The sequence below is a fragment of the Streptomyces sp. CNS606 genome, from assembly GCF_000426325.1.
Genome location: NZ_AUFD01000023.1, coordinates 1 through 92,611 on the forward strand (window position 1 = coordinate 1; position 92,611 = coordinate 92,611).

Sequence of the window (92,611 nt, forward strand, 5' to 3'; positions counted from 1 at the left end):
AGACACGCCCCTCACCGCGGCCGCCATCTCAAGCCCCGGCGCCTGCACGCAGACAAGGCGTACGACGTCCCTGAACTGCGGCGTTGGGTACGCGGCAACCGCATCGGCGTTCGCATCGCCCGCAAGGGCATCGACTCCAGCGAACGCCTCGGCCGCCGACGATGGGTCATCGAACGCACCATGTCCTGGCTGACCGGCTATCGCCGCCTCAACCACCGCTACGAGCGACATCCCCGGAACTACCTGGCCTTCCTCGGCCTCGCCGCCGCCCTCTGCTGCTACAAACGACTCGCCCGCCTCACCACATAGGACACGGTCTAAGACGGTGACCGTCGCCGCGCCCTCCGCCGGGGCAGCCGGGGCCACGGGCGCAAGAGCGAGGGCGAGTGCTCCGGATGCGGCGAGCGTGCACGCAGCACGCACGATACGACTGCTCGTATGGCGTCCTTTCCTCACAGCCGTTCCGGCCTGCCCAACCGGCTGGTAGAGCGGCCGACCTGCCGAGCCATGGGGGTCGACTGTTCCGGTCGTGGGCGGCTCGCCGATCACGATCGAAGAAGTCCCGCCGGGACCCTCACGCAAGATCGAGGCTAGCGCGTCGTAGGAGAACCTGTATCTGGCGAAGTCGGCGATATGGATCTCGGATGTCCGTCAAAGCGGATCAAGCTCAAACCCCCGGGGCAATGCGTATGAAGCATCAGTTCAGTCAGCGGCAAGAAGCTGCTCCCGCAGGATGTCGGCGTGACCGCAGTGGTGGGCCAGCTCGCGCAGGACCTGCAAGTACACCCAGCGCAGGGTGCGCGGCCCGGCCTGGTGACCGGTCACAACGGACTTCAGCGACAGGCCGGTGACCGTCTGCCGGGCTCGCGCACAGGCGTCCCGGTGAGCAGCCGTGACGGAGGCGACGGAATCCTCATCGGCGAGCTGGAAGCTCTCATCCGGGCTCGCTACCAAGCCCAGCTCCCGGCGGGGTGTTCCACCGACACACTCCTCGAACCACACCCGCTGCATCCACGTGACGTGCTTGAGCAGCCCAAGCAGCGTCGTCGAGGACGGGACGAGCCCACGCCGGGCCTGCTCCTCGGTAAGCCCCTCAAGGGTCGTCTCGAGGGCACCCCGGTACTCCTCGACGAACGCGGCAAGCTGGGTGCGCTCGTCGTCCAACAGCACATCGAAAGAGCTCATGTCGATTCTCCCTACCCGTTCCCCAAAGCCACGGACACCCGCTCGTGCGAGCGGCGGACCCCCACGGTTCCAGATCCCCCCAGGGAGGACCGTGCCCGGACGGGAGCAGTAGGACGAGGGTGGACTGCACGCGCATCCGCGGTCGCGGCCTTCCATGTGAGCGGCGTACTGCATGCCCCCGCACACCTGCCGGCGCCACGCGAGGCGGGAGCGCTGGTATGTCTCCGTACGGGGAGCAGCGGGCAGGTCTGCGGCGATGAGGTCCTCGGGGTCCCACGGCAAGGCAGTGAGCCGTCCGTGCGGCGTGGTGGAGCGTTCGACGAACTGCCAGCGGTTGCCGTGCTTGTAGGCACGGACAGGAACTTGTCCGAAGAAGACATGGTTGTGGGTATCCCGTCTACGCCGGAACGCGTACGGGTCCAGAGAGATCGAGCTCCCTTGAATGCCCTCGACCAAATACCTCACGCAAGGTCCATAGTGATCACTGCCCCAGTGGCTTCGTTCACGTTCACCGACAGCTTTTGTTGATGAGCCAAGGAGGCAGCCGGTGACCAGTGAGGTCGCAAATGTTCAGCAGTTTTGAAGGCAGCGCTGTCCGAGCATGCCCCTCGGTCACGATCGGCTGTCAGTACTCGCTGGGAGGATGCGGGCATGACACCGTTGCTTCTCACCGACATCGAACGGGCCGTTCGCAGCAGCTGGGGTGCTGACACGACCACGCCTGGGTTCCGACCTCACTGGTCTCCCGAAAATCCGGCGCGGGATCAGTGCGGTGTGACTGCGATGGTGCTCAACGACCTACTCAGCGGCGAGCTGATCCGAGGCGAGGTGATGGTGAACGGGGAGCGCACGGACTACCACTGGTGGAACCGCTTGGGGATGGGCATCGAGGTCGACCTCACACGCGAACAGTTCAGGCCAGAGGAGGTCGTGACCGGGGGCATTGTCATCCCCCGGCCACCGACGTTCGTCTGGCTGCGCGCAGAGTACGAGCTCCTCCGCGACCGAGTTGTGGAGAAGCTCAGCCAACGGGAAACCACAGGTCCTGGGGCCGTCACCGGCTAGCCGGCCTTGGCTGGTTCCTCGGCGCGTGCGCGGGTGGTGGCGAGGCGGCAGGAGTCGGTGCCGGTTTCGATGATGGTGCCGTTGAAGGTGAGGCGGTCGACGATGGCCGCGCAGAGGCGGGGGTCGGTGAAGGTCTTGGTCCAGCCGCCGAAGGACTCGTTGGAGGCGATGGCGACGCTGTTCTTCTCCTCGCGTTCGGTCAGGACCTGGAAGAGGAGTTCGGCGCCATGGCGGTCGAGTTCCACGTAGCCGAGTTCGTCGAAGCAGAGTAGGTCGACGCTGCCGTAGCGTGCGATGGTCTTGTTCAACTGCTTCTCGTCAGCGGCCTCGACCAATTCGTTCACCAGCTTCGTGGCGAGGGTGTAGCGCACCCGGTAGCCCTTCATCGCGGCCTCGGTGCCCAGCGCGATGATCATGTGGGACTTGCCGGTGCCGGAGTCTCCGATCAGGCAGAGGGGGCTGGCCTTTCTTGATCCAGTCGCAGCTGGCCAGGGTGGGGACGGTGGCCGGGTCGATGTTGGGGTTGGCGTCGGAATTGAAGGCGCGCAGGGACTTCTCCCTGGGGAAACTGGCGGCCTTGATCCGCCGTTCCGAGCGGCGGCGGTCGCGGTCGTCGCACTCGGCCATCAGGAGTTCGGCGAGGAAACCGCGGTAGGTCATCTGGTCTTTGACCGCCTGGTCGGCGATCTCGGAGAACACGCCGCGGATCGAGGGGAGCCGCAGCATGCGGCAGGCGGTGTCGATGGCCGCGTCGGCGGCCTGCTCGGTCAAGCCTCGCTGGCGGGGCAGGGTCACTGGGCTTCTCCCTCACGATGGTCACCGCCGCTGGTGCGGCGACGGTGAAGCAGCTGGTGGTACGCGGTCACCGATGGCAGGGGCCTGGTGTCCGGGGGAAGATGCGCCAGGCGCCACTCGTGCAACGAGGTCACGGTCGCCGCCGGCTTGCCGGCGCGGGGGTGCACCGGGGGTGTCGTGGCGGGTTCGTGCTCGGCCTGGGCGGCTTTGCGGGCCTCCAGCGCGACGGCGTCCGCTGTCAGTGCGCCGGCCCGCAGTGCGGCGGCCAGGCCCGCGACGATGTGTTCGTGGGGCGGGTGGCGGCCCAGCAGCAGCACCTCGATCAGGGCCCGGGTGCCGTCCCGCTCGGCGTGGACCTTGCTGGCCTGGGCCCACCAGGCATCGTGGACCGGGGTGAACTTTCCCGCTGAACGATCCTGCTCCAGCGCGGTCGCCCCGGGGAACGCGCCGGGCTTGCGGACTAGGGCTTCGAGGTAGTGGTCCAGTTCAAGGCGGCAGCCGTCTTTGGCGATGAGCCGCTCGTACCGGGCCACTTCGACGTTTGGTCGTAGACGACCAGGTGAGAGGCGTGGAGGACCACGCGTACTCGTCGGCCGATCAGGCGGACCGGGACCGAGTAGCGGTTGGCCCATACCGGGATCTGGCTGTAGCGGTCGACTCGCGGTGTGAAGATCCGGCCTGTCTCGAAGGGGTCGTCGGGCAGCGGCATCAGCAACGGCCGCTCGTCCGCGAAGTACTCGCCCACGGTCTTCGGCCGAGCGCCGATGCGGCGGGCGTCGTCCTGCAGGTCCCACTCCTCGACCAGCTCGTTCAACTCGGCGAGCGAGTCGATCTCGGGGACGGGGACGAAGTGGTTGCGTCGGAAGTAGCCGATCTGCCCCTCGACCCCGCCCTTCTCGTGGGCGCCCTCGATGCCGGGCCGGCAGTAGAAGCTCTCGATGCCGAAGTGCGACTTGAAGGCAATCCAGCGATCCGACTCCACCCGGGCCCGCTTCAGCCCCAGCACCTGGGCCACGGCCGCTTTGAGGTTGTCGTAGCGCACCTTGCTGCGGGGAACGCCACCCAGTGTCCGCAGCGCGTGGACGTGACCTTCGACGAACGCTTCCTGACCGCAGGAGGCGAACACCCGGTGGACGGCCTTGCCCGAATACGACAGCCGGAGCGAGAAGAGGTAGCAGATGACCAGCTCGCCGGCCAGCCGCACCGTCACGTCCCCGAAGTCGACCTCGGCCTCCATGCCCGGCGGGTGCGTCTGCGGAATGAACGCCTCCAGCGGCGCCCTCCCCGACTCCACCAGGATCTGCGGCTTCCGGACGGCGACGTAGCGCCGGACCATGCCGTAGGAGACGTCTGCGGCATGCTCCTCGATCAGCCGGTGGAAGATCCGGGTAACAGTGTGCCGCTGCTTGCGCGGCGCGTCCAGATCCGCCCTCAGGATCGCGTCAATCACCGGCTTGAACGGATCCAGAACTGTCTCCCGGGGCGGGAGCTTCTTCCGCGGCTCCGGCCAGGCCGAGTCCAACGCCTTCCGCACCGTCCGCCACGTCACACCGTGCGTTCGCTCCAACTGCCGCATCGACATGCCGCCACGGTGGTCACGCCGGATCGCCGCATACAGCTTGACCTTCGACATCGGCGGCATGACCAGGACCTTTCACCAGGAACAACTCGATGCTGCCCTGACAAGCACCCAGGTGCCTCCCAAACTCGTGAACCTCACCCGACCGTGGACCAGGGCGCCTCCCAAACCCGTCGACAACCGAAACCCCGTCGACAACCGACTTCACAACTCGCGAACAAGGCCAGCCCCAGGGTGCCGGCAGCCGCTGACACCCGAATGGGCACCGCCACGGCCGGCGCAACTGCAGCGACTTCCACTGTCGGCAGCAAGAGCCGGGGCCAGGAGTGCGTCGGCATGTCCGGCCTTCGCCGGCGGCCGTCTGCGGCTGGGAGAAGGACTTCGCCCGGCGGTGGAAGGTTGGAGGCCGTCGTACCCCAGCTCCAGCCGCACTGGCTGACGGTCCTGGCTGTAGCCGTCGGTGGCGCGCGGAGCGCGTTTCTCGGTTGCCGGTTCGTTGCGTACCGGCTCTTCGCGTGGTGGTCATGTCAGGAGGCCGGTGAGGGCGGTCGCCATGGTGGTGGCGAGGGTGAGGACGATGGCGCGACCCGGCCTCCCTCACCTACTACGACCGCTGCCGAGCCCGAGGCAAAACCCACACCCAAGCCCTCCTCCGCCTCGCACGCCACCGCATCAGCGTCCTCTTCGCCATGCTCCGAGACGGCACCTTCCACCAACCCCGCACCACCGCCAACGCTTGACGAAAGACATAGAGGCACCCCCCGGTCAACGAACCCGGAGCCGACGCAGCTACGACCCGAGCACCGGAGTGTCCGGCCCTTCGTCGGTGGCCGTCTGCCGCTCGGGGGTCGGCTTCGCCCGGCGGTGCAGGGCCGGGGGCGGTTCCTCGGTGTGGAAGCACTGCGGGCACACGTAGCCGCCGTCGGGTCCGACCGGGACGCTGCCCCATCCGCAGTGGGCGCAGTTCACGCTCATCCCGTGCTGGGCCGCCTGGTTCGTCATCCATTCGCTCCGCACTGGTTGCACGGCACTCTCCCGTACGGGCCCTGAATCACGGTCGCCCCACGGTTCGTGCAGTTCATCCCGGCATCCTTTCCCCAGCCTCCAAGGCCTTCCCCACCGTGACACGCCCCGGCGGGCACGACCAGAGCACCGGCATGGGCGCGCCGCTCATGCCTGCCGCACCACTCGACCGCCATCCCGTGCCGCGCTCGCCGACCTGAGCGAGGCCGCCTCACACACCCACGCGAACGCCACTCAGAGGCTATGTTCGAGCTATTTGACGTCTACTCAGGTGTACGATCGTGACATGAGCAGTGAGGTTGAAGGGGACGGGGTCGCGGCGCTGCTGGCGGAGGTGCAGCTGGCGGCGGCGTTCGAGGACCCGGGCGAGCGGGTGCGGTTGCGGAAGGCGGCCGGGCTGTCTCTGGACCAGGTCGCGAAGGCCGTGGGGGTGGGGCGGCAGACCGTGGCGAACTGGGAGGCGGGCGGCATGCCGGCCTCCACCTCGCGGGGGAAGTACCTGCGGCTCCTGGAGGGCCTGGCGCAGATCCACCCCGCCTCCGCCCGGGGATCCGACGCGGTCGTGCAGCCGAAGGCCGTCCCCCGCGCGGAGGCGGCGCCGGCGGAGAGTCCGGCGGCGCGCCAGGCGCGGGCCGGGCACGCGCGGCAGCAGGCGCGGCGCCGGACCAGTTCGGCGGACCAGGTGCGCGCGGAATTGCGGGAGACGATCGCGGCGGCCGTGGACCAGGAGCTGACGAAGGCGGGCGGGGACGCGGACGCCGCGTCAGCCGCGCTGGTGAAGCGGGCGATCCCGGACGTGATGGGCCTCTTCGCCCGCACCAGGGCGCAGGCGCGGTACGAGTACACCGCTTATCCGGCACTGCCGGAGATCCTGCGCAAGCCGTCGAAGACGGATCCGGATCTGATCTGGGAGGCGCGTCCGTCCTGGCGGCGCCCCGGTTTCCGGCGTCACCCGGACGGGGAGCTGGCGGTGATCGCGCTGGACGTGAACGCCGCCTATCTGTCGGCGATGAAGACGTGGCTGCCGATCGGGAAGCTCACCCATTCCGTCGGCGGGGAGCACGACCGCAAGCGCGCCGGGGTGCACCTGATCACCCCCGGGGCGTGGGAGCACGCGCACCTGCCCTCCCCGATCGGCGACCGGGAGGAGGAAGGGCCGGTGTGGGTGACCGAGCCGACCCTGCGGCTGCTGCTGCGGCTGGCCGGCCCGAAGCACCAGCTGATGCAGGCGCCGGTCATCCACGAGTCCTGGACCTCCAGCGCGACGGAGACCTTCCTCGACAGCCTCCGGCAGCTCCTGGCCGTCGCCCGTGCCGACGCGCTGGAGGCCGGCGACGACGTCACCTTGGCGTACGTCAAAGCGATGTACTCCAAGTTCGTATCCACCCTCGGCGAGTCCTCGCACAACCGGGAGATCGTCCGACCGGACTGGATGCACCTCATCCGCTCCCAGGCGTTCGCGAACCTGTGGGGGCGTGCGTACAAGGCGCACCAGGCCGGGCTCACTGTCGTCAGCGCGCTGGGCACCGACGAACTCCACCTCGCCGGCGGGGAATGGCGGCAGACGTGGAGCGAGGGCCGTGGGCTGGGTGAGATGAAGGTCAAGACCGACCGCGACGGCGCTCCCGTCACCTACACCGCCACCACTGCTGCCGGGGGGCGGTGATGGCCGGCCGCTGGATGAACCTCGGCCAGTACAACGCCCACGGTGTGCGGGGAGCGGACGCGCTGGGTGCGGGGATCGAGAACATGGTCACCGGCATCCACTCCGGCGCCGACACCGACCGCGGTATCACCGCACGCCTGCGCTACCTCACCCACTCCGCAGCCGGCTACACCGCGATGGAACGCGCCGGAATCGCCGTCACACCCCGCACCCTGTTCGCGTGGCTGGCCGAGGAACGCACACCCAGCACGGCGAACCGGGCGCGGCTGGACGCCGCGTACTGGAACCTGCGCCGCCACAACGTCGCCGCCGACCTCAAACGCCGCCTCACCTCCCGGGGCGGCACCCGCATCGAAATCGACCCCGTCGACCAGACGGCTGTCGAGCTCCGGCACCGCCGCGACCTCGCCACCAGGCGGCTCACCGTTCGGCCACGCCACTGGAACGCGGCCGTCGACGCCTGGCTCGCGGACGACGACGAAGCCCTGGATGCGGTCTGGGACGAAGTCATCCACAGCCTCGGCAGCGACTACGACGCATTCAGCCACGTCTCCTCCCTCGGCTGGAACGCCTAACGCGATCAACGGAAACTCAGCAACCCGACAACCTCCCGCACTTCCACACCCGACCCGAACCACCCCACGTCAGCGGACTACTACAGGAACGGGTGGCATCTTCGGTCTTCGGCCCGCCCCACGACCCGGGGTCCCAGATGCGGTGGCCGACGGCCAGCACTTCACGGCAGACCGCGGCCGCATTCGGCATCCATCCCGTCACGCAGTCCACTGCGGCAGGTCACACGACCGCCCACACACAAAAGCCGAGGACACGACACCCACACGAACACAGCCACGAGACAGGGGGTTGCAATAAGGTGACCCGCGAGTAAGTTTACCCCCGAGTAAGGTTCGAGGAGGCCCGCGCGGAGGAGCCGGTTCATGGGTGTGCGCAAGGAGTTGAGGCAGGCCGGGCGTCAGCGGGAGCTGGCGGGCAGGGCGCCGGTGCGGCTGGTGCGGGAGGCGGGGAGGGTGCGGGAGGCGCACTGCGCGCCGCTCGTGGAGCCGCCCGAGACCGGCAGTGTCGCCGACATCCCCTTCACCGGCGCGCTGCAGGTGCCGGACGCGGTGGTGCTCCGGCGCAAGGTGGACGGGCGGTGGGTGCCGGTCACGGCCGCCGAGTTCGCCGCGCAGGTGCGGTCGGTGGCGAAGGGCCTGATCGCGGCCGGCCTGGAGCCGGGTGGGCGGGTGGCGCTGATGTCGCGCACCCGGTACGAGTGGGAGGTCCTGGACTTCGCGATCTGGGCCGCGGGCGGGGTCACGGTACCGGTGTACGCCACGTCCTCGGAGCAGCAGGTGGCCTGGATCCTGGAGGACTCCGACGTCCGGTTGTGCGTGGTGGAGACGGAGGAGAACGCCGGGACGGTGGCGGCCGCGGAGCCGGGGCGGCGGCCGGCGGTGTGGCAGATCGACGGTGGGGCGCTGGCCGAACTGCGGGCGCTGGGCGGCGAGGTGGAGGACGGGGAGGTGGAGCGTCGCCGCGAGGCGCTGTCACCACGGTCGGTGGCGACGGTGTGCTACACCTCCGGGACGACCGGCCGCCCCAAGGGCTGCGTGCTCACCCACGGCAACCTCCTGGCGGAGGCCGCGAACACCGTCGAACTGCTGCATCCGGTCTTCCGTGCGGTGACCGGGCAGACCGCGTCGACGCTGCTGTTCCTGCCGCTGGCGCACATCCTGGGTCGCACCATCCAGATCGCCTGCCTGCTGGCGCACATCGAGGTGGGACACTGCCCGAGCATCAAGCCGGACGAACTGCGGCCCGAGCTGCGGGAGTTCCGGCCGACGTTCGTGGTGGGGGTGCCGTACCTGTTCGAGAAGATCCACGACACCGGGCGGGCCACCGCGGAGAAGCTGGGCCGTGGGGCGTCGTTCGACCGGGCGGACCGGGTGGCGGTGCGGTTCGGCGAGGCGGCGCTGGCGCGGTTCCTCGGTACCGGCCCGGGGCCGGGGGTGGGCGTTCGCGCCGCGTGGGCGCTGTACGACCTGCTGGTGTACCGGCGGGTGCGCAAGGAGCTGGGCGGCCGGCTCCGGTACGCCATCAGCGGCGGCTCGCCCCTGGACCGCCGGCTGAACCTGTTCTTCTTCGCCGCCGGCGTCGTGGTCTACGAGGGTTACGGGCTGACGGAGACGACAGCCGCGGCGACCCTGGTACCGCCGCTCGAGCCGCGGCCGGGAACGGTGGGGCGGCCGGTGCCGGGCACGGCGATACGGGTCGCGGACGACGGCGAGGTACTGGTGCGCGGCGGGATCGTCTTCGACTCCTACTGGCGGAACGCGGCCGCGACCGAGGAGGTGCTGGCGGACGGCTGGTTCGCCACCGGTGACCTGGGCGCGCTGGACGACGAGGGGTTCCTGACGATCACCGGGCGGAAGAAGGACATCCTGGTCACCTCCGGTGGCAAGAACGTCTCCCCCAGCGTGCTGGAGGACCGGCTGCGGAGCCGTCCACCGGTGGGACAGTGCATGGTGGTGGGCGACGACCGGCCCTATGTGGCGGCGCTGGTGACGCTGGAGGAGGAGGCGGTACGGCACTGGCTGGCGGTGCGCAGGCGACCGGCGGACACACCGCGTGCCCGGCTGCGGGAAGACCCCGAGCTGCTGGCGGACGTGCAGCGCGCGGTGGACTACGCCAACGAGGCGGTCTCGCGGGCGGAGTCGATCCGGCGTTTCGTGGTCGTGGACGGCGAGTTCACCGAGGCCGACGGCATGCTCACTCCGTCGCTGAAAGTCCGTCGGCAGGCCGTGGCGGAGGGGTACGCGAAGGAGATCGACGAACTGTACACACGTTGACGAGGTGTCAGGCGGCACCGTCGGGGTCGGGGCAGCAGTCGTGAATCAGCTCGTGCAGGAGGGCCGGGGTCCGGGCGGCCGGTTCGGCGAGAGTGACGAGCCGGTCGATCAGGTGCCGGTAGAACTCGACTTCCTCGCGGTCCTCGGGGTAGCGGGCACTGCGGAGCTGTTCGAGGTAGGCCACGTCGGGCAGGCCGCTTTCGGGGAGCCGGAGGAGGCTGACGGCGCCGCCGCCGGTCACGAGCCCGCCGGTGTGCAGGGGCAATACCTGGACGGTGACGTGCGGCAGACGGCTGGCTGCGGCCAGATGGTGCAGCTGGGCCCGCAGGGTGGCGGGGCCGCCGACCGGGCGGCGGAGGGCTGCCTCGTCGACCACGGCCCACAGGTGCGGGGGGTGGGTGCGGTGCAGGACGTCCTGGCGGCGGGTGCGCAGCCGGACGCGGCGTTCGCGCTCTGAGGTGCTGGTGCCGGGGTGGCCGAGGGCGAAGAGTGCGCGGGCGTACTCGGGTGTCTGGAGCAGCCCGGGCACGAACTGGGGTTCGTAGGCGCGGATGACGGAGGCGGCCTGTTCGAGGCCCAGGTAGGTCTCCAGCCAGTCGGGGACGACGTCGCGGTAGTCGTCCCACCAGCCGGGCCGGTTGGCCTGTTCGGCGAGGCCGAGGAGCACGGCGCGCTCGGCGTCGTCGTCGACGCTGAAGATGGTCAGCAGGTCGGCGACGTCGCGGAGCCGGCAGCCGGTGCGGCCGAGTTCGATCCCGGCGAGGCGGGTGTCGGTGCTGCGGATCGCCTCGGCGGCCTCCTGCCGGGAGACGTACTGGGCTTCGCGCAGTTCGCGCAGCCGGCTCCCGAGGACCATGCGGGCCACGGCCGGTCCGGCCGGGGTGGTGGCATGGGTGGGCCGGGCGGTGCCGGCGGGGCCGGTTCTGGTGCCGTGTGTGCTTCGCATGGTCTCGCTCTCCGTCCACGAACGCCGCAGCGGTCCACCTTGGTGTTCTGCCCGCCGTGTCGCGGTGTTCACTTTTCCACAAGCACGGTCTTCGCGGCGCCCGTTGCCAATGTAGGGAACGGGGCGGTGTCTGTCAGCGGCGGGGTCCGGGGGTGACCAGGAGGTAGGGGCGGCGGCGGGTGTCGGTGTAGCGGTCGGCTTCCCAGCCGTGGGTGGACAGGAGGTGGGCGCAGTCGTCGAGACCGTCGCGGCCTCGCCGCCGGTCGGGGTCGTCGTCGGCGGTGTGCCAGGCGACGCGCACGGTGCCGGGGTCGGCGTGGCGGGCGGTGACGCGGTAGCCGCTGCCGGTGCACCGTCCGGTGTCGTCCAGTGCGGCGGGCGGGAGGCCGGCGGCTTCGAGGGTGAGGGCGACGGCGTGGACGGGGCGGGCGCGTTCCCAGTCGGCGGGGGTGCCGGGGGTGCCGGTGAGGCGGCGGATCTCCAGGAGGGAGTGCCAGGCGCGGGTGGCGGCCTCGGGGTGACGGGCTCCGCCGTGCGGCGGGCCGTCACCGGTGGCGGGGGTGAAGCCGGAGGACGGTGTGCCCGGGTGGCGGTCGGGGTCCGCGGTGGTGCGGAGCAGGCCGTCGCGGAGGGTGCGTCCGGCGGGGGTGAGGTAGTGGGCGCCGCGGGTGCCGTGGCGGCGGGCGAGGCCGAGCGCGGTGAGGCGCGCCGTGACGGCGGCGCTCGCGCGGATCTCGCCGGTGGCCGGGTCGGCTGCGGTGACCGCCCGGCGCTGAGCGGGTGTCAGCGGCGGGCGGCCGTGTCCCCGGCCGGGTGTGTCCCGGCCGGCGCGGGGCGGCGTCATACCGGCAGCGTACGGCGCCGGTGTGACGGGGGCGGGTCAGCGGACGGGGACGCCGGAGACCGTGCGGGAGATGACCAGGCGCTGGATCTCGCTGGTGCCTTCGAAGATGGTGTAGATCGCGCTGTCGCGGTGCATGCGCTCGACGGGGTATTCGCGGGTGTAGCCGTTGCCGCCGAGGATCTGGATGGCCTGGCCGGTGACGGACTTGGCGATCTCGCTGGCGTACAGCTTGGACATGGAGCCTTCGGCGGACTCGAAGGGCTTGCCGGCGGCGGCCATCCAGGAGGCGCGCCAGACCAGGAGGCGGGCGGCGTCGATCTGGGTGCGCATGTCGGCGAGCTGGAAGGCGACGCCCTGGTTGTCGATGATGGGACGGCCGAACTGCTCGCGGGTCCGGGCGTAGTCGAGGGCCACCTCGTAGGCGGCACGGGCGGTGCCGACGGCCATGGCGCCGACGGCGGGGCGGGAGGCCTCGAAGGTGGCCATGGCGGCGTTCTTCAACCTCTCCCCACCCTTGCGGGCGCGTTCGCGGGCGCGGGCGAGGCGCTCGTCGAGCTTCTCCTTGCCGCCGAGGAGGCAGGAGCCGGGGACGCGGACGTCCTCGAGGACGACTTCGGCGGTGTGGGAGGCGCGGATGCCGTGCTTGAGGAACTTCTGGCCCTGGGAGAGACCGGGGGTGTTCGGCGGGACGATGAAGGAGGCGTGGCCCTTGGATCCGAGTTCGGGGTCGACGACGGCGACGACGACGTGGACGTTCGCGATGCCGCCGTTGGTGGCCCAGGTCTTGGTGCCGTTGAGCACCCATTCGTCCTTGGCCTCGTCGTAGACGGCGCGGGTGCGCATGGAGGCGACGTCGGAGCCGGCGTCGGGCTCGGAGGAGCAGAAGGCGGCGACCTTGACGTCGTCGGCGTCGCCGTACATCTGCGGGACCCAGGTGCCGATCTGTTCCTCGGTGCCGTTGGCGAGGACGCCGACGGCGGCCAGGCCGGTGCCGACGATGGACAGGGCGATGCCGGCGTCGCCCCAGAACAGCTCCTCCATGGTCATGGGGATGCCGAGGCCTGTGGGGTCGAAGAACTGCTGGGCGTAGAAGTCGAGGGAGTAGAGGCCTATCTTGGCCGCCTCCTGGATGATGGGCCAGGGGGTCTCCTCCCGTTCGTCCCATTCGGCGGCCGCCGGACGGATCACGTCGGCTGCGAACCCGTGGATCCAGTCGCGGACGACCTTCTGGTCGTCGTTGAGGTCGAATGCGAACTCCGCCATGGCAGGCCCTTCCCGAAGCGTGTTACCTGCAGTAACAGGTCATCCCGCCGCACAGTCTGTTACCGGCTAGTAAGGGCTGTCAACTCACGCGCTCGCCGCCGCGCGGCCCCTCCCCCGCGGGTGTTACGTTGCGCAGGGGACCGGCGACGACGGGCGGGGAGAGAACGGCGATGGGCACCACACGGCGCGAGGACCGGCACGGTACGGCCGAGCGCAGACGGCGGGAGCTGCTGGAGGCCGCCGACCGGGTGGTGCTGCGCGACGGCCCGGGCGCGTCGATGAACGCGATCGCCGCGGAGGCGGGGATCACCAAGCCGATCCTGTACCGGCACTTCGGCGACAAGGGCGGACTGTACCGGGCGCTGGCGGTGCGGCACACCGACGCGCTGCTGGACGCGCTCCGCGGCGCCCTGGACGCCCCGGTCGGCCGCCGCGAGCGGGTCGAGGCCACCCTGGACACCTACCTGGCCGCGATCGAGGCCAGGCCGCAGGTCTACCGCTTCCTGATGCACCCGGCGGAAGAGACCACCGCGGGCGAGCGCGGTTTCGACGTGGGCCGTCATTCCGCTCCCCTGCTGCGCCGGCTCGGCGAGGAACTCGCCGCCGTGATCGCCGAACGGGTGGAGCTGGGCCCGGACGCCGAGCGGGTGGCGCGGGTCTGGGGGCACGGGATCGTGGGGATGATGCACGCTGCCGGCGACTGGTGGCTGGCGGAACGTCCGTGTTCACGGCAGGAGTTGGTGCGGTCCCTGGCGGATCTGCTGTGGGGGAGGCTGGCCGTCGCCGGTGACGTGCGCGGCGGTCCCGGCTTCTGAGCGCCCTCCGTGCCGCGGTTCGGGCGCGGTCGGCCTTCTCGATAGGCTTGCCCCCGACCCAGGCGCATTGGAGGACCAAGGAAGATGGCAGGGAACACGGAGCCGCTGACGCCGCGGGCGAAGCTGGCCGTGACGGCGGGACGGGCCGCGGCAGCCTTCTCGCGGGCAGCAGGCCGCGGCAGCGGATCGGTGATCGGCGGCAAGGTGGCCCTCAGGCTCGACCCCGACCTGCTGGCACGGCTGGCGCGGCACCTGGACGTGGTGCTGGTGTCGGCGACGAACGGCAAGACCACCACGACCCGGCTGATCGCCGAGGCGCTGCGGGCCGGCGGCGAGGTCGTCTCCAACGCGCTGGGCGCCAACATGCCGGCCGGGATCACCTCGGCACTGGCAGGCGGGTCGTCCGCGCGCTTCGGTGTGATCGAGGTCGACGAGAAGTACCTGGCAGGGGTGGCCCGCGACGTCACGCCGAAGGCCATCGCGCTGCTGAACCTCTCCAGGGACCAGCTGGACCGCGCCGCGGAGACCCGGATGCTGGCGGAGCACTGGCGCGAGGGGCTGGCCGGGCAGAAGGCCGTCATCATCGCCAACGCGGACGACCCGCTGGTGGTGTGGGCCGCCTCCGACTCACCGAACGTGGTGTGGGTCGCCGCCGGCCAGGAGTGGAAGGACGACGCCTGGTCGTGCCCCGCGTGCGGCGGCGTGATGCAGCGGCCCGGGGACGACTGGTTCTGCGGCGAGTGCGGCTTCCGCCGCCCCACGCCGACCTGGGCCCTGTCCGGGGACCACGTGCTGGACCCGCACGGTTCGGCGTGGCCGATCAGGCTGCAGCTGCCCGGCCGGGCGAACAAGGCCAACGCCGCCACCTCGGCCGCGGTGGCGGCCACCTTCGGCGTGGCGCCACAGGTGGCCCTGGAGCGGATGTACGCGGTGACGGCCGTCGCCGGCCGGTACGACGTGGTGTCGTACCAGGGTCGCGACGTACGGCTGCTCCTGGCGAAGAACCCGGCCGGCTGGCTGGAGACGTTCTCCCTGATCGACCCGCCCCCGGCACCGGTGATCCTGTCGGTGAACGCGCGCGGCGCGGACGGCACCGACACCTCCTGGCTGTGGGACGTGGACTACTCGCGGCTGGCCGGTCACCCGATCTGCGTGATCGGCGACCGCAAGCTGGACCTGGCGGTGCGGCTGGAGGTCGCGGGCGTCGACTTCCAGGTCTGCCAGAGCGCCCAGGAGGCGGTGCGGGCGTGCCCGCCGGGCCGGATCGAGGCGATCGCGAACTACACGGCGTTCCAGGACCTGCGCCGCGTCGTGGGCAACTGAGCGGGGCGAGGAGACGAGCATGGGTGACACGAGTCTGCGTCTGGTGTGGGTCTACCCGGACCTGCTGAGCACGTACGGGGACCAGGGGAACGCCCTGGTGGTGGAGCGGCGCGCGCAGCAGCGCGGCCTGGAGGTGCAGCGCATCGACATCCGCTCCGACCAGCCGGTGCCGACCTCGGGCGACATCTACCTGATCGGCGGCGGCGAGGACCGGCCGCAGCGGCTGGCCGCGGAGCGGCTGCGGCGGGACGGCGGCCTGAACCGCGCGGTGGACAACGGAGCGATCGTGTTCTCGGTGTGCGCCGGCTACCAGATCATCGGGCACGAGTTCATCAACGACCTCGGCAAGCGCGAGCCCGGCCTGGGGCTGCTGGACGTGACGTCGGGCCGCGGCGAGGCCGAGCGGTGCGTCGGCGACGTGCTGGCCGACATCGACGACCGGCTGGGGCTGCCGCAGCTGACGGGCTTCGAGAACCACCAGGGCGTCACGCACGTCGGGCCGAACGCCCGGCCGTTCGCCCGGGTCCGGCTGGGCAAGGGCAACGGGACCGGCGACGGCACCGAGGGGGCCTGGCAGGACACCGTCTTCGGCACCTACATGCACGGCCCGGTGCTCGCCCGGAACCCGCTGATCGCCGACCTGCTGATCAAGCTGGCGCTGGACGTCAACGCGCTGCCGCCGGTGGACGACCGGTGGTACGAGGCGCTGCGCGGCGAGCGCATCGCGGCGGCGGTCCAGCCCGCCTGAGCCGCGCTGCGGTACGGCGCCGGGGCACCCGCGGAGCACGCGGGTGCCCCGGCGCCGTCGCGTGCGGAGGGCGGTCCTAGTCTGGTGCGGGCGGATCGGCACGAACCGGGAGCGTAGGGATGGATCACGGCGGACACGGCATGACGATGGATCTGCCGCCGATCACACTGGGACGGGCGCTGGAGTTCTCCGCCGACCCCTTCTTCCTCGTGGGCTGCCTGCTCGCGCTGCTGCTGTACGGCGCGGGCGTGGTGCGGCTGCGGCGACGCGGCGACGCGTGGCCGGTGTCCCGGACGGCCGGGTTCGTGCTGGGCGTGCTGAGCGTGGGCCTGGTGATGTGCACCGGGCTGAACGAGTACGGGATGGTCCTGTTCAGCGCCCACATGGTGCAGCACATGATCATCAGCATGCTGTCGCCGATCCTGCTGCTGCTGGGCGCTCCCGTGACGCTGGCGCTGCGGGCGCTGCCCGCCGCCGGGCGGGGGCGGCGGGGGCCGCGCGAGCTCCTGGTGGCGCTGCTGCACAGCCGGTACGTGCGCGTGGTGTCGCACCCGGCGTTCACGATCCCGCTGTTCATCGCAAGCCTGTACGGCCTCTACTTCACTGCGTTGTTCGACCTGCTCATGTCCTCACGGGCGGGACACCTGACGATGATGGTGCACTTCCTCGCGGTCGGCCTGGTGTTCTTCTGGCCCATCATGGGAATCGACCCGGGCCCGCACCGCCCGGGCTACGTGATGCGGATGCTGGAGCTGTTCGCCGGCATGCCCTTCCACGCGTTCTTCGGCATCGCGCTGATGATGGCGAGCGAGCCGCTGATCGGCACGTACGCGGATCCGCCCGACTCGCTGGGAGTCACCGCGCTGGAGGACCAGGAGTGGGCGGGGGGCATCGCGTGGGCCTTCAGCGAGATCCCGTCGGTGCTGGTCCTGATCGCGTTGGTGTTCCAGTGGTACTTCTCGGAGGAGCGCGCCGCGCGCGCCCGGGACCGGGCGGCGGACCGCGACGGCGACAAGGAGCTGGCCGCCTACAACGCCTATCTGGCGGCGCTGGACGCACGCGGACGGTGAAGGGCACGGGTTGCCCGGGGCCACAGGGGGTACGCGCTCGGTAGCGGTCCGGGCCGGGGCCGGTGACCATGGAGACCTGGCCGCGGCAGGGCGCTCAGGCGGACGCCTGACGGTGCCCGGCCGCCGGGAGGAGGCTGCCATGCCGGGAGCGGCGAAGGCGATGTCGGTGACCACCGTGGCGGCGCTGATCGTGGTGACCGCGTACACGGTGGGGCTGGGCGGGAGCGGCTGGCTGTGGTTCTCGTGGGTGGTCCTGGGCCTGGCGACGGCCGGGGTGATCTCGACACGGCGGAGCTGAGCCGCCCCGCCTCTCCCTTACCCGTGAGTCAGGAGTTAGGGTGCTGCGGCACCTTGACCGACGGGGGAGGCCGACGCGTGTTCTACCAGCTCTGCAAGTACGTCATCCTGGGGCCGCTGCTGCGACTGCTGTTCCGGCCCCGGATCGAAGGGCTGGAACGGGTGCCCGAGGAGGGCGCGGCGATCGTCGCGGGGAATCATCTGTCCTTCTCCGACCACTTCCTGATGCCGGCGATCCTGCGACGGCGCATCACCTTCCTGGCGAAGGCGGAGTACTTCACCGGCCCGGGGCTGAAGGGGCGCCTGACCGCGGCGTTCTTCCGCAGCGTGGGGCAGATCCCGGTGGACCGCTCGGGCCGGGGCGCGGGGCAGGCCGCGGTCGAGGAGGGCGTGCGGGTGCTGGAGCGGGGCGAGCTGCTCGGCATCTACCCCGAAGGCACCCGGTCGCACGACGGCCGGCTGTACAAGGGCCGGGTGGGGGTGGCGGCGATGACGCTGCGCACCGGCGTGAAGGTGGTGCCGTGCGCGATGCTCGGCACCTTCGAACTGCAGCCGCCGGGAAGGCGGTTGCCGCGCATGGGGCGTGTGACGATCCGGTTCGGCGAGCCGCTGGACTTCTCCCGGTTCGCCGGGATGGAGGGTGAGCGCACCGTGCTGCGGGCGGTCACGGACGAGATCATGCACGCCGTCCTGGAGCTGTCCGGCCAGGAGTACGTCGACCTGTACGCGCCGGAGGCCAAGGCCGCCGCGCAGGCGGCGAAGCAGGCGGGCGCGGGCGACGCGCGCGCCGAGGACGAGCGGGGCCGGTAGGTCCCGCCGGGCGGGGGCGGCGCGCCTCCGGGCCCGACGCCTCTCCTCAGCCGTCCTCCGGTGGCGGAGGGCGCTGTTTCACTTCTCGCGGCCCGGCCGCCGGTCTCCGGCGGCCGGGCCGCGGTGTTCCTCCGGCGCGCCGCGTTGTTCTGCGGCGATGCCGAAGCGGCGGCGTTCGCCGGCAGCGGACGGGGTGGGGCGGACGGTGGAGACGGTGCTGATCACCCCGTCGTGCTCCTCGGTCTGCGGCTGCTGAAGTCGTTCCAGGTCAGCGGCGGAGACGAGCGCGACCAGGGGCCTGCCGTGGCGGGTCACGACGACACGTTCCCCGCCGTAGACGACGCGGTTGATCAGATCCGCGAGCTCAGCGCGGGCTTGCGTCACCGGAATCTCGTAGGCCATGCTCACCAGCATACGGACTGTACGTCCTGTATTTTCTGTACAGATTCGGGGCGGAGGTGCCCCGACGTACCCGAACAGAGGTGTCCGCGATGCGCCGACCCGTGCCGACCGCGCGCTACGTCCTTCCCGAGTTCACCGAGCGCACCACCTCGGGGACCCGAACCCTCGACCCGTATTCCAAGCTCCTCGACGAGCGGATCGTCTTCCTCGGCACCCGCATCGACGACACCAGCGCCAACGACGTGATGGCGCAGCTGCTGCATCTCGAACACGCCGCTCCGGACCGGGACATCTCGCTGTACATCAACTCCCCCGGCGGCTCGTTCACGGCCATGACGGCGGTGTACGACACGATGCGGTTCGTCGAGTGCGACATCGAGACCGTCTGCCTGGGGCAGGCCGCGTCGGCGGCGTCGGTACTGCTGGCGGCCGGGACACCCGGCAAGCGGCTCGCGCTGCCCGGGGCGCGGGTGCTCCTGCACGAACCGGCGTTCGACGAGCCGGTGCAGGGGCAGGCCGAGGATCTGGCCATCCAGGCCCGGGAGCTGCTGCGGACCCGCGCCCTGCTGGAGGAGCTTTACGTGCGGCACACCGGCCGCAGCGCCGAGGCGGTCAGGGCCGACCTGGACCGGGACACGGTGCTGGACGCGGAGGGCGCCGTGGCGCACGGCCTGGTCGACCGGATCACGGTCCCCCGCAAGGGTGCGTTCGCGGCGCGCGGGCGGGGGTGACGGCGTGCTTCCACCGGAACTTCCGCCGTTGCCGGCACTCACCCGGGCCGAGGGGGCCGTGGTCGACTCCTACCTCGAGGTCGTCGACCTGCTGGGCCGCATCAACCCCGCCCGCGGCAGCGACACCTACGGCGCGCTGCGTGCCGCGCAGGCCCTGACCGGCCGGGCGGCCGCGCTGCGGGACGCGTTGACGCTCATGCAGCAACGCGGCGAGCGGGACCTGCACGCCGCGACACTGGCCCGCGCGCTGCGGGAGCTGGACGGTGAGCGGCGCGCCGCCCGGGTGACGCTGCCCGCGACGGGAAACGGTGCCACGAAGGAGTGAACGGGCACCACGCGGCAACATGACGGGCATGACCACCCGCAACGAGACGCCCGCGGAACGCGCCGACCGGAACTTCCTGGAGCTGCTCCAGGAGCTCCGCGTCATCCAGACCGGTGTGCAGATCCTCTTCGCGTTCCTGCTCACCCTCGCGTTCACGGCGCGGTTCCCGGAGCTGGACTCCTTCCAGCGCGGTACCTACATCGCGACGCTGCTGCTGTCCGTGCTGGCGGCGATCCTGTTCACCGCCCCGGCGGCGCTGCACCGCACGCTGTTCCGGCGGGGCGCCAAGCGGCTCATCGTGGACGTCTCCGCACGGTTCGCCGCCGCCGGGCTGTTCACGCTGGCGCTGGCGCTGGCGGGCGCGGTGCTGCTGGTGGTGGACGTGGTGCTGGGCCGGGGTGCGGGCGTCTCGGTGGCGGTGGCGGCGCTCGCGGTGTGCGCAGGGTCGTGGGCGCTGCTTCCGCTGTGGCTGCGCCGGGGCCGGGTGCGCCGGGATCCCGACGAGCCCGACGAGACGCGCCGGCCGGGCGACGGGCCGCGCCCGGCTGCCGGCTCGGTGCGCTGAGCGGCGCCGGCGCCGCTGCTCCGGCGGCTCGCTCCCGGGGGCGGTCAGCCGTGACCGGACCGGGCTCCGGGCGGGGCGGTGGAGACGACGACGTCGGCGGCGTGGTCGAGGTCGGCGCCGGTGAGGTCGGCTCGGGCGGTGAGGCGCAGGCGGGAGATGCCGTCGGGGACGGAGGGCGGGCGGAAGCAGCCCACGGTCAGCCCACGGGACGCGCACTCGGCCTGCCAGCGGACCGCCGCCTGCGGCGTGGGGGCGTGCACGGAGACCACCGCGGCGTCGGGACGTGCCCCGGTCAGGCCCGCCGCGGTGAGCCGGTCGTGCAGTCCGGAGGCGGCGGCCCGTACCCGCGCGGAACGGGCGGGCTCGGCGCGGAGCAGGCGGAGCGCGGCCAGGGCGGCGGCCGTGGCTGCGGGCGCCAGGCCGGTGTCGAAGATGAAGGTGCGGGCCGTGCTCACAAGGTGGTCGATGACGCGGGCGGGCCCCAGGACGGCGCCGCCCTGGGCGGCCAGCGACTTGGAGAGGGTGACGGTGACGACGGTGTCGGGACTGCCGGCCAGACCGGCGGCGTGCGGGGCGCCGCGTCCACCGTCGCCGAGCACGCCGAGGCCGTGGGCGTCGTCGACGAGGAGCGCGGCGCCGTGCGCGCGGCAGGCGGCCGCGAGGGCTCCCAGGGGCGCGGCGTCACCGTCGACGGAGAACACCGAGTCGGTCAGCGCCATGGTCCGGCCGGGGTGCCCGTCGAGGGTCTTGCGCACCGCGTCCGGGTCGTTGTGCGGGACGACGGCGGTACGGGCGCGGGAGAGCCGGCATCCGTCGATGAGTGAGGCGTGGTTGGCGGTGTCGGAGACCAGCAGGGTGCCGGAGTCGGTCAGTGCGGTGACGGCGGCGAGGTTGGCGGCGTAGCCGGAGGCGAGCACGAGGGCCGCTTCGAAACCGCAGAAGGCGGCGAGTTCGGCCTCGAGTTCGGCGTGCAGCTCGGTGGAGCCGGTGACGAGGCGGGAGCCGGTGGAGCCGGCGCCCCAGCGGCGGGCGGCGGCCGCCGCCGCGTCGGTGATCTGCGGGTGACGGGCGAGGCCGAGATAGTCGTTGCCCGCGAGGTCCAGGCCGGAGCGGTCCGCGGCGCGCGGCCGCAGCGTCCGGTTCAGTCCGGCGCGGTGGCGCAGGCGTTCGGCCTCCTCGAGCCAGTGGAAGGGGTCGCGGGGCCGGCCGGGCATGGCGGGGTCCTGTCCTCGTCTGCGGTCGTGGGCTTCCGACAAAGGTAGCCGCGGGCCGGACGGGCCGGGGTGTGGCGATACACACACCCGTTTCCGCCGATCTTGTGGGCTCTCTCCTTTCGCGGCGCGCCCGGCGTAGGCGAGTATCAGCGCCATGGACCTGCTGAACACTCTGGTGGACAAGGGGCTGCGGCGCGAGCTGCCGACGCGCGACGAGGCGCTGGCGGTGCTGGCGACGGCGGACGACGAACTCCTCGACGTGGTGGCCGCGGCCGGGAAGGTACGCCGCCACTGGTTCGGACGGCGGGTCAAACTCAACTACCTGATCAACCTGAAGTCCGGGCTGTGCCCGGAGGACTGCTCGTACTGCTCGCAGCGCCTGGGTTCGAAGGCGGAGATCCTCAAGTACACGTGGCTGAAGCCGGACGAGGCCGCGCAGGCCGCCACCGCCGGGGTGACGGGCGGCGCCAAGCGGGTGTGCCTGGTGGCCAGCGGGCGGGGCCCCACCGACCGGGACGTGGACCGCGTGTCGGAGACGATCGCGGCGATCAAGGGCGAGCACGGGGACGTGGAGGTGTGCGCGTGCCTCGGACTGCTCTCCGACGGGCAGGCCGGCCGCCTCAAGGACGCCGGAGCGGACGCCTACAACCACAACCTCAACACCTCCGAGTCGACGTACAAGGACATCTGCACCACCCACGACTACGCCGACCGGGTGGGGACGGTGCAGCAGGCCCAGCAGGCCGGGCTGTCGGCGTGCTCCGGGCTGATCGCCGGCATGGGCGAGTCCGACGAGGACCTGGTCGACGTGGTGTTCGGGCTGCGCGCGATGGACCCGGACTCGGTGCCGGTCAACTTCCTCATCCCGTTCGAGGGCACGCCGCTCGCCGGCGAGTGGAACCTGACGCCCCAGCGCTGCCTGCGCATCCTGGCGATGGTGCGCTTCGTGTGCCCGGACGCCGAGGTCCGGCTGGCGGGGGGCCGCGAGGTACAGCTGCGGTCGATGCAGCCGCTCGCGCTGCACCTGGCGAACTCCATCTTCCTCGGCGACTACCTCACCAGCGAGGGGCAGGCGGGCAAGGCGGACCTGGAGATGATCGCCGACGCCGGCTTCGAGGTGGAGGGCGCGGACACCACCACCCTGCCCGAGCACCGGACCGACGGGCTGGTGTCCGTGCGGCGGCGCGGCGCCGGCACCGAACTGCCGCCCAATGCCTGAGCCGTTCACCGGAGGGGGCGACCCCGTCGGCGGAGGCGGGCTCACGGCGTCCGAACTGCTGGCGCTGGACCGGCGGCACGTGTGGCACCCGTACGGGCCGATGCCCGGGCGGGAGGAGCCGCTGCTGGTGGAGTCCGCGTCGGGCGTGCGGCTGCGGCTGGCCGAGCCGGTGGAGGGCCGCCGTGAGCTGGTGGACGGCATGTCGTCGTGGTGGTCGGCCATCCACGGCTACAACCACCCGGTGCTCAACGCCGCCGCGACCGAGCAGCTGGGGCGGATGAGCCACGTGATGTTCGGCGGGCTGACGCACGAGCCCGCGGTGCGGCTGAGCAGGCGGCTGGTCGACATCACCCCCGAGGGGCTGGAGCACGTGTTCCTCGCCGACTCCGGTTCGGTGTCGGTGGAGGTCGCGCTCAAGATGTGTCTGCAGTACCAGCGGTCCCGGGGCCGGCCGCGCCGGCAGCGGCTGCTGACCTGGCGCGGCGGCTACCACGGCGACACGTGGAACCCGATGTCGGTGTGCGATCCGGACGGCGGCATGCACGGCCTGTGGGCCGGGGTGCTGCCCCGTCAGGTGTTCGCGGACGCGCCGCCGTCCGGCTTCGAGGCCGCGGTGGACCCGGAGTACGCCGCGCACCTGCGGGAGCTGGTGGCGCGGCACGCGGACGAACTGGCCGCGGTGATCGTGGAACCGGTGGTGCAGGGCGCGGGCGGCATGCGCTTCCACTCCCCCGGCTATCTGCGGGTGCTGCGGGAAGTGTGCGACGAGCACGACGTGCTGCTGGTGCTGGACGAGATCGCCACCGGTTTCGGCCGAACGGGCGCGCTGTTCGCGTCCGGGCACGCCGGGATCGCGCCGGACGTGCTGTGCGTGGGCAAGGCCCTGACGGGCGGCTACCTGACGATGGCGGCGACGCTGTGCACGTCGCGGGTGGCCGAGGGGATCTCGCGGGGCGAGGTGCCGGTGCTCGCGCACGGACCGACGTTCATGGGGAATCCGCTGGCGTCTGCGGTCGCCGACGCTTCGCTGGATCTGCTGCTCGGGCAGGACTGGGCGGCGGAGGTCGCACGCGTGGAGTCGGGGCTGCGCGCCGGTCTGGAGCCGGTACGGGCGCTGCCCGGGGTGCGGGACGTACGGGTGCTCGGTGCCGTCGGCGTGGTGCAGCTGGACGACCCGGTGGACACCGCCGCGGCCGGGCGGGCGGCCGTACGCGAGGGCGTGTGGCTGCGCCCGTTCCGCGACACGGTGTACACGATGCCGCCGTACGTGACCGGCGACGAGGACGTGGCACGCATCTGCGCCGGCGTACGGGCGGCCGTGGCCGCCTCGGTGGAGGCCACGGCGGCAACGGGGACGGCGGCGCGATGACGGTCCTGGTCGTCACGGGTACGGGCACCGGGGTGGGCAAGACCGTGGCCACCGCGGCGCTCGCCGCCGCCGCGGTGCGGGCGGGGCGTTCGGCGGCGGTGGTCAAGCCGGCGCAGACGGGCGTCGCGCCCGGTGAGGCCGGTGACGTGGCGGAGGTCGTACGGCTGGCCGGGAACGCGGTGGAGACCGCGGAGCTGGCCCGCTACCCCGAGCCGCTGGCTCCGGCGACGGCCGCGCGCCGGGCCGGGATGGACACGCTGCCGCCGGTGCGGGTCGCCGCGGCGGTGCGGGAGCTGGCCGGGCGGCACGATCTGGTGCTCGTCGAGGGCGCCGGCGGGCTGCTGGTGCGGTTCGACGAGGAGGGCACCACGCTCGCCGACACGGCGCGGCTGCTCGCGGCGCCGGTGGTGGTGGTCGCGGACGCGGCGCTGGGAACGCTCAACGCGACGGCGCTCACCGCGGAGGCGCTGCGGGCGCGCGGGCTCGACTGCGCGGGCGTGGTGATCGGCGCGTGGCCGGCCGCGCCGGGGCTGGACCACCGGTGCAACCTGGAGGATCTCCCGGTGGTCGCGGGCGCACCGCTGGCCGGGCTGCTGCCCCAGGGCGCGGGCGGCATGGCGCCGGAGGCGTTCCGGGCCGCGGCCGCGGGCTGGCTGGCGCCTTCGCTGGGCGGTACGTGGGACGGCGGGCCGTGCGCGCCGGCGACCGCGGAGACCGGGGCGGGCGGCTGACGGTGCCGCGGCCGGTGGCAGGTCCGGCGTTCCGCGGGCGGCCCGGCCGGGTGGGGCTGCGGTAGGTGCGGCGGTCAGTCGCTCCAGGTGCGGAGCTCGTCGGCGATGGCGTGGACGTCCGCGGAGCCGTCCTTCACCAGCCGGGCCAGGTCCCGGATGCGTTCGGGCGAGATGACGACCCGCATGCCGCTGGCCACCAGGTAGGCGTACGCGACGGCGGAGGCGAACAGCGCGTTGGTGCGTTCCAGCGCCGGGATGTGCAGCAGCAGCTGGAGCAGCGCGGCGGCACGGTCGTGCGGCTCGGGGTAGACGGGGCGGTCGAATATGGTCGCCTCGTGCCGGCTGACGGCGGCGACGAGCGCGCCGTAATCGGTGACACGGGGGTCGCCGGGGGCCTTCTCCTCAGCGATCATGAGCAGCCAGGCCAGGTCGATGCGGACGGTCACGCGGCGTCGCGGCCCTCGCTCTCCGGGGTGCCGAACTCCTCGGCGAAGACGGACTCGTAGCTCTTCATGAAATCGGCGGCGGCCTCCACGAAGGTGTGCCCCACCTCGCCGGCGTCGCGCTGCACCAGCTCTTCGATGTAGCGGTTCATGCTCATGCCCCTCTGCAACGCGCGCTCGCGCGCCGTCTCCGCCGTCGCCTCGTCCACCCGGACGTTCAGCTGGGTCTTGGCCACGCTCCCACGCTAGCGCGTGAGCACTAGCACGGCAAGCGGCGTGGCCGCGGAAGCGGAGCCGGGACGGCGCGGGCGCGTGACCAGGGGTGCTCCGTGCGGGCTGCTTTGCGGACGCTTTACGATGGGTGGCTCACCGGACAGTCGTCCGGGGTTCCAGATCGACCGGAAGGTGTGAGCGTCCGCCCATGGGCGAGCCTCCCAGTACCGACTCCGGCGGCCGTCACGGCCGCCACACGTGCCCCGCCGGCGTGCCCGATCCCGGGTGGGGGGTGGCGGCACGATGACCGAAGTACTCCTGCTTCTGGTGGCGCTCCTCCTCGCCGTGGCCTGCGGCGCCTTCGTGGCCGCCGAGTTCTCGCTGACCACCGTCGAACGCGCCGAGCTGGAGAACGCCGTGGACCGCGGCGAACGCGGCGCGCGGAGCGCGATGAGCGCGGTCACCTCCCTCACGTTCCAGCTCTCCGGCGCGCAGCTCGGCATCACCGTGACCAACCTGGTGGTCGGCATGCTCGCCGAGCCGTCCATCGGCGTGCTGCTGTCCGGCCCGCTCGGTGACCTGGGAGTTCCCGAGTCGGCGTCGTCGTCCGTGGCGCTGGTCATCGGTACCGCGCTGTCCACGCTGGTCATGATGGTGATCGGCGAGCTGGTCCCGAAGAACTGGGCGATCTCCCGCCCGCTTCCGGTGGCGAAGGCGGTCGCCACGCCGCAGCGGCTGTTCTCGGCCGCCTTCCGGCCGCTGATCCGGCATCTGAACAACACCGCGAACCGCGTGGTGGTCCGGATGGGCCTGGAGCCCACCGAGGAGCTGGCGTCCGCGCGGTCCCCGCAGGAGCTGGTGGCGCTGGCCCGGCACTCCGCGAAGGAGGGGGCGCTGGAGGCCGACACGGCGGACCTGTTCGTGCGCACCCTGCATCTGGCGGAGCTCACCGCGGAGAACGTGATGACGCCGCGCGTGCAGGTCACCGCGCTGGAGGTACAGGCCACCGCGGAGGACGTCGCCAACGCGACCCGGGCGACCGGCCTGTCCCGCTTCCCCGTCTTCCGCGGCAACCTGGACACCGTCGTGGGCATCGTGCGGATCAAGGACGTGCTGGCCGTCCCGGCGGAGGAACGGCCGCGGCTGCCGGTGACGGAGCTGCTGCGGGAGCCGCTGCTGGTCCCGGAGTCGCTGACCGTGGACCGCCTGCTGGACCGGATGCCGGGCGGTGACCGGTCCATCGCGGTCGTCATCGACGAGTACGGCGGCACCGCCGGAGTGGTGACGCTGGAGGACATCGTCGAGGAGGTCGTCGGCGAGGTGCGGGACGAGCACGACCCGCACGAGGCGCCCGACCTCGCACCCGCCGGGCAGGACGCGGACGGCCGCAGGCTGTTCGACGCCGACGGCGCGGCACGCACCGACCAGCTGGCGCAGATCGGCCTGCGGGCGCCGGAGGGGCCGTACGAGACGCTGGCCGGCCTGGTCGCCACGGAGCTGGGGCGGATCCCGTCCGAGGGCGACGTGCTGGAGGTCGCCGGATGGCGGCTGGAGGTGCGGGACGCCTCCGGACGGCGCGCGGCGGGCGTACGGCTCACGGGGCCGCTGCCGCACGCGGAACACGACGAGGACGAGGGGGCCTGGCGATGACCGCGCTGCAGTTGTTCATCGGCCTGCTGACGCTGGTGGCCAACGCCTTCTTCGTCGGCGGCGAGTTCGCCATGGTCTCGGTGCGCCGCAGCCAGATCGAACCGCGTGCGCAGGAGGGCGACCGCCGGGCGCGGAGCGTGATGTGGGGCCTGGAACACGTGTCGCAGATCCTGGCCGCCGCGCAACTGGGCATCACGCTGTCCACGCTGGTCCTCGGCGTCGTCGCGGAGCCGGCGATCGCCCACCTGCTGGAGCCGCTGTTCCACGCGGTGTCGATGCCGGAGGGCCTGATCCATCCGATCGCGTTCGCGATCGCCCTGTCCGCGGCGACCTACCTGCACATGCTGGTCGGCGAGATGGTGCCGAAGAACATCGCGCTGGCCGCACCGTACCGCTCGGCCATGGTCCTGGGGCCGCCGATGGTGGCGCTGACCCGGGCGCTGCGTCCGGTGATCTTCACGGTGAACGCGTTCGCGAACACGCTGCTGAAGCTGATCCGGGTGGAGCCCAAGGACGAGGTCGAGTCGACGTTCTCGGACGACGAACTGGCCCGCATGGTCGCGGACTCCAGCGAAGCGGGACTGCTGGACGACCGTTCGACGGAACGGCTGCGGGACGCGCTGGAACTGGGCCGCCGCCCCGTCTCCGACGTGGCGCGACCGCTGGAGCGGGTGGTGTCGGCGCCGCTGGGCGTGACGCCGGAGGAACTGGAACAGCTGTCGTCCGACTCCGGTTACTCCCGCTTCCCGGTCGTCGACGCCAGCGGGCGTGCGATGGGCTACCTGCACGTCAAGGACGCCCTGGACGCGGTGCCGCGCGACGAGGCGTTCCCGCGGAGCGCCCTGCGCCCGATCGCGCTGGTGCGCGGGGCGATGCCCCTGGACGACGTGCTGGGCGCGATGCGCGGCAGCCGTACGCACCTGGCCGCGGTGATCGGCGCCGAGGGGAAGGCGGCCGGCCTGGTCACCATGGAGGACGTGCTGCGGGAGCTGGTGGGCAAGCTTCCCGGCGGGTGACGGGCGGTCCCGCCGCGGCACGCCGGGCCGGCGTGCCGCGGCGGGTGGACCGCTGTGAGCCGGGTGGCCGGCCGGGTGCGTACCGGTGATCTGCTTGACCGGGGCAACCAGTATTCTGGGGCGGCCATGGACAACGCCGCCGCGCCCCCGATCACCAGCTTCGTCGCCCTGGGCGACTCCTTCACCGAAGGCATGTCGGACCTGCTGCCGGACGGCAGCTACCGGGGCTGGGCGGATCTGCTGGCCGCCCGGCTCGCCGCACGGTCCGGGGGCTTCCGGTACGCCAACCTCGCGGTGCGGGGCAAGCTGATCCGTCAGATCGCCGACGATCAGGTGGCGGTCGCGGCCGCGCTGCGCCCGGACCTGGCGACGCTGGTCGGCGGGCTGAACGACGTGCTGCGGCCGCGCTGCGACATGGGCCGGGTGTGCGCCGTGCTGGAGGAGTCGGTGGAACGGCTCGCGCCGTACTGCGGCCGGCTGGTGCTGATGCGCAGCCCCGGGCGGCGCGGGCCGGGGCTGGAGCGCTGCCGGCCCCGGATGGAGCAGCTGTTCTCCTTCGTCGACGCTCTCGCCGGCCGGCACGGCGCGACGGTGGTCGACCTGTACTCCGCCCCGTCGCTGACCGACCCGCGGCTGTGGGCGGACGACCGGCTCCATCTGACGGACGAGGGGCACCGCAGGGTCGCCGAGGCGGTGTGGCAGGCGGTCGGGCTGCCCGCCGAGTCCGACTGGGAGACGCCGCTGCCGGAGTCCGCGCCGCCCGGCTGGCTGCTGCGACGGCGCGCGGACCTGCGGTTCACCCGCGAGCATCTGGTGCCGTGGGTCGGCCGCCGGCTCTCCGGGCGTTCCTCCGGCGACGGACGGTCGCCCAAGCGCCCGGACCTCACCCCGCTGGCCTGCGAGGACACCCCGTAGAATCCGCGGTGTGAGTGAAAAGCCCCGCATCCCGAACGTTCTGGCCGGCCGCTACGCCTCGACGGAGCTGGCCGTCCTGTGGTCCCCCGAGTACAAGGTCACGCTGGAGCGGCGGCTGTGGCTCGCCGTGCTCCGCGCCCAGCGGGACCTGGGTGTGGAGGTCCCGGACGGGGCCGTCGAGGACTACGAGCGGGTGCTGGAGGAGGTGGACCTGGAGTCCGTCGCCGCGCGGGAGCGCGTCACCCGGCACGACGTGAAGGCCCGCATCGAGGAGTTCAACGCGCTCGCCGGGCACGAGCAGGTCCACAAGGGCATGACGTCCCGGGACCTGACGGAGAACGTCGAGCAGCTGCAGGTGCGGCTTTCGCTGGAGCACGTGCGGGACCGCGCGGTGGCGCTGCTGGCGCGGCTGGGGAGGCTGGCGGGCGAGCACGCGGAGCTGGTGCTGGCCGGCCGCTCGCACAACGTGGCCGCGCAGGCGACGACGCTGGGCAAGAGGTTCGCGACCGCGGCGGACGAGCTGCTGGCCGCGTACGAGCGGCTGGAGGACCTGCTCGGCCGGTACCCGCTGCGGGGGGTGAAGGGCCCGGTGGGTACCGCGCAGGACATGCTGGACCTGCTGGGCGGCGATGCGGGGAAGCTGGCCGAGCTGGAGCGTCGCGTCGCCGGGCACCTCGGTTTCGCGCGCGCCTTCACCTCCGTCGGGCAGGTCTACCCGCGGTCGCTGGACTACGACGTGGTGACGGCACTGGTGCAGCTCGCGGCGGCGCCGTCGTCACTGGCGAAGACGATCCGGCTGATGGCAGGCCAGGAGCTGGTCACCGAGGGCTTCAAGGAGGGCCAGGTCGGCTCGTCGGCGATGCCGCACAAGATGAACACGCGTTCCTGCGAGCGGGTCAACGGCCTCGCGGTGATCCTGCGCGGGTACGCGTCGATGGCCGGCGAGCTGGCTGGCGACCAGTGGAACGAGGGCGACGTGTCGTGCTCCGTGGTGCGCCGGGTGGCGTTGCCGGACGCGTTCTTCGCGTTCGACGGATTGCTGGAGACTTTCCTGACGGTGCTGGACGAGTTCGGCGCGTTCCCGGCCGTCCTCGCCCGCGAGCTGGACCGCTACCTGCCCTTCCTGGCGACGACGAAGGTGCTGATGGGCGCCGTGCGGGCCGGTGTGGGACGGGAGACCGCGCACGAGGCGATCAAGGAGCACGCGGTGGCCTCGGCGCTGGCGATGCGTCAGGGCGCGGAGCGCAACGAGCTGCTGGACCGGCTCGCCGCCGACGACCGCATCCCGCTGGACCGTGCGGCGCTGGACGCGCTGATGGCCGACCGGCTGTCGTTCACCGGCGCGGCGGGCGAGCAGACGGCCGCCGTGGCGGCGAGGATCGAGGAGATCGTCAAGCGCCACCCGGAGGCGGCCGGGTACACGCCGGGGTCGATCCTCTGAGCAGCCCGCCCCCGCCGCCGTTCCGCCCCTCCCCCGCCGACCTGGAGGCCGCGCGCGACCGCCTGGTGCCGGACGTGGTCGCGGAGGGCTTGCGAGTGCTGTTCTGCGGCATCAACCCCGGGCTCTGGTCGGCGGCGACCGGCCACCACTTCGCGCGGCCGGGCAACCGGTTCTGGCCGGTTCTGCATCGGTCCGGCTTCACGCCGCGGCAGTTGGCGCCGCACGAGGAGCGCGAGCTGCTGGAGCACGGCCTGGGCATCACCAACGTGGTCGCCCGGGCCAGTGCCCGTGCGGACGAGCTGACCCGCGAGGAGTACGAGGCCGGCGGGCGCGCGCTGGAACGCAGGGTCGCGCGGTGGCGTCCGGCGTGGCTGGCGGTGGTGGGGGTGACCGCGTACCGGGCGGCGTTCGGCGAACGGCGGGCCGGCGTGGGCCCGCAGGAGCGGACCATGGGCGGCACGCGCATGTGGGTCCTGCCCAACCCCAGCGGCCTCAACGCGCACTGGCAACCGGCCGCGATGGCGGAGGAGTTCGGGCGGCTGCGTGCCGCCTCGGAGGCGGACCGGGCGGACGGCTGAGCCGCGTGCGGCGTCAGCCGCTGCCGGTCGGTGTCAGCCGCTGCCGGTCGGTGTCAGTCGGTGTCGCCGACCGCGGCGACCAGGTGAAAGGGCAGGTCGTCGCCCTGCCGGCCCACGCCGACACCCAGCCAGCGGTCGCCGACCTGCCAGCGGCGCAGGACGCGGACGGAGGCACAGAGGGTGCGCCGGGGTTCGGGGACCGGCTCCCCCGAGGCCAGCCGCACCAGGTCGTCGGTGAGGTCGAGCACCTCGGGCTCGCCCCAGCGGTGGGTGAGCAGCTCCACCAGCGCCTCGCAGTCGGTGCCGAATGCCTCCTCCGCCTCCAGGACGGCGCTCGGGTCGTCCCCGGACGGGTCCGCGCCGACGGCGAGGTCGGCGGTGCGCGGTCCGGGCACCGCCAGGAGGCTCTCGACGGCGGCGGCGTGGTCGGCGAGGATCATGGGACCAGTAAACCGTCCTCCGGGGGCGGTTGACGACGGTTCAGGCACGGGCGTTCCGCGACGCCCGAACGGGAGCGGCCGGGAAGCCGCCCCCGGCCCGGCCGAGGGGACGTCCGCGCCGCCCGCCACGGGTCCGTTTCCCGAGGGCGGCGCTGCTCGCAGGGCCGCGGCGGAGCGGATACGATCCGCTGCACGCGCACGACCAGGGAGGCGGACGTGGGGAGGCTCACCGGCGGCGACCCGTCGCTGCTGCGTCGGATCAACTCCGCCGTCGTGCTGCGGGCTCTGCGCGGGACGGACGAACCGCCGACGCTGACGCTGACCGACCTCGCCCACGCGACGGGCCTGTCGCGCCCCACCGTCGAAGGTGTGGTGGAGGGCCTGGCGGACGCCGGACTGGTCGCCGAGGACACTCAGGGCGGCGGCGACGCCCGCCGCGGACGGCCCGCACGCCGGTTCCGGTTCTGCTCCGAGGCGGGGCACCTGCTGGGCGTGGAGATCGGACCGCACCGCGTCGCCGCGGTGCTGGCGGACCTGACGGGGCGCACCACCTCGACGATGGCACGGCCGGTCGCGGAGGACGCCGAGGCCGGCCGGCGGCTGGAGCACGTCCGCACGCTGGTCGCGGATCTGCTGCGCCGGGCGGGGGTGGCCCGCACCTCGCTGCGCGCGGTCGGCGTGGGGAGCCCCGGCATCGTGGAGGCGGACGGCCGGGTACGGCTGGGCACGGCGCTGCCGGGATGGACCGGCCTCCCCCTGGGCGACCGGCTGCGGCGCTCCTTCCGCTGCCCGGTGCTGGTGGAGAACGACGCGAACGCGGCGGCGCTCGCCGAGCACTGGAAGGGCGCGGCGGCCGGCTCGGAGGACGTGGTGTTCGTCCTGGCGGGTCTGAGCCCCGGCGCCGGGTCGCTGATCGGCGGGCGGCTGCACCGGGGGTTCGGCGGCGCGGCGGGAGAGATCGGAGCGCTGCACCTGCTGGGCAGGGAGGCCACCCCGGAGCGTCTGCTGTCCACGACGGGCGAGCCGCTGCACCCGCTGGACGAGGAGGCGGTCGCCCGGGTCTTCGAGCTCGCCCGGGAGGGCGACCCCCGGGCGACGGAGGCGGTCGGAAGGTTCATCCGGCGGCTGGTGCACGACGTGGCGGCGCTGGTCCTGGCCCTGGACCCGGAGCTGGTGGTCGTGGGCGGCTGGGCCTCGGGGCTGGACGGGGTGCTGGACCCGTTGCGTCAGGAGCTGGAGCGGTACTGCCTGCGGCCGCCCCGGGTGGCGCTGTCGGAGCTGGGCGAGGCGGCGGTCGCGACCGGCGCGCTGCGGCTGGCGGTGGACCATCTGGAGGAGCGGCTGTTCGCGGTCGAGGGCACGGCGGTCGGCGGCTGAGACGGAACGCGAGCGCGAGGGCGCCTCGCCGCTCGGCGGCGGCGAGTCACTCGCCGTTCCCGCGGTGCCCCGCGCGTCGCGGGGTCCGGTCAGCCCGCCAGGGGCAGCGGGCCGGTCTCGGCGAAGGTGAGCTTGCAGGTGTCGGCGCGGTAGGTGGCCACGGCGACGGCGGCGGTGCGGCCGGCGGAGAAGTAGCGGGTGGTGACGACGAGGACGGGCGCGCCGGGCAGCCGGTCGAGCTGACGGGCGTCCTCCGCACGGGCGGAGCCCAGTTCGACCGCGCGGTCCTGGCCCTCCAGCGCGTTGGCGTGGAGCAGCCGCAGCAGTCCGTGGGCGGCGTCGGCGTCGCCGTGGGTGAGGTCGGGCGCGCCCGGCAGCGAGGCGGCGGGGAGGTAGAGGAGTTCGGTGGCGACCGGCTGTCCGTGGCTGATGCGGGTGCGGCGCACCGCGTGCACCGGCGTGCCGGGAGTGGTGGCCAGCAGCCGGGCCACGGGAGCGGGCGGCGCGGCCGGCTCGACGCCGTCGGTCTGCCACGCCTCGCCGGGCAGGCCCGGCCAGCGGTGGGGCTCGGGACCGACGTCGACGCCGACGCGCGGGGGCGCCACGGTGGTGCCGACGCCGCGGCGGCGCTGCAGCCGTCCTTCGAGTTCGAGCTGTTCGAGGGCCTGCCGGAGGGTGGCGCGGGCGACTCCGAACCGGGCGGCCAGTTCCCGTTCGTTGGGCAGGATCTCGCCGACGGAGAACTCGGAGTCGAGCGCGTCGGTCAGGACGGTCTTCAGGTGCCAGTACTTCGGCTCCGGAACCTGTTCGAGCTGTGTCGTCCCCACCCTTGCCTCCGCATGTCGCCGCGCGGGGGCGGCAGTCGGGTTCTTTACGCGTGGTCCTTTATGAAAGGTTGTTGCGTAAGCCCGACCATAGGACGGCGCGGTGCGCTGGTCAAGACCAATCGACGGCGAGCGGTCGCGCCCGTGTTGTCCACGGCCGGGCGCCGGTGGGATGCTCGATCATCGATCGGGCGCCGACCGGGGTGCCGATCGGGTGCCGGAGAAGAAGGGCGGGGTGACGGGAGTGACGCGGACGGAGGACGCCACCCGGCCGGTGACGGTGGTCACCGGGGGCGGGCGGGGCATCGGTGCGGCGACCGCGCTGCGGCTGTCGCGGGCCGGGCACGACGTGGGCATCGGCTACGAACGCGACGCGGAGGCGGCGCAGCGGACCGCCGCAGCGGTGCGGGACGCGGGCGGACGAGCGGTGACCTTCCGTCTGGACGTCAGCGACGAGGACCAGGTGGACGCGTTGTTCACCGAGGTGCGCGAGCGCCTGGGCCGGGTGACGGGAGCGGTGTGCAACGCGGGCGTCACCGGTCCGCTGGGCCGCTTCACCGAGACACCGGCGTCCGTGATGCGCCGGGTGACCGAGGTGAACGTCCTGGGCACGCTGCTGTGTGCGCGCCGCGCGCTGCGCGAGATGTCGACCGCGCACGGCGGGGCGGGCGGCGCGATCGTCGCCGTCTCCTCGTGCGCGGCGACGCTGGGCAGCCCGGGCGAGTACGTGCACTACGCGGCGACGAAGGCGGCTGTCGACGCGATGACGGTGGGGCTGGCGAAGGAGTACGGGCCGGAGGGCGTGCGGGTGAACTCGGTGCAGCCCGGGTCGGTCCTCACCGACATGCACGCGGCGATGGGCGACCCGGACCGCGCGTGGCGGAAGGCCGAGGTCACGCCGCTGCGGCGGCCGGGCGAGCCGCGCGAGATCGCGGACGCGATCGCCTGGCTGCTGTCGGACGAGGCGTCGTTCACCTCCGGCGCCGTGCTGCGGGTGTCCGGCGGGCTGTGAGACTCCGGACCGCGGACGGCGGCGCGGTCACGGGGCCAGGTGGGCGACCTTGTCCGGATTGGCCATCAGGTACAGGGTGCGGATGCGACCGTCGGCGACGTCCACGGACATGACGGTGTGCGGGCGCCCGCCGCTGGTGACCAGGACCGCGGGGGCGGCGTTGAGCTCGAGGAAGGTCCACCGCACGTCGGGGATCTCGGTGGGGCCGATGGCCGCGAGGAAGCGGGCGACCTTGCGGGCCGACTCGATGACGCGGCGCGGCGCCTTGGCCTTGCCGCCGGCGTCGCCGACCAGCCGGGCGTCGGGGGCGAGGACGGCCAGCAGCCCTTCGAGATCGCCGGCGGTCGCGGCGGCCAGGAAGCGTTCGGTCAGGTCGCGTTGCTGCGCCGGGTCGACCTCGAACCGCGGCCGGCGCTCGGCGACGTGCCGGCGTGCCCGTCCGGCCAGCTGCCGCACTGCCGGTTCGGCACGCTCCAGGATGGCGGCGATCTCGGTGTACGGGTAGCCGAAGGCCTCGCGGAGTACGAATACCGCGCGTTCCAGCGGGGAGAGCGACTCCAGCACCACCAGGAGGGCGAAGGAGACCGACTCGGCCAGCACCACCCGGTCGGCGCCGTCGGGCACCGGGGCGGCGGCGAGGTCGGTGGGGAACGGCTCGGGCAGCCAGGGGCCGACGTAGGTCTCCTTGCGCGCCTGGACCTGGCGGAGCCGGTCGATGGCGAGGCGGGTGGCGGTCCTGACCAGGTAGCCGCGGGCGTCGCGTACGGCGGTGGTGTCGGCGGCGGACCAGCGCAGCCATGCCTCCTGGACGACGTCCTCGGCGTCCGCGACGCGGCCCAGCATGCGGTAGGCGACGGCGAGGAGCACGTCGCGGTGCTGCTGGAATTCCCGGGCCGGGGCGGTGGTGGAGTTCTCGGCTGCCACGGCTCCATGATGGCATCCGGGCGGGGGACGACGTCGCCGGGTGGGCGGCTCGCGGCGGGTTTCGCCCTTCCCTCCTCCACCCCTTGCTGACATGGTGTCTAGGACCGTCTCTCCGACAACTCCGACCAGCGCGCAGGGAGTCCGCCGTGACCGTCGCCCCCGTCCACGCAGCCGTGCCCGTCTCCGACAGCTCCGTGCGGGTGCGCCCGCCCGGCGGCCCGGAGTTCGAGGTGGTCCACGAACGGCGGGGCAGCGGTGCTCCTGTGCTGCTCCTGCACGGCATCGGGCACCACTGGCAGGCATGGGAACCGGTGCTCTCCGCACTGGCCGCCTCGCACGAGGTGGTGGCCGTGGACCTGCCGGGCTTCGGCGCCTCGCCCGCGCTGCCTCCGCCCTACGACTACGACCTGGGCACGGTGGTGCCGCTGCTGGCCCGCACCCTGGAAGCGCTGGGCATCGAGCGGCCGCACGTGGTGGGCAACTCCCTCGGCGGCCTCCTGGCGCTGGAGCTCGGGCGGCACGGGCACGCCCGCTCGGTCACGGCCCTCTCCCCCGCCGGGTTCTGGACCGAGCCGGAGCGACGGTACGCGTTCGGGGTGCTGCGCGGCATGCGGGCGGGCGCCGCGGCCCTTCCGGACGGCGCGGTGCGCCGGCTGGCCCGCACCGCGGCCGGGCGCGCGGCGCTGACCAGCACCATCTACGCCCGGCCGGGGCGGCGTTCTCCGGAAGCGGTGGTGGCCGAGACGCAGGCGTTGCGGGACGCGGCCGGCTTCGCCCCGACCCTGGCCGCGGGGCGGCGCGACGACGTCCGCTTCACCAGCGACCTCACGGACGTCCCGGTGACCCTCGCCTGGGGCGACCGGGACCGGCTGCTGCCGCCCCGTCAGGGGGTGCGCGCCAAGAAGACGATCCCCGGAGCCCGGCTGGTCCGGCTGAACGGCTGCGGGCACGTGCCGATGAACGACGACCCCGCAAGGGTGACGCGGGTCGTCCTGGACACGGTGGCGCGCGCCACGACGTGAACGCCACGCCACCGGCCGGGGGCCGGGCGCGTCCGTGCGGCGCGCCTTTCGGGGGCCGGGCTCCGCACGGACGCGCGGCCCGCGCCATACTGGCGCCGTGGATGGGGACTTCACTTACGCGGACGTGGGGGCGACCGCGACGGACCGGCAGCCGGAGGGCTTCTCCCGGCTGTGGGTGCGGACGCGGATCGGTGAGGGCGACGCCGACTTCCGGAGGGCCGCGGGCGCGGTGTCCGGGTGGCGGATGCACCGGGCGATGGGAGTGCGCATCGACGCCGACGCCGAGTCGGCCGTCGAGGGCGCGCGAGTGCGCGTGGGGCTGGGCATCGGACCGTTGCGGCTGTACGCGCCGTGCCGGGTGGTGTGGACGCTCGACGAACGGCGGCGCGCGGGCTGGGCGTACGGCACGCTGGCCGGGCACCCGCAGTGCGGGGAGGAGGCGTTCGTCGTCACCCGCGACGGCTCGGGCACGGTCTGGCTGACGGTGCTGGCGTTCAGCCGGCCCGCTGCCTGGTGGACGCGCGCCGCGGGCGGGCTGGTGCCGGTGTTCCAGCGCCGGTACGCCGACCGGTGCGGGACCGTGCTGCGGCGACTGGTGCGGGAGGGCGGACGTGCCGGGGGCTGAGCGGGCTGCCCGAAACGTCCCGCCGGAGCGGCGAGGCGCCCGACCGGCCCCGGGCGGGGCGGAGTTCACCCCGTCGTCACGCCACGGTGAGGACGCGGCAACACGACCGGGCGAACGTGGCCGGGTGGACGAGACGACGACTGCGGGCAACCGCCCCGGCAGCCGGCGGCGCGGACGGCCCGCCGGGCACGCCCCGCGGGACGTGCTGCTGCCGCGCGGCGGCGGCACGCTCACGGTGGGGCCGGTGGACGTCCGCGACGCGGACGCCGTGACGGCGCTGCACGCACTCTGCTCCGACGCCGTGCTGCGGGCCCGCTACCGGACGCCGGGCGCGGCGTCCGGCGCGCGGCTGCGCGGGGAGGCCGACGTGCTGCTGTCGCACCTGCTCGCTCCGCACATGGGGCACACCCTGGGCGCGTTCCGGCCCGACGGCACAGTCGTCGGCCTGGGGCACCTGCTGTGGGACGGTGCGGACGAGGCGGAGACCGCCCTCCTCGTGGCGGACTCCTGGCAGCGGCGGGGCGTCGGGGCCGGGCTGCTGCGGCGGCTGGTGAGAACGGCCGGTCGGCGTGGGCTCGACCGGGTCTACACCGTCGCGACGCGACCGGCCACCGGCGCGGCGGCGGTGCTGCGCACGCTGGGGCTGCCGCTGGAGTTCCGTCACGAGGAGGACGCCGTCGTCGTCACGGCATCGCGGGTTCCGGCGCCGAGTGAGACGGCACGGCCTGCCGGTCCGCCGGGGCGGGGACGGCACTGCCGGCTCCGCTGAGCGCCGCGTCGAGGTCGTGCCACAGGTCCTCGACGTCCTCCAGGCCGACCGACATGCGCAGCAGCTTCTCGTCGATCCCGCCGCTGCGCCGGTCGTCCTCGGGGACGATGCGGTGGCTGATCGAGCCGGGGTGCTGGATGAGCGTGTCGACGCTGCCGAGGCTGACCGCGGGAGTGATGAGCCGCACCCCGGAGATGACCTCGTGCGGGTCGCCGGCCACCTCGAAGGCGACCATGGCGCCGCCGATCCTCGGGTAGTGGACGCGGGTCACGCGGGGGTCCTCGGCCAGCCGGCGAACGAGTTCGGCGGCGGTCGCGGACTGGGCACGCACCCGGACGGGCAGCGTGGAGAGGCCGCGCAGCAGCAGGTATCCGGCCAGCGGGTGCAGCACGCCGCCGGTGGCGAAGCGGATCTGGCGGAGCTGCCGGGCGGTCTCCTCGTCGCACGCGATGACGCCGCCGAGCACGTCGCCGTGTCCGCCGAGGTACTTGGTGGCGCTGTGCAGCACCAGCCGTGCACCGCTCTCGCACGGCCGCTGCAGCACGGGCGTGGCGAAGGTGTTGTCCACCAGCAGCGGCACCGAGCCGGCGGCCTGGGCCACGGCGGCGAGGTCCTGCTCGGCCAGGGTGGGGTTGGCGGGGCTCTCGACCATGACCAGGCCGGTGTCCGGGCGGATCGCCTCGGCGATCTCACCCGGGTCGACCCAGGTGACCTCGGTGCCGAGCAGGCCGCTGGTCAGCAGGTGGTCGCTGCAGCCGTACAGCGGGCGTACGGCGACGACGTGGCGGAGTCCGGCCGAGGCGCGTACCAGCAGGGTGGCGGTGAGGGCGGCCATGCCGCTGGCGAACGCCACGGCCGCCTCGGTGCCCTCGAGACGGGCGAGGGCGTCCTCGAAACGCGCCACGGTGGGATTGTCGAGGCGGGAGTAGACCGGCGGCCCGTCCGGGCGCGCACCGGTGGCGGCGAACTCGTCGATGCGGGCGGCCTCGGCGCGACTGTCGTGCGACGGGTAGGTGGTGGAAAGGTCCAGGGGCGCCGCGTGCAGGCCGAGGGCGGCGAGGTCCTCGCGTCCGGCGTGCACGGCTTCGGTGGCCAGCGATCGGGTGGCCGCAGTGGTCGTCTCCATGCTCCGATACTGAATAGCGACCGGGAAGTAGCGGAATACCGCCGTGTTACGTTCGGAGCATGACCGAATCCGTCGCTCTGGATCCGGTGGATCTGGAGATTCTGCGCCTGTTGCAGAACGACGCCCGGACCACCAACCGGGACCTCGCCGCCGCGGTCGGCATCGCGCCGTCGACGTGTCTGGACCGGGTGGGCCGGCTGCGGCGCAGCGGGGTCATCCTCGGGCACGAGTTGCGGCTGGACCCGGCACGGCTGGGGCGGTCGCTGGAGGCGCTGCTGCTGGTGCAGGTACGGCCGCACCGCCGGGAGCTGATCGGGCCGTTCGTCGACCGCATCCGCGCGCTGCCGGAATCGCGGGCGCTGTTCCACCTGACCGGCCCGGACGACTACCTGGTGCACGTCGCGGTCACCGGGACGGCCGACCTGCAACGGCTGGTGATCGACGAGTTCACCTCCCGGCGGGAGGTGGCGCGGGTGGAGACCCGGCTCATCTTCCAGCAATGGGCGTGCGGTCCGCTGCTCCCGCCCGCCTGACCGCGGCTCACCCGATCACGAACGGGGGCGGCCGATGGGCGTGACGTGGGGCTCGCTCGCGTACGAGGATGGACCGCATGTCCGATGCAACCACTGCCGCGCAGTCCACCGAGTCCGCCGAGGGGCCGCTCCCCCGCCAGGTCGCGGACGCCTACGTCGACGCCCTCGTCGCGCTCGACCCGATCACCGGAACGTACCTGGGGGTGCCCGAGAGCCACAGCAGACTTCCCGACTTCTCCCCGCACGGGCAGGAGGAACTGGCCCGGCTGGGCCGTGACACGCTCGCGCGGCTGACCGAGGCCGAGCAGCGCCCGGGTGCCGGCAGCGACGCGGAGCGGCGGTGCGCCCGGTTGCTGCGGGAGCGGCTGACCGCCGAACTGGCCGTGCACGAGGCGGGCGAGGGCCTGCGGGCGGTCAGCAACCTGCACTCGCCGGTGCATGCGGTGCGCGGCGTGCTGACGGTGATGCCGTCGGAGACCGAGGAGGACTGGGCGGCGGTCGCACGGCGGCTGCGGGCGGTCCCGGCCGCGCTGGAGGGCTACCGGGCGTCGCTGGCGCAGGGGCTGGACCGGGGTCTGGCGGCGGGTCCGCGGCAGGTCGCCACGGTCGTGGGGCAGTTGGCCGAGTGGACCGGCGACGACGGGGAGGGCGGCGGGGAGAGCTGGTTCGTCTCGTTCGCCGGTGAGGGCCCGGAGCGGCTCGGCGAGGAGCTGGCCGCCGCGGCCGGCGAGGCCACGGGGGCGGTGCGGGAGCTGCGCACGTGGCTGGGGAAGGTGTACGGGCCGGCCGTCGAGGGCGCTCCGGAGACGGTGGGCCGGGAGCGGTACGCCCGGTGGTCCCGGTACTGGAACGGCACGGACCTGGATCTGGACGAGGCCTACGCGTACGGCTGGGCGGAGTTCCACCGGCTGCTGGCTCAGATGCGTGCCGAGGCGGAGAAGGTGCTGCCCGGTGCGGCCACGCCGTGGGAGGCGCTGCGCCATCTGGACACCGCGGGCGAGGCCGTCGAGGGGGTCGAGGAGGTCCGGGACTGGCTGCAGGCGCTGATGGACGAGGCCATCGAGTCGCTGGACGGCACCCACTTCGACCTGGCCGAGCGGGTCAAGCGGGTGGAGTCGCGGATCGCACCGCCGGGCAGTGCCGCGGCGCCGTACTACACACAGCCGTCGCTGGACTTCTCCCGCCCGGGCCGCACCTGGCTGCCGACGCTGGGCGAGACCCGGTTCCCGGTCTACGACCTGGTGTCCACCTGGTACCACGAAGGTGTGCCGGGCCACCATCTCCAGCTGGCGCAGTGGACGCATGTCGCCGGTGAACTGTCCCGCTACCAGACGACGGTGGGGATGGTCAGCGCCAACGCGGAGGGGTGGGCGCTGTACGCGGAGCGGCTGATGGACGAGCTGGGGTTCCTGCGGAACGCGGAGCGGCGGCTGGGCTACCTGGACGCGCAGATGATGCGGGCGCTGCGGGTGATCGTGGACATCGGCATGCACCTGGAACTGGAGATTCCGGCGGACTCGCCGTTCCGTCCGGGCGAGCGGTGGACACCGGAGCTGGCGCAGGAGTTCTACGGCATGCACTGCGGGCGTCCGGCGGACTTCGTGGAGAGCGAACTGGTGCGCTACCTGGGGATGCCGGGGCAGGCGATCGGCTACAAGCTGGGCGAACGTGCCTGGTTGAAGGGCCGGGACGCGGCACGGGCGGCGCACGGCGACGCGTTCGACGCCAAGCGCTGGCACATGGCGGCCCTGTCGCAGGGGTCGCTGGGGCTGGACGACCTGGTGGCGGAGCTGTCGGCGCTCTGAGCCGCCCGGCGCGCACGGCCTTCCTCCGCGCTGCGCGCGCCGGGTTTCCGCGCTGCGCGCGCCGGGCCGCCGCCACCGCTCAGGAGGTGAGCGGGGCGGCGCGGTGGCGCACGGTGGAACCGGTGCGGGTCTTGAGCACCTCCAGCTGGACCGGGATGCGGGTGCGCAGGTCGGCGACGTGGCTGACGATGCCGACGCAGCGGTCGCGTTCGCGGAGTGCGTCGAGGACGTCGAGGACCTCGTCGAGAGTCTGCTCGTCGAGGCTGCCGAAGCCCTCGTCGATGAAGAGGGTGTCGAGGCGGGTGCCGCCGGCCTCGTCGGTGACGACGTCGGCGAGGCCGAGGGCGAGGGCGAGAGAGGCGAAGAAGGTCTCGCCGCCGGAGAGGGTGGCGGTGTCGCGCTGCACCCCCGTCCAGGAGTCGACGACGTGCAGGCCGAGGCCGGAGCGGCCGCGCCCGGAGGCGCGTTCGTCGGAGTGCACGAGGGTGTAGCGGCCGGCGGACATGCGCGCGAGGCGGGTGCTGGCCGCAGCGGCGACCTGTTCCAGCCGCGCGGCGAGGACGTAGGTCTCCAGGCGCATCCGGTGCCGGTTCTCCGCGGAGGTACCGGCCGCCAGGTGGGCCAGGGCGGCGACGCGTTCGTGCACCCGGCGCAGCGGCGCGGTGCGGCGGATCTGAGCGGTGGCCCGGGCGCCGAGTTCGTCGAGTTCGCGGCACCGGGCGCGGGCGGCGTCCAGGGCGGTGTCCGCGTGGCGCCGGGCCACGTCGGCTTCGCGTGCGACGGCCTCCGCGCGGACGGGGTCGGCCGGGGGTGCTTGGGCCGCCGCCAGGAGTTCGGGGTCGAAGAGGGCGTCGGCGACGGCCTTCTCCTCGGTGTGCCAGGCGTCGAGGTCCCGCTGGAGACGCCTTTGCGTGGCGGCGTCGAGGAAGGCGTCCCGGGCGGCTTCGCGGGTGGGGAAGCCGGCTGCACGCAGGGCTTCGGCGAGACGCGTGCCTGCGTCGTCCTGGTGGCGGGCCGCGGTGAGGCGGGTGCGCGCGGCGTCGGCCGCGGTGGCGAGCAGCCGGGCGCGGCGCTGGAGGAGGTCGGCGTGCTCGGCGAGGCTTCCCTCGGCGCCGGTGGTGCGGGAGGTGCCGGCCCCGGCCCGGAAGCGCTCCAGCTCACGGGCGAGGGCTGCCTCCTCGACCTGGAGCGCTTCACGGCGGGAGGCGCGGGCGGCGCTGCGACGTTCGGCGTCCTGGGCCGCGGACCGGCGGCGGGCGTGTTCGCGGTCGGCGCTGTCCAGGGCCTCGCGGGCGGAGTGGGCCCCGCCGGCGGCGGTGCGTGCCGCAACGTGCTGTTCCTCCAGGCCGGTCGCGGCCCGTTCGAGGGCGGCGCGGGTGGCGTCACCGGCTTCGGCGCGGGCGGCGGCGAGGTGGTCCCGGAGGGTGCGCAGCCGGCCGGCCGCTTCCTCGCGGGCGGTGTCGGCGCGCTGGTGGGCGTCCAGGGCGGCGTCTTCGGCGCGCTGGTCCGCGTGGTCGTCGGCGGGCTCGCGCGGGTCGGGGTGGGTGGTGGCGCCGCAGACCGCGCAGGGTTCGCCGTCGCGCAGGGCGGTGGCGAGTTCGGCGGCGTAGCCGGCGAGCCGGCGGTTCCTGACGTCGAGCCAGTTCTCGCGGGCGTCTGCGGCCTCCTCGCGGGCGCGGAGGAGCGCCGCACCGGCCAGGGGTTCCTCCTCGGCGAGCCGGTCACGCCGGTGGGCGGCCTCCAGTCGGCGGCGCGCCGTCCCGAGGCGGCCGTCCAGGTGTTCGGCTCGGGTGGCGGCCTCCTGCGCGTCGTCGACGCGCTGCTGGAGTGCGGCGCGGGTGGCGTCCCAGTCGGCGAGCCAGGCGGCGGCTTCGCGCAGGCCGTCCTCGTCGGAGCGGGCTTCACGTTCCAGGGTGGCGAGTTGGGCGTGCAGTTCGGTGCGGCGCTGCTCGGAGCGGCGGGCCGCTTCCAGGGCGCCGAGGTCGCGGCGGGTCGCGCGTTCGAGGTCGGTGAGCCGGTCCGGGCCGGCGTCGGCGACGTCGGCGGGAAGGTCGTGGCGGGCGCGCGCCTCGGCCGCGGCGGCGCGGTCGTGGTCGGCGGCGGCCCGATCGTCGTGGGCGAGGAGGGGAGCGACGGTGTCGGCGGCGCGGGAGGCGGCGAGGCGTGCGGCGGCGTCACGGCGTTCGGCCGCGCGGGCCTCGAGATCTGTGTGGCGCCGGCGGGCTTCGGCGTACCGGCGCCGGCGGCGGTCGCGTTCACGGGTCTGCTCGGCTTCGCGGGCGGCGGCTTCGTGACGGGCGTCGGCGGCGCGGGAGGCGAGTACGGCGCTCTCGTGCCGTTCGCGGGCGGTGCAGCGGGCCTGTGCGGCCCAGGCGAGGAGCCCGTCGGTGGTGGCGGGTGCGCTGGTCCCGCCGTCGGCGGGGGCGGAGGCAGAAGCGGGGACGGAGGCAGACGCGGCGGTCGCGGCGGGGGTGCGCGGGTCGGGTACGGACGCGGCCGGTCGCCGTGCGCGGGCCGGCTCGGCGGCGCCGTCGGCTCCGTCGGGCTGGGCCACGTCGTCGAGGATGTCGGCACCGGCCGCCTGGCGGATGCGGTGGGCGTAGCCCGTGAGGGCCTGGTCGCTCTCGGAGACGTCCTGCTCGGTCTCCTTGCGCATCCGGGCGAGTTCCTCCTCGGCGGCGGCGAAGGCGGCGGTGTCGAAGAGGCGGCCGAGGAGCTTGGCGCGCTCTTCGGCGGAGGCCCGCAGGAAGCGGGCGAAGTCGCCCTGCGGCAGCAGGACGACCTGGCAGAACTGGTCACGGCTCATGCCGAGGAGCTGCGTGATCTCCTCGCCGATCTCCTGGTGGGAGAGGCTGAGCGCCTTCCACCCGCCGGTGGCGGGGTCGTGCTCGCGCAGGGTGGACCGGGCGCGCTCTCGGGTGAAACCGGAGCCCGTCTTCTTCGGACGGAGCTGGTCGGGGGCGCGGGTGATCTCCAGGCGGCGGTCTCCCACCGTGAGGTCGAGGACGACGCAGGTCGCGGTGTGCGCGTCGGCGTGGTGGCTGCGGAGAACGCCGCCGGGCTGCTGCCGGGCGCCGGGCACGGCGGCGTACAGGGCGTAGCACACGGCGTCGAGGACGGAGGTCTTGCCGGCGCCGGTCGCGCCGTGCAGCAGGAACAGCCCGCCGGCGGACAGGTCGTCGAAGTCGACGTGGTGGGTGCCGGCGAAGGGGCCGAACGCGGTGAGGGTCAGGGAGTGGAGTCTCATCGGGCGGCTCCGCTTCCCGCGGTCTCGGTGCTCCGGGCACGGACGGCGTCCAGGGCGTCGCCGAGCAGGCCGCGTTCGTGGGTGTCGGCGGCACGCCCGCCGCGCACGTGCAGGACGAAGTCCTCGGCGATCTGCTGTGCGCTGCGTCCGCGGACGCGGGCCGCGTACCCGGTGTGCGGGTCGTCGGGGGCGCCCTCGGGGTCGAAGGCGAGGCTGAGGACGTGCGGGAAGCGGCGGGCCAGGCGGGCCATGGGTTCGGCGGGGCGGACGGCGTCGGTGAGCGTGGCCTCCACCCAGGCGTCCTCGTACCGGGTGTGCGCTTCGGCGGTGAGCAGGTCGTCGAGGGTGCCGCGGAGGCGGGCGAGAGGGCGCGGGACGGGGCAGTCGAGGCGCTCGGCGTGCACCTCGCCGTCCGCGTCGAGGTCGATCATCCACATGGACTTGCGGTGCTCGCTCTCGGAGAAGGAGTAGGCCAGGGGCGAACCGGAGTAGCGCACCCGCGGGGTGAGGGTCTGGCAGCCGTGGAGGTGGCCGAGTGCGGCGTAGTCGACGCCGTCGAAGACGGCGGCGGGCACGGACTCGACGCCGCCGACGGTGATGTCGCGTTCGCTGTCGGAGGGCCGGCCGCCGGTGACGAAGGCGTGCGCGAGGACGACGGACCGGGTGTCGGCGGGGCGGCCGGCGAGGTCGGCGCGCACCCGGTCCATCGCGGCGGTCAGCACGGCCTCGTGGCTGCGCTGGCCGGCACCGAGCGTGGTCTGGGTGAGCGTCGGTTCGAGGTAGGGCAGCCCGTAGCAGGCGACGTCGCCGTGCTCGTCGTGGAGGACGACGGGGGTGCCGCAGCCGGCGGGGTCGGTGCGCAGGTGGACGCCGGCGCTGCGGATGAGGCCGGAGGCGACGCCGAGGCGCCGGGCCGAGTCGTGGTTGCCGGAGATCATGACGGTGGGGACACCGAGGGCGGCGAGCCGGTGCAGGGCGTCGTCGAAGAGTTCCACGGCGGCCAGCGGCGGCACGGCCCGGTCGTAGACGTCGCCCGCGACGAGGACGGCGTCGATCCGCTGCTCCTCGACGGTGGCCACCAGGTGCGTGAGGAAGTCGCGTTGGGCGTCGAGCAGCCCGACGCGGTGGAAGGAGCGGCCCAGGTGCCAGTCCGAGGTGTGCAGCAGACGCATGGTCACAGACTCTAGATGCGGCCACTGACATCGTCTTTCGCGACCGGCGACCGGCGACCGGCGACCGGCGACCGGCGGCCCGCGGCGTCCCGGAACCGGCGGGTCCGTCCGCAGCCGACGGGGCGTCAGGCGGCCGTGCCGCCTGAGGCGACGGGGGGCGTGCCGCCCGCGGCGTAGGTGTCGCCGCCCAGTTCGAGGCGGGCGGTGCCCGCGGTGGCGTCGGCGAGCCGGGAACGGAAGTCCTCCACCGCTGCGGCCGGGAGCGCGAGGTCGAGGGTGACCTCCGCGCCGTAGCGCACGTCGAGGACGGCCACGTCGCCGGCGGCGGCGCGGAGGTCGTTCTCCAGACGCCCGGCCCGTTCGTGGCCGACGGTGACGGTGACGAGGCGGCAGCGGCGCCGCTCCACGGTGCCGACCGCGTCGAGGGCGGCGCCGACGGCGCCCCCGTAGGCGCGGATGAGCCCGCCCGCCCCGAGTTTGGTGCCGCCGAACCAGCGGCTGACGACGGCGACGAGGCAGCGGGTCTCGCGGCGGGTGAGCATCTGCAGCATGGGCAGTCCGGCGGTGCCGCCGGGTTCGCCGTCGTCGCCGGAGCGCTGCACGCCCGCGTCGGCGCCGATGACGTACGCCCAGCAGTGGTGGCTCGCGGTCGGGTGCTCGCGGCGGACGCGGGCGATCACCTCCTGGGCCTGCTCCTCGGTGGCGGCCGGGGCCAGCAGGCAGCGGAACCGCGATCGGTTCACCTCCGTCTCGTGCACGCCCTCGGCGGCGACGGTGAGGTAGCCGTCCTGCTGCCCGTCGTTCCGGTCCCGTTCGTGCGGCATGACGGCAGCCTATGCGGGCGGCCGGGGAATGCCGCGGGCCGGTACGCGGGTTGTGCACGGCATGAGCAGCGAGACGGAGACCATGCGGCGCGTCCTGACCTCCTCCGGGGACACCTGGGCGGTGGTCGGGCTGTCCGGCAACACCTCGCGGGCCGCCTACGGCGTCGCTCAGGTGCTGCGGCGGTTCGGCAAGAGGGTGGTGCCGGTCCATCCGCGGGCGGAGACCGTGCACGGCGAGCCGGGGTACGCGAAGCTGGCCGACGTGCCGTTCCCGGTGGACGTGGTGGACGTGTTCGTGAACTCCTCCCTCGCGGGCGGGGTCGCGGACGAGGCGGTGGCGGCCGGCGCCAAGGCCGTGTGGTTCCAGCTGGACGTGGTCGACGAGGCGGCGTACGAGCGGACGCGCGCGGCGGGGCTGGACATGGTGATGGACCGGTGCCCGGCCATCGAGATCCCGCGGCTCGGCCTGGGCTGAACGCGGCCGCCGCTCTCGGTCGACGGCACGCCGGGGCCCTCCTGCCCGGGTGGGGTACAGGCGGCCGGGACGGGCGGAGGCTTCAGCGGGGCGGGGGCACGGCGACGGCCATGGTCATCTCGACGGGCTGCGTGCCGTCGTTGCGGTAGCCGTGCGGTACGTGGGACTCGAAGGACGCCGAGGTCCCTGCGGGCAGGAGGTAGTCCTCGCCGTCGGCGGTCAGGGTGAGTTCGCCGGCGGTGACGTGGACGAGTTCCGTCGTCCCCTGGGGGTGGGGGTCGGAGGCGCTGCCCTCCCCCGGCATCAGCCGCCAGTGCCACAGCTCCAGAGGGCCGGGGGCCTCGGCTCCCGCCAGGAGGGTGCTGTGGCTCCCGGCGTCCGTGGACCACAGGCGCACCGCCTGGTCCGGCGGGACGATGCGGACCTGGGGCTCCCGGTCGAAGTCCAGCAGGGTGGTGATGCTCACGCCGAGCGCGTCGCCGACCTTGACGACGGTGCCGACGCTGGGGTTGGTGCGGGCCTGTTCGATCTGGATGAGCATGCCCCGGCTGACGCCCGCCCGGGCGGCGAGGGCGTCCAGGGTGAAGCCGCGTTCCTGCCGCCATCGCCTGAGGTTGCGGGCGAGGGACTGCGTGAGGTGGTCGAGGTCCGTCACGTGCGGGCGCACCGTCCAGTCCAGTCGTGGTCCACTATTCTGCATGACAGAGTCCAGCTTGCTGTACTACGGTGTGCTGGACCCGATCGTTCACCACACTGTACTGCGAGGTGCCGTCATGACCGCAGCCCTGGCGCTGGCGACCAGCCTGATGTGGGGGCTGGCCGACTTCGGCGGCGGGCTGCTGACCCGGCGCATGTCCGCCCTCACCGTCGTCGTCGTGTCGCAGACCCTCGCCGCGCTGGTGCTGGGCGCCGTGGTCGTGGCGACCGGAGGCTGGAGCGAGTGGGGCCCGCAGCTGTGGTTCGCGGTCGCCGCCGGCGTGGTGGGGCCGGTGGCGATGCTCGCCTTCTACAAGGCGCTCGCGCAGGGACCGATGGGTGTGGTCTCACCGCTCGCCTCGCTCGCCGTGGTGGTGCCGGTCGGCGCCGGGCTCGCCCTGGGCGAGCGCCCGGGCTGGACGCAGGCCGTGGGCATCCTCGTCGCCGTCACCGGGGTGGTGCTGGCCGGCGGCCCGGAACTGCGCGGCGCCCCGGTCCAGCGGCAGACGCTGCTGCTGACGCTGGTCTCCGCGTTCGGTTTCGGTGCGGTGATGGCGCTCATCGAGCACGCCTCGACCAGCATCACCGGGCTGTTCCTCGCGCTGTTCGTGCAGCGGCTGTGCAACATCGCGGTCGGCGGCGGGGCGTTGCTGGTGCAGATGCGGCGCGGCGCGGCCGCGCTGCCCGAGGGCGGGGTGCCGGTACTGCGCTCCCAGCTTCCCGCGCTGGCCTTCGTCGGCCTCGCGGACGTGGCGGCCAACGGGACCTACGTGCTGGCGGCGCAGCACGGTCCGGTGACCGTCGCGGCGGTGCTCGCCTCCCTCTATCCGGTGGTCACGGCGCTGGCGGCGCGGGGCGTGCTCAAGGAGAGGCTGCGCGGTGTGCAGACCGCCGGGGCGGGGCTGGCGCTGGTGGGCACGGTGCTGCTGGCCTCCGGCTGAGCGGGCCCCGGCGGGTCAGAAACGCTGGACGGCGTAGAGCAGCAGCGCGAACCCCTGGACGGCGATGGCCGCCAGAAGGAGTATGCGCAGCGTGCGGCCGCTCACGGCGCCTCCCGTCCGGTGCCCGTGCCGCGCGGCGCCCTGCCGCCGGCCGTTCTCATTCCAGTGTGCCCGCGGCGCTGCGTTCGGATGCCGCCAGTGCGCGCAGTTCCTCGGCCGTGATGCCGTCGGGCAGCGGCTCGGGCGGCGGGGTGCGCAGCGGCGGCTGCCAGCCGTGCGCGGCGTCCCAGCGGCGCACCACCCGGGCCGGGGCGCCGGCGACCACCGCGTGGTCGGGCACTTCACCGCGCACCACCGATCCGGCGGCGACGACCACGTTGCGGCCGAGGCGGGCGCCCGGCAGGACCACGGCGCCCGCGCCCAGCCAGCTGCCGGCGCCGATGTGTACGGGTGCGGTGCGCGGCCACTGGCGGCCCACGGGAGCGCCGGGGTCGTCGTAGGAGTGGTTGGTGGAGGTGATGTAGACGTACGGGCCGCAGAAGACGTCGTCGTCCAGGGTGACGGCGGCGTCGGCGATGAGGTGGCTGCCGCGGCCGACGACGACGCCGTCTCCGAGCGTCAGCACGGTGTCGTCGCCGAGGTCCAGGCCGGGCATCATGCCCGCGGTGAGGGTCACGTCCTGACCGATGACGCAGTGGTCGCCGATCTCCATCCACGGCGCGCCGAAGACGGTGCCCTGCGGAAACGCCAGGCGGCTGTGGGGGCCGAAGGCGCGGAAGGCGTACGGTCCGGGACGCTGCGCCGTGACGGCGCCGAGGTGCTGGGCGCGGCGCCACGCGGCGTGCACGGCGCGGGAGGCCAGCGCGGAGAACAGGTTACCGATCGGTCGCACGGCCTCACGGTAGCGGCCGGGCGGCCGGCCCACCCCGCGCCGGGCCTGTGATCCTTCCCGCAGCGTCGCCCGCCGGGGCGTCGCGCGCGCCTGCCGTGCGGGGCGGCGGTCAGCGGACGGGAGCGGCCTCGCGGTGCCGGCGGGCGAGTTCGAGGTACATGTCGGAGTTGGCGCGGATGCCCTCGCGTTCCTCCGGGGTGAGTTCGCGCTTGACCTTTGCCGGGACGCCGGCGACCAGCGAGCCCGGTGGGATCTGGAGACCCTGCGGGACGAGCGCCTGGGCGGCGACGAGCGAACCCGCGCCGATCCGTGCCCCGTTGAGGACCGTGGCTCCCATGCCGATCAGGACGTCGTCCTCCACGGTGCAGCCGTGGAGGACCGCGTTGTGCCCCACGGAGACGCGGGCGCCGACGCTGACGGCGAAGCCGGGGTCGACGTGCACGGTGCAGTTGTCCTGGATGTTGCTGTCCGGGCCGAGCACGATCGGGCCGCAGTCCGCCCGGAGCACCGCGTGGTACCAGACACTCGCTCCGGCCTCCAGTGCGACCTCGCCCAGCACGACCGAGGTGGGCGCGGTGAACGCCTCCGGGTGGATCCGGGGCCCATGGCCGCCGACGGCCATGACGAGTGCGTTCTCCGTCATCGATGTCTCCCGTTCCGCGTCTCTCGGCGAGGTGCCGCCCCGCCCCGGCAGCCTACTGGAGCGGGGGCGAGGCACCGACGGGTGAGCGAGGACCGCACAATGGGACGGTGGAGGAGCCCGCATCCGTCTGCCGCCCGGTGGGCGGCGGCACCGCGAAACTGCTGCCCGACGTCGACCGCCGCCGGGCCTGGCTGCTGACCGTCGACGGGGCGCCGCAGTCGTACGTGGACCTGGACGATCCGCTGCACCTGGAATTCGAGTATGTGCGGCGGCTGGCCCACGTACTCGATCTCGCGGGGCCCGAGGGGGCGCCGCTGGACGTGCTGCACCTGGGCGGCGGGGGTCTGACGCTGCCGCGCTACGCCGCACGCACCCGGCCGGGGTCGCGGCAGCGGGTCGTCGAGTCGGACGCGGAACTGTCGGCGCTGGTCGCGGAGTTCCTGCCGCTGCCGGCCGGGGCCGGGACGACGGTGGAGGCGGCTGACGCCCGCGCGACCCTGGAGTCCTCTCCCCCGGCGTCGGCGGACCTGGTCGTCGCGGACGTGTTCGGCGGGAACCGGGTGCCGCCGCAGATGACGACGGTGGGCTGCGCCCGGGCCGCGGCGCGGGTGCTGCGGCCCGGCGGGATCTACGCGGCGAATCTCGCGGACGCGGCGCCCTTCGGCTTCCTCGGCTCCCAGATCGCCACGTGGCGCGCGGCGTTCGCCCGGGTGTGCGTCGTGGCGGAGCCGGCGGTGCTGCGCGGGCGGCGGTTCGGCAACGTGCTGCTGCTCGCCTCGGACGCCGAACTGCCGCCGCCCCTGCTGGCGCGGCGCACGGCGGCGGATCCGTTCCCCGCGCGGGTCGTCTCGGGTGCGGAGCTGGAGGCCCTGCGGGGCGGGGCGATCCCGGTTCAGGAGGACGCGGCCGCGGCGTCCCCGGTACCGCCGGAGGGTTCCTTCGGCATCGGCTGAGACGCCTGCGGCGGTCCGGGCTGCCCGGGAGCCCCGGTGCCGTCCGCGACGTCCCGGGGGACCGTGCGGCGCTCCAGGCGGCGTACGCCGGGCACGCACAGAACCGCCGCGGTGAGCAGCACGATCACCGCGGAGCAGGACCACAGTGCGGCCGGCCGGCCGACGAGCTCCTCGGCGGGCCCGGCAAGGGCGGTCGCCACCGGGACCATCGCGAGGGAGCCGAACCAGTCGTAGGAGGAGACGCGGGAGAACTTCTCCTCGGGGACCTCCTGATGCAGGGCCATCATCCACGTCACCCCGAACACCTCCACGAACAGGCCGGTGGCGAACATGACCCCGATCAGCACCGCGGCGGACACCGGCACCGCGAGCGCGGCGGACGGCAGGGCGAGCGGGAAGACGCACAGGGCGCCGGTGAGCAGGATGCGGCGGGGTTTCCAGCGGGTCATCAGCAGCGCGCCGCCGACCGTGCCCGCACCGAACGCGCCCAGGGCGACACCCCAGGGGCCGGCTCCGCCCAGGTGTTCCTGGGCTACCTGGGGCCCGTACACCGCCTCCGCGGCGGCGACGACGGCGTTGACCACCGCGAACTGGACCACCACCGCCCACAGCCAGGTACGGGAGACGACCTCGCGCCAGCCGTCCCGCAGGTCGGCGAGCAGCCCGCCCCCCGGGGCCCGTTCGGGGACGCCACTGAGGTCCAGCAGGGCGCGGAGGAGTCCGGCCGCGGCGAACGCCGCGGCGTCGGCCGCCAGGACCCAGCCCGGTCCGACGACGGCGACGAGCCCGCCGCCGAGGGCCGCGCCGCCGATGTTCGCGCCGTTGACACCCATGCGGAAGAAGGCGAAGGCGCGGCTGGACTGCTCGCCGCTGACGGTGGCCAGCACCATGCCCTCGGACGCGGGGGCGAAGAACGCCTGGCCGGTTCCTCCCAGCGCGGACAGCAGGGCCATCTGCCACAGCTGGGCCTGCCCGGTGATCACCAGTGCGGCGAAGACGCCCTGCGAGGCGCAGTTGAGGGCGTTCGCGGCGACCATGACCCGGTGGCGCGGCAGGCGGTCGGCCACGGCGCCGCCGACCAGCAGGAACAGCACCAGCGGAACGGTGCGGGCGGCGGCGACCAGGCCGATGTCGGTGCCGTCGCCGCCGGCCGCGAGGACGGCGAAGGCGGCTGCGACGAGGGCGCCGGAGTTGCCGAGGCCGGTGACGACGGCGGCGGCGGTGAGCAGGGTGTAGTTGCGGCCGGCCCAGGTCGCCCGGGTCGGCCGCTTCGCTGGTCCGGGCGGCGTCCCGGGGTCGCCGCCGTGCTGGTCCGCCTGCCACATGGGCGGCAACCCTACGGGTCGTGCCGGGCACGTCGCAGCCCGGTTTCCGGTCGCTTGGCCGGCGCGGCGGCGGTTGCGGCGCGAGCGACCGGACCACAGCAAGTTACCCAGTGGTAATGTGCGCCTATGACGACAGAATCCGCGCCCTCCACGGGCGACACGCAGTCCTGGGGCGAGCTGCTGGCGGCCACCGTGCCGATGGTGCGCACGCTGAACCTGGAGTTCGCCGAGACCACGGCCGAACGCGCGGTGCTCTCGCTGCCGGACCAGAGCGCCTTCCACAACCACGTCGGCGGGCCGCACGCCGGGGCCATGTTCACCCTCGCGGAGTCCGCGAGCGGTGCGATCGTCCTGGCCGCCTTCGGCGACCAGCTCTCCCGCGCCGTGCCGCTGGCGGTCAGCGCGGAGATCGCTTACCGCAAGCTGGCCATGGGGCCGGTCACGGCGACGGCGGAGCTGGGGCGGGCGGCCGCCGAGGTCGTCGCCGAGCTGGACGCCGGCGGGCGGCCGGAGTTCCCGGTGCGGGTGGTGATCACGCGCGAGGACGGCGAGACGACGGGCGAGATGTCCATCATCTGGACCTTGCGCCCGAAGGGCTGACGGGCTGGTCAGAGCGCCACGCCGAACAGGGGCCATCGGGGGCGTGACCCGCGTCACGTTGCGGGTCCGAGGTCGTGGGTTACTCTCCCCGAGATGTCCCTTTCTGTCGCGCAGCCCGCGGGTTTCCCCGCCCGCCTGGCACAGACGCTCCTCTCCCCCTGGTCCCGTTTCGGCCTGCTGATCGTGCTGCTGGCCACGGCCGCCACCCTGGTTCTGGTCTTCGAGCCGCAGCGCCTCATCACCGACGGCGGGATCGCCCAGCTGTCCGGTGCCCTGGCCGTGCTGCTCTTCGCCGCGGCCTACGGCACGTGCACGACGGCCTTCCTCCCCCGCCCCTTCCTCAACCTGGCGGCAGGCGCCCTCTTCGGCGCGCAACTCGGCCTCGGCGCCGCGCTCGCCGGCACGGCCGTGGGCGCCGGCATCTCGTTCGGCATGGGCCGCCTGCTCGGCCAGGACGCCCTGCGTCCGCTGCTGAAGCACAAGCTGCTCACCAAGGCGGACCGGCAGCTCAGCCGGCACGGATTCCGCACCATGCTGATCATGCGGCTGCTTCCGGGCATTCCGTTCGCCGGGTCCAACTTCACCGCGGCTGTCTCCCGCATGAGCTGGCCGGCCTTCCTCTCGGCCACCATCCTCGGCTCGATCCCCAACACCGCCGCGTACGTGGTGGCGGGCAGCCAGGCCGGCACGCCGAACTCCCCGGCGTTCATGGTCGCGTTCGGCTTCATCGCGGTGTCCGGTGTCGGCGGCGTCGTCTTCGCCTGGCGCAAGCGCGCCAAGATGCGGGCGGCCACCGCACGGGCCGCGGGCGTCCCTGCCGACGCGGCCACCGAGGCACCGCAGCCGCTCGACGCCCAGCGGGTGGCGGCCGCGGAGGAGAAGGTTCCCGCCGCCCAGACCGCCTGAGGCCACCGCTCCCCCACCCGGGGCCCTCCGCTCCGGCCCTCCCCGCCGCGCCCCTCGACCCGCCCGCGTCACCGCGCGGGCGGCGCCCATTGCGGGTCGCGTCCCACGGCGCCCAGCAGCCTCTCGAAACGCCCCGCATCGCCGGGAACGGGTACCGGCTCGCCGAAGGCGCCCATCGAACGCGCGGTCGACCCCATCTGCGCGACGAGGTCCTCCAGCTCACCCAGCCCCGCCGTGCCCGCCGTGTAGTCCAGTCCGGCGGCCCGGGCCAGGTCCCAGGGGTGCACGGTGAGGTCGAGCAGGACCATGGCGCCCAGCGTGCGTGCGGGCAGCCCCATGGAACCTGCCGTGCCCTCCTCGGCGCCGGGCTGCGCCCAGGCGCGTACCAGGGCGCCGGTCTCGCGCGGAAAGCGCGCCCGCCAGTCGCCGTGCAGGTAGGCGGGCGTGGCGGAGAAGTCCGCGTCGCGCTTGGCCGCCATCTCCTGGAAGCTCACGACCACGTGGAACAGGTGGTCGAGCAGGTCGCGCACCCGGTAGTCGGCGCACGGGGTGGGTGCGTCGAGCCGGTCGTCGGGCACCGCCGCGACGACGGGCACGGCCCGGCGTGCGGCCTCTTCGAGCAGGTCGCTGATCGTGTCGTCCATACCGGCGACGCTAGACGCCCGGCGCGAGCAAGGGCTTGAACAAACGCGACACCGGTGCGGCGGGGCACGCCGTCCTACGATCGGGACATGGCAGGTCCACGGCGCGACACCCGCGGCATCGTCGACGCGCACGGCCTCTTCGCCCGCGTCCGGTTCCGCCGTCACGCGCCGGCCGCGGCGCTGCGGCCGTACCTGGAGCACTACTGGCTGATCGACTGGGATCTCGACGAGGCGTACGAAACGCACGTGGTCCCGCACCCCTCGGTGAACGTCGTCTTCCAGCGCTCCTCGGGCGGGCCGGACCACGCCGAGGTCGCCGGGATCGGACTGGAGCTGTTCACCCGCAAACTCGAGGGGCGCGGGCGGGTGTGCGGGGTGCAGTTCCGTCCCGGCGGTTTCCGCCCGTTCGCCCCCGGCCGCACGGTCTCCACCCTGACCGGGCGGCACGAGGGGCTGCGCGAGGTCTTCCCCGGTGCCGCCCCCTCCGTCCCCTCCGCAGTGCTGGGACCGGAGTCCGACGCGGAGCGGGTGACGGCCCTCGACGGCTTCCTGCTGTCCCTCGGCCCGGAGCCGCTCCCGGACGCCGACCTGGCGATGGCGCTGGTGCAGCGTGTGCGCGAGGACCGCACGATACGGCGCGTCGACCGGCTGGCGCAGGCGGGGGGCACGTCGGTCCGCGCCCTGCAACGGCTGTTCGCCGCCCAGGTCGGGGTGGGCCCCAAGTGGGTGATCCTCCGCTACCGGATCCACGAGGCGCTGGAGCGGGCGGAGTCCTCCGGGCCGGTGGACTGGGCGCGGCTGGCGGCGGAGCTGGGGTACAGCGACCAGGCCCACCTGGTCCGCGACTTCACCGCGACGGTGGGCGTGCCGCCGACCGCGTACGCGGCGTGACGCGGCACCGCCGCCCCGTCATCCACCCGTCACCGGCCCGCCACCCACGCGTCACCTCCCGTCGACGGAAGGTGACACCGTCTGTCCTAGAGTGGCGCGGGTCCGACTCGCACCGGCTCGCGAACAGCGCACACCTCGGGGACGCACGGGAATTCCATGTCTTGGTTCGAAGCATTCGTCCTCGGGCTCGTCCAGGGGCTGACCGAGTTCCTCCCCATCTCCTCCAGCGCCCACCTGAGGCTGACGGCCGCGTTCGCCGGCTGGAAGGACCCGGGCGCGGCGTTCACGGCCGTCACCCAGATCGGCACCGAGACGGCCGTGCTCATCTACTTCCGCAAGGACATCGCCCGGATCGTCACCGCGTGGTTCCGGTCGCTGACCGACCGGGCGATGCGCCGGGACCACGATGCGCAGCTCGGCTGGCTGGTGATCGTCGGGTCCATCCCGATCGGCGTGCTGGGGCTGACGCTGAAGGACCAGATCGAGGGACCGTTCCGTGACCTGCGGCTGATCGCCACCACGCTGATCGGCGTCGGCGTCATCCTGGGCGTCGCGGACCGGGTGGCGGCCCGGCGGGAGCGCGGCGGTCGGCACCGTGCGCGCCGCGCACCCAAGACGCTGGAGAACCTGACCGTGAAGGACGGCCTGCTCTACGGGCTGGCGCAGGCGTGCGCGCTGGTGCCGGGCGTGTCTCGGTCCGGGGCGACGATCAGCGCGGGGCTGTTCATGAGCTACACCCGCGAGGCCGCCGCCCGGTACTCCTTCCTGCTCGCCATCCCCGCGGTGCTGGCGTCCGGACTCTACGAACTGACGGAGATCGGCGAGGGGCACGTGTCCTGGGGGCCGACGCTCTTCGCCACCCTGCTGGCGTTCGCCGTCGCCTACGTGGTCATCGCCTGGTTCATGCGGTACATCAGCACCAGGAGTTTCATGCCGTTCGTGATCTACCGGGTGCTGCTGGGGGTGGTGATCTTCGTCCTGATCGCGCTGGGCGTGCTCACTCCGCACGAGGCGGGCGACGTGGGGTCGGGGCAGGGCTCGCGCTGAGGCCCCGCCCCGAGACCGTGCCGCTGCCGTGCCGCCGCGCAGGAGGCCGGGGTCAGCGGGTCATGGTGAGGCCGTCGTCGGCGGCGCCGCGGGCGAGCACGGCCTCCCGGATGCCGTCCAGCGCCTCGGTGTACTGCGGCCGGCCGGATCCGAGGGCCTCCTCGCCGGTGAGGTCGACCAGTCGGAAGCGTGGCTCACTCGCCATCAGGAACGGCGTGAAATCCGCCTTTCGCACGCGCCACGCGCCGCCCTCGCGCCGCGGCGGTGCGAAGGTGAACCGGGCGGCGCTGCCCATGCTGCCGCGCGGGTCGTTCATCACTCCGGCGACCTGGTCGCCGAGGCCGTAGACGACCCAGGTGCCGTTGACCTTCTCGTAGGCCTGCGGCACGTGGTTGTGGGTGCCGAGGATCAGGTCGATGTCGCGCCGCCCGTCGCTGCGCGACGCGGTCAGCTCCTTGGCGAGGCGCAACTGGTCCGTGTCCGGCTGCTGCTGCCACTCGGTCCCCCAGTGGAGAGACACCACCACGACGTCCGCGCCCGCCTTCCGGGCCGCACGGGCGTCGGCGACGACCTTCCCCGGGTCGAGGAGGTCGACGAGCCAGGGCTTGTCGTGCGGCACGGGTATGCCGTTGGTGCCGTAGGTGTAGGCGAGCTGGGCCACCTTCGCGTCGCCCGCGTCCAGCAGGACGGGCTCGGCGTCCTCCTTCGCGGAACGCGCCGAGCCGGCGTGCCGGACCCCCGCTTCGTCGAGGGCGTCCAGGGTGCGGCGCACGCCGTCCGGGCCGGCGTCCAGGGTGTGGTTGGAGGCGGTGGAGCAACTGTCGTACCCGGTGGCGGCGATGGCCTCGGCGACGTGCGGCGGCGTCTGGAAGGCGGGGTAGCCGGTGAACGGGCCGCCGTCGGCGCCGTAGACGGTCTCCATGTGGCAGACCGCCAGGTCCGCGGCGGAGACGAGGGGTTCGGCGGCGGCGAGCATGGGCCGGAAGTCGTAGCCCTCGCCGCCCGCGTCACGCCGTGCCTGCTGGATGATCGAGTCGTGCGCCAGGATGTCGCCGGTGGCGACGAGGGTGAACCCCTCTGCGGACTCGCGGTGGGCGGCCGCCGCGGCGTCCCGGCTCCGGCCGCCGTCCGCGGCTGCGCCGTCGTCGGCCCGGTCCGTCCCGCAGGCGGGAAGTGCGGTGAGGAGCGCGGTGACGGCGCAGGCGAGGGCGACGCGGTGACGGGGGCGGCGGCGGGTGCGGTCTCTTCCGTGGTGGTGCGTGGGCATGCGGCATCTCCGGAGGGTTCGGGCGGTGGGTGCGGTGTCGGGGCGGGTCGGGGCGGGCCCCGGGTGACGTGTGCGGCGGGTGCCGTTCAGCGGGTTTCGGTGAGGCCGTCGTCGGCCGCGCCACGGCTGAGTACGGCCTCGCGAACGCGCTGCCGGACCTCGGGGAAGCGGTCCTCGGTCGCCCGGACCACCCGGAACGGCGGGCCGGTGTCGGAGTGCGTCACCAGGAAGCCGGCCTCGGAGACCGTCCAGGGCTCTCCCGCCCGCTCGGGCGGGGCGAAGGTGAAGCGCGCGGTGGAGCCCTCGTTGCCCCGGTACATGGAGGGGATGAAGCTGGCGACCTGGTCACCGAGGCCGTAGACGACCCAGGTGCCGTTGACCTTCTCGTAGGCCTGCGGCACGTGGTTGTGGGTCCCGAGGATCAGGTCGATGTCGCGCCGCCCGTCGCTGCGCGACGCGGTCAGCCGCTTCGCGAGGCGCAGTTGCCGCGCGTCCGGCTTCTGCTGCCACTCGGTCCCCCAGTGGACGCTGGCGACGACCACGTCGGCGCCCGCCTTCCGTGCGGCGCGGGCGTCGGCGACGACCTTCCGCGGGTCGAGGAGGTTGACGGCCCAGGGCTTGCCGTCGGGCACGGGTATGCCGTTGGTGCCGTAGGTGTAGGAGAGGTGGGCGACGGTGGCGCCGCCGGCCTGCAGCAGGGTGGGGCTGTTCCGTTCGCGCGACGACCGCGCGGAGCCGGAGTGCTCGAGTCCTGCCTCGTCCATCGCCCGCAGCGTGCGGGTCAGACCCTCCATACCGGCGTCGAGGGTGTGGTTGGAGGCGGTGGAACAGCTGTCGTACCCGGTGGCGCGCAGCGACTCGGCGAGCTGCGGCGGCGAGCGGAAGAGCGGGTAGCCGGTGAACGGGCCGTCGGCGTCCCCGTAGGGGGTCTCCATGTGGCAGAGCGCGAGGTCGGCCTGTGCGACGGCGGGACGGATGCCGGCGAGTATGCGGGTGAAGTCGTGGCCCTCGCCACCGGCGTCCTGCCGGGCCTGCCGCATGATCGAGGGGTAGGGGATGACGTCGCCGGAGGCAACGAGCGTGAACGGTTCCGCGTCGGCGGCGCGGGCCGCGGGTATCCGCTGCTCGTCCCGGTCGCCGGCGGCCGCGTCGGTGCCGGTCCGCGTCTGGCTGCACGAGGCGAGCGCGGCGCAGAGCGTGAGCACTCCCGCGAGCCGTACCGGCCGTCGTATGCGTCCCATGACTGTTCCTCGCCTCTCCTCGGCGTGCGTGCCCGTGACGGGCTCCTGCTTCGCACCCTGAGGCGGGCGGAGGGAACGCGACAGCCGGGAGGTCCGTCGGGGGGAGGAACGTCAGGGGGACGGGCTAGCGGCGGGTCCGGGCCGATCCGTCGACGAGGTGTCGGGGCCCGTGTCCGCTGTGGGATGTACGCGGGGCTGGGGCGTACTCCTGTGGGGGTAGGAGAGATCGGGACCGCCAGAGGACGCGTTCGCGGCCCGGCGGGTCCATGGTGGAGGTATGGACGTCTTCTGGTCGGAGCGAGGTGCACGGCGGTGAACGCGCTGGCCGCCTCGGTCCTGCTCGCGGTCCTTTCCGCGGTCGCCTACGCGGGAGCGGCGATCGTCCAGGAGCGGATCGCGTCGACGACCGACCCGAGCCGTTTCGCTCTGCTGCGCAACGGCCGCTGGTGGGTGTCGGTCGTGCTGAACGGCACGGGCGCGCTGCTGCACGTGGCGGCGCTGGGGCTGGGTCCGCTGACGGTCGTGCAGCCCCTGGGAGTGCTGACCATCGTGATCGTGGCCCCGCTCGCCGCGCTGACGGTGAAGCGCCGGGTCGGCAGGAGGGCCTGGCGGGGCATCGGCCTGGTGACGCTGGGCCTGGCGGCGGTGCTGCTGTTCACGGGCGCGAACGCTTCGGAACCGCTGGGCACGGGCGGCCAGTACGCGGTGACCGGCGTCGCCGCGGTCGGCGTCCTGCTGCTGGTCGGCTGCGCGACGGTGCTGAGCCGGACGGGGCGCACCGGACTGCGCAGCATCGCCCTCGCGACTGCGGCCGGAGTCGCCTTCGGCACGGCCTCGGTGTGCGTGAAGGCGGTCGCGGAGGGCTGGGCGCTGGCGTCGCCGGCCCGGGCCGTCCCGGTGCTGGGCATGATCGCGGTCTTCGCGGTCACCGGCCTCGCCGCCTCGCAGGCCGCGTACCGGGGCGGCGGCCTGGCCACGCCGCTGGCCACGGCGACGGTGGTCAATCCGGTGGTGGCCGGGGCGGTGGGCATTCTGCTGCTGGACGAGGGCTTCCGCTACGGGGCTCCGGGTGCGGTGGCCGCGCTGCTGGGCGCCGTGGTGACCGGCTGGGGGCTGTTCGTCCTCACGGCCGACAACGTGGCACGGCAGCGCCGGGCGGCGGCGGCCGCCCGAACGGTCGTCATCCCCGCGCCGGTGGCGCGGCCGGAGACCGCCGGGGTGCTGGTGCCGCTGACGGCGGCGCTCGACGCGGCGGCGGTGCGGGGCGAGGGCCGGGCGGACGGTACGGCCGTGCCGCTCCCGGCGCACTGCCGGAGCTGACCCGGGGCGGACGTCCGCCCGGGGCCGTCAGCACGTCAGACGGACTGCTCCTCGACCGCACGGACCACGCGTTCGCACAGTTCGTGGGTGCGCAGTGCGTCGCGGGCGGACAGCGGCCGCCCGGCGCGCACGGCGTTCAGGAAGCCGAGGACGGCCTGCTCGATGCCGCGCTGCCGGGCGACGGGCACCCAGTCGCCGCGGCGCCGCACGCTGGGCTGCCCCTTGTGGTCGACGACCTCGGCCAGGTCGCGGACCTCCCGCTTGGTGTCCTGCCCCGAGACCTCCAGGATCTCCTCCGCCGATCCGGAGAGCCGGTTCATGACGCCGAGCGCGGTGAAGCCGTCCCCGGCGAGCTGCAGGACCAGGTGGTGCAGCAGCCCGTCGCGGACCCTGGCGTGGACCGTGACCTGGTCGTAGGGGGCGGGAGCGAGGAAGCGCAGAGTGTCGACGACGTGGATGAAGTCGTCGAGGATCATGTGCCGCGGGCTCTCGGGCAGGCCGACGCGGTGCTTCTGGAGGACGATCAGGTCGCGCGGGTGCTCCAGGCACTGCGTGTAGCACGGCGCGTGGCGGCGGTTGAACCCGACGGCGAGGGGGATTCCGGCCGACTCCGCGCTGTCGACGAGTGTCTCCGCGTCGGCCAGGTGGTGGGCGAGCGGCTTGTCGACGTAGGTGGGGACGCCCGCGTCGAGCAGGCGGCCGACGAGCCGGGGGTGTGCCGGGGTCGCGGCGTGGACGAACGCCGCGTCCGGGCGGGCGTCGAGGAGACCCTCGATCGTGGCGTGGCGGTGCGCGGGAGGGACGCGGTAGGCGTCGCCGAGTTCGGCGAGCACCCGGGCGTCGCGGGTCACCAGGTGCGGCTCGACACCGGGCTGTGCGGTGAGCACCGGCAGGTAGGCCTTGCGGGCGATCGCGCCGAGCCCGATGATGCCGATCTTCACGGGTGCTCCTGGTCGGTTCGGAGAGTCCGCCCCGCTGCCGCGGGGTGGAGGGATGGGTACCCGGCGGCGGCACCTCGACGCCCACGTTTTCACTCTCCCGGGGAATGTCGCGGCACCCCGCCGACGTGCAGGGTTGCGGGGTGAGACGTATGACGGGAGCCGTGGTGCTGGGGTGCGTGTCCGTCGTGGCGGTGTCGGGCTGCGTGACGGTCGGGGCGAAGGGGGAGCCGCACCGGTCCCCCGGCCCCGGTTCTTCGCGGGCGGCGGATGCGCCGGAAGCGGCGGACGGGGGTGGTGAGCCGCGGGCGGGCCGGCCCACGCCGCACGAAGGGCTGTCACGCCCGGCCCCGGCGCCGGGCGCGTCCGTGCGGGTCGACGCCCGGTCCGGCGCCGTACCGGACGGGGAAGCGGCCGAGCACGGGGCGGCCGCGCAGGTGCCGCCGGGGGCGGACGGACCGGCCGCGCGGCCCGCTCCCGGGGGCGCCGCGGAACGGCGGGCCCCGGCCCTGCGGCCCGGGGACATGCCGGGGTTGCCGGGCGGCGCGGGGATGTGCGACCTCGGCCGCCGGTACGGCGGCTGGGGCGCGGGCAGCGCCCCGCAGGACGCCTGCGAGCGGGCCTACGGGCGCTGATCCGGTTCCTCCAGTCTCCGGCCGAGCCGGTCGATCGCGGCGAGGACGCCCCGGCCGTAGGCGTCGTCGGGCAGCACGTGCGCCGCGTGCCGCGCGCGCTGCAGCTCGCGGCGCGCGGTGCCCGGGTCGCCGAGCTTGACATGGTCGGCGGCCAGGTTGAGATGCAGGGAGGGATACAGGGCCCGCACCTCGACGGCGTGCTCGCCCCAGGCCGCGTGGTCCTCGGTGAGCGAGTCGGCGGCGGCCAGCGCCCGCAGGTCCCAGGCCAGTTCGTCGGCCGGGTCGTCCTGGGTGTCCGCCATGTAGTGGGCGATGGTGCACCGGTGGAAGGCGTCCGCTTCGGGGGTCTCCTCCCACAGCGCGGCGAAGCGGCTGCGGGCCTCCTCCCGGTCTCCGGCGTGGTGCAGCATCACCGCCTGACCGATCCGCGTGGTCGGTTCGCCCTGCGACGGCTGGGGCGCTGCTGCGGTCACGGCTGCTCCTCGGCGGTGTGCGGGCCGGCGGGTCCCGCGTGGGAGGTGGCGGAGTGGAGGTCAGGCGGCCAGGTCGGGGATGCGCCAGTCGACGGGGTCGTGGCCCTGAGCCCGCAGGGCCGCGTCGATCTGGCTGAACGGGCGGGAGCCGAGGAACTTCTTCGCCGAGAGCGGGGACGGGTGGGCCCCCTCGACGACGGCGTGCCGGGTGGTGTCGACGAGACGGAGCTTCTTCCGGGCGTAGGCGCCCCAGAGCACGAACACGGCGGGCTGCTCACGGTCGGACACGGCGCGGATGACTGCGTCGGTGAACCTCTCCCAGCCCTGGTTCTTGTGCGAGTTGGGCTCGGCCTCACGCACCGTCAGCACGGAGTTGAGCAGCAGGACGCCCTGCCGCGCCCAGGGGGTGAGGCAGCCGTTGTCGGGCACCGGGTGGCCGAGGTCGTCGCGCAGCTCCTTGTAGATGTTGCGCAGCGAGGGCGGGGTCCGTACGCCCGGACGCACGGAGAAGCACAGGCCGTGGCCCTGGCCGGCACCGTGGTAGGGGTCCTGACCGAGCACGAGGACCTTGACCTGGTCGAAGGGTGTGGCATCGAGGGCGGCGAAGACCTCGTCGCGGGGCGGGTAGACCGGCCCCGCCGCTCGTTCCTTCTCGACGAACTCGGTGAGTTCGGTGAAGTAGTCCTCGTCCAGCTCCTCGCCGAGGACGCCCTGCCAGGATCCGGGCAGCATGCCGATCACGCGTCAACCTCCGTCAGATGCGGGCGCGTTCCGCTTGGTGTTCCCACGCGCTGGAACCGAAGGTACCGGGCGCCACCGACAACGCCGCGCCGTGCGGCGCGGTGCGGGCGCCGTCGGCCCGCGCGCACAGGCGTGCGCCCCGGCTGCCGACCAGCCGGGGCGCACGTCGTGCGGAAACGGGCGGAGGCCGTTACCAGCTCGCCTTCCGGTTCAGCTCCCACATGCGCATGATCGTCGAGGGGTCGATGCACCACTCGACGCCGGCGATGTCCTTGCCGGCCGCCACGTAGACCTTGCCCTGCCAGAGCGGCAGCAGGCGGGCGTCCTCGGCGAGGATCTTCTGCGCATCGGTGAAGGCCTCGCTGGCGATGCCGCGGTCGTCCTGCTTGCGGGAGGACGGCAGCAGGTCCTGGGTGATGCGGGGCGCCTCGTACGGCGTGTTCAGCGCGTTGTTCTCACCGACGAACGGCGCGATGAAGTTGTCCGCGTCGGGGAAGTCGGGGGCCCAGCCACGGCCGAAGACCGGGTACTCGCCGTGCAGGTAGTCCTGGGAGTACTCGTTCCACGGCTTGCCCTTGACGGTGATGTCGAAGAGGCCGGAGCCCTCGAGCTGGCGCTCGATCTCCTCGAACTCGTTCTTCATCGTCGAGCCGTAGCGGTCGGTGGTGTACCAGAGGGTCAGCGGCACCTTCTCGGTGATGCCGGCTCCGCGCAGGACCTCCTCCGCGTCCGCACGGCTGGGCTCGCCGTACTCGTCGAAGTAGGCGTTGGTGTGGCCGGTCAGGCCACTCGGCACCATGGAGTACAGCGGCTCGGCGGTGCGGTCGTAGACGTTGCGCACCAGGGCCTTGCGGTCGATGAGCTGGGCGATGGCCCGGCGGACGGCTTCGTCGCCCGCCCAGTCGTACTTGGGGTTGAAGACCAGGTAGCGGATCTCCTTGCCCGGGAGCTCGCTCAGCTCGATCTTGTCGTTGCCCTTCGCTCCGGCGTCCTGGAACTCGCTGATCTGACTCGGCGTGAGCCCGCGGAAGGTGACGTCGAGTTCGCCCTTCTTGAACTTCTTCACCATCGCCTTGGAGCTCTGGAAGTAGCGGATGGTGACCTTGTCGTTCTTGATCTCGGCGGCACCCTTGTAGTTCGGGTTCGCGAGCAGGACGGCGCGCTTGTTCTCCCTGTACTCCTCGAGCACGTACGGGCCGGATCCGCCGATCTCGGTGCCCTTGAGCAGCCCCTTGTCGTCGTACACCTCGGGGTCGACGATCGAGGCCGCGGGAGTGGCGAGGACGTACTCGAAGGTCGCGTCCGACTCCTTCAGGTGGAAGACGATCTCGTGCTTCCCCGGGGTCTCGATGCGGTCCAGGCTGCCGAGGAGGCCCGAGGGGCCGCCTTCGGCGCCGATGCTGAAGACACGGTCGAGGGAGAACTTGACCGCCTCCGCGTCCAGCGGGTTGCCGTTGGAGAAGGTGAGGTCCTCGCGCAGGGTGCAGCGGTACACCTTGCTCGCCGTGTCGGTGAACTTGCAGGACTTGGCGGCGTCCGGCTCGGGCGAGCTGGAGGAGTTGGGGAAGTGCATCAAGGTCTGGTAGACGTTCCGGAACAGCTCCCAGGACTGGTCCCACGCGCCGGCCGGGTCCAGGACGCTGGGCGAGCTGGTGGTGCCGACCACGATGGACTGGTCCTCGTCGTTGTCACCACCGGGCAGCACGCTGCACCCGGCGAGCAGCGCCGCGCTCACCGCGAGGGCTGCGATTCTCAGAGGTCCGTTCCGGTCGAACACGTACGCGCTCCTCAGTCGGCGGGGCCACTGCTTGATGCGGTTGCATGAGGGATGTCGCCCGCCGGCCGGTTCCATGCGCTTCGCTTGCGCATCCGTGTGTCCTGCACGCGGATGCCCGCGCGGACCCGCTGGCCGCAGGCGCATCAGACCTTACCCCAGCATCACGGCCGTGAGCAGGGACAGATCATCCCTTTGTGACGCCCTTTTCGAAGGCGTCACAGATCTGATGCCGCTCCGCTGCGGAGCGGCATCAGATGGGTGACCAGCGGTGGACGCGGCTCAACTCAGGGTCATCAGACCCCGGCGTTGAGGAAGAGGCCGCCGTCGACGACCAGGGTCTGGCCGGTGATCCACGCCGCGGCGTCCGAGCTGAGGAACGCGGCGGCGCCGCCGACGTCCTCGGGGGCTCCGAGCCGCCCCATCGGGTAGCGGGCCGCGGCCTCGTCCTCACGGCCCTCGTAGAGCGCCGCGGCGAACTTCGTCTTCACCACGGCCGGTGCGAGCGCGTTGACGCGGGCGGCGGGCGCGAACTCGTGGGCGAGCTGCTGCGTCAGGTTGACCATCGCGGCCTTGCTCATGCCGTAGGCGCCGACGAAGGGCGAGGCGGAGAGCCCGGCGATGGAGGCGATATTGACGACGGAGCCGCCGTGGTCGCGCTGCCAGGCGGCCCAGGTCCGCTGGGCGAAGCCGAGGGCCGAGATGACGTTGGTCTCGAAGACCTTGCGGGCGACGGCGAGATCGAGATCGGCCATGGGCCCGAAGACGGGGTTGGTCCCGGCGTTGTTGACCAGGTGGTCGAGCCGTCCGTAGGCGGCCATGACCGCGTCGACGGCGGCTGCCTGGTGGCCGGTGTCGTGCGCCTTCCCCGCGACGTACATCGCCCGGTCGGCGCCGAGCGAGGCCACCGCAGTCTTCAGGGCGTCCTCGTTGCGACCGGTGATGCAGACCCTGTCACCGCGTGCCACGAGGGCTTCGGCGACGGCGTATCCGATGCCGCGGCTGCCGCCGGTCACCAGGGCCGTCCGTCCGCTGTCCGGGCGGGGCGTTCCGGGCTGTGACGGGTCCGGCTGTGCTGTGTCGGTCATGGGCGTGGCTCCTGTCAGTTGAGGGGGCCGCCGGCCACGTACATGACCTGGCCGGAGACGAATCCCGCGTCGTCGGAGGCGAAGAAGGCGATGGCGCCGGCGACGTCCTCGGGGCGGCCGACGCGCTGGACCGGGATCTGGGTGGCGGCTGCGGCCTGGAACTCGTCGAAGTCCATGCCGACGCGTTCGGCGGTGGCGGCGGTCATGTCGGTGACGATGAAGCCGGGCGCGACGGCGTTGGCGGTCACACCGAACTTGCCCAGTTCCTTGGCGAGGGTCTTGGTGAAGCCCTGGAGACCCGCCTTGGCGGCGGCGTAGTTGACCTGGCCGCGGTTGCCGAGGGCGGAGCTGGAGGAGAGGTTGACCACGCGCCCGAACCCGGCGTCCACCATGTGCTTCTGGCAGGCCCTGGTCATCACGAAGGCGCCGCGCAGGTGGACGTTCATCACGGTGTCCCAGTCCGCGTCGCTCATCTTGAACAACAGGTTGTCGCGGAGCACACCGGCGTTGTTCACCAGCACGGTGGGCGCGCCGAGTTCCTCGGCGACCCGGGCGACGGCGGCCTCGGCCCGCTCGGTGTCGGCCACGTCGCAGCCGACGGCGATCGCCCGCCCGCCCGCGGAGGTGATCTTCTCGACGGTGTCCTTGCAGGCCGCCTCGTCGAGGTCGAGCACGGCGACGGCCCTGCCCTCGTGGGCCAGACGCTCGGCGGTGGCCGCGCCGATGCCTCGGGCTGCGCCGGTGACGATCGCGACGCGCTGCTCGCTGGTGGACATCTCGTTCTCCTCGTCCTCGTGGGGTCGCCGGCGGGTCACGGGCCCGCCTGGTGAGCAACCGCTTAGTAGGCTCGGTGGTCGTGACGCTAGAAGTCGTGGCACTCCGTGTCAACGGCAGCCCGGTTCGTGCCGGTCACCGCACCAGGAGGTCCAGCAGCCGCCGGGCTTCGGCCGCGGGGTCCGCGGTCAGGCCGGTGTGCACCGGGCCGGGCTGGACGACGGTACTGCGCGGCGCGACGGTCCAGCGGAAGCGGCGTCCGGCGTCGTCGCCCGCGGCCTGCCCCGCGTCACCGCCGCCCCGGCACACCCCCTCGACCGCGCGCAGCGCGGCGTGCACCCCCGCCACGTCGGCGTCCGGGTCCAGGGCCCGCAGCCGGTCCTCGTCCAGGTGGGTCAGCGCGGCGGCGTAGGAGCGCGCACGGCAGTAGAGCACCACGCCGGCGTTGATGAGTTCGCCGCGTTCGACGCGGGGGACGACGCGGAGCAGGGCGTATTCGAAGACCATGCGAGGCGTCATCGCGTCTCCCCCGGCTTCCCGGCGTGCCGGGCGCGGGCCGGCTCGGGCGCGGTGCCGGGGCGCCCGGTCAGCCAGCCCGGGGCCTGGGAGGGCCGGTCGGGGGTGGGCGCGCCCAGTTCGACACGCTCGTGCACCTGCGGCGCGCGGGCCGCGAGGACGCGGGTGTAGGCGGCGCGGACGTCGTCGGGGTGGTCGAAGCCGGGTTCACCCGCCAGCCAGTCGTCGGGGATGTCCGCGGTGCACCGGTCGAGGAGTGCGGGCGTGACCCGGGGGGCGAGGTCGGCCGCGGCGGCGGCCACGTCGGGGGCGAAGGGCGCGAGGACGTGGTCCGACGCGTCGTAGCGGCGGTCCGCGGCGGCGCCGGCCTTGGGCCAGTCGTGGTGCCAGATCAGGGATGCTCCGTGGTCGATGAGCCACAGGTCGCCGTGCCAGACCAGCAGGTTGGGGTTGCGCCAGGAGCGGTCGACGTTGCCGGTCAGGGCGTCGAACCAGACGATCCGCCCGGCCTCCCGGGCCGTCACCTCGTAGGCGAGCGGGTCGAATCCGAGGGCCCCGGGGAGGTAGTCCATGCCCAGGTTGGGACCGCCGCTCGCCTTCAGCAGCTCCTGCACCTCCTCGTCCGGCTCGGCGAGCCCGAGAACCGGGTCGACCTGGACGACCGCCAGGTCGGGTACGCGGAGCCCGAGGAGCCGGGCGAGACGCCCGCAGACGACTTCGGCGACCAGCGTCCTGCGTCCCTGTCCGGCACCGGTGAACTTCACGACGTAGGTGCCCAGGTCGTCGGCTTCCAGGAGGCCGGGCAGCGAGCCGCCCTCGCGCAGGGGCGTGACGTACCGGGTGGCGGTGACTTCGGGCAGCATCGCACCAGGTTATGCGGCGCCGTGTCGTTGAACGTGGCGGCCCGGGCGCACGTAGGAGGGTGTGGACGGCTGTCCCGAGACCGTAGGAGCGTGACATGAACACCGCCTTTCCCACCCGCCGTACCGTACTGGCCGCCGCGGGGACCACCTCGGCCGCGCTGGCTCTCGCCGCGTGCGGGAGTTCCGGCGGCGGGGACACGGGCGGCGAGGAGTCGCCCGGGGCCGGCGACCAGCCGACCGGAGAGGGCACTTCGGAGCCCGGCGGGGGCGGCGCGGAGTTGGTGAGCGCGTCCGAGGTGCCGGAGGGCGGCGGGACGATCCTCAAGGAGGAGAAGGTGGTCGTCACGCAGCCCTCGGCCGGCGAGTACAAGGCCTTCTCCGCGGTGTGCACGCACCAGGGCTGCGTGGTGTCGTCGGTCGCGGACGGCTCCATCAACTGCGCGTGCCACGGCAGTCGTTTCGCCGTCGCCGACGGCAGCGTGCAGCAGGGTCCGGCGACGCAGCCGCTGCCGGCGGTGAAGGTGTCGGTGAGCGGCGGTTCCGTGCGGCGGAGCTGACCGGGCGCCTCCTCCGCCGGCCGGACCCGTCAGTCGTACCGGCGTGACAGGGAGGGGCGCAGCGCGTCGGCGACGGCGTCCGCCACTCCCTCGACCTCCTCCGGAGCCAGCGGCGAGAGGGTGATCCGGACTCCGGGTTCCGAGGCGAGGCGGAAGCGCGCACCGGGGGCCACCGCCCAGCCGGCCTGGAGGAGGCGCGCCACCGCTCCGGTCTCGTCGGGCACGGGCACCCAGGCGTTCATGCCGCTGCGGCCGTGCGCGGGCACGCCGCGGTCCGCGAGGGCGCGTACCAGTGCGTCCCGCCGGTGCCCGTAGGAGGCGGCGACGCGGTGCGGGCGCACGGCCTCGTGCTCCCAGAGCCGGGCGACGGCGTCCTGGAGCAGGTGGCTGACCCAGCCCGGGCCGAGCCGCTGGCGGCCCCGCACCCGGTCGACGGTGAGCGCGTCGCCGGTGAGGACGGCCAGGCGCAGGTCGGGGCCGTACGCCTTCGCGGTGGAGCGGACCAGCGCCCAGTGGGTGGTGGAGCCACAGACCGCGTGCAGCGGCAGGTCGACGATGCCGTGCCCGTGGTCGTCCTCGACGACCAGCGTGGCCGGGTGTTCCGCCAGCAGCGCGCGGAGGGCGGCTCCGCGCGCGGCCGAGACGGCGGCGCCGGTGGGGTTCTGGGCGCGGGCGGTCACGATCAGGGCGCGGGCGTGCCGCCGGAGGGCGCCGGCGACGGCGTCGGGCAGCGGCCCGTCGTCGTCCACGGCGACGGGCAGCGGACGCAGGCCGAGGGCCGGGACCAGGTCCAGCAGACTCCCCCAGCCGGGGTCCTCCACGGCGACGATGTCACCGGGCCGCAGGTGCGCCGCCAGGACGCGTTCGATCGCGTCGAGTGCGCCTGAGGTCACGGCGACGGGCCCGTCGGGAACGCCGTCGTCGGCGAGCATCCGCCGTGCGGCGCGGCCGAGTTCAGCGGTGACGGCGGGGGCGCCGTAGAGCGTCGGACGCGTGCGGGCGCGCTCGGCCGCCGCGGCGAGGGCGTCGCCCAGCGGAGGCAGCAGCGCGGGGTCCGGATTACCGGTGGACAGGTCGCGCGCACCGTGGGGGACGTCGACGCGGAGCGACTCGCGGGGTGTGCTGGCCGGGCGGTGCCGGATGCGGCTCCCCCGGCGCCCGGCGGTCTCGATCACTCCGCGGTCCCGCAGCGAACGATAGGCGGCAGCCACGGTGTTGGGGTTGACGCCGAGCCGCGCGGCGAGCTCCCGCTGCGGAGGCAGCGCGTCGCCGGGGGCGAGGGCGCCGGCGCCGACGCCGCGCTCCACGCTGGCGGCGATCTCGGCTGCACCCGCTCCCTCGATCCGGTAATCTCCTAGCACAAAGATGATTATGCACTAGTTCAAAGAGAACGCAAGGAGATCCCCATGTCCGCCACCGCGTCTCAGCGACCGGCCTACGAGGCCGTCGGGCGCACCACGCCGACCCGCAACCGCGACCGGGCCTCCTACGACCGCGACCTGGTGCACGCGATCCTCGACGAGGGCTACGTCTGCCACCTGGGTTTCGTGCGCGACGGGGCGCCCGTGGTGCTGCCGACGCTGTACGCCCGGGCCGGCGAGCGGCTGTACGTGCACGGTTCCACCGGCTCCCGGCCGCTGCGGGCGGCCGGGGACGGCACCGAGGCACCGGGGCTTCCCGTCTGCCTGACCGTCACGCACGTCGACGGGCTGGTGCTCGCCCGCTCGGCCTTCCACCACTCCGCCAACTACCGCTCCGTGGTCGTCCACGGCGAGGCCCGGCAGGTGACGGACCCGCAGGAGCGGACGGCGGCGCTGGACGCGCTGGTGGACCACGTGCTGCCCGGCCGGGCGGCCGACTGCCGCCCGGCGGACGCGCGGGAGCTGGCGGCCACCGCCGTCCTGGCGCTGGACCTGGTGGAGGTCTCGGCGAAGGTACGGTCCGGCCCGCCCGTGGACGAGCCGGAGGACCTGTCGCTCCCGCACTGGGCCGGCGTGCTGCCCGTGCGCAGCACCACGGGCGAGCCGGTGCCGGCCGACGACCTGGCCGGCACCGTCGCCGCGCCCGCCTACCTCACCGCTCCGCGGGGGCCGGGACGCTGAGTTCGGGCCCGGGCCGCGCGGGTGTCCGGCGGACCGACGCGGCGTGCCGCGCCTCGGCGCACGCCAGGCCGGTCACAGCGAGGAGAAGCAGCACGGTGCCGGTCACCGTGGCCGCGGTCAGCCGTTCGTCCAGGAGCACCACCGCGATGACCGCGGCGCTCACCGGCTCGATCAGCATGATGACCGAGACGGTCGCCGCGCGGACCACGGCGGCGCCCGCGAAGTACAGGGCGTAGGCGAGCGCCGTGGGCACGGCCGCGACGTAGGCGAGGAGGAGCAGCACCCGGACCGGGTCCCCGGTCTGCGGGAGAAGCCCTTCGGCCAGCGCCAGGGGGAGGGTGCAGACCGCCCCGACGGCGAACGCCCACCGTGTGGTGGCGGACTCGCCGGTGCCGGACGTCCGGCCGAACCGCCGCGTCAGCAGGGTCACCGCCGCGTAGCCGGTGGCGGAGAGGAGGGCGAGGGCGACTCCGGCGGGGCGGACCGTGCCGCCTCCGGCGCCGAGACACAGGACCAGGAGTCCGGCCAGTGCACCGGTCACCGCCGCGATCCCGGAACCACCGAGGCGTTCGCCCATGGTCAGCCGTGCGCCGAGCGCGATGAGGACGGGTCCCGCGCCGAGCGTGACGACGGTGCCGACGGCAAGGCCGGTGACCTCGACCGCGGCGAAGTAGGCGGTCTGGAAGACGGCGAGGCCGACGCCGGTGGCGGCGATGCGCAGGGCACGGCGCCGGGGCCGCTCGGCCGGCCGGAGCGCCCGGGCCGGCTCCGTCCGCGAGCGTGTGGTCAGTCCGCGCAGGCCCTGGAAGGCCAGCAGGAGCAGGAGCCCTCCGGCGTAGCGCCAGAAGGAGAGCGCGAGGGGGCCGAGGTCGCTCGCCCGGTAGAGGAGCGAGGCGGCCGCGCCGGCGGTGCCCCAGGCGACACCGGCCACGACGAGATAGGTCAGGGCGCGGCCGACGGGCAGGACGGCGGCAGGGGAAAGGGATGCGTGCGACACGTGGTGTACTCCGCGCAGAGAGGGGACTGGTGACGTTCCCGTCTGCGGGCGCCGGAGGGGGACGCCGCGGGCGGAGCCTCGCTCCCCCGGTGGCGCGGTCCTCGGCCGGCCCGCTCTACGCGGCGGGCGGCGACAGCACGGTCAGGTACACGGCGACCACCCTACGAGGACGGGGTCCGCGCGGACAAGCCCGTTCCGGCGTGGTCCGCGACGGCGCTCCCGGCGACCGGCTCGGGTGCGGGCGGCCGGGGGGCCGAGCGCTGCGCGATGAGGGCGCCGGTGAGCACCAGCAGACCGCCGAGGACCTGGGGCGCGGAGAGGTGTTCGCCGAGCAGCACCCAGGCCAGCGCGGTCGCGATGACCGCCTCCAGGCAGGCGACCACCCCGGCGACCTGCGGGGACAGGCGGCGCACGGAGACCACGCCGGTCAGGTAGGCGGCGACGGTGGCGACCAGCACGATCCACCCCAGGAGCAGCAGGCCGGGGACCGGCGTGCCGTCCATCTCGGCGTCGCGGAACAGGACGCCCCATTCCATGGACCACGGCCGGGCGACGAGTGTGAGCACGAGTGCGCCGACCAGCAGGCCGTACGCGATCACGCCCACCGGGTCGGGCCGCCTGCCGTCGGCCTCGTCGGCGCCGTGGTCGGAGAGCACGAAGTAGCCGACCTGGCAGCAGGCCGCGCCCAGCGCCAGCAGCAGGCCGAGGACGTCGAAGGCGAGCCCCGACCACACCTCGACCACGCAGCTCAGCCCGCCGACGGCCAGCACCACGCCGACGGCCGCCGCCCGGGTCACCGGGCGGCGCTGCACGAACCGCACCCAGCCGAGGACCAGCGCGGGGGCCAGGTACTCGATGAGCAGGGCCACGCCCACGGGGATGCGGGAGATGGCGGCGAAGTAACAGGCCTGCACGCCGGCCACGGCGAAGAGGCCGAAGCCCGCCAGCAGCGCGGGATGCGACCTGAGCAGCCCGCGATGACGCCAGGCGAGGGGCAGAGTGACCAGGGCGGCTCCCGCGACCCGCAGCCAGGTGACGTGCAGGGGGTCGAGGCCGGCCTCGATGAGCGGCTTGGCCGCGGGACCGGATCCGCCGAAGGCGAAGGCGGACAGGAGCGCGATGGCGAGCCCCGTGCTCCGGGCCCGGACGGGGTGCGACGGTGGTGCGGCGTGCGGCATGCGCCCCATGATGCCAAGCGAGGTCAGGAGTGTCACCCTGGATAGCACCTGTCTCACCGTGCGAGACCCGGAGGCGGCCGGCCCTCGCAGACCACGGAGCGCCCGGGGCGACGTCCCGGCGACCGGCCGTGGAGGAGCGCGACCGCCGCGGCCTACGCTTCCCGGCATGAGAATCCGTGTCGTCGACGCCTTCACCGACCGTCCGTTCGCCGGCAATCCCGCCGCGGTCGTCCTGCTCGAGGAGGCGCGCTTCCCCGAGGACGAACGGCTCCAGCGGGTCGCGGGCGAGATGAGCCTCTCCGAGACGGCGTTCGCGCACCCGCTCACCCACGACGCGGACGCGGACTGGGCGCTGCGCTGGTTCACGCCCGCCGTGGAGGTGAACCTGTGCGGGCACGCGACGCTGGCCACGGCGCACGTGCTGCACTCCGCCGGACGGGCAGGCTCCCGGCTGCGGTTCCGGACCCGTAGCGGAGTGCTGACCGCCGCTTCCTCCCCCGACGGGACGGTGACGCTGGACTTCCCGACGGCTCCGCTGACGCCGGTGGCCGAGCCGCCCGGGCTCTCCGCGGCGCTGGGCTGCGAGATCCTGACGGTGCACGACACGGGGCCGGACGTCGGCGACCTGCTGGTCGAGGTGCACGACGAGGAGACGGTGCGCGCCCTCGCACCGGACATGGCCGCGCTGGCCCGGCTCCGGGGGCGCGGCGTCATCGTCACCGCCGCCGCTCACGACACGGCCGCCGGTTACGACTTCGTCTCCCGGTTCTTCGGGCCCGCGGTGGGGGTTCCGGAGGACCCGGTCACCGGGAGCGCCCACACGGCGCTCGCGCCGCTGTGGGCGGCGCGGCTGGGGAGGGACGAACTGACCGGTTTCCAGGCGTCCGCGCGGACCGGAGTGGTGCGGACCGCGCTGCGCGGCGCGCGGACGGAGCTGTCGGGGTCGGCGGTGACGGTGCTGGACGGCCGGCTGCTGACGGGGCTCTGAGCGCCCGGGCCGCCGCCGCGCCCCCGGTGGCGGTGCGCGTCCGCCGGGAGGGGGTCACCGACCGGAGGCACCGGGCGGCGGGTCAGCCGGTGGGGAGCCAGCCCACCTTGCCGGCCAGCAGCGCGTAACCGACGAAGGCGACGATGTCGATCAGGGCGTGGGCGGCGAGCAGCGGGCCGACGCGCCCCCAGCGGCGGTAGAGGAGCACGAAGATCACGCCCATCGCCATGTTGCCCACGAAGCCGCCGATCCCCTGGTAGAGGTGGTACGTGCCGCGCAGCAGGGAGCTGGCCGCCAGCGCTCCCCAGGGGGACCAGCCGAGCTGGTCCAGGCGGCGCAGCAGGTAGCCGATGACGATGATCTCCTCCACCGCGGCGTTCTGCACCGCGGAGGCGATCAGCACCGGGATCTTCCACCACACGTCCGGAAGGTTCTCCGGCACCACGGTGAGGTTCGCGCCGGCCGCCCTGGCACCGAGGTAGAGGAGCAGGCCGGTTCCTCCGATGCCGGCGGCGACCAGCGCGCCGCGGGCCAGGTCGGAGCGGGGGCGACGCAGGTCGCACCCGACCGCGCGCAGGCCGCCGGCGCCCTCGCGGTACAGCAGGTGCGCAACGAGCGCGACGGGGACGAGTGCGGTGGCGATACCGAAGAGCTGCCAGGCCAGGTCGAGCCACGGGCGGTCGGGAGCGGCCGAGGTGTTCATCCGCGCGGCCTGGTCGGCGAGTCCGCCCGGGGCGGTCAGCGAACCGGCGAAGCTGATGAGCGCCGAGAGGGCGCTGGCGCCGAGGGAGAGGGCGAGTACCAGCAGCATCTCCCGCCGCAGCACGGGAGCGGGGAGTCCGGCGTCGCCGGGAACCCCCTGGTCCGCGGCGTCTCCCGTCCGTGCACGCACGCGCGCCTCCCGTCCGCCTGGATCGACTGCCTGCCGGTGGGGCGCCGGTGCGTCCGGCGCCCGGTCTCAGCTTGCCGCATCCGAGGGGCGGAGGCGTGCCCGGGGTGTCCGGGCACGCGCGGCGTCACGGCCCGGGAGGCCAGGTGTGCACCGGCTCGTCGGTGCGGGTGAGTTCGCAGTAGCGGCGGGCGACGGCCGCGAGCGCCTTCTCCCGGTCGAGTCCGGCGTCCGTGGCCCGGTGGTAGGCGGCGGCCTGCCAGGAGGCGCCGTTGACCCGGCGCCGGCAGCGTTCCTCGATCACCGACAGGTAGCGGTCCCGGTCGGCGGCCTCCACACCCCACGCGTCGAGACCGGACGCGGCGAGCGGGAGCAGCTCCTCCTGCACGAGCCGGGTCGCGGGCAGCGCGACCGTCGCGCTCCCCCGCCCGGAGCGCGGCCAGTGCAGCTGGGCGTCGATGCCGTCCCGGCACGCCGCCTCGAAGTTCTCGTGGGCGACGGGGAAGGGCATCCGGGTCCAGAGGGGACGGGGCTCGTCCGCCAGGGCGCGCACCAGCCCGTAGTAGAAGGCGGCGTTGGCGAGCACGTCGGTGACGGTGGGGCCGGCCGGAAGCACCCGGTTCTCGACCCGCAGGTGCGGGACGCCGTCGACGACGCCGTAGACCGGGCGGTTCCAGCGGTAGATGGTGCCGTTGTGCAGGGACAGTTCGAGAAGTTCGGGGACTCCGCCGTCCTCCAGCACCTGGAGGGGTTCCTCGTCCTCGCAGAGCGGGAGCAGCGCCGGGAAGTAGCGCACGTTCTCCTGGAAGAGGTCGTAGGCGGAGTCGATCCAGCGTTCGCCGAACCAGGTGCGGGGACGTACGCCCTGCACGGCGAGCTCCGGCGGCCGGGTGTCGGTGGACTGGAGGAAGAGCGGCGGCCGGGACTCCCTCCACAGCTCCCGCCCGAAGAGGAACGGCGAGTTGGCGCCCATGGCGATCTGCGGCCCGGCGATCGCCTGGGCGGCGTTCCACACGTCGGCGAACCGGCCCGGCGTGACCTGGAGGTGCAGCTGTACGGAGGTGCACGCGGCCTCGGGGGCGATGGAGTCGGAGGCGTAGCGCAGGTGCTCGACACCCTCGATGTCGAGCATCACGTCCTCGCCCCTGGCCGCCATGATCTGGTCGTTGAGCAGGGTGTACCGGTCGACGGCGGAGAGGTTCGCGGAGACGAGGTCGTCGCTGGTGAGCGTGGGCAGGATGCCGATCATCACGATGTGGGCGTCCACCTCGCGGGCCTGGCGGTCGGCGTAGGCGAGGGCGGTGCGGAGTTCCTCGGAGAGCTGGTCGAAAACCCGGCCGGCCATGCGGTGCGGGACGATGTTGGCCTCGAGGTTGAACTGACCGAGTTCCGTCTGGAAATCCCGGCTGCCGATGCGTTCCAGCACCTCGGCGTTCATCATCCGGGGCATGCCTTCGGCGTCCGCGAGATTGAGCTCGATCTCCAGACCCATGAGATTGCGCGGGCGGTCGAACCGCTTCCTGTCCAGAAGCAGTTCCAGGGCCTCCAGCCCCTGGAGGAGTTTCTGCCGGTACCGCAGCCGATCGGACAGGGCGAACCTGTCGGCCGCGACCTTCTCTCCCATCCCGCCGGTCCTCTCGGTCGGGTGCCCGTGCGACGACCGGGCACGTGTGTCACCTGATGATGCCCAGGGCGATGATCCGCAATCCCTCGGCGAACCCCCGGGTAACCGTTATCGTGCCGGGGAAATCCTCTGGCACATTCCTTCGGCATACGGCTCACGGTCAGGGCGTCGCGCAAGGGCCGGGGGAAAGGGCCACAGCAGAACCGGCCGACCCGGTTTCCGCCGAAGGCCGAGGCGAGCGCTTCGGCGGGGTGGACGGAGCAGGAGGAAATGCCTCCGGAAATCGGCGTGAAGTCGCCTTGTGGAAACATCTCTGCGTCGTTAGCCGAAACCGCCGGGGAACTGGTGTCGTATAAACTCTGCCGACGAGGCCGAGACCCCGCGTCGAACGACCGTCTGCCCGCTGCGCCGGCTACGGTCCTGCGGCCGCCCGGGCCGAACAGCGCCGTCCGCGCCCCGCCCCCGCTCCCGTGTGCCTGTCGAGGTGAGAGGCGACCCATCATGCCCCTGCGTTTTGCCCCTGCTCCGGCGACCGCCCGGCAGAGTGTCCTGTCGGCCCTCGAATCCGGCGCCGGGCCGGTCCCGGCCCGGCTGCGTCCCGAACTCGCTCTGCCGGTGCACGAGATCACCGGTGTGAGCCGGCAGGGGCCACCGCGCACCGGGCTGACCGGCTGGCGCTTCCTGCTGGCACCGGTGCCGGCGGCGCCCGCATCGGACGGGAGGCCGGCGGCGCCCGGGCCGGCATCCCCTTCGCCGGTGAGCGCGGCGGAGACCATGCCGACGGCGGACGGCTGGGCGTTCGCCCACTTCCGCGGCGGCCCGTACGTGTCCGCCACCCTGCGCGCGCTCGGCCAGGCCGAAGGACTGCCGCTGCCGTACCAGCCGCGGCTGCTGTCGGTGCCGGAGCTGTACATGCTGACCCTCTGGCTGCACTCCGTCGCGGACGCCGACCCCGCCGCACACTCTCCCGACGCCGCCGACCTGGTGATCCCGCTGGCCCCGGCGCCGCCCGGCATCGCCTCCCACCAGCCGCAGCGGGTCGACACCCTGCTACCGCTGCTGACACACCGCCTGCGCTCCGTGCCGCTGATCGGCGCCTGAAACCACCCGTCCGGGTGAAACGTCCCTCCCTACGAGGAGTGCTGCCGCGAAACGCCTGCGGGCCCTTCGCCCGCAGGGGGACACTGGGACAGACCTTGAGGGAACGGGGAACGGCCATGGACGCCACACCGAGCCGCAGGACGATCAGGACCGTCGAGACCACACAACGGAAGACGCCGACGATGTGCCAGCACCAGCCACCCTGCCCGACCGCGGAATCCGCCGACCGGGAGGCCGCCCATCTCGTGGCGCACCACCCGGAGCAGGGCTGGAGCCTGCTCTGCAACGGTGTCCTCGTCTTCGAGGACACCGGGGAACTGCTCCCGGACGGCCGGGTCATCGCCCCGCACCGCCCCCTGGACGCGCTGCGCGTCGCGCAGGCGGCGTGAACCGGGATGCAGCGACGGGGACGGGCCCGGGCCGGCGGTGACGCCGGCCCGGGCCCGTCGTGGGCCGGGGGACGGCCTCAGCCGTCGTACTCCTCGACCGGCGGGCAGGAGCACACCAGGTTGCGGTCGCCGAACGCACCGTCGATGCGGCGCACCGGCGGCCAGTACTTGTCCGCCGCCTGCACCCCGGCCGGGAAGGCCGCCTCGGCGCGGGTGTACGGGAAGTCCCAGCCGCCGCTGAGCTGGGCCGCCGTGTGCGGGGCGTTGCGCAGCGGGCTGTTCTCGGCGCTCCACTCGCCGGAGGAGACCTTGTCGACCTCGGCGCGGATGGCGATCATCGCCTCGCAGAAGCGGTCGACCTCGGCGAGGTCCTCGCTCTCGGTGGGCTCGATCATCAGCGTGCCGGCGACCGGGAACGACATCGTCGGGGCGTGGAAGCCGTAGTCGATCAGCCGCTTGGCGACGTCGTCGATGCTGACGCCGGTCGCCTTGGTCAGCGGCCGCACGTCGATGATGCACTCGTGCGCGACCAGGCCGTGCGGGCCGGTGTAGAGGACCGGGAAATGCGGCTCCAGGCGCTTGGCGATGTAGTTGGCGCTCAGCACGGCGACCTGGGTCGCGCGCCGCAGTCCCTCGCCGCCCATCAGCCGCATGTAGGCCCACGAGATCGGCAGGATGCCGGCCGAGCCCCACGGAGCGCCGGAGATCGGTCCGATACCGGTTTCCGGGCCCGCCAGCGGCTGGAGCGGGTGGTTGGGCAGGTACGGGGCCAGGTGGGCGCGGACGCCGACCGGGCCGACGCCGGGGCCGCCGCCGCCGTGCGGGATGCAGAACGTCTTGTGCAGGTTGAGGTGCGAGACGTCGGCGCCGAAGCGGCCCGGGCGGGCGAGTCCGAGGAGCGCGTTGAGGTTGGCGCCGTCGACGTACACCTGGCCTCCCGCGTCGTGCACGGCGGCGCAGACCTCGGAGATGTTCTCCTCGAAGACGCCGTGCGTGGATGGGTAGGTGACCATGAGGACGGCCAGCCGGTCGCCGTGCTGCGCGATCTTCTCGCGCAGGTCCTCCATGGTGATGTCACCCTCTTCGCCGGTCTTGACGATGACGACCTTCATGCCGGCCATCACGGCGCTGGCGGCGTTGGTGCCGTGTGCGGAGGACGGGATGAGGCAGACGTCGCGCTGGTCGTCGCCGTTGGCGCGGTGGTAGGCGCGGACGGCGAGGAGACCGGCGAGTTCGCCCTGGGAGCCGGCGTTGGGCTGGATGGAGACCTTGTCGTAGCCCGTGACCTCGGCGAGGCGCTCCTCGAGCTCGCGGATCAGGGTGAGGTAGCCCTCGGCCTGGTCGGCGGGCGCGAAGGGATGCAGCCCGCCGAACTCGGGCCAGGTGACGGCCTCCATCTCGGTGGTGGCGTTCAGCTTCATGGTGCACGAGCCCAGCGGGATCATGCCGCGGTCCAGCGCGTAGTCGCGGTCGGCGAGGCGGCGCAGGTAGCGCAGCAGGGACGTCTCCGAGCGGTACTCGTGGAAGACCGGGTGCGTCAGGTACTCGTCGGTGCGCAGCAGGTCCCCGGGGAGGGCGTCCGCGACGGCGCCGTCGAGCTCCTCGACGTCGGCCTGCACGCCGAACGCATGCCACACAGCGGTGAGCTGCTCACGGGTGGTGGTCTCGTCGCACGCCATGCCGACGTGGTCGGCGTCGACGTGGCGGAGGTTCACCCCGGCCTCGCGGGCCCGCTCGACGATCTCGGCGGCGCGGCCGGGCACCCGGGCGGTGACGGTGTCGAAGAACGCGCCGGTCGTCACCTCGACGCCGCCGTCGCTCAGGCCGCGGGCGAGCAGGGTCGCGTAGCGGTGGGTGCGGCGGGCGATCGCGGCAAGTCCGTCGGGACCGTGGTGGACGGCGTACATGCCGGCCATGACGGCGAGCAGCACCTGCGCGGTGCAGATGTTACTGGTGGCCTTCTCGCGGCGGATGTGCTGTTCGCGGGTCTGGAGGGCGAGGCGGTATGCCTGGGTGCCGTCGGCGTCCCTGGAGACGCCGACCAGACGGCCGGGCAGGCTGCGGGCGAACGTGTCGCGGACGGCCATGTAGCCGGCGTGCGGGCCACCGAAGCCCATGGGCACGCCGAAGCGCTGGCTGGAGCCGACGGCGATGTCCGCGCCCAGGTCGCCCGGCGAGGTCAGCAGGGTGAGGGCGAGCAGGTCGGCGGCGACGGTGACGATCGCGCCGAGGCCGTGCGCCTGCTCGATGACGGAACGGTGGTCCCGCACGGCGCCGGAGGCGCCCGGGTACTGGAGCAGCAGGCCGAAGACGCCGCGCTCGGCGATCTCGGCGGGGATGCCGTCGGTCAGGTCGGCGACGACGACCTCGACGCCGGTGGGTTCGGCGCGGGTCCGGAGCACGGCGACGGTCTGCGGCAGGCAGTCCGCGTCGACGAGGAAGACGCCCTTCTTGACCTTGCCCACGCGTCGCGCGAGCGCCATGGCCTCGGCGGCGGCGGTGGGCTCGTCCAGCAGCGACGCACCGGAGGTGGGCAGACCGGTGAGGTCGGCGACGACGGTCTGGAAGTTCAGCAGCGCCTCGAGGCGGCCCTGGGAGATCTCCGGCTGGTAGGGCGTGTAGGCGGTGTACCAGGCCGGGTTCTCCATCACGTTGCGGAGCACCACGGGCGGGGTGAACGTGCCGTAGTAGCCCAGCCCGATCATCGAGGACAGCACGCTGTTGCGCCGCGCCAGGTCGCGCAGCTCGGCCAGGACCTCGGCCTCGGTGCGCCCCTCGGGGAGCTGGAGCCGGTCGGTGCTCTTGATGACGTCGGGCACCGCGGCGGCGGTGAGCTCGTCGAGCGAGGCGTATCCGAGATGCGCGAGCATCTTGGCCTGCGCGCCGTGGTCGGGTCCGACGTGGCGCTGTTCGAAGGGCGTGCCGCGCTCGAGCTCGGCGAGGGAGATGCGGGTGTCGGTCATCTGCGGGGGCCTCCTGGTCGTGAGCGACCTGCGAGGGGCACCACGGCCGGTGCCCGGACGGCCTCCCCCTCTGTCATCGCAACCTGAGAGCTTCACCCGGCGGGGCCTTGCGGGGCAGCCGGGCTTTCACCGTCGGTGAGGGGGAGCCCCAGGCACGGGTCCGTGGCCCACCCTGCTTTCCAGAGTGACCTCGTCCGCACGGTACGTGAGCCTGAGAGATTCCGGGGAGGAGTTGCTCCTTCGGCGCCTCCGGCGCTGCCGCCGGAGAGCTCTCCCGCACGGGGTCGACAGCCTTCGCCCCGAGCGTACCAGCGAGGGGCCGGAAGGGAACGGGCGCGGCTCTCGAGTGGCCGTCGCGGGCGAAGTGGCCAATCGTTGGGAGGGGGCCCGTGCAGTGTGCGAGCAGCTGGAGGCAGCGTGCAGACGGACATCGACCCGCGGAGCCTGATAGGCCGCAGAGCGTTCGACCGCGACGGACTCAAGATCGGCACCGTGGACGAGGTCTACCTGGACGACGCGACCGGGGAACCCGAGTGGGCGGCGGTGCGCACGGGTCTGTTCAGCCGGGACGCGTTCGTGCCGCTGGAGCCGAGCCTGCTGGACGGCGAAGTGCTGCGGGTGCCCTTCGAGCGGGCTCTGATCAAGGACGCGCCGGACTTCGGTGTGGGCCGCCACCTGTCGCCAGAGCAGGAACTCCAGCTCTACCACCACTACGGCCTGGACGTGCCTTCCGCTCCCGGCCCGCCGGCCGTGCCGCCGGACCGGGACTTCGGCCGGATCGCCGGTTCCGAGGGCTGACCGGCCCCGGAGAGCCGCGCCTCCTGCGGCGGCCCTCCCCCGGAGGCGGAGCGGCCCTCGGACGGCGGGCCGGGCACGAGCATGGGCGGGTCGGTCGCGGTCAGCTCCGGGTCGTCGACGGGGAAGGTGCGGACGGGTCCGGGCGGCGAGCCGGGCTGTTCGAAGCGGACGGTGACCCGGCCGACGCCGCTGCCCTGCACCCAGCCGGGGCCGTGGGCCGGGTGGTGGACGTCGAGGCCCGGCAGCCACCGGCGCGACCGCTCCCCGGACGGCTGGGGCGCTCCGCCGTCCGCCGCGCCGCCGGGGCGGGCCGGGGCGCCGTGGGCACCGCCCGGGTCCGGCACGTCACCGCCCTCCGCCTCGGCGGAGGCGGCGGCCTGGGCGAACAGGTCCTCCTGGGTGTAGTCGGCGAGGCCGCTGACCCCCACACCGAGGAGGCGCACCCCGGCCGTGGTGTCGATGCCGTCGAGCAGTCTGGCCGCGGCGGCGCGGACGACGGCGGGGTCGTCGGTCGGTCCGCGCAGCGTCTCGGAGCGGGTGAGGGTGGAGAAGTCGTAGCTGCGCACCTTCACGACCACGGTGCGGCCGGAGCGGCCGGCCTCCCGCAGCCGGTGCACGCAGCGGCCGGCGAGGCGCGCCACCTCGGTCTGCACGCGCGTGCGGTCGGTGAGGTCGACGTCGTAGGTGTCCTCGACCGACACCGATTTCGCGTCCCGCTCGGCGACGACGGGCCGGTCGTCCAGGCCGAGAGCCATGGCGTACAGCGCGCTGCCGTGGGCCCGCCCGAGCAGCCGCAGCAGTTCGTCCTCCCCCGCCTCCGCGGTGTCGCCGACGGTGGCGATGCCGGCACGGCGCAGCAGCTCGGCGGTGGCGGGCCCGACCCCGGGGAGAGTGCGCACGGGCAGCGGCGCCAGCAGTGCGCGTTCGGTGCCGGGTTCCACGACGACCAGCCCGTCGGGCTTGGCGCGTTCGGAGGCGATCTTGGCGAGGAGTTTGGAGCCCGCCAGCCCCACCGAACCGCTCAGCCCGGTCTCGGCCCGGATGTCGGCGCGAAGGCGGTGGGCGACGGCGGTGGCCGCCGCCGAGTCCGCTGCGGCCCCGCCCGCTTCGAGGTCGACGAAGGCCTCGTCCAGGCTGAGGGGCTCGACGAGCGGTGAGAGCGCGGACAGCCGTTCCATCACCCGGCCGCTGATCCGGCGGTAGAGCCCGAAGCGCGGAGTGAGGTAGGCGGCGTTGGGGCAGCGGCGGCGCGCCTGAGCCGTGGGCATGGCGGAATGGACGCCGAACCGGCGCGCCTCGTAGGAGGCGGTGGCCACGACCCCGCGGGGTCCGAGGCCGCCCACGATCACGGGCTTTCCGCGCAGACTGGGCTTCGCCGCCTGCTCCACGGCGGCGTAGAACGCGTCCATGTCGAGATGGAGGACCGTCGCTGCGCCTCTCACACCACCGATGCTGCCCTACGGCGCTGACAGCCGCCCGGACGGCCGTCCCGGGGAGGGACGCGGTGCCCGCAGGGCCGGACAGCGCCGCGGGCAGGGCTCTCTGCGTCGCCGCAGAAGTTCAGCCCGCACGGTCGCGGCGGCGCCGGGCCAGTTCGTCGGCCGGATGGTGCGCGGTGACGGTCTCGCCGGTGTCGACCCGTTCGGCGTGCAGCTGCGACAGGGCCCCCTGAACATCCCGCCACACCACGCCGACGGCGATGCCGAACACGCCCTGACCGGCCTGGAGCAGGTCGACGACGTCGTCGGGGGAAGCGCACTCGTAGACCGTGGCGCCGTCGCTCATGAGGGTGAGCCGGGCGAGGTCGGTGCGTCCGTGGGAGCGCAGGTGCTGCACGGCGGCACGGATGCTCTGCAGCGACACCCCGGTGTCGAGCAGACGCTTGACGATCTTGAGGACGACGACGTCGCGGAAGCTGTAGAGCCGCTGGGTGCCGGAGCCGTGGGCGGAGCGGATACCGGGTTCGACCAGGCCGGTGCGGGCCCAGTAGTCGAGCTGGCGGTAGGTGATGCCTGCGGCGGCGCAGGCCGTGGGACCCCGGTAGCCGAGGTTCTCCTCGCCGGAGGCGGTGGGAGCGGGTGCGGGGCCTGCCGGGGACGCGGTCCCCGCTCGGGAGGGTTCGCCCGCCGCCACGCCGTCGCCGGTGCTTCTCACGCCGACCTCCGTCCCTTCCCGTTCCGGGCCCCGGAAGATGCCCACTTGAAGGTAGGCAGTCGCTCCGGGTGCGTCAACGATCGCCACACTCGGCACGCCGAGTGATAATCACCCGAAGAGTGGTTTACCGGGCTTCAGAGCGGGGACGGACGCCGGTTGGGCGCACGGCGGCGTCACGGGACGGGACGGGACGGGCCGCCGGGGTCCCGCCGGTCATTGACTGCTGGTGCCGAAGTCCTCGGGGGAGATCTGGTCGAGGAACTCGCGGAACTTCTCGACCTCGTCCTCCTGCTCGTCCGGGATGGCGATGCCGGCGTCGTCCAGCACGCCGTCGCTGCCGTAGATCGGGGTCCCGGTGCGCAGGGCCAGCGCGATGGCGTCGGAGGGCCGGGCGCTGACCTCGACGCCGCTGGCGAAGACCAGCTCGGCGTAGAAGACGCCTTCCCGCAGGTCGGTGATGCGCACGGCGGTCAGTTCCTGTCCCACTGCCTCCAGCACGTCCTTGAACAGGTCGTGTGTCAGGGGACGGGCCGGCGTCATGCCCTGCTGGGCGAACGCGATGGCGGTCGCCTCTCCCGGACCGATCCAGATGGGGAGGTACCGGTCGCCCCCCACTTCCCGCAGGAGAACGATCGGCTGGTTGGAGGGCATTTCGACCCGGACACCCACGACGTCGAGCTCGTTCACACAGCAACCCTAGGACGTGCCCGGCCTGTTTGGATAGTCGGGCACGCTTTCGGCGTGGGCGTCGGCGTGCTCAGCGGGCCCGGCTCTCGCCGTGTGGAGCGGGCTCCAGGGCGGCACGCAGGAAGGCGTCGTGCAGGCGGGCGGTGAGGTGGGCCAGGTCCCGTGCGGTGGCCTCGGCGTCCTCCCGGACCCGTGGGTCGCGGTTGGCCCGCAGCGGGGCGACGACCTGTTGCACGAGGGCCGCGGAACGGTCGGCGGCCGCCTTGACGGCCCTCAGGTGCCGCGGCTCGAGCCCGTGCCCGCCGAGCTCGGCGAGGGTACGGGCGAGGGCCACCTGTGCCACGTCGTAGTGACCGGCGGCGTCCGGACGGAGCAGTCCGTACTCCTCCCAGCGTGCGCACTGCGCCTCGTCGGCCCCGGTCGCGGCGAGCAGGCGCGCCCGCCCGGTGCGTACCCGCCGGTCGCGGGGATGCCCGTCGGCGGGAGCGGGGTGGGCTGCGGCGTCCAGGCCGTCACCCGGCTCGCCGAGGCGTTCCCGGATGGCGTGCAGCGGCAGGCAGTGGTCGCGCTGGAGGCCGAGGACGTGGCGGAGCCGCCGGACGTCGGCGTCGCGGAAGCGGCGCTGCCCTCCGGCTCCACGCTCCGGGCGGACGAGGCCCTCCGCCTCCAGGAAGCGGATCCTGGACACGGTGACCTCGGGGAAGTCCTTCCGCAGCGCCGCGAGCACGGTGCCGATGCTCTGCGGTCGCTCCTCCGGGGCGGCCGCTGCGCCCCGGAGCGACGGCTCCCGGGTGGCGGTGCCCCCGAGGGCACCGCCGGTGGGTGTGTGCGGCATGGAGCCTCCCGCGGGTCGATACCCCCGGGTGGTCAGGCGCTGCGCGGGCTGGCGAAGAACACCAGCCGGTACTTGCCGATCTGCACCTCGTCGCCGTTGGCGAGCGGGATGCCGGTCTCGATCCGCTCCCGGTTGACGTAGGTGCCGTTCAGGCTGCCGACGTCGGAGACGGTGAACACCCCGTCCGGGCCGCGACGGAACTCCACGTGACGCCGCGAAACCGTGACGTCGTCGAGGAAGATGTCGCTCTCCGGGTGGCGGCCGGCGGTGGTGAGCTCGCCGTCGAGCAGGAAGCGGCTGCCGGAGTTGGGCCCGCGCCGCACCACGAGCAGGGCCGAGCCCAGCGGCAGCGCGTCCACGGCGGCCTGCGCCTCGGGGGGCAGCGGCGCCACGTGCTGGCCCGTCGCCTCGGAGTCGTAGGCCTCGAGTCCGGAGATGGAGATGGTCGAGGTCGTCTCCGAGGGGGCCTCGGGCGGGGGCACGCTGCCCCGCAGCGGTGCACCGCACTGCGAGCAGAAGCGGCTCTCCTCCGCAGCGCGCGTACCGCACCTCGAACAGACCGGCAAGGCAGATCCTCCACCCGTTGGTGAGGTTGATGGATCTGTGGAACCTATGCGCGCCGCGGCTCCGGGGTCAACAGAAACTCCGCCCGCGGCGGGAGAAGTACCGCCGGTCGGCCCATTCACCTCGTCACGGAACATGGGACGCTCGTGACCGGCCGTCTCGGCGGGCGCACCGTCGCCGCCGTGCCGCGGGGCGCGGTGGCGGCCGTCGCCACTGCCGTCCTTGCGGCTCTTGCCGAACAACCTGGAAAGAAAACTCACGGGCGATTCCCCTCGCACGAAACAGACCCGCCCGTGGGGCAGGACAGATCCTCGATGCTCTGATTGGCCATTGCGCAGATCGCGGAAACGTGCCTGGCCTGGGCACAGTCTCCCTGACGCCGTCCGTCGCTCCCCCGCCGACCCCCTGAAAGAATCATCGCCCACCTCACTGTGATGACCGAGCGTAGTCAGGGCGTTCCGGCTTGCGCAAGGCATCCACGACGATCTTCTCCTCGCGGGTGACCTGCACGACGGCCTGCTCCTTCTCGAGCGTCTGCACCACACCGCCCGGAATGTTCAGGGCGGGCTCCAGGTCCTCCGGCTCCCCGATGGCCAGGAAGCGGAACGGGGCGCCGACCTTCTTCCCGTCGATGCGGACGTCGCCGCCGCTTCCGGTGAAGTAGGTGCCGGCGGCGACACGCACGTCGTTGATCTCGATGGCCTCCGCACCGGCCGCGCGCAGCTCCTGAATGGCGTCCAGCAGCATGTCGGACTCGACCGCACCGGCCGGGTCGGAGACGGTGATGCGGAGCCCCGGCCCTTCGGCGGCGACCGTGCCGGCCAGGACGCCGAGCTGCCGCTTCTTCTGCTGGGTCTGCTTGCGTGCCTCTTCGGCCTGGTCGGAGCTGGTCTCCAGTTCGCGGCGCTGGTCCTCCAGGCGCTGCTTCTCGTCCTGGAGGCGCGTGGTGCGGTCGTCGAGCTCGTCGAGGATGCGCACCAGGTCCTCCTGCCGGGCGTCGCGCAGCGGGCTGCTCTCACTGGTACTGCGCACCTGGATGGCGAGGCCGAGGCCGAGGACGAACAGCAGGAGAGCCGCGATCAGCTGGGCGCGGGTGACGCGCGGCGGCCAGATCGCAGCCGCAAGCCGCTGCCGTCCGGTCGGTTCCGCGTCACCGGACGCGGCGGCGGACGGGTCGGCGGCGGACGGTCCTTCGTCCGCGGGCCCGGGGGTCGCCGGTCCGGGGGCCGCCGGTCGGTCGCCGGGCGTCGCCGGTCCGTCCGGCGGCGGGGTCGCCGGTCCGGGACCGGTCCGGGGCGCCTCCGGCGGGCCCGGCGGAGTGCCGCCGCGCGGGCGTTCCGGCGGCAGCTCGGGGCCGACGGGGCCGGGTGCGCGGCCGGGTGCGGGGCCGTCCGGCTCGTGGTCGTCGTCGCTCATCGGCCTCACGCCCGGAACACGTGCCGCCGGATCGCGGCGGCGTTGGAGAAGATGCGGATGCCCAGGACGACCACCACGCCGGTGGAGAGCTGCGCACCGACGCCCAGCTTGTCACCCAGGTAGACGATGAGGGCGGCGACGACCACGTTGGACAGGAACGACACCACGAACACCTTGTCGTTGAAGATCCCGTCCAGCATGGCGCGCAGCCCGCCGAACACCGCGTCGAGTGCCGCGACGACGGCGATCGGCAGGTACGGCTCGACCACGGTAGGCACCACCGGCCGGACGAAGAGTCCGGCCACGACTCCCACGACGAGGCCCAGTACGGCGATCACGATGTGCTGCCCTTCTCTGTCTTCACGGGCTCCGCTGTGCGTACGATCAGGCTCGCCGCGGCCGGCAGCCGGACCTGGTCCTGCTCGCTGATGCTGTAGCGCACCCCGTAGTTCTCCTTCAGCACCTGCAGGTATCGGCCGTCCACGCTGTCCTTGAACGCGTCGGCGAGTTCGCTGCCGTCGCCCACCGCGAGAACGTCGTACGGCGGCGCGAGCGGCTTGTTGTCCACGAGTATGGCGTCACCGGCGGCGCGGATCGCGGACAGGGCGGTGAGCCGCTGCCCGTTGATCGACACGGCTTCCGCGCCGGCGCTCCACATGCCGTTGACGATGCGCTGCATGTCCCGGTCGCGGACCCGCCCGGTGTCGGAGAACCCGGTGTCGGCCCGGGGCCCGTCGCCTCCGCCCCCGGCGCCTTTGGCGTCGTCCACGGTGAGTTCGACACCGGGCCCTTCGACGGGCGTGGCTCCGGAAAGCAGCGCGATCAGTTCGGCCTGATCGCCGCCGTGCCGTTCCAGCGCCTCCCGCTGCATCTCGCCCACGGTGCCGCGCAGCTCGTCGACCCGCTGCTGCAGGGAGTCGGCCGCCGCGGTGTCGTCCTCGACGCGTTCGACCAGTTCCCCACGCTCCCGGGCCAGGGTCGGCGCGTCCATCTGCGCCTGCACCGCGCCCACGGTGACCACCAGGGTGGCCAGGACGACGCCGGCGGCGAGCCAGAGGCGTCCGCGGAGGCTTCGCGGAAGACCGTTCCTGCCCTCGACCCCGTCCCGTGCGGCGGCCTCGGCGTAGCCGTCGTCGAGGCTGTGTTCCATGACGTTGGTGAGCAGCGACATCGAGGCGTCGGGTCGCGCAGGCCGCGCTGCGGTACTCCGTCCGGGGGGCTGCTGCGACATGCCGCACATCGTCGCACGTCGGCCGCCGTTCCGCCGAATGGGCCCTCCGCGTGGGCGGTTGGGACCCATCCGGCGCGTGCGGGATGCCGGCGGCGCGGACCGGAGGGGTCAGCGCCCGGCGCTGTCGACGACTCCCGTCCACTCCTCGAGCAGGGCCTGGGCGGAGGTGTCGTCGGGGCCTTCCGCCCAGAGGTGGGTGACGGCTTCGGCGGGATCGGGCAGGACCATCACCCAGCGGCCGTCGGACTCCACGATCCGCACGCCGTCGGTGGTGTCGACGTCACGGTCGCCGGCGGCCTCGACGACCCGCCGCATCACGGACCCCTTGACGGCCCAGGGCGTGGTCAGGGAGCGGCGCAGCACGTGGGCCTGCGGGATGCGGGCGTCGATCTGGCTGAGGGTGAGCTGGGTGCGGGCGACCAGCCCGAGGAGCCGCACGAAGGCGGCCGTGCCGTCGAAGACGGAGCTGGACTCGGGGACGATGAAGCCGCCGCGGCCGTCGCCGCCGAAGATCGTGGAGTCCTCCCGGCCGACGCGGGTGAGGTCGTCGGGCGAGGTGGTGGTCCACTCCACCTGCGTGCCGTGGTACGCGGCGACCTGCTCGGCGATGCGCGTGGTGGTGACGGGGAGGGCGACCTTTCCGCTGCGGCGTTCGGCCGCCACCAGGTCCAGCATGACGAGCAGCGCCCGGTGGTCCTCGACGATCTCGCCCCGCTCGTCGACGAGCGAGAACCGCTCTCCGACGGGGTCGAAGCGGACACCGAACGCGGCACGCGCGGAGGCGACGATCTCGCCGAGCCGCACCAGGCCGGAGCGGCGGGTGTCGGCGGTCTCCGTGGGGCGGGCCTCGTCCAGGCCGGGGTTGATGGTGAGAGCATCGACGCCGAGCCGGCCGAGGAGGCTGGGGAGGACGAGTCCGGAGCTCCCGTTGGACGCGTCGACGACGACCTTGAGGCCGGACTCGGCGATGCCGTCGGTGTTGACGGCGCGGAGCAGGGAGCCGGTGTAGGAGTCGAAGACGCTGGCGGGGAAGCGGAGGTCGCCGATCTCGCCGGGGAACGCCCGGCGGTACTCCTGCCGGGTGTAGACGCGGTCGAGTTTGCGCTGCGCCGCCTGGGAGAGGTCGGAGCCCCGCTCGTCGAAGAACATGATGTCGACGTTGTCGGGCAGACCCTGGGTGGTGCGGATCATGATGCCGCCGGCGCTGCCGCGGGCCGTCTGCTGGCGGGCGACGGGAAGCGGCACGTTCTCCAGGTCGCGCACGTCGATGGCGCTGGCCTGGAGCGCGGAGATGATGGCGCGCTTGAGTGCGCGGGCGCCACGGGAGTGGTCGCGCGCGGTGGTGACCGTGGACCCCTTCTTGAGGGTGGTGGCGTAGGCGCCGGCGAGCCGGACGGCGAGTTCGGGTGTGATCTCGACGTTGAGGATGCCGCTGACCCCTCGGGCGCCGAAGAGGTGGGCCTGGCCCCGGGACTCCCAGATGACGGAAGTGTTGACGAAGGCACCGGCCTCGACGGTCTTGAAGGGGTAGACGCGGACGTTGCCCTGGACGATGGATTCCTCCCCGACCAGGCACTCGTCGCCGATGACGGCGCCGTCCTCGATGCGGGCGGCGCGCATCACGTCGGTGTTGCGTCCGACGACGCAGCCGCGCAGGTTGGCCTGCTGGCCGATGTAGACGTTGTCGTGGACGACGGCCCGGTGCAGGAAGGCGCCGCTCTTGACGACGACGTTGGAACCGATGACCGAGTGCTCGCGGATCTCGGTGCCGGCTTCGATCTTGGCGTAGTCGCCGATGTACAGGGGGCCTCGCAGCACCGCCTCCGGGTGGACCTCGGCGCCCTCGGCGACCCAGACGCCCGGGGAGATCTCGAAGCCGTCGATGTCGACCTCGACCTTGCCCTCGAGGACGTCGGCCTGCGCCTTGACGTAGCTCTCGTGCGTGCCGACGTCCTCCCAGTAGCCCTCGGCGATGTAGCCGTAGACGGGCTTGCCCTCCTTCATGAGCTGCGGGAAGACGTCGCCGGACCAGTCGACGGGCACGTCGGGGTCGACGTAGTCGAAGACCTCCGGCTCCATCACGTAGATGCCGGTGTTGACGGTGTCGGAGAAGACCTGCCCCCAGGTGGGCTTCTCCAGGAAGCGTTCGACCTTGCCGTCCTCGTCCACGATGGTGATACCGAACTCCAGGGGGTTCGGGACGCGGGTGAGGCAGACGGTGACGAGGGCGCCGCGTTCGCGGTGGAAGCGGACGAGGTCGGTGAGGTCGAAGTCGGTGAGGGCGTCACCGGAGATCACCAGGAAGGAGTCGTCCTTCAGCGCCTCTTCGGCGTTCTTGACGCTGCCGGCCGTGCCGAGCGGCTTCTCCTCGTTGGCGTAGGTCAGCTCCATCCCGAGTTCTTCGCCGTCGCCGAAGTAGTTGCGGACCAATGAGGCGAGGAACTGGACGGTGACGACCGTCTCGCTGAGCCCGTGGCGCTTGAGCAGCCGCAGCACGTGCTCCATGATCGGGCGGTTGGCAACGGGAAGCAGTGGCTTGGGCATGCTCGCGGTCATAGGGCGAAGGCGTGTGCCTTCGCCGCCTGCCATCACGACGGCCTTCATCTCGGAAGCGTCCTCCTCGCGCAGCGACGGTCGAACCGGCTACCACCCTCCCTGAAGGCCCAGGTTGTCACAGGACGGGCACCCGGGACGCGAGGACGCCGCGGGGAGGGATCAGCCGGCTGCGGCGCTCGCTCTGACAAGGCGGCGGACCTGAACGACGTAGAGCACGCCGGCCCACCAGTACAGCGCTGTACCCCAACCTGCGAACGCCCATCCGAAAATAGCAGCGAGTGACGCCAGCCATCCACTTCCGTCACTGAGGAGGAGGAGCGGGAAGGCGTACATCAGGTTGAAGGTGGCGGCCTTGCCGAGGAAGTTCACCTGGGGCGGGGCGAACCCGTGCCGGTCGAGGACCCACACCATGACCAGCAGCAGCGCCTCGCGGGCGAGGAGGATCCCGGTCAGCCAGAGCGGCAGTATGTCGCGCCAGGTGAGCCCGATGAGCGTGGAGAGGATGTACAGCCGGTCGGCAGCCGGGTCGAGGATGCGGCCCAGGTCGCTGACCTGGTTCCACCGCCGGGCGAGTTTGCCGTCGAGGTAGTCGCTCACACCGCTCAGGGCGAGGACGAGGAGTGCCCAGCCGTCGCAGTTGGGGCCGCCGAACTCGGGCCACAGGATGAGCCAGAGAAAGAGCGGGACGCCGACGAGGCGGGCCATGCTCAGGATGTTGGGGATGGTGAAAACCCGGTCCTCGCGGACTGGGGATTCCTGAGCCTCCACCCGGGCCTCCTGGGAGTGACGTGCGCCGATGTGCCGACCCGACGATACCGGCCGGAGGCGGCAACCCGGGCAGAGGGGTGCCGGCGGACTCGGCCGGAAACGGCGAAAGCCCCGCCGGCCCGAAGGCCGACGGGGCTCCCGTCAATGATTGTTCGGCGGCGTCCTACTCTCCCACGAGGTCCCCCTCGCAGTACCATCGGCGCAATGAGGCTTAGCTTCCGGGTTCGGAAAGTAACCGGGCGTTTCCCTCACGCTATAACCACCGAAACACTATGAAACACACAAGAACCGGGAGAACCAGCCGCAACCCCGGATGCCACCAACAGCGGTGGGGGGTTGCGGGGTTCTCGACCTGGTTGTGGTCTCAGAACCCACACAGTG

General features: G+C 73.4%; 91 protein-coding genes, 1 rRNA gene, 3 pseudogenes and 1 riboswitch. Of the genes and pseudogenes, 45 read left to right on the top strand and 50 right to left on the bottom strand.

The annotated features are described in order from the left end of the window. Positions 1-309, top strand: a 309-nt coding sequence (locus tag K304_RS0116775) for a transposase (RefSeq protein WP_027764710.1), incomplete at its 5' end; no start/stop codon positions are given. A 393-nt stretch (positions 310-702) separates the two neighbouring features. On the opposite strand, the gene K304_RS0116780 is transcribed toward K304_RS0116775, so the two are convergent. After that, a complete protein-coding gene (locus tag K304_RS0116780) occupies positions 703-1,185 on the bottom strand; it encodes a DinB family protein (protein ID WP_027764711.1) in 483 nt (160 codons plus the stop codon). 651 nt (positions 1,186-1,836) lie between these two features. Between K304_RS0116780 and K304_RS0116785 the strand changes: the two genes are divergently transcribed. Next, positions 1,837-2,250: a YunG family protein gene (locus K304_RS0116785; protein ID WP_027764712.1), complete on the top strand. Its 414-nt coding sequence runs from the start codon at positions 1,837-1,839 to the stop codon at positions 2,248-2,250. Here the strand turns inward: K304_RS0116785 and istB are convergent. Both istB and istA read right to left on the bottom strand, forming a co-directional pair. After that, positions 2,247-3,045: pseudogene (istB, locus tag K304_RS29435) on the bottom strand (IS21-like element helper ATPase IstB). The gene K304_RS0116785 and the pseudogene istB overlap by 4 nt on opposite strands. Further along, positions 3,042-4,678 (bottom strand): annotated as a pseudogene (istA, locus tag K304_RS29440) (IS21 family transposase). Before istA ends, istB begins: the two co-directional pseudogenes overlap by 4 nt. 530 nt (positions 4,679-5,208) lie before the next feature. On the opposite strand from istA, the pseudogene K304_RS32960 reads away from it, so the two are divergent. Then, a pseudogene (locus K304_RS32960) lies at positions 5,209-5,364 on the top strand (IS110 family transposase); the annotation flags it as partial. Positions 5,365-5,413: 49 nt separating this feature from the next. Here the strand turns inward: K304_RS32960 and K304_RS0116800 are convergent. Then, positions 5,414-5,626, bottom strand: a complete 213-nt coding sequence (locus K304_RS0116800) for a hypothetical protein (RefSeq protein WP_027764713.1) — start codon at positions 5,624-5,626, stop codon at positions 5,414-5,416. A gap of 307 nt (positions 5,627-5,933) precedes the next feature. Here K304_RS0116800 and K304_RS29445 point away from each other — a divergent pair, with 307 nt between their 5' ends. The 3 genes from K304_RS29445 (at position 5,934) to K304_RS0116815 (ending at position 10,162) form a co-directional block, all read left to right on the top strand. Continuing rightward, positions 5,934-7,313, top strand: a complete 1,380-nt coding sequence (locus K304_RS29445; RefSeq protein WP_051308536.1) for a helix-turn-helix domain-containing protein — start codon at positions 5,934-5,936, stop codon at positions 7,311-7,313. Then, positions 7,313-7,888, top strand: a complete 576-nt coding sequence (locus tag K304_RS0116810) for a hypothetical protein (RefSeq protein ID WP_027764714.1) — start codon at positions 7,313-7,315, stop codon at positions 7,886-7,888. The genes K304_RS29445 and K304_RS0116810 overlap by 1 nt, the downstream gene beginning before the upstream one ends. Positions 7,889-8,251: 363 nt before the next feature. Beyond that, entirely contained in the window at positions 8,252-10,162 is a 1,911-nt protein-coding gene (locus K304_RS0116815; RefSeq protein WP_027764715.1) for an AMP-binding protein, read from the top strand. 7 nt (positions 10,163-10,169) lie between these two features. Here K304_RS0116815 and K304_RS29450 read toward each other — a convergent pair whose 3' ends face one another. The 3 genes from K304_RS29450 to K304_RS0116830 form a co-directional block, all read right to left on the bottom strand. Next, the gene (locus K304_RS29450) at positions 10,170-11,108 is read right to left on the bottom strand and encodes a Scr1 family TA system antitoxin-like transcriptional regulator (protein WP_078529241.1); all 939 of its coding nucleotides are present in this window, start codon (positions 11,106-11,108) and stop codon (positions 10,170-10,172) included. Positions 11,109-11,241: 133 nt separating this feature from the next. After that, a complete protein-coding gene (locus K304_RS0116825) occupies positions 11,242-11,952 on the bottom strand; it encodes a hypothetical protein (RefSeq protein WP_051308537.1) in 711 nt (236 codons plus the stop codon). A 36-nt stretch (positions 11,953-11,988) separates the two neighbouring features. Further along, complete coding sequence (locus tag K304_RS0116830) at positions 11,989-13,215, bottom strand: acyl-CoA dehydrogenase family protein (protein ID WP_027764717.1); 1,227 nt, start codon at positions 13,213-13,215, stop codon at positions 11,989-11,991. A 170-nt stretch (positions 13,216-13,385) separates the two neighbouring features. On the opposite strand from K304_RS0116830, the gene K304_RS0116835 reads away from it, so the two are divergent. From K304_RS0116835 to K304_RS0116860, 6 genes are all read left to right on the top strand, one after another. Further along, positions 13,386-14,030: a TetR/AcrR family transcriptional regulator gene (locus K304_RS0116835; protein WP_027764718.1), complete on the top strand. Its 645-nt coding sequence runs from the start codon at positions 13,386-13,388 to the stop codon at positions 14,028-14,030. Between the two features lie 84 nt (positions 14,031-14,114). Continuing rightward, positions 14,115-15,353 carry a MurT ligase domain-containing protein gene (locus K304_RS0116840; protein ID WP_027764719.1) on the top strand — a complete coding sequence of 413 codons (1,239 nt, stop codon included), beginning with the start codon at positions 14,115-14,117 and terminating at the stop codon, positions 15,351-15,353. Between the two features lie 19 nt (positions 15,354-15,372). Next, positions 15,373-16,101 carry a type 1 glutamine amidotransferase gene (locus tag K304_RS0116845; RefSeq protein WP_027764720.1) on the top strand — a complete coding sequence of 243 codons (729 nt, stop codon included), beginning with the start codon at positions 15,373-15,375 and terminating at the stop codon, positions 16,099-16,101. A 119-nt stretch (positions 16,102-16,220) separates the two neighbouring features. Next, positions 16,221-17,171, top strand: a complete 951-nt coding sequence (locus K304_RS0116850) for a cytochrome c oxidase assembly protein (protein ID WP_027764721.1) — start codon at positions 16,221-16,223, stop codon at positions 17,169-17,171. 139 nt (positions 17,172-17,310) lie between these two features. Next, a complete protein-coding gene (locus K304_RS33665; RefSeq protein WP_027764722.1) occupies positions 17,311-17,469 on the top strand; it encodes a hypothetical protein in 159 nt (52 codons plus the stop codon). A gap of 77 nt (positions 17,470-17,546) precedes the next feature. Next, positions 17,547-18,278, top strand: a complete 732-nt coding sequence (locus tag K304_RS0116860) for a lysophospholipid acyltransferase family protein (protein WP_027764723.1) — start codon at positions 17,547-17,549, stop codon at positions 18,276-18,278. A 78-nt stretch (positions 18,279-18,356) separates the two neighbouring features. On the opposite strand, the gene K304_RS0116865 is transcribed toward K304_RS0116860, so the two are convergent. Continuing rightward, positions 18,357-18,680: a type II toxin-antitoxin system Phd/YefM family antitoxin gene (locus K304_RS0116865; RefSeq protein WP_027764724.1), complete on the bottom strand. Its 324-nt coding sequence runs from the start codon at positions 18,678-18,680 to the stop codon at positions 18,357-18,359. Positions 18,681-18,769: 89 nt separating this feature from the next. Here K304_RS0116865 and K304_RS0116870 point away from each other — a divergent pair, with 89 nt between their 5' ends. From K304_RS0116870 to K304_RS29455, 3 genes are read left to right on the top strand one after another with little or no spacing between them, the layout of a single operon-like run. After that, positions 18,770-19,411 carry an ATP-dependent Clp protease proteolytic subunit gene (locus K304_RS0116870; RefSeq protein WP_027764725.1) on the top strand — a complete coding sequence of 214 codons (642 nt, stop codon included), beginning with the start codon at positions 18,770-18,772 and terminating at the stop codon, positions 19,409-19,411. 4 nt (positions 19,412-19,415) lie between these two features. Continuing rightward, on the top strand, positions 19,416-19,736 hold the full coding sequence (locus K304_RS0116875; protein WP_027764726.1) for a hypothetical protein: 321 nt from the start codon (positions 19,416-19,418) through the stop codon (positions 19,734-19,736). Positions 19,737-19,764: 28 nt separating this feature from the next. Beyond that, the gene (locus K304_RS29455) at positions 19,765-20,301 is read left to right on the top strand and encodes a DUF6328 family protein (protein ID WP_486591698.1); all 537 of its coding nucleotides are present in this window, start codon (positions 19,765-19,767) and stop codon (positions 20,299-20,301) included. 44 nt (positions 20,302-20,345) lie between these two features. On the opposite strand, the gene K304_RS0116885 is transcribed toward K304_RS29455, so the two are convergent. Beyond that, a complete protein-coding gene (locus K304_RS0116885; RefSeq protein ID WP_027764727.1) occupies positions 20,346-21,515 on the bottom strand; it encodes an 8-amino-7-oxononanoate synthase in 1,170 nt (389 codons plus the stop codon). Between the two features lie 154 nt (positions 21,516-21,669). On the opposite strand from K304_RS0116885, the gene bioB reads away from it, so the two are divergent. Genes bioB through bioD form a run of 3 tightly spaced genes read left to right on the top strand, consistent with a single transcriptional unit; the run spans position 21,670 to position 24,834 of the window. Next, positions 21,670-22,734, top strand: a complete 1,065-nt coding sequence (gene bioB, locus K304_RS0116890; protein ID WP_027764728.1) for a biotin synthase BioB — start codon at positions 21,670-21,672, stop codon at positions 22,732-22,734. Next, a complete protein-coding gene (locus K304_RS29460; protein WP_051308538.1) occupies positions 22,727-24,103 on the top strand; it encodes an adenosylmethionine--8-amino-7-oxononanoate transaminase in 1,377 nt (458 codons plus the stop codon). The genes bioB and K304_RS29460 overlap by 8 nt, the downstream gene beginning before the upstream one ends. Next, positions 24,100-24,834: a dethiobiotin synthase gene (gene bioD, locus K304_RS29465; RefSeq protein WP_051308539.1), complete on the top strand. Its 735-nt coding sequence runs from the start codon at positions 24,100-24,102 to the stop codon at positions 24,832-24,834. The genes K304_RS29460 and bioD overlap by 4 nt, the downstream gene beginning before the upstream one ends. Positions 24,835-24,908: 74 nt before the next feature. Here the strand turns inward: bioD and K304_RS0116905 are convergent, their stop codons facing one another. Then, positions 24,909-25,280, bottom strand: a complete 372-nt coding sequence (locus K304_RS0116905) for a hypothetical protein (RefSeq protein ID WP_027764729.1) — start codon at positions 25,278-25,280, stop codon at positions 24,909-24,911. Next, entirely contained in the window at positions 25,277-25,513 is a 237-nt protein-coding gene (locus tag K304_RS0116910; protein WP_027764730.1) for a hypothetical protein, read from the bottom strand. Before K304_RS0116910 ends, K304_RS0116905 begins: the two co-directional genes overlap by 4 nt. 280 nt (positions 25,514-25,793) lie before the next feature. On the opposite strand from K304_RS0116910, the gene K304_RS0116915 reads away from it, so the two are divergent. The 5 genes from K304_RS0116915 (at position 25,794) to mug (ending at position 31,090) form a co-directional block, all read left to right on the top strand. Continuing rightward, positions 25,794-27,140 carry a hemolysin family protein gene (locus K304_RS0116915; RefSeq protein ID WP_027764731.1) on the top strand — a complete coding sequence of 449 codons (1,347 nt, stop codon included), beginning with the start codon at positions 25,794-25,796 and terminating at the stop codon, positions 27,138-27,140. Then, entirely contained in the window at positions 27,137-28,156 is a 1,020-nt protein-coding gene (locus tag K304_RS0116920) for a hemolysin family protein (RefSeq protein ID WP_027764732.1), read from the top strand. Before K304_RS0116915 ends, K304_RS0116920 begins: the two co-directional genes overlap by 4 nt. Before the next feature lie 126 nt (positions 28,157-28,282). Further along, positions 28,283-29,071 (top strand): SGNH/GDSL hydrolase family protein, encoded by a 789-nt coding sequence (locus K304_RS0116925; RefSeq protein ID WP_027764733.1) that lies wholly within the window; start codon positions 28,283-28,285, stop codon positions 29,069-29,071. Positions 29,072-29,081: 10 nt separating this feature from the next. Next, on the top strand, positions 29,082-30,512 hold the full coding sequence (gene purB / locus K304_RS0116930; protein WP_027764734.1) for an adenylosuccinate lyase: 1,431 nt from the start codon (positions 29,082-29,084) through the stop codon (positions 30,510-30,512). Next, entirely contained in the window at positions 30,509-31,090 is a 582-nt protein-coding gene (mug, locus tag K304_RS0116935; RefSeq protein WP_078529255.1) for a G/U mismatch-specific DNA glycosylase, read from the top strand. Before purB ends, mug begins: the two co-directional genes overlap by 4 nt. A 53-nt stretch (positions 31,091-31,143) precedes the next feature. On the opposite strand, the gene K304_RS0116940 is transcribed toward mug, so the two are convergent. Further along, positions 31,144-31,530 carry a hypothetical protein gene (locus K304_RS0116940; RefSeq protein ID WP_027764736.1) on the bottom strand — a complete coding sequence of 129 codons (387 nt, stop codon included), beginning with the start codon at positions 31,528-31,530 and terminating at the stop codon, positions 31,144-31,146. A gap of 216 nt (positions 31,531-31,746) precedes the next feature. On the opposite strand from K304_RS0116940, the gene K304_RS0116945 reads away from it, so the two are divergent. After that, complete coding sequence (locus tag K304_RS0116945) at positions 31,747-32,907, top strand: ROK family transcriptional regulator (protein WP_027764737.1); 1,161 nt, start codon at positions 31,747-31,749, stop codon at positions 32,905-32,907. 89 nt (positions 32,908-32,996) lie between these two features. Here K304_RS0116945 and K304_RS0116950 read toward each other — a convergent pair whose 3' ends face one another. Continuing rightward, complete coding sequence (locus K304_RS0116950; protein ID WP_027764738.1) at positions 32,997-33,734, bottom strand: GntR family transcriptional regulator; 738 nt, start codon at positions 33,732-33,734, stop codon at positions 32,997-32,999. 232 nt (positions 33,735-33,966) lie between these two features. Between K304_RS0116950 and K304_RS0116955 the strand changes: the two genes are divergently transcribed. Then, entirely contained in the window at positions 33,967-34,743 is a 777-nt protein-coding gene (locus K304_RS0116955) for an SDR family oxidoreductase (RefSeq protein WP_486591699.1), read from the top strand. A gap of 27 nt (positions 34,744-34,770) precedes the next feature. On the opposite strand, the gene K304_RS0116960 is transcribed toward K304_RS0116955, so the two are convergent. Beyond that, on the bottom strand, positions 34,771-35,667 hold the full coding sequence (locus tag K304_RS0116960) for an RNA polymerase sigma-70 factor (protein WP_027764740.1): 897 nt from the start codon (positions 35,665-35,667) through the stop codon (positions 34,771-34,773). Between the two features lie 146 nt (positions 35,668-35,813). On the opposite strand from K304_RS0116960, the gene K304_RS0116965 reads away from it, so the two are divergent. The 3 genes from K304_RS0116965 to K304_RS29470 all read left to right on the top strand — a co-directional run bounded on the left by K304_RS0116965 (position 35,814) and on the right by K304_RS29470 (position 38,083). Next, entirely contained in the window at positions 35,814-36,689 is an 876-nt protein-coding gene (locus K304_RS0116965) for an alpha/beta fold hydrolase (protein WP_199779631.1), read from the top strand. Positions 36,690-36,786: 97 nt separating this feature from the next. After that, positions 36,787-37,314 (top strand): DUF1990 domain-containing protein, encoded by a 528-nt coding sequence (locus tag K304_RS0116970; protein WP_027764742.1) that lies wholly within the window; start codon positions 36,787-36,789, stop codon positions 37,312-37,314. A 124-nt stretch (positions 37,315-37,438) separates the two neighbouring features. After that, a complete protein-coding gene (locus tag K304_RS29470) occupies positions 37,439-38,083 on the top strand; it encodes a GNAT family N-acetyltransferase (RefSeq protein ID WP_051308540.1) in 645 nt (214 codons plus the stop codon). Here K304_RS29470 and K304_RS0116980 read toward each other — a convergent pair. Then, positions 37,998-39,209 (bottom strand): PLP-dependent transferase, encoded by a 1,212-nt coding sequence (locus K304_RS0116980; protein ID WP_027764743.1) that lies wholly within the window; start codon positions 39,207-39,209, stop codon positions 37,998-38,000. The two genes, K304_RS29470 and K304_RS0116980, sit on opposite strands and share 86 nt — an antisense overlap. Positions 39,210-39,268: 59 nt before the next feature. On the opposite strand from K304_RS0116980, the gene K304_RS0116985 reads away from it, so the two are divergent. Together K304_RS0116985 and K304_RS0116990 are read left to right on the top strand one after the other, a co-directional pair. After that, positions 39,269-39,742, top strand: coding sequence for an Lrp/AsnC family transcriptional regulator (locus K304_RS0116985; RefSeq protein WP_027764744.1), 474 nt, complete (start codon positions 39,269-39,271; stop codon positions 39,740-39,742). A 77-nt stretch (positions 39,743-39,819) separates the two neighbouring features. Continuing rightward, complete coding sequence (locus K304_RS0116990) at positions 39,820-41,547, top strand: DUF885 domain-containing protein (RefSeq protein WP_027764745.1); 1,728 nt, start codon at positions 39,820-39,822, stop codon at positions 41,545-41,547. Between the two features lie 79 nt (positions 41,548-41,626). Here K304_RS0116990 and K304_RS0116995 read toward each other — a convergent pair whose 3' ends face one another. The 3 genes from K304_RS0116995 to K304_RS29475 all read right to left on the bottom strand — a co-directional run bounded on the left by K304_RS0116995 (position 41,627) and on the right by K304_RS29475 (position 46,790). Further along, a complete protein-coding gene (locus K304_RS0116995) occupies positions 41,627-44,794 on the bottom strand; it encodes an AAA family ATPase (protein ID WP_027764746.1) in 3,168 nt (1,055 codons plus the stop codon). Beyond that, positions 44,791-45,966, bottom strand: a complete 1,176-nt coding sequence (locus K304_RS0117000; protein WP_027764747.1) for an exonuclease SbcCD subunit D — start codon at positions 45,964-45,966, stop codon at positions 44,791-44,793. Before K304_RS0117000 ends, K304_RS0116995 begins: the two co-directional genes overlap by 4 nt. Before the next feature lie 125 nt (positions 45,967-46,091). Further along, complete coding sequence (locus K304_RS29475) at positions 46,092-46,790, bottom strand: IMPACT family protein (RefSeq protein ID WP_051308541.1); 699 nt, start codon at positions 46,788-46,790, stop codon at positions 46,092-46,094. Between the two features lie 61 nt (positions 46,791-46,851). Here K304_RS29475 and K304_RS0117010 point away from each other — a divergent pair, with 61 nt between their 5' ends. Then, the gene (locus K304_RS0117010; RefSeq protein ID WP_027764748.1) at positions 46,852-47,265 is read left to right on the top strand and encodes a CoA-binding protein; all 414 of its coding nucleotides are present in this window, start codon (positions 46,852-46,854) and stop codon (positions 47,263-47,265) included. A gap of 82 nt (positions 47,266-47,347) precedes the next feature. Here the strand turns inward: K304_RS0117010 and K304_RS0117015 are convergent, their stop codons facing one another. Beyond that, entirely contained in the window at positions 47,348-47,920 is a 573-nt protein-coding gene (locus tag K304_RS0117015; protein ID WP_027764749.1) for an XRE family transcriptional regulator, read from the bottom strand. 118 nt (positions 47,921-48,038) lie between these two features. On the opposite strand from K304_RS0117015, the gene K304_RS0117020 reads away from it, so the two are divergent. After that, the gene (locus tag K304_RS0117020) at positions 48,039-48,902 is read left to right on the top strand and encodes a DMT family transporter (RefSeq protein ID WP_027764750.1); all 864 of its coding nucleotides are present in this window, start codon (positions 48,039-48,041) and stop codon (positions 48,900-48,902) included. A gap of 157 nt (positions 48,903-49,059) precedes the next feature. On the opposite strand, the gene K304_RS29480 is transcribed toward K304_RS0117020, so the two are convergent. Together K304_RS29480 and K304_RS0117035 are read right to left on the bottom strand one after the other, a co-directional pair. After that, the gene (locus K304_RS29480; RefSeq protein ID WP_037790811.1) at positions 49,060-49,794 is read right to left on the bottom strand and encodes an acyltransferase; all 735 of its coding nucleotides are present in this window, start codon (positions 49,792-49,794) and stop codon (positions 49,060-49,062) included. A gap of 109 nt (positions 49,795-49,903) precedes the next feature. Continuing rightward, positions 49,904-50,437 carry a gamma carbonic anhydrase family protein gene (locus tag K304_RS0117035; protein WP_027764751.1) on the bottom strand — a complete coding sequence of 178 codons (534 nt, stop codon included), beginning with the start codon at positions 50,435-50,437 and terminating at the stop codon, positions 49,904-49,906. Between the two features lie 107 nt (positions 50,438-50,544). Here K304_RS0117035 and K304_RS0117040 point away from each other — a divergent pair, with 107 nt between their 5' ends. Next, positions 50,545-51,390 carry a fused MFS/spermidine synthase gene (locus K304_RS0117040; protein WP_027764752.1) on the top strand — a complete coding sequence of 282 codons (846 nt, stop codon included), beginning with the start codon at positions 50,545-50,547 and terminating at the stop codon, positions 51,388-51,390. On the opposite strand, the gene K304_RS29485 is transcribed toward K304_RS0117040, so the two are convergent. Continuing rightward, entirely contained in the window at positions 51,330-52,715 is a 1,386-nt protein-coding gene (locus K304_RS29485; protein WP_051308542.1) for an MFS transporter, read from the bottom strand. The two genes, K304_RS0117040 and K304_RS29485, sit on opposite strands and share 61 nt — an antisense overlap. Positions 52,716-52,841: 126 nt before the next feature. Between K304_RS29485 and K304_RS0117050 the strand changes: the two genes are divergently transcribed. Beyond that, positions 52,842-53,315, top strand: coding sequence for a DUF4442 domain-containing protein (locus K304_RS0117050; protein WP_051308543.1), 474 nt, complete (start codon positions 52,842-52,844; stop codon positions 53,313-53,315). A 93-nt stretch (positions 53,316-53,408) separates the two neighbouring features. Beyond that, complete coding sequence (locus K304_RS0117055) at positions 53,409-54,221, top strand: VTT domain-containing protein (RefSeq protein ID WP_027764754.1); 813 nt, start codon at positions 53,409-53,411, stop codon at positions 54,219-54,221. A gap of 68 nt (positions 54,222-54,289) precedes the next feature. Here the strand turns inward: K304_RS0117055 and K304_RS0117060 are convergent, their stop codons facing one another. Further along, complete coding sequence (locus K304_RS0117060; RefSeq protein ID WP_027764755.1) at positions 54,290-54,865, bottom strand: TIGR03086 family metal-binding protein; 576 nt, start codon at positions 54,863-54,865, stop codon at positions 54,290-54,292. Positions 54,866-54,952: 87 nt separating this feature from the next. Here K304_RS0117060 and K304_RS0117065 point away from each other — a divergent pair, with 87 nt between their 5' ends. Continuing rightward, positions 54,953-55,756: a helix-turn-helix transcriptional regulator gene (locus tag K304_RS0117065; protein ID WP_027764756.1), complete on the top strand. Its 804-nt coding sequence runs from the start codon at positions 54,953-54,955 to the stop codon at positions 55,754-55,756. Positions 55,757-55,912: 156 nt separating this feature from the next. After that, entirely contained in the window at positions 55,913-56,803 is an 891-nt protein-coding gene (locus tag K304_RS0117070; protein ID WP_027764757.1) for an undecaprenyl-diphosphate phosphatase, read from the top strand. A 52-nt stretch (positions 56,804-56,855) separates the two neighbouring features. On the opposite strand, the gene K304_RS29490 is transcribed toward K304_RS0117070, so the two are convergent. Both K304_RS29490 and K304_RS0117080 read right to left on the bottom strand, forming a co-directional pair. Beyond that, positions 56,856-58,070 carry a CapA family protein gene (locus K304_RS29490; RefSeq protein ID WP_051308544.1) on the bottom strand — a complete coding sequence of 405 codons (1,215 nt, stop codon included), beginning with the start codon at positions 58,068-58,070 and terminating at the stop codon, positions 56,856-56,858. Positions 58,071-58,156: 86 nt separating this feature from the next. Then, positions 58,157-59,311, bottom strand: coding sequence for a CapA family protein (locus tag K304_RS0117080; RefSeq protein ID WP_027764758.1), 1,155 nt, complete (start codon positions 59,309-59,311; stop codon positions 58,157-58,159). Between the two features lie 312 nt (positions 59,312-59,623). Here K304_RS0117080 and K304_RS29495 point away from each other — a divergent pair, with 312 nt between their 5' ends. Beyond that, positions 59,624-60,631 (top strand): DMT family transporter, encoded by a 1,008-nt coding sequence (locus tag K304_RS29495; RefSeq protein ID WP_051308545.1) that lies wholly within the window; start codon positions 59,624-59,626, stop codon positions 60,629-60,631. Between the two features lie 35 nt (positions 60,632-60,666). On the opposite strand, the gene K304_RS0117090 is transcribed toward K304_RS29495, so the two are convergent. Then, complete coding sequence (locus tag K304_RS0117090; RefSeq protein WP_027764759.1) at positions 60,667-61,572, bottom strand: Gfo/Idh/MocA family protein; 906 nt, start codon at positions 61,570-61,572, stop codon at positions 60,667-60,669. Between the two features lie 365 nt (positions 61,573-61,937). Between K304_RS0117090 and K304_RS33400 the strand changes: the two genes are divergently transcribed. Beyond that, positions 61,938-62,204: a hypothetical protein gene (locus K304_RS33400; protein ID WP_158687352.1), complete on the top strand. Its 267-nt coding sequence runs from the start codon at positions 61,938-61,940 to the stop codon at positions 62,202-62,204. On the opposite strand, the gene K304_RS29500 is transcribed toward K304_RS33400, so the two are convergent. From K304_RS29500 to K304_RS0117130, 7 genes are all read right to left on the bottom strand, one after another. Further along, complete coding sequence (locus K304_RS29500) at positions 62,192-62,614, bottom strand: hypothetical protein (protein ID WP_078529259.1); 423 nt, start codon at positions 62,612-62,614, stop codon at positions 62,192-62,194. The genes K304_RS33400 and K304_RS29500 overlap by 13 nt on opposite strands. A gap of 123 nt (positions 62,615-62,737) precedes the next feature. Further along, positions 62,738-63,409 carry a uracil-DNA glycosylase gene (gene ung, locus K304_RS0117105; RefSeq protein ID WP_027764761.1) on the bottom strand — a complete coding sequence of 224 codons (672 nt, stop codon included), beginning with the start codon at positions 63,407-63,409 and terminating at the stop codon, positions 62,738-62,740. A 199-nt stretch (positions 63,410-63,608) separates the two neighbouring features. Then, the gene (locus K304_RS0117110) at positions 63,609-65,195 is read right to left on the bottom strand and encodes an ABC transporter substrate-binding protein (protein ID WP_027764762.1); all 1,587 of its coding nucleotides are present in this window, start codon (positions 65,193-65,195) and stop codon (positions 63,609-63,611) included. A 293-nt stretch (positions 65,196-65,488) separates the two neighbouring features. Beyond that, the gene (locus K304_RS0117115; RefSeq protein WP_051308547.1) at positions 65,489-66,280 is read right to left on the bottom strand and encodes an SDR family oxidoreductase; all 792 of its coding nucleotides are present in this window, start codon (positions 66,278-66,280) and stop codon (positions 65,489-65,491) included. A 14-nt stretch (positions 66,281-66,294) separates the two neighbouring features. Then, positions 66,295-67,056, bottom strand: coding sequence for a 3-oxoacyl-ACP reductase FabG (gene fabG / locus K304_RS0117120; RefSeq protein WP_027764764.1), 762 nt, complete (start codon positions 67,054-67,056; stop codon positions 66,295-66,297). Positions 67,057-67,189: 133 nt separating this feature from the next. Further along, entirely contained in the window at positions 67,190-67,573 is a 384-nt protein-coding gene (locus K304_RS0117125; protein WP_027764765.1) for a DUF3037 domain-containing protein, read from the bottom strand. Beyond that, positions 67,570-68,433, bottom strand: coding sequence for a HipA family kinase (locus K304_RS0117130; protein ID WP_027764766.1), 864 nt, complete (start codon positions 68,431-68,433; stop codon positions 67,570-67,572). The genes K304_RS0117125 and K304_RS0117130 overlap by 4 nt, the downstream gene beginning before the upstream one ends. A gap of 95 nt (positions 68,434-68,528) precedes the next feature. On the opposite strand from K304_RS0117130, the gene K304_RS0117135 reads away from it, so the two are divergent. Beyond that, the gene (locus tag K304_RS0117135) at positions 68,529-68,990 is read left to right on the top strand and encodes a Rieske (2Fe-2S) protein (protein WP_027764767.1); all 462 of its coding nucleotides are present in this window, start codon (positions 68,529-68,531) and stop codon (positions 68,988-68,990) included. Between the two features lie 29 nt (positions 68,991-69,019). On the opposite strand, the gene K304_RS0117140 is transcribed toward K304_RS0117135, so the two are convergent. Beyond that, entirely contained in the window at positions 69,020-70,351 is a 1,332-nt protein-coding gene (locus K304_RS0117140; RefSeq protein ID WP_078529247.1) for an aminotransferase class I/II-fold pyridoxal phosphate-dependent enzyme, read from the bottom strand. Positions 70,352-70,396: 45 nt separating this feature from the next. On the opposite strand from K304_RS0117140, the gene K304_RS0117145 reads away from it, so the two are divergent. After that, positions 70,397-71,092: a pyridoxamine 5'-phosphate oxidase family protein gene (locus K304_RS0117145; protein ID WP_027764769.1), complete on the top strand. Its 696-nt coding sequence runs from the start codon at positions 70,397-70,399 to the stop codon at positions 71,090-71,092. Here K304_RS0117145 and K304_RS0117150 read toward each other — a convergent pair. Together K304_RS0117150 and K304_RS0117155 are read right to left on the bottom strand one after the other, a co-directional pair. Continuing rightward, on the bottom strand, positions 71,064-72,089 hold the full coding sequence (locus K304_RS0117150; protein ID WP_037790787.1) for an EamA family transporter: 1,026 nt from the start codon (positions 72,087-72,089) through the stop codon (positions 71,064-71,066). The two genes, K304_RS0117145 and K304_RS0117150, sit on opposite strands and share 29 nt — an antisense overlap. 161 nt (positions 72,090-72,250) lie before the next feature. Next, a complete protein-coding gene (locus K304_RS0117155; protein WP_027764771.1) occupies positions 72,251-73,267 on the bottom strand; it encodes an EamA family transporter in 1,017 nt (338 codons plus the stop codon). A gap of 166 nt (positions 73,268-73,433) precedes the next feature. On the opposite strand from K304_RS0117155, the gene K304_RS0117160 reads away from it, so the two are divergent. Then, positions 73,434-74,255 carry a PhzF family phenazine biosynthesis protein gene (locus K304_RS0117160; RefSeq protein ID WP_027764772.1) on the top strand — a complete coding sequence of 274 codons (822 nt, stop codon included), beginning with the start codon at positions 73,434-73,436 and terminating at the stop codon, positions 74,253-74,255. A gap of 82 nt (positions 74,256-74,337) precedes the next feature. On the opposite strand, the gene K304_RS0117165 is transcribed toward K304_RS0117160, so the two are convergent. Both K304_RS0117165 and K304_RS0117170 read right to left on the bottom strand, forming a co-directional pair. Continuing rightward, on the bottom strand, positions 74,338-75,066 hold the full coding sequence (locus tag K304_RS0117165) for a CPBP family intramembrane glutamic endopeptidase (protein ID WP_199779630.1): 729 nt from the start codon (positions 75,064-75,066) through the stop codon (positions 74,338-74,340). Between the two features lie 205 nt (positions 75,067-75,271). Continuing rightward, on the bottom strand, positions 75,272-76,768 hold the full coding sequence (locus K304_RS0117170) for a glutamate-cysteine ligase family protein (protein WP_027764774.1): 1,497 nt from the start codon (positions 76,766-76,768) through the stop codon (positions 75,272-75,274). A gap of 501 nt (positions 76,769-77,269) precedes the next feature. Between K304_RS0117170 and K304_RS0117180 the strand changes: the two genes are divergently transcribed. Further along, positions 77,270-77,869, top strand: a complete 600-nt coding sequence (locus K304_RS0117180) for a hypothetical protein (RefSeq protein WP_027764775.1) — start codon at positions 77,270-77,272, stop codon at positions 77,867-77,869. A 182-nt stretch (positions 77,870-78,051) separates the two neighbouring features. Then, complete coding sequence (locus K304_RS0117185; RefSeq protein ID WP_027764776.1) at positions 78,052-78,258, top strand: DUF5999 family protein; 207 nt, start codon at positions 78,052-78,054, stop codon at positions 78,256-78,258. A gap of 77 nt (positions 78,259-78,335) precedes the next feature. Here K304_RS0117185 and gcvP read toward each other — a convergent pair whose 3' ends face one another. Next, positions 78,336-81,221, bottom strand: coding sequence for an aminomethyl-transferring glycine dehydrogenase (gene gcvP / locus K304_RS0117190; protein WP_027764777.1), 2,886 nt, complete (start codon positions 81,219-81,221; stop codon positions 78,336-78,338). A 189-nt stretch (positions 81,222-81,410) separates the two neighbouring features. Beyond that, positions 81,411-81,508, bottom strand: a riboswitch (glycine riboswitch). A gap of 130 nt (positions 81,509-81,638) precedes the next feature. Between gcvP and K304_RS0117195 the strand changes: the two genes are divergently transcribed. Beyond that, entirely contained in the window at positions 81,639-82,019 is a 381-nt protein-coding gene (locus tag K304_RS0117195) for a PRC-barrel domain-containing protein (RefSeq protein ID WP_027764778.1), read from the top strand. On the opposite strand, the gene K304_RS0117200 is transcribed toward K304_RS0117195, so the two are convergent. The 11 genes from K304_RS0117200 to rrf all read right to left on the bottom strand — a co-directional run bounded on the left by K304_RS0117200 (position 81,932) and on the right by rrf (position 92,497). Beyond that, entirely contained in the window at positions 81,932-83,461 is a 1,530-nt protein-coding gene (locus tag K304_RS0117200) for a DNA polymerase IV (protein ID WP_027764779.1), read from the bottom strand. The two genes, K304_RS0117195 and K304_RS0117200, sit on opposite strands and share 88 nt — an antisense overlap. A gap of 118 nt (positions 83,462-83,579) precedes the next feature. Further along, the gene (locus K304_RS0117205; protein ID WP_027764780.1) at positions 83,580-84,173 is read right to left on the bottom strand and encodes a MerR family transcriptional regulator; all 594 of its coding nucleotides are present in this window, start codon (positions 84,171-84,173) and stop codon (positions 83,580-83,582) included. 213 nt (positions 84,174-84,386) lie between these two features. Further along, positions 84,387-84,860, bottom strand: coding sequence for a bifunctional nuclease family protein (locus tag K304_RS0117210; RefSeq protein ID WP_027764781.1), 474 nt, complete (start codon positions 84,858-84,860; stop codon positions 84,387-84,389). 70 nt (positions 84,861-84,930) lie between these two features. Beyond that, positions 84,931-85,695 (bottom strand): transcriptional regulator FtsR, encoded by a 765-nt coding sequence (gene ftsR / locus K304_RS0117215; protein ID WP_027764782.1) that lies wholly within the window; start codon positions 85,693-85,695, stop codon positions 84,931-84,933. A gap of 32 nt (positions 85,696-85,727) precedes the next feature. Further along, a complete protein-coding gene (locus K304_RS32215) occupies positions 85,728-86,519 on the bottom strand; it encodes an FHA domain-containing protein (protein WP_106965613.1) in 792 nt (263 codons plus the stop codon). 166 nt (positions 86,520-86,685) lie between these two features. Continuing rightward, complete coding sequence (locus tag K304_RS0117225) at positions 86,686-87,675, bottom strand: DUF881 domain-containing protein (RefSeq protein ID WP_037790790.1); 990 nt, start codon at positions 87,673-87,675, stop codon at positions 86,686-86,688. Positions 87,676-87,680: 5 nt separating this feature from the next. Next, entirely contained in the window at positions 87,681-88,013 is a 333-nt protein-coding gene (locus K304_RS0117230) for a small basic family protein (protein ID WP_027764785.1), read from the bottom strand. Further along, positions 88,010-88,915 (bottom strand): DUF881 domain-containing protein, encoded by a 906-nt coding sequence (locus K304_RS0117235; RefSeq protein ID WP_199779629.1) that lies wholly within the window; start codon positions 88,913-88,915, stop codon positions 88,010-88,012. Before K304_RS0117235 ends, K304_RS0117230 begins: the two co-directional genes overlap by 4 nt. A 99-nt stretch (positions 88,916-89,014) precedes the next feature. Then, a complete protein-coding gene (locus K304_RS0117240; RefSeq protein WP_027764787.1) occupies positions 89,015-91,510 on the bottom strand; it encodes a mannose-1-phosphate guanyltransferase in 2,496 nt (831 codons plus the stop codon). 111 nt (positions 91,511-91,621) lie between these two features. Then, positions 91,622-92,230 carry a cardiolipin synthase ClsA gene (clsA, locus tag K304_RS0117245; protein WP_027764788.1) on the bottom strand — a complete coding sequence of 203 codons (609 nt, stop codon included), beginning with the start codon at positions 92,228-92,230 and terminating at the stop codon, positions 91,622-91,624. A 150-nt stretch (positions 92,231-92,380) separates the two neighbouring features. After that, positions 92,381-92,497, bottom strand: a 5S ribosomal RNA gene (gene rrf, locus K304_RS0117250). Positions 92,498-92,611 lie beyond the last annotated feature (114 nt).

Coding starts and splice junctions, on each gene's coding strand:
- K304_RS0116980 (WP_027764743.1), bottom strand. CDS start 39,209: ATGGAGACGACCACTGCGGCCACCCGATCGCTGGCCACCGAAGCCGTG.
- K304_RS0117225 (WP_037790790.1), bottom strand. CDS start 87,675: ATGAGCGACGACGACCACGAGCCGGACGGCCCCGCACCCGGCCGCGCA.
- K304_RS29490 (WP_051308544.1), bottom strand. CDS start 58,070: ATGCCCACGCACCACCACGGAAGAGACCGCACCCGCCGCCGCCCCCGT.
- K304_RS0116865 (WP_027764724.1), bottom strand. CDS start 18,680: ATGGCCTACGAGATTCCGGTGACGCAAGCCCGCGCTGAGCTCGCGGAT.
- K304_RS0117130 (WP_027764766.1), bottom strand. CDS start 68,433: ATGCTGCCCGAAGTCACCGCCACCCGGTACGTCACGCCCCTGCGCGAG.
- K304_RS0116810 (WP_027764714.1), top strand. CDS start 7,313: ATGGCCGGCCGCTGGATGAACCTCGGCCAGTACAACGCCCACGGTGTG.
- K304_RS0116985 (WP_027764744.1), top strand. CDS start 39,269: ATGACCGAATCCGTCGCTCTGGATCCGGTGGATCTGGAGATTCTGCGC.
- K304_RS0116780 (WP_027764711.1), bottom strand. CDS start 1,185: ATGAGCTCTTTCGATGTGCTGTTGGACGACGAGCGCACCCAGCTTGCC.
- K304_RS0117060 (WP_027764755.1), bottom strand. CDS start 54,865: ATGGACGACACGATCAGCGACCTGCTCGAAGAGGCCGCACGCCGGGCC.
- K304_RS0117180 (WP_027764775.1), top strand. CDS start 77,270: ATGCCCCTGCGTTTTGCCCCTGCTCCGGCGACCGCCCGGCAGAGTGTC.
- ung (WP_027764761.1), bottom strand. CDS start 63,409: ATGCTGCCCGGATCCTGGCAGGGCGTCCTCGGCGAGGAGCTGGACGAG.
- K304_RS29500 (WP_078529259.1), bottom strand. CDS start 62,614: ATGCTGCACCACGCCGGAGACCGGGAGGAGGCCCGCAGCCGCTTCGCC.
- K304_RS0117010 (WP_027764748.1), top strand. CDS start 46,852: ATGAGCAGCGAGACGGAGACCATGCGGCGCGTCCTGACCTCCTCCGGG.
- K304_RS0116835 (WP_027764718.1), top strand. CDS start 13,386: ATGGGCACCACACGGCGCGAGGACCGGCACGGTACGGCCGAGCGCAGA.
- K304_RS29475 (WP_051308541.1), bottom strand. CDS start 46,790: ATGCCGCACGAACGGGACCGGAACGACGGGCAGCAGGACGGCTACCTC.
- K304_RS0116850 (WP_027764721.1), top strand. CDS start 16,221: ATGGATCACGGCGGACACGGCATGACGATGGATCTGCCGCCGATCACA.
- K304_RS0116915 (WP_027764731.1), top strand. CDS start 25,794: ATGACCGAAGTACTCCTGCTTCTGGTGGCGCTCCTCCTCGCCGTGGCC.
- K304_RS0116815 (WP_027764715.1), top strand. CDS start 8,252: ATGGGTGTGCGCAAGGAGTTGAGGCAGGCCGGGCGTCAGCGGGAGCTG.
- K304_RS29485 (WP_051308542.1), bottom strand. CDS start 52,715: ATGTGGCAGGCGGACCAGCACGGCGGCGACCCCGGGACGCCGCCCGGA.
- K304_RS33665 (WP_027764722.1), top strand. CDS start 17,311: ATGCCGGGAGCGGCGAAGGCGATGTCGGTGACCACCGTGGCGGCGCTG.
- gcvP (WP_027764777.1), bottom strand. CDS start 81,221: ATGACCGACACCCGCATCTCCCTCGCCGAGCTCGAGCGCGGCACGCCC.
- K304_RS29450 (WP_078529241.1), bottom strand. CDS start 11,108: ATGCGAAGCACACACGGCACCAGAACCGGCCCCGCCGGCACCGCCCGG.
- bioB (WP_027764728.1), top strand. CDS start 21,670: ATGGACCTGCTGAACACTCTGGTGGACAAGGGGCTGCGGCGCGAGCTG.
- K304_RS0117000 (WP_027764747.1), bottom strand. CDS start 45,966: ATGCGTCTGCTGCACACCTCGGACTGGCACCTGGGCCGCTCCTTCCAC.
- K304_RS0116995 (WP_027764746.1), bottom strand. CDS start 44,794: ATGAGACTCCACTCCCTGACCCTCACCGCGTTCGGCCCCTTCGCCGGC.
- K304_RS0117055 (WP_027764754.1), top strand. CDS start 53,409: ATGTCCCTTTCTGTCGCGCAGCCCGCGGGTTTCCCCGCCCGCCTGGCA.
- K304_RS0117135 (WP_027764767.1), top strand. CDS start 68,529: ATGAACACCGCCTTTCCCACCCGCCGTACCGTACTGGCCGCCGCGGGG.
- K304_RS0117125 (WP_027764765.1), bottom strand. CDS start 67,573: ATGACGCCTCGCATGGTCTTCGAATACGCCCTGCTCCGCGTCGTCCCC.
- K304_RS0116925 (WP_027764733.1), top strand. CDS start 28,283: ATGGACAACGCCGCCGCGCCCCCGATCACCAGCTTCGTCGCCCTGGGC.
- K304_RS29455 (WP_486591698.1), top strand. CDS start 19,765: ATGACCACCCGCAACGAGACGCCCGCGGAACGCGCCGACCGGAACTTC.
- K304_RS0117235 (WP_199779629.1), bottom strand. CDS start 88,915: ATGTGCGGCATGTCGCAGCAGCCCCCCGGACGGAGTACCGCAGCGCGG.
- K304_RS0116920 (WP_027764732.1), top strand. CDS start 27,137: ATGACCGCGCTGCAGTTGTTCATCGGCCTGCTGACGCTGGTGGCCAAC.
- K304_RS0116845 (WP_027764720.1), top strand. CDS start 15,373: ATGGGTGACACGAGTCTGCGTCTGGTGTGGGTCTACCCGGACCTGCTG.
- K304_RS0117065 (WP_027764756.1), top strand. CDS start 54,953: ATGGCAGGTCCACGGCGCGACACCCGCGGCATCGTCGACGCGCACGGC.
- K304_RS0116885 (WP_027764727.1), bottom strand. CDS start 21,515: ATGCCCGGCCGGCCCCGCGACCCCTTCCACTGGCTCGAGGAGGCCGAA.
- K304_RS0117170 (WP_027764774.1), bottom strand. CDS start 76,768: ATGGGAGAGAAGGTCGCGGCCGACAGGTTCGCCCTGTCCGATCGGCTG.
- K304_RS0117035 (WP_027764751.1), bottom strand. CDS start 50,437: ATGACGGAGAACGCACTCGTCATGGCCGTCGGCGGCCATGGGCCCCGG.
- K304_RS0116940 (WP_027764736.1), bottom strand. CDS start 31,530: ATGATCCTCGCCGACCACGCCGCCGCCGTCGAGAGCCTCCTGGCGGTG.
- K304_RS0117165 (WP_199779630.1), bottom strand. CDS start 75,066: ATGCTGCTGGTACTCGCCCTCTCCCTCGGCGCCAGCGCCCTCTCGGCG.
- fabG (WP_027764764.1), bottom strand. CDS start 67,056: ATGTCCACCAGCGAGCAGCGCGTCGCGATCGTCACCGGCGCAGCCCGA.
- K304_RS0116800 (WP_027764713.1), bottom strand. CDS start 5,626: ATGACGAACCAGGCGGCCCAGCACGGGATGAGCGTGAACTGCGCCCAC.
- K304_RS0116840 (WP_027764719.1), top strand. CDS start 14,115: ATGGCAGGGAACACGGAGCCGCTGACGCCGCGGGCGAAGCTGGCCGTG.
- K304_RS0117050 (WP_051308543.1), top strand. CDS start 52,842: ATGACGACAGAATCCGCGCCCTCCACGGGCGACACGCAGTCCTGGGGC.
- bioD (WP_051308539.1), top strand. CDS start 24,100: ATGACGGTCCTGGTCGTCACGGGTACGGGCACCGGGGTGGGCAAGACC.
- K304_RS0117185 (WP_027764776.1), top strand. CDS start 78,052: ATGTGCCAGCACCAGCCACCCTGCCCGACCGCGGAATCCGCCGACCGG.
- K304_RS0117155 (WP_027764771.1), bottom strand. CDS start 73,267: ATGCCGCACGCCGCACCACCGTCGCACCCCGTCCGGGCCCGGAGCACG.
- K304_RS0117240 (WP_027764787.1), bottom strand. CDS start 91,510: ATGAAGGCCGTCGTGATGGCAGGCGGCGAAGGCACACGCCTTCGCCCT.
- K304_RS0116990 (WP_027764745.1), top strand. CDS start 39,820: ATGTCCGATGCAACCACTGCCGCGCAGTCCACCGAGTCCGCCGAGGGG.
- K304_RS0117115 (WP_051308547.1), bottom strand. CDS start 66,280: ATGACCGACACAGCACAGCCGGACCCGTCACAGCCCGGAACGCCCCGC.
- K304_RS0116830 (WP_027764717.1), bottom strand. CDS start 13,215: ATGGCGGAGTTCGCATTCGACCTCAACGACGACCAGAAGGTCGTCCGC.
- K304_RS0116785 (WP_027764712.1), top strand. CDS start 1,837: ATGACACCGTTGCTTCTCACCGACATCGAACGGGCCGTTCGCAGCAGC.
- K304_RS0117160 (WP_027764772.1), top strand. CDS start 73,434: ATGAGAATCCGTGTCGTCGACGCCTTCACCGACCGTCCGTTCGCCGGC.
- K304_RS0117070 (WP_027764757.1), top strand. CDS start 55,913: ATGTCTTGGTTCGAAGCATTCGTCCTCGGGCTCGTCCAGGGGCTGACC.
- K304_RS29445 (WP_051308536.1), top strand. CDS start 5,934: ATGAGCAGTGAGGTTGAAGGGGACGGGGTCGCGGCGCTGCTGGCGGAG.
- K304_RS0117145 (WP_027764769.1), top strand. CDS start 70,397: ATGTCCGCCACCGCGTCTCAGCGACCGGCCTACGAGGCCGTCGGGCGC.
- K304_RS0116870 (WP_027764725.1), top strand. CDS start 18,770: ATGCGCCGACCCGTGCCGACCGCGCGCTACGTCCTTCCCGAGTTCACC.
- ftsR (WP_027764782.1), bottom strand. CDS start 85,695: ATGCCGCACACACCCACCGGCGGTGCCCTCGGGGGCACCGCCACCCGG.
- K304_RS0117080 (WP_027764758.1), bottom strand. CDS start 59,311: ATGGGACGCATACGACGGCCGGTACGGCTCGCGGGAGTGCTCACGCTC.
- K304_RS0117020 (WP_027764750.1), top strand. CDS start 48,039: ATGACCGCAGCCCTGGCGCTGGCGACCAGCCTGATGTGGGGGCTGGCC.
- K304_RS0116825 (WP_051308537.1), bottom strand. CDS start 11,952: ATGACGCCGCCCCGCGCCGGCCGGGACACACCCGGCCGGGGACACGGC.
- K304_RS29460 (WP_051308538.1), top strand. CDS start 22,727: ATGCCTGAGCCGTTCACCGGAGGGGGCGACCCCGTCGGCGGAGGCGGG.